Below are 111,286 nucleotides of genomic sequence, written 5' to 3'. Positions count from 1 at the left end.
CACTTGTAGAGAAAGTGGTGGGTCGTGAAGGATTCGAACCTTCGACCAATTGGTTAAAAGCCAACTGCTCTACCGACTGAGCTAACGACCCATCTGAGTGATGATAATGTAAATTAACCGCCATCAATGGTTAACAGCCAACTGCCCCATCTCTATTCTAAAACGCTATTCTAAAATAGCGACTGAGCTAACGGCCCATCTTATTAACCTACTTGTTTAGCCACTTGTAGAGAAAGTGGTGGGTCGTGAAGGATTCGAACCTTCGACCAATTGGTTAAAAGCCAACTGCTCTACCGACTGAGCTAACGACCCATCTTATTGACCTACTTGTTTAGCCACTTGTAGAGAAAGTGGTGGGTCGTGAAGGATTCGAACCTTCGACCAATTGGTTAAAAGCCAACTGCTCTACCGACTGAGCTAACGACCCATCTGAGTGATGATAATGTAAATTAACCCTCACCAATGGTTAACAGCCAACTGTCTTTTGCTATAAACATAGCGACTAAACGAATGACCCATTTTTTTACAGCTAAATCTTATTGATTTAGCGCCCTTGCGACTACGCCGCTTTGAGGGCGCCTATAATACCTTTTTCATCTTCTCATGCAAGTGCAAATTTATCATTTCTTTTCGTTTGCATGAAAAACAAACTAAGGGTATGTTTTTTAGTTAAATAGAGATTAAATACCCGCCAACTGCTGTGTAGCGATTCTTGCAGCTGCACTATTAGCGTATTCGTTGATCACTTGTTGATAGTAACGCTTGGCTGTGGCATTGTCAGACTGCTTTTGTGCAATCATCCCTAGCTTAACCAGACTGTCACCACGCTTATTTGAATCTTTAAACTGTTTAACTACGGTATCAAATGCTTGAGTCGCCTCAGCAAATTCACCTTTATTATATAACAATTGTCCGAGCCAATAATTCGCGTTAGCCGCGTACGTAGAGCTCGGATACTGTTTTATAAAATTTCTAAATGCAGGGATTGCTTCATCATATTGACGCTGTTTAAGCACCAAATTAACCGCTTGCTCATAACTGGCCGTTTCGCCTAATGATGATGTGGTTTCAGAGGCTACAGGAGTGGCCGTATTTGCCACCGATTTAGCACTGCTGAGCTTTGCAATATCATCATAAAGCTGACGTTGACGCTGTAATATCTGATTTATCTGATAGCTTTGCTGTTCAGTCAACCCGCGCAGATCTAATACTTCTTGTTGCAAGGTATCGAGTCGTTGCTGCGTTTCAAACTCGGCAGCCTGTTTTGCCTTGAGCATACGCTCTAAACGAGCCACTCTATCATTAGAAGCACCACCAGCAATATCTTCAACCGGTGCTGGTGCGGCAACCGCCACACCAACACTCATCAGAATTGCCGCGGTTAGTACGGCATGTTTCATATGTATCCCTGTTAATATCAGTTATTAGTAAACTAATACCGCACGACGGTTTTTGCCAAATCCAGCATCGGTACGAGAAAAATCAAGTGGCTTCTCTTCACCGTAACTCACAATACTCATTTGACTTGGTGAAACACCCATGCTTTGTAAGTATTTAGCAACCGCTTTAGCCCGGCGCTCACCTAGGGCGATATTATACTCAGGCGTACCACGCTCATCGGCATGACCTTCAATCATAACGCGCACATTTGGATGTTCAACTAAGTATTCGCCGTGAGCATTAAGCACCTCAGAAAACTCTGAAGAAACCGAGCTTCTATCAAAATCGAAATAGATGATGTGTTCTTTACGTAACTCTTGATACTTAAGACGTTGCTGCTCTTCAGGAGTTAAAATGGGTGCTACACCGCCGGTTTCAACACCACCGGCTGTCATTTCGCTACCGTTATTACTACCGCCCATTGAGCTACTTGCATCTGTTTCTGATTCAGATGTGGTACTACATGCACTCATTGCCATAACGGGAACTGCAACCAACATAGCCTTAAAAAGCTTATTAAAATTCATTTTACATCCTTAATCTTTTTTCGAGATTGATATTATAAAAAAGGTGACCAAGCAGGAGATTTTACTTCCCCTTGACCGACTGGCAGTCTTGCCTTAAACCGGCCATCCATAGAGACCGCCGCTAAAACTTGTTGTCCTTGATAGGTTGTACCGTAAATGACCATAGTGCCATTTGGTGCAACGCTGGGTGACTCATCTAAACGCGTTGAAGTCAGTACTTGCATAAAGCGCGTTTCTAAATCCATTCGAGCAATATTAAACTTACCGTTAGTACGGTTAACAAACACCATGCTGCGACCATCTGGAGAAATAGAACCACCTAAATTCCATTCACCTTCAAAAGTTAACCTTGAAACTTTACCCGAAGCCAGTGTCACTTGATAGATCTGTGGACGCCCACCTCGCTCAGAGGTGAAAATTAACGATTGCCCATCTGGCGTCCATGACGCTTCAGTATCAATAGCATAATGATTGGTAATACGTTTAATCGCTTTAGTCGCGATATCAACCACATAAATTTCAGGCTGACCATCTTTTGACAAGGTAAGCGCTAACTTTTTGCCGTCGGGCGAAAACGAAGGTGCACCATTAATTCCTGAGAAACTCGTCACCTTAGTGCGTGACTGAGTATAAATGTCTTGCACAAACACTTCAGCTTTCTTATTTTCAAAACTGACATAAGCTAGCTTGCGCCCGTCAGGAGACCATGAAGGCGACATTAATGGCTCTGGTGAGCGCAGTAACATCTGTTCATTGTATCCATCATAATCGGCAATCATTAGCTTGTAAGGCGATTTATCTTGATGGTCGACCACAACATAAGCAATACGCGTTAAAAACGCTCCACGGATCCCGGTCAACTTTTCATAGACGATATCGCTAATACGGTGGCCATATTGTCTAAACTGGGCTGCGCTTATCACGGTTTCACGGCTGTCGATAACATAGTCGGCAGCCGATGAAGGGCCGCCTGACTGCATTTGGGCTTTAACCAGATCGATGAGTTCGAAATTGACTAAATATTGATCTGCCCCGTAAGGTTTTACTGAGCCCAGCACAACGGCTTCTGCCCCAACATTGGACCAAAGCTTGGCATTAAAGTTTGCCGCAGTACTGATGTTACGCTGAGGTAGGCCAAGTTCATCCAAAGGTTTAAATGTGCCACTGCGAGTCAGATCCGACATCACCACATCCGATATTTGTGAAGGCATAGGCGTCGTACCTTGCCAAACAAACGGCACCACTGCGATAGGACGCGCGGCATCAACCCCTTCGGTGATCACTATATCCAGTGCAGCCTTAACAGGTGCTGTGCAGATCAGCAGCCCTAAAATAAGCCATTTTGTCAAAATCTTCATGAAGCCCCTTTAATTAAATTCCGGTTGAACGGTTAAATTAATCTCTTTTAACTTGTTATACACGTCAGCCTCTGGCGATACAGGTAAGCGCCCCGCCTTATTAATGGCAGCTTTCGTCGCACGGCAAACCACAGGATCGCCCGATAAGATTTCATTACCGGTCACAAACCCATCTTTTGCTAAGCGAATAAAGATACGGCAACTTTTACCACGCATCGACTCATCCACCACTAAGTTGCGCTGAATGGTCGCCCGGATCATCGAAGTGTATCGTTGTACCTCGGTTGTCACCTGCTTATTGCGTGTTTGTGATAATACCGCTTGCTCAGCCGCTAAGGCTTCTTCCATCATGCGCTCTTGCTCTAAACGTGCTTGTTCTTCGGCTTTACGTTTACGCTCGGCTTCCTCTTTACGTTTACGTTCCTCAGCCGCCTTCTTTGCTGCGGCCTCTTCCTGTTTACGCTTAGCCTCAGCCTTGGCTGCCGCGGCTTCTGCTGCCTTACGTTCATCTTCTTTTTGCTTACGCAACGCTTCAGCCTGTGCAGCTTTCTCTTTTTCTTGCTGCTCTTTCAACTTAGCCGCTTTTGCGGCTGCCGCTGCATTTTGAGTTTCTATCTCTTTTTGTTTGCGCTCTTTTTCTAGCTGCTTAATTTTGGCTTGCTCACGTTCTCTCGCTTGGGTCGCTTCTCTGGCGCGGCGCTCTAATTCATCTTGACGTGCCTTCTCTTTGCGTTCAGCAGCCTGCTGCTCTGCCTTGATTTTTTGCACCTGTTGGTTCACTTTTTGCTGATCAACCACCACAGCTTGCACGGCTGGTGCGCTAGCCTGGGGCATAACTTTAGGTTTCTCATCAAAATCAACGCCCATCGCCACAACGATGATCACGCCAATGTGGATACTGGCGGAAATAACAAGAGGTAAAGTAAAATCTGATTTAGCTGCCACCCACTACTCCTCAGGCGAATCTGTCATCAAACCCACTGATGGCACACCCGCTTTTTGCAACGACACCATCAATTGAATCACTTTTTCATAAGGAATATGCCTATCGGCTTTGACCACAACAGGGCGTTCAGGTTCGAGCAAAATAATAGCAGCAACCCGAGTCGCTACCTCTTCGAGCTCTAATACTTCCTTGGTGCTGCTACTGCCCACATCGAGGTAGTAATCGCCATTGGCGTCAATAGATGCAACCACAGGTGGCTTGCTGTCTGCGGGTAAGGTTTCGGCTTGCCCTTGTGGTAAGTCAACTTTAACCCCTTGGGTAACAATCGGCGCCGTGACCATAAAAATAATCAACAAGACCAACATCACGTCGATATAAGGGACAACGTTGATCTCAGCGACAGGTCGGCGTCGTTTACGCTGATAACCTTGTTGCATTAGATCTCTTCCTTCTCGCTATAAGCTTGACGGTGCAAAATACTGGAAAACTCTTCCATAAAGTTAGCGTACGACATCTCAATTTTATCCACCTGAGTCGAAAAACGGTTGTACGCAATAACCGCAGGAATGGCGGCAAACAGGCCCATTGCGGTCGCAATCAAGGCCTCGGCAATCCCTGGCGCAACCATTGCGAGCGTCGCGTTTTCAACCGCGCCTAGAGCGATAAAGGAGTTCATGATGCCCCATACAGTTCCAAACAAACCAATATAGGGACTGGTTGATCCTATGGTGGCTAATAAGGGTAAGTGAGTCTCTAGCTTTTCAAGTTCGCGCGACAATGCCACACGCATGGCACGATAACTGCCGTCCATCACAGCACTGGGCACTTTACCATTAAGGTTATTTAACCGAGCATACTCTTTAAAACCACTATAAAATAGCGCCTCTAAACCGCTATTGTTGTCTTGGCGAGCAGACAGCTCTTTATAGAGTTTATTTAAATCGACACCAGACCAAAACTTATCTTCAAATTTAAGCGCGTGTTGCCTAGCCGAAGCCAGTAAACGCCGACGTTGAATAATCACTGCCCAGGAAATCACCGATAACGCTAACAGCGTCAACATGACAAACTTAACTAATAAACTGGCTTGTAAAAACAGCCCGATAAAGGAAATATCAGCTTCCACTCTTAAACTCCTGAACAATGTTATGCGGAATAGCTCTTGGTCTCATACGTGACAAGGCAATGCAGGCAACCAGAATATGGCCTTCGCAGTATAACTTACCTGATGCATCAAGCAGTTGTTGACGAAATAGCAAAGAGGCCTTTTTCAATTCCATCACTTCCGTTTCGACCACCAGTTCCTGCTCAAAACGAGCGGCTACCTTAAAGTCTAATTCCGCCTTTTTAACGACAAAAGCAATATCTTCGGCGAGTAATTGAGTCTGTTTCACGCCAATTTTTTTAAGCCACTCGGTGCGAGCGCGCTCGAAAAAGTTGAGGTAGTTTGAGTGATAAACCACTCCCCCAGCATCGGTATCTTCGTAATAAACAGAAATGGGCCAACGAAACATAAACAATGATTGCCAAACATTAGCTAAAATAGAGGCCTACTATACCTACAGCGTGGACAATTGTGAATGGTTCAGGCACGAACAGTGAGCAGTTACTTCATAAAATTTTGTTAATAAAAAAGGGAAGTTATTCACTTCCCTTTCAATACTGAGTTAATGGTTAGTCGGTTAACCACCAATCTTAGCGGGTACGGTTAAACCAAAACTGTGCCATAGAAAACTGTAGATATCAGCAAATTCATCAATCTTCATTGCCGTTGGCTTGCCTGCACCGTGACCGGCTTTCGATTCGATACGCATGATGATCGGCGCATCGCCAGTTTGACGATCTTGCAGCAGCGCACCAAATTTGAAGCTATGCAGTGGTACGACGCGATCATCATGATCGGCTGTCATTACCATGGTAGCCGGATATTCACGCTCTGTAATATTATGGTAAGGCGAATAAGCAAGCAGCGCAGGGAACTGCTCAGCTACATCGGCAGAGCCATATTCACTAGTCCACGCCCAACCGATAGTAAATTTGTGGAATCTCAGCATATCTAAAACACCGACTGCAGGTAGCACAGCGGCAAACAGATCAGGGCGTTGAGTCAATGCAGCTCCCATCAACAAACCACCGTTACTGCGACCATAAGCACCTAATTTACTGCTGTTAGTATAATGGTTGTCGATAAGGTACTGCGCTGCAGCATAGTAATCATCAAACACATTTTGTTTCTTATCAAACATGCCCGCTTGATGCCAGCTTTCGCCATATTCGGCACCACCACGAAGATTAGGCACAGCATATATACCGCCCATATCCATCCACGCTATATTAGCTGGACTAAAGCGCGGGGTTAACGAAATGGCAAATCCACCATAGGCATACAATAAGGTTGGGTTATTACCATCAAGTGTTAATCCCTTCTTATAAGAGACCATCATAGGAACACGGGTGCCATCTTTACTGTTGTAAAACACTTGCTCTGACACATAGTCATCAGGATTGAATGAGACTTTGGGTTTAGCGTACAGACTAGATTGACCCGTTTTAAAATCAAACTTATAAGTAGTCTGTGGCTGCACATAACTATTAAAAGTGTAATAGAAATAGTCTTTGCTACGCTTACCATAAGGGCCGGCAATTTTACCTTTACCAGGTAAATCTACATCTTGGCGTTTAACGCCATCCATGCTGAAAATAGATAGCTGACCTAATACGTCATGCAGGTAACTGACAACCAAGTGGTCATTAATAATGGCCACGCTCGCGATAGGATCGCTTGATTCAGCAATCACAGTCTTCCAATTGGTTTTAGCTGGGCGATTAACATCAATCGCAATCACTTTGCCATTTGGCGCATCTAAATCGGTCTTAAAATAAAAGACTGATTTATCATTACCCAAGAAGCTGTATTCGGCTTCAAGCTCAACAATTAATTCAACCACTGGGGCATTTTGTTCGGTTAACGACTTATAGAAGAAACGATTACGACTGTCGGTACCCTGAGAGATGGAGATCAACAGATAATCGCCCTGCTCTGAGACTTCGGCACCAAAGCCCCAATCTTTATTCTGTGGGCGCTCATAAATCAACACATCTTGAGATTGATCTGTACCCAGTTTGTGGTAGTAGACTTTTTGGTTAAAGTTGACATCGGCAAGTAAGTTACCACCCGCTGGTGCATCATAGCGAGAGTAGTACACTCCTTGGTTATCTTTACTCCATTGTGCACTAGAAAATTTAATCCAATTGAGCTCATCAACTAATTTTTTACCACTAATCACATCAATAAATTGCCACTGTTGCCAGTCCGAACCTGATTTGGACACTCCATAGGCAATCGTTTTACCATCACCACTAACAGACACACCACTTAATGCCACGGTACCATCGGTTGAAAACCCATTTGGATCGAGGGCAACCTTTTCTTGTCCTTGTTTATCTTTAACATACAACACCGACTGCGCCTGTAGGCCATCGTTGCGATAATAGAAGGTGTAATCGCCATGCTCAGATGGAGCGGTCACTTTTTCATAATTCCACAGCTCAGTAATACGCTCGACAATAGCCTGTTTATTTTCGAGTTGAGCCAGATAATCATGACCGGCCTGCTGCTGCTGTTTAACCCAGGCTTGGGTTGCTTCAGTGTCTTCTTCAAGATAACGATAGGGATCGGCCACTTGAACGCCATGAAGGGTCTCGACCACGCCTTGAGGCGAAGCCGTCGTTAACGTGTCATCAGTTTGAGATGCATTATACTGACAGCCGCTGAGCATCAGCCCAAACCCCGCTACCAAAAGGTGTTGTTTCGATAAAATCGTTTTAAGACTCATCTGTTGCCATCCTGGATATCTAGTTATTATTTATCATGAAAATTGTGAGCAAAAGCTCATAACCACGTACTATACAAGTAAAATTACACAGTGCAATAATATTAAGACAATCAACAACAATGCTACTACTGCGGATTGTTAATAAAAAACTAACATGGATAAGCTCTGTAAAACGTAAAAATATGCACTGATTATGCTTAATCAATCGAATACTAACAAGATTGGTGCATTCAGCAAAAACTACCTCAGGTTAAGCATTAGAAATACTAATTTAAACTAGCAATTTTTCTCGCTTGCTGCTTTGAAAGGCTAATCCTATAATTCGCCTCGTTTTCAGGAAGTGTCTACCCCATGTAGATTTGAAAACAAGAACTCTAAACTTGTGTGGTGATTCACGTGAGTTTTTCCCTGGTTCTTATGCTTGACTTCCTTCCTTCAATTTGTTGATTGCAATTTATTATTTGCGGCCCACTTAAGAATATTAAGTGGGCTTTTTTTTACCTATATTTTTGCCTGTAATAATACAGCACAAATTTGTGGCAATAAAAAACCCAGCATTAGCTGGGCTTATCTGAATTTCAGCCGCTAGATCTATAGTGGCTTACTCAACCTTATCACTACCCTGCGGTTACGCGCACGTTCTTCAATAGTGTCATTAGATGCCACATGACGACGCTCACCATGGCCTTCGGTATAAATACGATCTTGTGGTATACCTGCCGATAAAAACAGATCTTTAACTGAATTGGCCCGTGTTTCTGATACCTTAGCATTGATAGATCGGCCGCCATAGCTATCGGTATAGGCATCGATAAGCACTAACTCTACATCAGGATCATAAGACAGATATTGCTGCACTTTAGCAATTTGCGCCTTAGAGTACCTAGTTAACTCATTACCACCAAACTCATAGGTTAATACAGTGAAAGCGATATCTTCAAAACTGTAAGGTAATAGATTGGCTAAACATGCGCGAAAATCGGTATATTTACGTGCAAAATTGGCAGCTGAAAGCCCGACAGCCACTTTACTGGAACGATTATACCAATCGGCATAATAAAATGTGGGCTGCATGCCGCGCTCTAATTCATTCAACATCGACCAAGCCGCATGTTTAGGCACTTCACCGCTAAAGTACTTTTGGTAGGTGAGATCGGTTATCGGTTTCGACAACACCCCAGGGCGCCATGAAGGCGCCATACTCATCAGTGTTGCGTGCGTGACCTCATCAGGTTTAACCCACATATCCAGTGTGAAATTCAAATCATGATGTTTACCTGCATAGCTCGTAAATACCGCCTTACCGTATGAAGGGATGTCATGTTCGAGTCGACAGACTATTGGTGTATTGTCGCTAATTCGCCACTGTGACTGCTCCAGAGATGCCACATAATGGCGCAACTCACCATGAGCTGTCAGCGACATCCCCAAGCTCAACCATAATGTAAAAATCAACAGCACCCTAGCAAACATAGACAATCACTCTCATTTATTGCGTTACTTAAGGCTATCGGCGTCTTTCGCCATTCCTTTAGCTTATATATTGACCGATCAAACATGACAAGCTCTGGCCAGATACTTCATAATAGCCACTGACTAATTATTTGGATAATTTGATGAGCGATATGTGCGACGCTAATAAACTCAACCACCGTTTTCGGGGGTATTTCCCTGTGGTTATCGATGTAGAAACAGCTGGGTTTAATGCCCAGACCGATGCGTTGCTTGAAATTGCAGTTACTATGCTAAAAATGGATGAGCAGGGTGAGTTAATGCTAGATAAAACTTTGCATTATCATATTGAGCCATTTGAAGGCGCCAATCTTGAACCTGAAGCTTTGGCATTTAACGGTATTGATCCATCTAACCCATTGCGCGGTGCAGTATCCGAAAAAGAAGCCTTTTTAGAAATATTTAAAGAGGTAAAGAAAGCACAAAAAGCATCCGGCTGCCACCGTAGCATCATAGTCGCTCACAATGCCGCCTTTGATCATGGCTTTGTGACTAAGGCGATTGAACGTAATGGATTGAAACGCACACCGTTTCATCCCTTTGCTACCTTTGATACCGCAGCGCTGTCAGGTCTTGCACTTGGGCATACCGTCCTCGCTAGGGCTTGTGCTATCGCTGGGATTGATTTTGATAATAAAGAAGCGCATTCAGCATTGTATGACACTGAGCGTACTGCTGAGCTTTTTTGCCATATAGTCAATAAATGGAAAGCATTAGGCGGCTGGCCCCTTAGTGCTACAGAAAACACCAATGGGCAATCCATTGATAAAACAAATGAAATACAAGTAGATTCAACAGCGTCAAAATAGGTTAATTCAGCCAATCCTGTTAACCGATAACACGCCAATGATAACGTTATCGCGAGGGGATACAACATTATTGTACAAGTATCCCCCCTCTTCGTAATTAATCCGTTAAAGCGGCACTCTAGAGGCCTATTCGTTGATCTAACTTTAACGTCTCAATCAATGCGAACACTTCTCCCAACTCTTTAAAAAGTTGTTCAATATCATCTTGAAAGCTTAGTTCTTGTTTAATATCTAAATTAGATTGAAAATAATTATGTGTACTCGCTATTTTAATCAATAGCTTACCATCTTTAAAGCAAGCTTCCAGTTCAGAATTATAAAACCGTCCTATTGAAAGTAACCGCTCCATAGTCGCCGTATTAAGTAAGTAACGTGCTTCTATCTGGTCGCTACTATAAACTTCAAACTCTCGTTCAAAGCGCACATCCTCGAGCCTAACTCGCGATAAATCACTTTTAAACGCGTCCAGTTTATTACCTAACATACCTCTGTCTTTGCTAACCAGGGTAATGCCAGAAAAACGTTTAGAGATATCAAATTCAATCAATATACCTGTGAAAATATTTTTATATCGGGTTTGATTGTCACTATTAGTACCATCCTTGATATCTAACCCAACCTCGCGCAACAGAAAGTTAATGCCTTGATACTTTCCTTTGAAGGAGTCTTGAAAATAGCCGCGGTCATATTTAGGTAAGATGCCGTAATCTTTGTAAGTTTCTAACTCTGGCAAATTTGGCGGATTGAGTTCAAATTCCTTACCAAAATAACGAATGAGTATGGGGTAAAGCTTGGCAAAAATATCCCTGCTTAACTTAGTTGCTTCGCCATAGGCCCAATAGAAAACACCAACAATGATTAACAATAGCATTATGGTAGAAATGAAACTTATGGTAAAAAGTTGGCTGTCATCGAGCACTGCTAAGCTATAAAACATCGCACCAAATCCGGCGAGAAACATAGGCATGACTAATTTGCCTAACGGTTTAGCGATTTTTGCTCGCTCGTTGTATTGCTTGATAGCCGCTATGCGCTTCTTTTCATAGGCCGCGCATTTGGGGGCAATATTGCGCTTGTAGTACTGACTAAAGGGAAGTTTATCCTTTTCAGGAATATCAAACTCCATCGGATCCATTTATCACTCCTTGAATATGTTTTGATACTGCGTCATACCAACTAACCTTACGGTTTTCTCCTCACCCACATCAACGTGCATCATTGGTATAACAAATACACAAAAGCCGCGATGAACGCGGCTTTTTCAGTAACAAGCTATTATCTTAAGATTATAGCGAGTCAGCGTTGTCGGTCAGGTAAGAAGCAACGCCTTCAGGGCTTGCGTCCATACCTTTGTCACCTTTTTCCCAGCCCGCAGGACAAACATCACCATGTTCTTCATGGAATTGTAGCGCGTCAACCATACGGATCATTTCGTCTACGTTACGACCAAGCGGAAGATCGTTAACCACTTGATGACGAACTTGGCCTTCTTTGTCGATCAAGAAAGAACCACGGAAAGCAACACCGGCTTCTGGATGCTCAACATCATATGCTTTACAGATTTCGTGCTTAACGTCAGCAACTAGAGTGTATTGAACTTGGCCAATACCACCTTTATCTACTGGAGTGTTGCGCCATGCGTTGTGAGTAAACTGAGAATCGATAGAAACACCGATAACTTCTACGCCACGCTTCTTGAACTCATCCATACGATGATCGAAAGCGATCAGTTCAGATGGGCAAACGAAAGTGAAATCAAGTGGGTAGAAGAATACTACAGCTGTCTTACCTTTGATCGCTTCGCTTAGGTTAAAGCTATCTACGATTTCGCCATTACCAAGAACCGCTGCAGCAGTAAAATCAGGAGCCGGACGGCCTACTAATACACTCATTTTATATCTCCATCTATGGATTGAAAAAAGCTTTATAACTATGAACTAAAAAGCATTATAGGCAGTCGACAGCGGGACACAAGCTATTTGGGATCATTGTCACTTTTTTTGAACAATTTGATTTTAGTTGCCCAATAACTGTTCGAGCCCAACACCAGTGTCCACCAAGGGTTCACACTTATGCAGTAAAGCTAGATACAGTTACGTTACATCTGTGCTTTTTTTACAGATAAAATGCCGATCGGCTGGACAAATAGCACGCTTGCGGTCGAAAATAGCCCCCTCTCAAACCACAATAAGCCAGAAAAATTTATGAATGCAGTTGTTATTGCAGTTTGCTTGATGCTGGGGCTCAGCCTGGCAAGAGTTCACGTCGTTATCGCGCTCACCATCAGTGCGCTCGTAGCAGGCTTAGTGGGTGGCATGGATTTACAGCATACGGTCGATGCATTTAATACCGGACTCGGTGGTGGTGCTCAAATCGCTCTCAGCTATGCCTTATTAGGCGCATTTGCCGTTGCCCTTTCTCACTCGGGTCTAACGACGTTAATTTCAACAAAAGTGATAGCCCAGCTGGGTAAAGAGCAAAATAGTCGTAACATCAATCGCGTGCGTTGGTTACTGTTGCTTGCCCTACTGGCAATGGCCGTTTCTTCGCAAAATATTTTGCCTATCCATATCGCCTTTATTCCCATATTGATCCCGCCATTACTACACGTCATGTCTAAATTACGTCTAGATCGCCGTTTAGTGGCGTGTGTACTCACCTTTGGTTTGGTCACCACTTACATGATCTTACCCATTGGCTTTGGCGGCATCTTCCTCAACGATATTTTGCTCTCTAACCTTAATAGCAATAATCTTGATGCCGTGCGCGAACAGATCCCAACGGCTATGTTGATACCCGCGCTTGGGATGATTGTCGGCCTGTTAGTCGCCACATTCATTAGCTACCGTAAGCCTCGTGAATATCAACAAGCAACAGCGTTAGTTAACGAACCCGAAGCCAGCATTAATCGCCGCAATATTCTAATTGCCCTTAGCGCCATATTGGCCACACTATTGGTGCAACTCTATACTGGCTCAATGATTTTTGGCGCTCTGATTGGCTTTATCATCTTCAGTTTTTCAGGGGCGCTTAAGCATGTTGCCGACCAAGATATCTTTAATCAAGGCGTGCGCATGATGGCTAATATAGGCTTTATCATGATATCGGCTGCTGGGTTCGCTGCAGTGGTCAAAGAGACTGGTGATGTCAGTACCTTAGTAGAATCACTCTCTTACTTGATTGGCGATAATAAGGCGTTAGCGGCGTTCTTGATGTTAGTGGTTGGCTTATTGATCACTATGGGCATCGGCTCATCATTTTCAACCATCCCCATTATCGCTACGATTTACGTGCCTCTGGCCATGAGTTTTGGCTTTTCTGTTGCCGCAACGATTGCACTAGTCGGCACAGCGGCAGCATTGGGCGATGCGGGTTCACCAGCCTCAGACTCAACCCTAGGCCCCACTGCGGGTCTTAATGCGGACGGTCAACACGACCATATTCGCGACAGCGTGATCCCAACCTTCATCCACTATAATATTCCGTTGCTGCTCTTCGGTTGGATTGCCGCTATGGTGTTGTGACCTTGATGGCATAACTTAGCGACTTAAGATACGAAAAAGGCAGCCACTTGGCTGCCTTTTCGCTAACTAAGATACACCAATATTAATGGCGCTTAGAAAGTGTAACCCACACTAACCATATAAACCCATGGATCGATATCGGTTTCAATCATCACAGGTGTATCACCAAGATTGAATTTAACATCAGTGCTGATTTGTGCATACCAAACAGAGGCGTTCACCAGCCAGTTCTTATTCACTTGATAATCAAGACCAACCTGAGCCGCTAAGCCCCATGAATTACTTAGACTGAGATCAGACAACGCGCCGTTCAGATCATTGGTAAAGTCATTGTCGAAGAAATTGGTAAAATTAACACCGGCACCAATATATGGACGAAGTTTAGATTGAGCCGAACCAAAATAGTACTGTGCGACTAAGGTTGGCGGAAGGTGCTTAGTTTCGGCAATCTTACCAACGCCGTCTAATGAAATGTCGTGACTAAAAGGTGTTGCCGCTAACAACTCAACCCCAATATTATCGGTCAGCATATACCCAAAGTTAAGCCCCAACTGAGTATCATTATCGACTTTAAATTCACCAAAACCTGCGACATCTTGGCTAGATTCATTTGGTGCGACCACAACGGCACCTGCACGCACAATAATATCACCAGCTTGGTGAGCAGAAACCGCAGCGCTAAATCCGCCAGCGAGTAGGGTGGCAGCGACAAGACCTGAAACGAGAGATTTTTTCATCATACTACTCCATTAATACAATTGTGTATTGAGATTGCTATTAGCAAATTACTTACATTTGCCGCCATCCTGCCAGTTGCAACTTTGCTACATATTGATCTGTGTCAATAAAACAAATGCCACGACAATCACGAACACATATTGGTGACACTGGTCACATCCACAAAACAAACATTGAAAATACCCCTTTAAAAAGAGTGACCTAGATCAAACGGCAGAATATACCTCACCTCAAAATGAAATAAAAAATGGGCTTAACCCAACAGGTTGCAAATAACTTAGCGTTAACATTTCGTATTGCCAATTGGGTCGTATCCGATAGTAAAAAAACACATATCAAATTACCCCAAATGCTTAGAGGAACAGCTAAGTGATTTGTTAAAGATTGGGCACTCGGCCAGTCTAATTTATTGAGCGCAAACTTTAGGTATAAAAAAAGGAGCCGTAGCTCCTTATTTCAGACAAAACAACTGCGGGTTTAACGAGCTGGCACTGGCTTCATAATCACCTCAGTGGTGTATTTATCATTATTGATAACAGGGAATTTATCGTACGTTTGAAAAATAACCATACCGTTATAGCGAATCATCGCAACCACCCCATAATTAATGCCGCTGTCGATAGTCTCTGAGGCAAAGGTGAATTTAAATGGTACAGGCACCTTAGCAATATTAAACGATTTCTGAGCCACTATAACTCCAGGTGTATCAAGATCGATAACAGCAATGGTAATAGCACTGCCTTGAGGTAAGGCTATGCGCTCTAAATAGCCTGCCGCTCCATTAACGATCACTGGCGGCTCGGGCTCAACGGTGACGCAAGCGCTAAGCAACAATAAACAAAACAGCGTAATAAACCCTTTTACTTTAACTTTCATTATGTGCATCCCATTAACTCATCATAAAAAATACCTTAAGCCCCAAGCCGCGCTTTAGGTTGTTCGCCACGGTTTAATCTCACCAAACTCATCACTGCGTTAAACGAATTAAACCTTCTTGTGTGGCAGATGCCACTAAGGTGCCATCTTCACTGTAAAACTCCCCTCTGACAAACCCTCGACCGCCCGACGCATTTGGACTATCTATGCTGTAAAGCAACCACTGACTTAGATCTAAAGGACGGTGAAACCACATGGCATGATCTATCGTGGCCATACGCATGCCCGGAGTTAAAAATGACACTCCATGGGGCTGGGCTGCGGTCACTAAAAAATTAAAATCCGACGCATAGGCCAGCAGATATTCATGCACCGACAGATCATTGGGCACACTACCGTTGGCGCGGATCCATACATACCGCTTAGGATCTGATGCCGCTGGCGCTACCGGGCTGCTGGGGTTCACTAAACGCATCTCTAGCGGGGAGTCGGCCATAAACTTTTCAAGCACATGGGCTGGCACTTTATCGCGCAGTGTCATCGCCAGTTCTTGTTGGTTCATTAATCCTTCAGGTCCGGGCACATCTGGCATCTGGCTTTGGTGTTCAAAACCTTGCTCATGCGCTTGAAACGAACAGGTCATGTAAAAAATCGGCCGCCCTTTTTGAATAGCTTTCACTTTTCGCGCACTAAAGCTGCCACCGTCACGAACCACTTCGACATCGTACACTATTGGCAGTTTTTCATCGCCGGCGCGTAAGAAATAGGAGTGAAATGAATGAACTTGCCTTAAAGGGTCAACGGTTTGCGCCGCCGCGCTTAAGGCTTGGCCCATCACTTGCCCACCAAATACGTGACCGAAGCCTAAATCTTGGCTCTGGCCTCGATAAAGGCCAACCTCTATCTGCTCAAGCGACAACAGCGATAACAGATCATCTAATACTTGACTCATTACACCTTACCGACAATATCTACCTAAATTAGACGACAAGCTTACCTTAGAAGACGTTCATATGACTAGGGGCTAGCAGGAGCGGAAGGCTTTTAATTACGCGGGCAATTACTCAATCACAATATGATGTTCACCTGCACTTCTTTTAGCCCATGCAGTGACCTGAGCTTCGCCACTGGGATGAACTTGGTAAGGACGTGCTTGTTTAAGCTCATGCCAATGGGCATGTATAACATTTGGATTGCACTCAGCATCGGTAATGCGCATGTGTTGAGATTCGGTAAACTTGCCGTGACTCACACTACCTGCAGCGACCAATAAATGCTGCCCGGTGGGCGCTAAAGTCGACGTTAAAAATAACATGACTGCATTCACCGATGAGGTCGAAAATAGTGGCTTAACTAATGGTGACAAATGATGTTCAGTCATTTGGGTCAACGCGTGGGGAGTAATCGAATTAACACAGATATTGCTATCCATACCTTCAATGGCCAGGCTATTAACTAAGCCAATTAATGCCATCTTACTGGTGGAAAAACAGCTTTCATGTCGATCGCCATATAAAGCACTGGCACCACAGCTCATGAGTATACGCCCATAACCTTGGCGTTTCATTTCAGGCCACACCAACTTGGTTAGCATAAAACTGCCATTGACATCGATATCGAGTTGTTGCTGCCACTGGGCATAAGAAAGATCCTCAAACGCACAGGGACGATGAATACTGGCATTATTAATCACAATATCAATATGGCCCCAGCGAGCAAGAATTGTCTTAACCGCATCATTTAAACCCACACTATCACGCACATCTAACTTAAAGCTCAAGGTCTGCGCGCCGAGTTCAGTTAAGGTTTGCGCTGTTTTGATTAGGCCAGAGTCTTGAGTTAACACAGCGTTAGGATCGGCAATACCTGCATCAATGAGCGCGACATGCGCGCCTCGCTCAGCAAGGGCGATGGCATAAGCTCGCCCTAAGCCCGCTCCGGCTCCAGTGATTACTGCCACCTGTTCATCAAAACGCATCAGCCATTTTCCTTATGTCATTGCCTTGTTGATGCTTCCCTACATCAAACTATTGCAACTAAATAATCTTATATTAATTAATTAGATAATAGTTAATTTGGCCATTAACCGACCTTACACTAGAGTCCTATGACAGCATATATAATGGTGATATTCTTTGAGGCCACCGACAAATATGAGTCAGGATCGGCAAAGCATTGTGCGCTCGTTCAAACTTTGGCGATTTAATTTTACAAATTGGTAACAACAAGATTGCTTGCCCAACAAACAAAATGATAATGGGTGTTTTTGATAAAAATAGAACGAAGCAGTTCACATAACGCTAATGCAAGCACTGCAAGGCGTCACTGTTTTTTGCTATGCTACTCATCGACAGTCTCGAGCGAGTATCGCTCCCACCCCTATTCGGCTAAATTAAGTACTAACACGACAATGAATCCTTGGATCCTGGCGACACGCCCACGCACACTTCCTGCAGCTATTGGCCCCTTATTAGTTGGCAACATTTTAGCGATTAACCTAGCACAATTCAGCTGGTTTATCGCCGCTATCTCCATGCTATGTGGGGTTTTACTGCAAGTGGCAGTTAACTTAGCAAACGACTACTTTGACTTTAAAAGCGGTATCGACACCCATGAACGCTTAGGCCCTGTTCGGGTAACACAGAGCGGCTTGCTGGCGCCCGAAAAAGTGCGCAATGCCATGCTAGTCTGTCTGGCTCTAGCGTTAGTAGTTGGCTCAATACTCATTTATCATGGCGGCTGGCCCATCGCACTATTAGCGCTCTTGTCAATTTTAGGAGCCCTTGGTTATAGCGGTGGCCCCTATCCATTGGCGTCGCATGCATTGGGTGAAGTGGCGGCGTTTATCTTTTTTGGGTTAGTGGCTGTCGTGGGTAGCTTCTATCTACAGGCTGGCACGACCAACACCGCAGCCTGGTTGCTTGGCAGCGCTATAGGCCTATTTAATGCGGCCATCATGTTAGTGAATAACACCCGAGATATTCCAACCGATGCTAAAGCGGGTAAATTGACCTTAGCGGTCAAAATTGGTGAAGGTCAAGCGCGGGTGCTCTACCAGGCATTGGTTTATCTGCCTTTTGCGCTGATTATCGGTGGTTTTTTTCTGGGTTTATTACCGGGTTTACCAGTACTATTGGGCGGCTTATCGCTGATTTTGGCGCGTAAACTCAACAGTGAATTTAGCCAAACATCCGGGGAAGCCCTAAACCCCTTATTGGGCAAAACGGCCAAATTAACGATTATTTTTAGCGCATTATTTAGTCTAGGCTTAGCGTTTAACTGGGTATGAGCCAACCAAAGCTGATATGACACCGCTACGCTAAAGTAAACAAGTCATAACACATTATTAAGGCCAGTGGGTCACTGGCCTTAATAATATTATTGGGGAGATAAATTTAGCGATAACCCGAAACTTATCACTCTTTACACCTCGTATTCGGTACCATCTTTTGAGGTGAATTGCTTATTGCAACTTCCCGCCTGTCCGCTAACTAGACTCGTCCAGCTACGCTGAAATGGCGCCTGTTGGCTGTTAACTATGGTCATTAATGTCGCTTCAACTTGCACATCGTCAATCCCTGCTAAGTCATTACAGCCATACTCACCACGACGATTGATCGACACTTCAACGTGAAAGCCATTGTTTTTCAGTACTAATGACGTCGGCTCACATTTATGCCCTGTTAACGCGACAAACTGTTTAGGTTCTGCCAACCCACTTTGGCTACCGTCGGCAAAGAATGCCAATAACTGCTTATAATAAATCACATAACTGCATACATCCTGATGCGACCCATTACTCAACGGAAAGTGTTGATCCAGCACTTGCTTGGCATAGGCTGTCGCTTCACTGTCGCTGTGTTGCTCTAAGGCGGTGTTTGCGTTTGCATGTGTCATAGGCATTACCTGCTTGATGAAGTTGTAAATACTGTGGTCGATAAGATTAGATTGCTGTGTGTGAATATTCATAGCTTCATCCTCGTCTATAATTTGGCACGTTTATCACGTTTGGGGCATCTCAAAGCTGACTGACTAATGGGTATCGACTTTGCCGAAATACACTGCAATTACACTTTTCTCGATTGCTTGATTTGTAGTCTAGTCTTTTTTTCTTTACAATTTCACAATAGAAATTTCACAATGTGAATTTTACAAAATGAAAAACAACACAAGCTTAATGAGAAAGTCGCATTTTTTAGGAACCAAAATCCGGAACCTCAGAAAACGTAACAACCTTACCATGGAAGATTTGTCCGCCCGCTGTATCCGTGTGGATGCCGATTCGGCGCCCTCGGTCTCCTATCTGTCGATGATAGAACGAGGCAAACGTGTGCCTAGCGCCGGCATGTTAGCTGTGATAGCGGCGGTGTTTCAAAAAGAGATCGACTGGTTTCTTGACGATGCGCCCGAGCAACAAGCCATCACCCCAGTAAAAGGTTCTCGCGGCGGCATAAGTGGCATGGCGTTAGAACCAAGCTTTTTGTTTTCCAATGAAATTTTACAAATCGCCATCCCTGAGATGTTGTCACAAACCGGCATCAGCGGCCGCCAATTTGCCCACTTGTTAATTCGCGCTCATCAGGAACATCACCAAAATCATTTTCCCGATCTTGAGCGCGCCGCTGAAGAAGTGGGCTTAAAACGCATGCCGCTCAGCCTAGATGATCTGCTGGAAATTGTCGCCAAGTTGGGATTAACAGTAAAATGGTTTACCCGCGCCCCTAAACAAATCCGCCTTGAAGCGGGCGCTAGCGATCAGCACATCATCACCTCTTATTTTGAAATGCCCAATAAGCTGTGCCTCAACAAATTACTCAACAATCACACTAATCGACTCAAATACGATTTAGCCGTCCACATAGGCCATTGTGTTTTACACAACAAAGATGGTTTAAAAAGCATTATGGTCGCGGGTCGAAGCCACGGCACGAGCCTAAGTGAAGACAGCTTTAGCGCGCCGCAATCTTCCACCGTCGATGCGCAAGATATTTTGCATGCTTGGCGTGATTTTGAGTCAAGTTTTTTTGCTGGCGCCCTGCTTTGCCCCAAAGTGCCTTTTAGGCAACTGCTCGACAGACACGGTTATGAAATTGATGTGGCTAAACGTGTTGGAGTGTCGGCTTCGGTGGCGATGCGCCGCATGACGGCCGTGTCACCTTATAGCCATTGGCACTATTTTGATGCCTACTCACCAGGAAAACTCAAAGCCGTCTACCGAGGCAATGGCATTCCGCTGCCTTGGGGCAATATGCGCCAAGTTGAAGATCCCTGCCAGCACTGGGCGGTATTTAGAATGATCAATGCCACTTCGACGGGGTCTTCGGCACAGATCTCGATTTTAGATGTGGCTCAAGAGCCAAAAATTTACTGCTGTGAATCCATTAGGGTGAACGATCTGGCTGGCACGCCCCATGTGCTATGCGCCGGTATTGACCTCAACCCCGCCATCGAAGCTCAGGGCGGCGATGCACAAGCTATCGCCCATGAGCTGAAACAGGTCTGTGTCGATAACGGCGGCTCAGCTCACCTGCCCAACAGCATTAAAACAGATATTAAACGCGTGGCGAGAATACTCAATATCAATTGGATTGAGCGCGGCATAGACAACGAAGCCAGATTGATCTGCTCGCGGGGCTCAACCTGCCCACGTAAACCCAGCTGTTACGCCAGCGGCACTTGCGGCGGATAGATAATCGTATCAGCGCTATCACAACGGCAAAGGCCACAGGGGAACCCGTGGCCTTTTGCTTATCCATATCTCAACGGTTAGATGTCATAACTATTGGCTATAACTTCACTAACGTACGTGGCTTGTGGCTCCAATTAAGGTGATATTTTTCCCCTACTGGAGTATCAACTCGCTCAAAACTATGGGCACCGAAGAAGTCGCGTTGACCTTGTAATAGGTTAGCAGGCAAGGTGTCGCAGCGATAACTGTCATAATATGCCAATGCCGAGCCGACACAGGGTACAGGCACCCCGCTTAATACGGCTTGAGCCACTGCGCTGCGCCAATCGAGCTGCTTGGTTGACAATGCTGTACTAAAGCTCTCAGCCATCAACAAGTTACTTAGCTCCACACCTTGTGTCTGCGCGACTTGATAAGCCTCACTGATCGACTGTAAAAACTTGGCACGAATAATACAGCCAGCGCGCCATATCTTAGCAATTTCGGCAAAGTCCAATTGCCAACCTCTCTCGGTAGCCATCATCGCCATCAGCTGAAACCCTTGGGCATAGCAAGCAATCTTGGCGCAATATAAGGCGTTTTCTAACTGTTCGATAAACGTCGTCCGCTCACTGCCGATAAGCGCCGCCTTGCTTGGCCCCGCTAGACACTGGCTTAATTGTTGACGCTGTGTTTTTTGAGTGCTCATTGCGCGGGCATAAACGGCCTCAGCAATAGTTGGCGCCGGAGTACCTATCTGTAAACTGCTTACCGCGGTCCACAAGCCGGTGCCCTTTTGTCCCGCTTTATCGAGGATCATCTCCACTAAAGGCTTGTCTGTTAAAGGATCGACTTGAGCCAGCACCTCGGCACTTATCTCCATTAAATAACTATTGAGGCTGCCTTGGTTCCAACGCGAAAAGACCGCACTCACTTCTATGGCACTCATGCCACAGGTATCTGACAGCAACTGATAAGCTTCACAGATCAGCTGCATATCGGCATATTCGATACCGTTATGTACCATTTTGACATAATGCCCTGCGCCAGCAGGGCCGATATAGGTGGTACAGGGCTCGCCCTCTGTCACCGGGTTACCTGGCTCTTGTCGCTCTATCGGTAAGCCGGTTGTCGCATCCACTTTAGCGGCTATCGCTTGCCAAATGGGTTTAATATGCTCCCAGGCATTGATATCACCACTAGGCATAAGTGAAGGACCAAAACGAGCGCCCATTTCCCCCCCCGATACAGCGCAGCTAAAAAAGATAAATTGACCCGCATAGTGGGCTTCTCGGGCGACAGTATCTGTCCATAGGCTGTTACCCGTATCAATGACAATATCATCGGCTTCAATGCCCGCATCAATCAAGGATTGACAGACACCATCGACAGGCTCCCCAGCGGGTACCGATAACACCAAAATACGGGGACGAGTGAGATTAGATAACATTTCAGAAAGATTATGACAGCCTGTAATACGCTGAGGTTGGCCAGTTAGGCGCTCTTGTCGTTCTTGTGCCAGTAAGGCATTAACCTTGTCATTATCTAGGTCGAACGCTGCGACACGATAATGGTTGTCGGCAATATTAAGTGCGAGGTTTTTTCCCATCACACCTAGGCCTATCACGCCAATATCGAGTAGTTTTGAATGATTTTGCATTACATGTGTCCCACTAAAAACAGCTATGAATGATGCCTGTAGATGATTGTGTTTACGGAATTTCAATCACATCTCTGGCCAAAAGAGATAAACACTAACAAGCCGATTAATCATTTTTAAACAAGCAACAAGTTGATAACGATTATACAAAAATGGCTAACTAAATGACTAGGTAATATCCAATATCACTGGTCACTGAGTAAAACAGTGTATTTCAATAAACCGCAAATTTTAGTGTCATTTACTGATTAAGCTCCGCGGTCAATGTGAGGCACAGATCGCGCATTTCATCGAGCTTGGCACCTGAAATGCTCACCTTATCTAATAATTGCTGGGTTAACGTCAAGGCATCTTGTTTTAACGCCGCGCCCGCTAATGTCACATTAATCACTTTTTTACGTTCGTCACGACTGTCAATCGTTCGCGCCACCAATCCCTTACCTTCCAGACGCTTAACTATGGGGGTCAAGGTGCCTAAATCGAGGCGTGTCGATTGAGAAAGATCCGTCAAACTGGCGCCATCGTGTAACCACAATGCTTGCATTACTAGGTATTGAGGATAAGTTAAATCACACTGTTCTAACAGTGGGCGGTAGGCACGCACTAGGGCGTTAGCGGCAGTATAGAGGGCAAAACAGACATTATCTGACAATGCAGGTTTCACTGTTGAGGTCGTTGCCATCCCAGTGTTTTCAGCGGCGTTAGAGGATAGGTTATCTGATGTGCTCGTCACTATGTTGCTGCCCTTAGATTCGTTGTTCACGGTAGAAAGTAATCATAAAATAATGTGTAAAAATAAAAATACAACAATTTGATTTAAAAAGAAAATGTCAAAACCCGATAGCTTGATACCTCAAAAGAGCTGACGTTACGTTGATTTACCGTCAGCCGCCGGCATTTAGTTTGCGCGCAAAGTATTTGCATTATTCAGACTTTGAGAGTAGAGTTTACCACAATTAGTTAGCGCACAAAGCAAAATGAGGTTTTTTCATGCAAGCACAACATATTTTACTCCAATCTCGCCCAGAAGGGATGCCAACGGCAGACAACTTCGCCTTAACTCAAGTCACTCTACCTGAGTTACAGCAAGGTCAGTTTTTAGTCAAAAACCTATGGATGTCAGTTGACCCATACATGCGTGGCCGCATGATTGACAGAGAAAGTTATATCGCACCATTCGCCTTAGGCGAAGTACTTGAGGGTGGTGCCATCGGCGAAGTAATAGCATCCAAGCACGCCGACTTCCCCGTTGGCAGCAAAGTAAGCAGCATGAATGGTTGGCGCACACATTATGTGACCGACGGTAGCGACCACACTATTTTACCTACAACCCCTTTGTGTGAGTCTCACTTTCTTGGCGTATTAGGCATGCCAGGCATGACGGCATGGACAGGTTTAAACCGTATCGCCGAGCTCAAAGCGGGTGAAACCCTATTTGTATCGGCCGCTTCTGGCGCTGTGGGTAGTGTGGCTTGTCAACTGGGGTTGTTAATGGGAGCCAAAGTGATCGCCTCGGTCGGCTCTGACGAAAAAGCAGCGAGCCTCAAAGCCATGGGCGTGGAGCAGGTGATCAATTACAAAACCACCACAGACTTAAGCGCCGCACTGCGCACGGCAGCGCCCCAAGGTATCGATGTGTATTTTGAAAATGTCGGTGGTGATCACTTAGTTGCCGCACTGGATAATATGAACGAGTTTGGCCGTATCGCCGTGTGTGGCATGATCGCCGATTACAATGATACTACGCCGTCGCCTGGCCCAAGTAACATTGGTAATATCATTGTAAAAAAACTAAAAATTCAAGGTTTTATTGTAATGGATCACTGGGAACATTATCCAGAGTTTACCCAGCAGATGAGCCAGTGGTTGGCTAATGGCCAAGTGAAAGCCGAGCAAACTATCTATGAAGGTATCGAACAAGCCCCTGCGGCATTTATCGGTCTGTTTGAAGGTAAAAACCGCGGTAAGATGGTGGTTAAACTCGCTTAAACGCCTTAATAAAAAGTCATAAACTAAACAGCCGACTCGTTAAGAGTCGGCTTTTTTGAGTTTTGGTTATCAGACAACAAAGCCTAAAAAAACATGGCCTTAAACAGGCGTTAACCTACCAGCTGTCAGGATTTATTTTACCTTTAATAATCCGATAAAGACGCATAACCCGCCGCCCACCATACCGGCCCACGCTTCTAGTGGGGTATCGCCGCTGAACGCTCGGCTGATCTGCGAGCTTGCCGAATCATAAATGTTATAACCCCACACTGCCAACGCGACGCCAACAAGAATAAGCGCTATACCAATGACTTTATTGACCATCATGAGTCTGTATCCTTTATTTTCAACCATTCGATAATTGGCAACAACACATAAGAACTGACTCGCGTGTAAAGACAGTTAACTCAACGCAATGTGTTGACCCCAACGGACAAGCAGTAGACTGCCGCCAACAAATACCATGTTAAAACAAGCCCTAACCACCCAGTGGTAACTAGCGAATGACAATTTAAACCGCTTAGACACTATCACCATAATCCCCATCAATGTAAACCATGGGGTAAAAAAGAAAATCAACTGCCACGTGACCAACATAACGGCTATATCGTGCAGTCCCCCACTAACGCTAAATGTCACAACCGTAGCCAACCCTTTAGGAAAAACTTGGCTTAAGGGCTTCATCACGTGTCGGGATAAGTAATAACCCCATATCGGATTCCAATAATGCCAAAAGAGATGAAAGCCACCAGCCCCTAATGAACGTTGCAACATATTGCGCATCGAACCTGACGCGCCAAGTGGTAACCCGTTGCGCTTTTTGACATACGCAGATAAAGATATCAATTTATGCATACAGATAACACTCTCTCCCACCGCCCTTATCTCATTGTGCTAACGCGCAGGAACCACGCCACAGTATTAAGCACAAAATCACTTGCTCTCATTTCTACCAAGCAGTTGACATAATGGAGTAACTTAATAGACTCATTACCACTTAGGCTGCAATCACCTCATCGTTACCATTTTACGGTTGCCAGTCAACAATGGGCATTGCACTATAAGCGGCGACGTTATCCAAACCCGATATCCCTAACACTGTCACGGCTCGCTCTGCCACTCACTGAGAAGTAGATATGCGGATACTTGTAGTAGAAGACAATCCCGATATTTTAGTCAATATAGTGGATTACTTGACACTGAAACACTGTGTGGTTGATGCATTTTATAATGGCACCGCCGCGCTTAATCAGATAAGAGAGCAAGAATACGATCTACTGGTACTGGATTTATCCTTGCCAGGGCTAGATGGCTTAACCTTATGTCAGCAATTACGCGCAGAACAAAACATGTTACCCATAGTGATGCTCACCGCCCGTGACACACTCGACGACAAACTGCACGGTTTTGATGCCGGAGCCGATGATTATTTGGTTAAACCCTTTGCCTTACCCGAATTATGGTCGCGTATTCAGGCAGTGTTAAAACGCAGCCAAAAACAACAGGTGCGTCAGCTTCAAGTCGACGAATTGACACTGGATCTCGACCGGCTTCAGGCCAGTCGAAATGGTCACATCTTCAAGCTAAACCCTAAATGCTTAAAACTACTAGAAATATTAATGCGTCACTCGCCACATGTCGTCAGTCGCGATACCTTAACTGATCAGCTATGGGCCGATGACCCACCTGACTCAGATACCCTAAAATCGCATATTTATTTACTGCGTAATCAAATTGATAAATCTTTTGCTTACCCATTACTGCATACCGTACATGGTCAAGGTTATTGCTTAGCCGCCAAGGAGCATACCGATGCGGCTAACCATTAAATCTCGGTTGCAACTGGCACTTAATTTGGTAATAGTATCGATGAGTACGTTAGCAGCAGCCGGTATGCTATTGCTGGTATCCTGGTTTGAAGACACACTATTTTATAACCATTTACAGAGCGACCTCACCGATCTCATTAGTCATCATCAGGGCATTACGGAGCCACTGGTGTTACCTATGACCGATACGGTTTACTACAAACTCCCCAAAAACGATCAAAGCCTATTACCCGAAGCCTTTCGTGATTATCCCCAAGGCGCACATGAAATACTGCTCCCCAATAAGGCCTATAACTTATTCGTACACAATGAGTCAGGCTGGAAACACGTGTTAGTACAAGATCAAAGTGAATTTGAACGTTATGAGCTGCTGGTGTTTATTGGAGTCAGCTTAGGCGTCTTACTGATATGGATGCTCGGCTTTGGTTTATCTCGACATTTAAGCCGACAGATCTTACAGCCAATATCGCAACTGGCAAGTGAAGTGGCCAGTCTGCCGCAACAAACGGGCAATCGACTCGAACGACATTACCCCAATGATGAAACCGGCCAACTGGCACGCAGTTTTGATCATTATGTATTGCAAGTGAACGAGCTCTTACTGCGAGAGCAGCAATTTGCCGCCAACGCCAGCCATGAATTACGCACGCCTATGATGGTGATCCGAGGCGCACTAGATATGCTGGCTGAAAGTGAAGTCCCCCCCGCCATAGCCCGCCAATTACAACGTGTAGACGGGGCGCTTGGGCAAATGCAACAGCAGACTGAGCTCTTTTTACAGTTATCGCGTACGCCAGATTCACTGTCGGGTAATAACGAGCTCAGCCCATTAGCCGAACTCGCAGCCGCCCAATTAGCTCATTGGCAGCCATTGGCCGATAATCAAGGCTTGCAGTTAACTTTAGAGGTGATCGAACAAGCCCCGCCTCAACCCGCAAACATGATGGTTGCCGTGTTAAATAACCTATTGCGTAATGCCATACAACACACAGCTAGCGGCGGCATTACTGTCACCATCACAGCACATTACCTACGTGTATCTGATACTGGCAGCGGCATGAGCGACGAGCTACAAATCAAGGCGCGAGAACGCGGCGTTAATGTGGCCAACCCCGCAGGCTATGGCTTGGGGTTGGCAATAATAGAGCGGATTTGTGAACATCAAGGCTGGCGACTCATCTTATCATCTCCACAGCACAGCGGCACCCAAGCCACCATCTACTTTGCCGCTAACGAGATTGACGATAAGGCTTTATCCTGACGACAAACATTAAAAATATCCAGCTGGGGTCGATAAACCTGGGTCGATACATCCAGTAAACCCAACATGGAGTCAAACAGATTGTCATGAGAATATCCCTCTTGCTGAGCCAGCCTAGTTAAACAGTTTTCATCTAGCTGTTTATCGGCGGTAAAGGTGTCTGAAAACCAGGTCAACATAGGGACATGGGTTTGTTCTGTCGTCGCCAGCGCATAGGGCATGCCATGCAAGTACATGCCCGACTCCCCGAGCGACTCACCATGATCAGACACATACAGTAAGCCAGTATCCAAATCTTCATGTTGACGTAATTGCTCAATTACCTGAGCAATAATGTAATCAGAATAATACAAGGTATTGTCATAGGTATTATTTAATTGCCGTGCGTCGCAGTTTTGAATGTCACTACGCTGACAATCGGGTTGAAAATGCGCAAATGCTTGAGGATAACGTTTGTAGTAAGTGGGACCATGGCTGCCCACCATATGCAGCACTATCACGCTCTGCTGGGCATCGAGCTTGTTGAGCTGCTCCTGCAACCCTTCTAATAACACCTGATCCTGACAATAGTCGCCATCACACACGGGATTATTTGCATCAGGTTTAAACTCTACCGTCTGAATACGAGCGCAAACCCCTTTACAACCGCCGTCATTTTCCAACCACACAGTATTGATCCCCGCCCTGTGGATGATATCCATTAAGTTATCTTGGTTGTCGGCGTCGCTACCTGAAAATTCCTGCCGAGATTGCCGCGAGAACATACAAGGCACCGAAATGGCCGTCGCCGTACCACAGGAAGAGACATCCTGAAAATAGGTGATACCTAAGGGCTTAGTAAATGCATTGGTGTCTCGCTCATAACCACCATGTTGAAAATTAGCCGCACGCGCCGTCTCACCGACCATCAACACCATGACCTGTTTACGACCCGACGAAGACTTAGCGGTTAATGTGGCATCTTCACCTAGCATTTGATACGGCTTAGGAAGGGTAAAATAGGTTGATTTAAGATAACCATAAAGGCTATGGCTAAAATGAGTGGGAATGATCATCTTATTAAGGTAATGGTTATTGCGGCCCACAGAGGCATAGTCTTTATAGTAAAGAGCTGCAATCGCCAAAATCACCAACAAAGAGATCGCAATAGAGACCAACTTCATCGCCAACTCACGCCAAATGGTGCTGCGCCGAATCGGCAATTTCACAATTAGCACCGCAGGTAACAACCCGGTAAACACAAACCATAATAACGCGCTGAGCGTGAAATAAGATTTAGCTTCACCTGAGTGAGTTTGCATCACATTGACCAGCATGTCGCGATCGACAATGGTGCCGTAGTTATACATGGCATAACTCAGTAGCGACGAGATGATGATCAGAGGGACCAACAACCATTTTTCACACCGAAACACGGTCAACAGGCTAAAAATCCCATTAAAGGCAGCAATAAAAAACAGCGGAATGCTTAACACAAACCCTAGGTTAACGTCACTCAACCCTTCTAGTATGCCAAAGAGCTTGACCAACAAGGCCACATTGAGCACCAAAAAAAAATAACACGACACTAATAAGATAAGCCGCGCAGGCGTCAGCGCAATAGCTCCGCCATTAGGGCTGTCTACTGCACCCGCCGGTTTTTCGTTCGCATTTGAGAACTTGTTAACACTCGCAAGCAGAGGTTTAGTCAATAAGGCCATAGCTGGCTTCCATACTGAGAGACAATAATCAGCATGTTATGCTCACGAAAGTAAAAAAAAGGTCAAATGACGAAGTTAATTTAGCCGTTAACAAGACTTTATTAGCGGCAATGCACTGACAGTTGCCCCCCGAGCGAGTGTTCTTTTTCACGGCGAAGACAGGCTGAATAAAGTACAGTGATTGGCTACTGCGATAACATGCTGTGGTGGCAACGGTAACTAGCCCAAGTGATTAATCACTGTCACTGTGACTCTATTGTGAGCAGTAATTGAGAGTGGTATGCCGAGATAAAGGGCAGCGGCAGCTTCAATTAGGTGTAAGCCCTAACGATTTTCATCACACTTGGCTTTTGTAAATAAATGCAATGTAGGCAAACTCACATCGCCTAAGGCATTGCGGTTGAGATGACATATAAGTCGTGAGCAGCTTAGTAATGAGTAATGCTGAAATAATAGCAGTATGACTTAACATGAAAAGGGCCAAAAGGCCCTTTTCATACAAGCTTAATCACCCGCCTTACACATGGGCATCGGCATAGCCCATGCGGGTTAATACATTACGCACTAGCTCTAATGTATAAGGATCTTCAATGGTCGCTGGCATATTAAAGGTTTGATTATCGGCAATTTTACGCATAGTACCGCGTAAAATTTTCCCCGAGCGTGTCTTAGGTAATTTAGGCACGGCACTGACTAACCTAAACGCGGCCACAGGGCCAATCTGCTCGCGCACAAGGGCTGTCAGTTCTTTATGCAGCTGCTCATCACTTAAGGTGCAACCTTTTTTAAGCACCACCAACCCCAGCGGCACCTGCCCTTTGAGCTTATCATCAACACCTATCACCGCCGCTTCTGCCACGGCTTCATGTTGACATAGCACCTCCTCAAAACGCCCGGTCGATAAACGGTGGCCGGCGACATTAATGATGTCGTCGATACGACTCATAATATACAAGTATCCCTCTTCATCCATGTAGCCCGCATCACCAGTGAGATAGAAACCTGGGTACATAGACAAGTAACTTTCTTTATATCGCGCCTCATTTTGCCATAGTGTCGCCAAGGTGCCGGGGGGCAGTGGCAGCTTTATCACCACATTGCCCGTTTGATTAGCCGCAACGCGCTCGCCCATCTCATCAACCACTTGCACATCATATCCTGGCACCGCTAACGCAGGTGAACCCGCCTTAACCGGCACTGGCGCTGTGCCCATCATGTTGGCGGCTACTGGCCAACCCGTTTCAGTTTGCCACCAATGATCGATAATAGGTTTGTTTAGCTTCTGCTCTGCCCAATGTAAAGTGTCGGGGTCGCAGCGCTCACCCGCTAAAAACACGGTTTGTAAACAACTTAAATCAACATCTTTTATGAAGTCGCCATCAGGATCATCGCGCTTAATGGCTCGAATAGCGGTCGGCGCAGTAAAGAAACTCTTCACCTGATATTGAGCAATGGTACGCCAGAAAATACCGGGATCGGGCGTCCCCACAGGCTTACCTTCAAATAGTAGCGTTGTCGCCCCCACCAGCAACGGACCATAAACGATGAAGGAGTGCCCTACCACCCAGCCCACATCCGATGCGGCCCAAAACACATCACCGCCATTAATGTCGTAGATATTTTTCATCGACCAAGCGAGTGCCACGGCATGACCACCATTATCACGCACCACTCCTTTGGGTTGACCTGTGGTACCAGAGGTATAAAGCACATATAAGGGATCGGTCGCTGCCACTGGCTGACAACCGACATAAGGCGCATCGACCATAGCGGCTTGCCAATCCACATCACGGCCGTCAACTAGATCCGCATGTAACTGATGCCGATTGAGGATAAGGCATTGCTCCACGTGATGAGTCGCTTGGCCTAGGGCATCATCGAGTAAGGGTTTATATGCCACCACGCCCGAAGGTTCGATACCACAAGATGCCGATAGGATCATCTTCGGCTTAGCATCATTAATACGCGTCGCCAGCTCATTGGCCGCAAAACCACCAAATACCACCGAGTGAATGGCGCCTAATCGCGCACAAGCCAACATGGCATAAGCCGTTTCGGGGATCATCGGCATATAGATGATCACTCTATCGCCTTTACTCACCCCTTGGCTTGCCATGTACCCCGCCAGACGGCTCACCTGAGCTTGCAGTTCAGCGTAAGTAATCCCATATGCGGTATCGGTTATCGGACTGACATATTGAATCGCCACTTGCTCGCCACGTCCCGCTTCCACATGGCGATCGACGGCGTTGTAACAGGTATTGATCTCACCGCCGCTAAACCAGCGATACATTGGTGCTTGACTAGCATCGAGCACCTTGTCGAAGGGTTTATCCCAGTCAAGTGCGGCAGCGGCATCCGCCCAAAATACGTCTGGCTGCTCTATAGATTGTTGGTGTAATTGGTTATGTAACGCCTTCATTTGCCTCTCCCCGATGACATGGGCTATCACCGATATCGGTTGCCGCTCACTCTGTTTTGCCCCGTGATTCCACGAGGACCAGTTAATAGCATTATGAGACACGGCGCACCTTTGCCCATTAGACCTTTGCATAATGGCCACCAAGCCAACAGGATAAAATATTGTTAATAAAGACTTTTTCATTAGGTACATAAGTGATGGCGACAATTTGCCGCCTAAAATCTTTACCTTTACGTAAACTTCATATATCGTTCTAACAAATGTTAATTGTTATGGTATTTTTTGATGAGCGACAAACACACCAGTCAGACGACTTATTCCATTAGCGAGCTGTCAAAAGAGTTCGATATTACCACCCGTAGTATCCGCTTTTATGAAGATCAGGGCCTGCTAAAACCTAAGCGCCGCGGCCAAACGCGTATCTATGGTCTCAAAGATCGAGTGCGCCTAAAGTTGATATTGCGCGGCAAGCGCCTCGGTTTTTCTCTGGCCGAAACCCGCCGTTTATTCGAGCTTTATGACGCCGACAAAAACAGCAGCACCCAGCTGCACACCATGCTCGATCTCGTAGAAGAGAAAAAGTCAGCACTGCAACAGCAGATGGACGACATCAAGGTGGTATTGATGGAGCTTAACTCTGCCGAGCAGCAATGCCGCGCAGCACTGGAGCAGCAACAATAACCTCGGACAGCTAAACCATAGATAATTAACTCAAACCATTAATTTTTAATACTAAAATAATTATAAAAATCAGACCTGTAGGATATAACAATGACTCAACTCTACTCCTCTCTCAATTTTGGTCTCGGTGAAGATGTCGATATGCTGCGTGATGCAGTACACAGTTTCGCCGCCAATGAAATCGCCCCTATCGCCGCTAAGGTCGATGCGGAAAATGCCTTCCCTAATGAGCTCTGGCCCGTACTCGGTGACATGGGGTTGTTAGGCGTCACTGTGCCTGAAGAGTACGGTGGCGCCAACATGGGCTACCTTGCTCATGTGGTAGCGATGGAAGAAATTTCGCGTGCATCGGCGTCTATTGGCCTGAGCTACGGCGCGCATTCTAACTTGTGCGTTAACCAAATTAATCGCAACGGTAACGCCGAGCAAAAGGCTAAATATCTGCCTAAACTGGTGAGCGGCGAGCATATTGGCGCCTTAGCCATGAGTGAGCCCAATGCGGGCTCCGATGTGGTGTCAATGAAACTGCATGCACGCAAAGAGGGTGACCGTTATATCCTCAATGGCAACAAAATGTGGATCACTAATGGACCCGACGCCCACACTTACGTGATTTACGCTAAAACAGACCTAGATAAAGGCCCCCACGGGATCACCGCATTTATCGTCGAGCGTGGCTTTAAAGGCTTTAGTCAGGCACAGAAGCTCGACAAACTCGGCATGCGCGGCTCAAACACCTGTGAATTGGTATTTGAAGATTGTGAAGTCCCAGAAGAGAACATCTTAGGCGGCCTCAACAACGGCGTAAAAGTGCTGATGAGCGGCCTAGATTACGAACGCGTTGTCCTGTCTGGCGGCCCACTAGGGATCATGACGGCCTGTATGGATATTGTGGTGCCCTACATCCACGAGCGTGAGCAGTTTGGTCAATCTATCGGTCAGTTCCAGTTGGTTCAGGGCAAATTAGCCGACATGTATACGGGCATGAACGCGGCAAAATCTTATATCTATAACGTTGCTAAATCTTGCGACCGTGGTGAAACCACCCGCAAAGATGCCGCAGGCGCGATCCTCTACTCGGCGGAGCTCGCCACCAAAATGGCGCTCGATGCCATTCAACTACTCGGCGGCAACGGTTACGTCAACGAATATGCCACAGGTCGCTTACTGCGTGATGCCAAGCTATATGAGATTGGCGCGGGCACCTCGGAAATTCGCCGCATGCTGATTGGCCGAGAACTGTTTAACGAATCTAAATAGTCAATCGCTTATCGATGGCCGAGCCACTTCTCGGCCTTTGATGAGGGCCAACGCCTCATCAGACACCATCACAGTTTACAAAAGGAACATTGACGTGACGCAACTGAGTAGTCGAATCAATCCCCGCAGCGATGAGTTCAAAACCAAACAGCAACAGATGGCGAGTGTCGTCGCCGATCTCAAACTCAAACTCGCCGAAATTGAACAAGGTGGCGGCACTGTCGCTATGGAACGTCATCTTGCTCGTGGCAAGTTATCGCCTCGCCAACGCGTCGAGAAACTACTCGACTCTGGCTCGCCGTTTTTAGAGATATCCCAATTTGCCGCCTATGAGGTATATGACGAAGTAGTGCCCGCAGCAGGCATCATCGCCGGCATTGGCAGAGTCAGCGGCGTCGAGTGTATGGTGATAGCCAACGATGCCACGGTTAAAGGCGGCACTTACTATCCGCTGACCGTTAAAAAGCACTTACGCGCGCAAGATATTGCTAAGCGTTGCCACCTCCCCTGCATCTATTTGGTCGATTCGGGCGGCGCTAACCTACCGCGCCAAGATGAAGTATTCCCCGATCGCGACCATTTTGGGCGGATCTTCTATAACCAAGCACAGATGTCAGCGTTAGGCATTCCTCAAATTGCGGTGGTCATGGGCTTGTGCACCGCAGGAGGTGCGTACGTGCCAGCCATGGCCGATGAGTCCATTATCGTTAAAGAGCAAGGCACCATCTTCTTGGCTGGCCCGCCATTAGTTAAGGCGGCAACGGGTGAGGAGGTCTCGGCCGAAGAGCTTGGCGGCGCCGAAGTGCACACCAAAATTTCTGGCGTTGCCGATCATTTGGCGCAAAACGATGAGCACGCCCTCGAGCTTGCCCGTAAAGCCGTCACGCGTCTCAATCACAATAAACAGATTGAGAGCTTGTTAAGCCCTGCCAAACCACCCAAGTTTGATATTAATGAACTTTACGGCATTGTCGGTACCGATCTTAAGAAGCCCTTCGATGTCAAAGAGGTGATTGCCCGTATCGTCGACGACTCTGATTTCGATGAATTCAAAGCCAATTATGGCGCGACGCTGGTGTGCGGCTTTGCCCGCATTCATGGCTACCCCGTGGGTATTGTGGCTAACAACGGCATCTTGTTTTCCGAGTCGGCGCAAAAAGGCGCTCATTTTATTGAGCTCTGTTGCCAGCGCAAAATACCGCTGCTGTTCTTGCAAAATATCACCGGCTTTATGGTGGGTAAAAAGTACGAGCATGAAGGCATAGCCAAACACGGGGCTAAGATGGTCACCGCGGTCTCTTGTGCCAACGTGCCTAAATTTACCGTAATTATTGGCGGCAGCTACGGCGCGGGTAACTACGGCATGTGCGGTCGAGCCTTTGAACCTACTATGATGTGGATGTGGCCAAATGCGCGCATCTCTGTAATGGGCGGTGAACAAGCCGCAGGCGTATTGGCTACCGTTCGTCGCGATGGACTCACCCGTAAAGGCCTCGAGTGGTCCAATGAAGATGAAGCGGCATTTCGCGCGCCAATCGTCGAGCAATATGACAAAGAGGGTCACCCTTACCATGCCAGCGCTCGCCTTTGGGATGATGGCATTATCGATCCTGCGCAAACACGCGATGTTGTCGGCTTAGCCTTGTCAGCCGCCTTAAATGCCCCAGTTCAAGAAACCAAGTTTGGTGTGTTCCGCATGTAAGCGGCCATTAACTTCGATTTCTCAACGTAGGCAAAGGATGCAAACATGACCGACAAGACAACACTAGATACTCATTTAAACAATAAGTTAGACACCGATTTTCAATATCTCAGCTGCGCCTTAAACAGTGGTGTCGGTGAGATGGTGCTTAATCGCGCCGATAAACATAACGCCTTCGATGAGGTGATGATTCGCGAGATGATCGCAGCGCTGAACCATTTTGCCAGCAATGATGACTGCCAAGTGTTAGTGCTCAAGGCCAATGGTAAAAACTTTAGCGCGGGTGCCGATCTCAACTGGATGCGCAAACAAGCCAAGATGGATTTTGAGCAAAACTTGGCCGATGCCAATGAGCTGGCCACCTTGATGCATACATTAGATAAATTTCCTAAACCGACCATTGCGCTGGTACAAGGCGCCGCCTTTGGTGGTGCGCTCGGCCTTATCTGCGCAAGCGATATCGCTATCGCCAATGAGCGCGCCAGCTTCTGCCTGAGCGAAGTCAAGCTTGGATTAATTCCCGCGGTGATCAGCCCTTACGTGGTACGCGCCATGGGGCAACGCGCCTCACGCCGCTACATGCTCACCGCCGAGCGCTTTAATGCAGATACAGCACTAAAGCTCAATGTTATCCACGAGATAGCAGATGATATTGACGTTGCGGCCGCGCCCATTATCACAGCCCTCCTAAGTAATAGCCCTCAAGGTATGGCATGGGTAAAAACCTTGTTGTCACGCTTAGAAGATGGCGTTATCGATGACGATACATTGCACTACACCAGTGAGCGCATCGCCCGCATTCGTGTATCAAACGAAGGTCAAGAGGGTCTCAATGCCTTTTTCGATAAACGTAGCCCAGATTGGAAAGCGATATGAACACCACAATAAATAATGACCCTATTGCCAAGCCAAGCCCGGGAGTTCGCTAATTATGTTTACTAAACTACTGATTGCCAACCGCGGCGAAATTGCTTGTCGCATCATCAAGACTGCCAATGCCATGGGGGTTAAAACCGTTGCTCTCTATTCCGATGCCGATAAAGATGCACGTCATGTGGCGATGGCCGATGAGTCTTTCTACTTAGGCGGCAGCGCGCCAAGTGAGTCATACCTTAAAGGCGAGTTGATCCTCGATATCGCTAAGCGCAGTGGCGCTCAGGCTATTCATCCGGGTTATGGATTTTTGTCTGAAAATGCCGACTTTGCTCGCCAGTGTGAACAAGCCGGCATCGCCTTTGTTGGCCCTGGCGCCAACGCCATCGATGCCATGGGCAGCAAAAGCGCCGCCAAAAACATCATGCAACAAGCCAATGTCCCCTTAGTACCGGGTTACCATGGTGACGATCAAAGCGATGCAAGCTTACTTCAAGCCTCGAAAGAGATAGGCTTTCCGCAACTTATCAAAGCGGCCTATGGCGGTGGCGGTAAAGGAATGCGTATTGTTGAGTCTGAAAAAGAAGCACTGGATGCGATTAACTCGGCGCGCCGAGAAGCGGCATCGTCTTTTGGTAACGATAAATTATTGATTGAACGTTACCTAAGACAGCCGCGCCATGTCGAAGTGCAAGTGTTTGCCGACACCCAAGGCAACTGTATCTATCTCTCCGACCGTGACTGCTCTATTCAACGTCGTCACCAAAAGGTGGTTGAGGAAGCCCCAGCACCCGGTCTAACCGACAGCCTTCGCCGCGCCATGGGTGAAGCAGCCGTTGCTGCCGCAAAAGCGATTGATTATGTCGGCGCCGGTACGGTCGAGTTTCTGCTCGATACCCACGCGACCGATGAGGCGAGCAGCTTCTACTTTATGGAGATGAATACGCGTCTACAGGTTGAGCATCCTGTCACCGAGATGGTCACCGGCCAAGACCTAGTAAAGTGGCAGCTGATGGTTGCCAGTGGCAGCGAATTACCACTGAGCCAAGATGAAGTGCGCATTCATGGACATTCATTTGAAGTGCGAATTTACGCCGAAGATCCGCAAAATGCGTTTTTACCCGCCAGCGGTAAACTGAACTTCCTGCGTGAGCCCGAGCAAAACCGCTATGTGCGTATCGACTCAGGCATTCGCGAAAACGATGTGATCAGTAACTTTTACGACCCCATGATTGCCAAATTGATTGTTTGGGACGAGTCACGCCCACGGGCACTGCAACGTTTAGTGCATGCCCTCGAGTCATATCAAATCAGTGGCCTGAAACATAACATCGAGTTCTTAGCCAATATCGCTGAGCATCACGCCTTTAGCGATGCCAACTTTAGCACCGACTTTATTGAGCGTTACGGCGACACCTTAATTGGTACGAATTTAGATACTGACAATAGCAAAGAGCAAAATAGTGCCCTCGCCTTTGCCGCGCTATACCACCTTTGCGCGCAAAAAGAGCAGGCAAAACTCACCGCTACCAATAGCAATGATCCCTACTCGCCTTGGGGCCAAGTGAGTGGCTTTAGGCTTAACCGCAGCGGCGTTCACCAGCTCACCTTGCTGGATGACCAACATCAAATACAGCACTTAACCCTCAGTCAAGTAGGTGATAGTTATTATCTCAACTTTAACGATCAAACACTGACCCTCAGCGGTGAGCTAAAACAAGATCTGCTGCATGCGGAGATTAACGGCCATAAGAGCAAGATCCCCGTGAGCCGTGAAGGTGATGACTTTACGCTATTTTTACCCTCTGGCAGCTATCATTACCGTGCGATTCAGACTGAAATTGTTGAAGACCAAGGCAGCAGCGAAGATAAACTAAAAGCGCCTATGAATGGCACTATCGTGACCCATCTTGTTGCAGTCGGCGATAAGGTTGAACAAGGTCAAGGCTTAATGGTGATGGAAGCGATGAAGATGGAATACACCATAGAGGCGCCGTTTAATGGCACAGTTACCGCCTTTTTCTTTGAGCCTGGCGAGCTGGTCAGTGATGGCGCAGTACTTGCCGATGTCAGCGCTAGTGAGGAGGCTTAATCATGTCCACTAGCCTTGGCAGATACCCAAGCAAGGTAAGCCTTTTTGAGGTTGGTGCTCGCGATGGCTTGCAAAATGAGCGAGCAGTCACTACGGCTGACAAGCTTATCCTTATCGACCAGTTAGGCATGGCTGGCCTAAAGCGCATCGAGGCTGGCAGCTTTGTGTCACCCAAATGGGTGCCACAGATGGCCGATTCGGCGGATATTTTTAAGCAGCTCAATAAACGCAGTGGCGTAGTCTACAGCGCGCTGACGCCCAATTTAAAAGGGCTGGAACTTGCGCTTGACGCTGGTGCAGATGAAGTGGCCATCTTTGGTGCCGCTTCACAGAGCTTCAGCCAGCGTAATATCAACTGTTCAATTGAGGAATCGATAGAGCGCTTTATCCCTGTAATGGAGGCGGCTAAAGCCAAAAACATCGCCGTACGGGGCTATGTCTCTTGTGTTTTAGGCTGTCCCTATGAAGGTGATATTGCCGTAAGTGAAGTCGCGAGAGTGGCAGAACTTCTTTACAAGATGGGCTGCTATGAAGTTTCACTCGGCGACACTATCGGTGTTGGCACGCCCGTTAACGCCCGTAAAATGGTTGAAGCGGTTGCCGAGAAAGTCCCTGTAGGCAAACTTGCGCTGCATTTTCATGATACCTATGGTCAAGCGCTGGCTAATATTCTCGCCTGTTTAGAAACAGGCGTGAGGGTCATCGACAGCTCGGTCGCAGGTCTGGGTGGTTGCCCTTATGCCAAAGGTGCATCGGGTAATTTGGCAACAGAAGATCTGGTCTACATGCTACACGGTTTAGGCATAGAAACCGGCGTTGATTTACCGCGTTTAATTGAGGCGGGCAACACAATTAGCCAAGCACTGGGCCGAAAAAATGGCTCTAAAGTGGCCCTTGCGCTGACCGAATAACCCTTAGGCGCGACTAGAATAAATAGATGCTGGGCGCTGAGCCTAGCGCCTCTCACAGGAGATAATAATAATGGCAGGACTCAATAAGCTGGTTAACAGCTACGAAGCAGCATTAGATGGCCTTGAAGACAATATGACCATTATGGTGGGTGGTTTTGGCCTGTGCGGCATTCCTGAAGGGCTTATTGCCCAAATGGTAAAAATGGGCACTCGCGGACTCACAGCGATTTCCAACAACGCTGGCGTCGATGATTTTGGCTTAGGGCTGCTGTTAAAGAGCCGTCAGATCAGCACCATGATCGCCTCATATGTGGGTGAAAACGCCACCTTTGAGCAGCAGATGCTCTCAGGCGAACTCAATGTGATTTTGACACCACAAGGCACGTTAGCGGAAAAAATCCGCGCGGGCGGCGCCGGTATTCCCGCCTTCTTTACCGCCACAGGCTATGGCACCCCCGTCGCTGAAGATAAAGAGACGCGCGAAATCGATGGCCGTCACTACGTACTAGAGCCAGCGCTAAAAGCCGACTTTGCCTTAGTCCGCGCGTGGAAAGCCGATACTATGGGTAACTTGGTATTCCGTAAAACCGCCGCCAATTTCAACCCTATGATGGCCACCGCTGGCAAAATCACCGTGGTGGAAGCCGAGCATATCGTTGAGCCTGGGGAGCTCGACCCTGATCATATCCATACCCCAGGTATCTATGTCGATCGCCTCATTCAAGGCACGTTCGAGAAGCGTATCGAGCAACGTACCGTTAAAGCAGCCACTAAATAGGAGGAAACACCATGGCGTTATCAAGAGAACAATTAGCACAACGTGTTTCCCAAGAGCTGCAAGATGGCTTTTATGTCAATTTAGGCATTGGTATTCCCACCTTAGTCGCTAACTATATTCCCGAGGGCATTGAAGTGATGCTGCAATCGGAAAATGGGCTGCTTGGCATGGGCGAGTTTCCAACGGAAGAGACCATAGATGCCGATCTGATCAATGCGGGTAAACAAACGGTAACGGCAGTCCCCGGCGCATCTTTTTTCTCGTCGGCCGAGAGCTTTGCGATGATCCGCGGCGGCCACGTAGATTTAACCGTGCTTGGTGCGTTTGAAGTCGATGTGAATGGCTCAATTGCTTCTTGGATGATCCCGGGGAAATTGGTCAAAGGCATGGGCGGCGCCATGGATTTAGTGGCTGGCGCCGACAATATTATCGTCACCATGATGCACGCCGACAAATACGGCAACTCAAAGTTACTGCCTAAATGCGAGCTACCGCTCACTGGTTATGGCTGTATCAAGCGGGTATTAACCGACTTGGCTTTTGTCGAGATTAAAGATGGGGCGTTCCATCTGCTTGAGCGCGCACCCGGGGTGAGTGTCGAGGAGATCATTGAAAAAACGGCAGGGAAACTTATCGTGCCTGAGCATGTACCTGAAATGGTATTTTAAGCTCACGTCGATTGTTAGCACTACCACATGGTGAGAGTATCTCATGCTAAATGGGAGATAACCCGAGCGTTGGCTCATCGCTTGAGCGCGGGATAAACCGCAAAACCACCCAAGGATACCGATTCTAGGGTGGTTTTTGTTAAAACGACTTAGCGATTAGCGCGTTGTATTGCTTGAGTCCAAAACTGTCTGGCGAGCTGCCGCGATTCTAACGCTTTGTGCGAAGTACTTTGCCCCAGTTTGCGATCGGCTTGGGATTGTTCATACCCTTCACAGGCCAACTCACTGATGGTTTGTAACGAGTCACTTATCTCTGTGGCCGCAATTCCCTGCTCCTTCATCGCATTGGCACTATGATCTGTCATACCATTGATGCGCTGCATGGTTGAGACTAATCCAGCAAATACCGTTTCCGCCTGCTTCACCAATTCAACGGCGCGAGTCGCTTGGGTTTGTCCTGCGACTAATGTACGTGCTGCATTGGCGGCACTTTGTTGAAATTTATTAACAATTTCATCTATTTGACTGGTAGAGTCGCTGGTTCGCGACGAGAGTTTTCGCACCTCATCGGCCACTACCGCAAAGCCTCTACCCGACTCACCCGCCCTCGCTGCTTCGATAGCCGCATTCAGCGCAAGTAAGTTGGTTTGCTCCGCGATATTACTGATCACATCAAGAACTTCATTGATTGCAACGCTGTCGTGTTCAATCTCTTGTACCACGCCAGCAAAATTGCCGACCTCTTGATTGAGCCCATTGATTGCACTGATCACCGCATCTAACTGCGCATAGCCCTGTGCCACGGTGGCTTGGCTACCTTCAACATCAACGGCCACCTGTTTAATTTGTTCACCTAACTCATTAAAACTTGCTGTCATCTCCTCGACGGCCGCAGCGGCTTGCGCCGTTTGTTGACTCTGGCTGTCAGCCCTTTGCGCTGCAGCAGTGATGGAGTCCAGTAGCTCTGAGCTGTCTTGTGCAATGGCCGATGATGTATCTGCCATTCGCCCCACTGCACCGGCTACCTCGGCGGTCAGGGAGTCCATGGCAAATAAGATATTGCCTATCTCATCGTTACGCCCAGTAAAAATATACCTTGCCGCCCCATCATCACATATCGACAGAGCGCGTTCATTAAGCTCATTCAGTGGCCGCATGATCCGCTGCAGCCCAAACCACATAGGCAACATCATCACCAATGCTAACCAGGGCGAATAGATGCTACAGGCTAAACTCAGCAGCATCAGTACCACTGCAAACAACTTGATTTTAGTGGTAAAACTAAACGTTGCGCTGTCGAGCTCATGGCGCGATTCATCCTTATTCAAACTCTGATAAATCGCTTTTGCTCGCTCAATCTGCGCTTTGTCTGCGCGGCGGCGAACCGATTGATACTCTTTAACCTGACCATTCTCTATAACTGGTGCCACATAAGCATTAACCCAGTAAAACCCGCCATCGTTACAACGGTTTTTAACGATTCCCATCCAAGCGCGACGCGCTTTGAGTGATTTCCATAACATGCCGTAAGCTTGCTTGGGCATATCGGGGTGGCGCACAATATTGTGCGGTTGCTGCAATAACTCCGTTTCTTCGAAACCACAAATTCGGCAAAAGTCGTTATTAGCATGTAAAATATTCCCGCTTAGGTCTGTCGTAGACAACAATATATCTTCGTCGCTTAGCAGTACCTCTTTATCGGTCACTGGTTGGTTATTACGCATTAGCTATCAAATTTAGTCATTGGTCGTTGGAATCGCTAAATTCTGAGGCTAAGACCAAAAGATACTTTTGATCTAGCACAACTTTTATGTATCGATAATGTTACAACCGATGTTTTTAAGAGCGAGATCTCATCTCTGAAATACAATCATAATACTAGGTATTACCTATAGATATACAATTATCAAAGCTAGATCACAGATTTTACAAAAATTGGATCATCGAGGTAATAATAAGCATCAGAAAAAATGCGAAATATAGAAACTAAATTTAATCGATAAACTGTGGCTATTATTTAACACCCCACAGTTATTCATTTCCTAACTGACAATCACAGATAAAAGGCCGCATATTCACGCAGCCTAATGAGTAATCGTAATTATGGTGTAACAAGGTGGAGGAGAGGTATATCACTAAAAGACAATCAGCCGCTATTTCACCCCTAGTTAATTTAATCCCACAAAAACTCACGAAAATGTTTACGACAAACAGACTCGTAACTTTCATTACCACCAATCGCCACTTGCTCACCCTCTTTCATGGGCTTGCCTTCACCGTCGAGTCTCACGACCATGTTGGCTTTTCGACCGCAATGACAAATAGTTTTTAGCTCGACCAGCTTATCGGCCCAAGCAAGCAGGTACTGACTACCACTAAAAAGCTCACCCTGGAAATCGGTTTTAAGCCCGTAGCACAATACTGGAATATCTAAAATATCAACAACATAAGTTAATTGCTTTACCTGTTCTTTACTGAGAAATTGTGATTCATCAATTAAGATACAGTGTAAATGTTGTTGTTGATGAGCACGCTTGATCATCGCGGATAAATTATCGCTAGCACTGAACACTTGCGCGTCAGTCTCAATACCGATACGTGACGCCACCTTACCTATGCCATAACGATCGTCAATTGACGCTGTCATCACTAAAGTGTGCATACCGCGCTCGCGATAATTATAAGATGACTGAAGTAAAGAGGTCGATTTACCTGCATTCATCGCAGAATAGTAAAAATAGAGCTGCGCCAACTGAGTTATTCCTATGATTATTTTGAGGGCACATTTTAACACTAATTAGTCCTATTTCGCAGCTATAAACTGGTTCAATTACCCTAGTTGTGAACCACAAAACATTGCTGACACTTCCCTAACAAAGCAGATTAATGGTATTGTTAACTATTAAATTTGAGTAAAATATCTGAGCAAACTCAAAGTTGCTTAAGACAATTTTAATTCAAACTTGCTACTTTAAACGCGAGTAAATAATAACAAGACAACAATTGAAGGTTCTTATACACATGCGCCAAACATTACTTGCTGCGTCTATCGCGGCCACGATTGCCCTTACAGGCTGCTCAATCCATGAAACTCAAGCGCCTTCTGCCGCAGCGGTTCAAACTCAAAATCCGTTAATGCAACCCAGTGCGCTGCAATATCAAGCGCCTGATTTTAACATCATTAAGGATGAGCATTTTAAACCTGCGCTAGAACAAGGCATTAAAGAGCATTATCAACAAGTACTCGCGATTGCCAATAACAGCGAAGCACCAACATTTGAAAACACCATAGTCGCACTAGAAACCAGCGGCGAACTGCTAAACCGTGCTTCAAAGGTGTTTTATAACTTGGCGGGCACAGATAGCAACCCAACAATGCGTAAAATCCAAGGTGAAATGGCGCCCAAAATGGCCGCTCATTCAGACAATATTCACCTTAACGCACCATTATTCGCTCGCATCGACAGCCTCTATCAACAGCGCAGCACCTTAGGTTTGACCAACGAGGAAGTACGCCTCATCGAGGTTTATCACCAACGCTTTGTCATGGCTGGCGCCAAATTAACCGATGAGCAAAAAGCACAAATTCGCGTGCTTAATGAAGAACAATCGACACTGACCAATGAATTTAGCCAGCGCCTAATGCGCCTGACCAAAGAGATTGCGGTGGTTGTTGATGATGTCGATCAATTAGCGGGCTTGTCTGACAGTGAAATTCGCGCCGCCAAAGCCGATGCAGCGGCTCAAGGCCATGAAGGCAAATACCTGCTTAGCATCACCAATACTACGCGCCAACCTGTATTAGCTAAGCTTGAAAACCGTGAGTTACGCCAGCGTGTGTGGCAAGCCTCATCGACCCGAGGTATGCAGGGTGAAAACGAAACGGCTTCATTGGTTGCTCGTCTTGCACAACTTCGCGCCGAGCGCGCCGCACTACTTGGCTACAAGAGCTGGGCTGACTATCGCCTAGCACCGCAGATGGCTAAAAATCCTGAAGCGGTTTACAAGATGTTTGGCTCTATGGTGCCAGCCGTTGTCGCTAATACTCAAAAAGAAGCCGACGATATTCAGGCGATGATCAATAAAACCGGTGGCGATTTTACCCTAGCGCCATGGGACTGGGCGTTTTATGCCGAGAAGGTACGTCAAGAGAAGTTTAATCTTGATGAAAGTTCCATCAAGCCTTATTTCGAGTTCAATCGAGTATTAACTGACGGCGTATTTTTCACACTGGAATCGCTTTACGGCGTGACCTTTAAGCCCCGTCCCGATCTTCCTGTGTACCATGAAGATGTGAAAGCCTATGAGATGTTTGATACTGACGGGACTTCGATGGCGATTTTCTATGGCGATTACTTTGCCCGTGAAGGCAAGCGTGGCGGTGCATGGATGAGCTCATTTGTAGCGCAATCAAAACTGCTTAACAATAAGCCTGTGGTGGTTAACGTGATGAACATCAAGAAGGCGCCAGAGGGAGAGCCCACCTTCGTTAGCTACGATGAAGTGACCACTATGTTCCACGAATTGGGTCATGGCACTCACGGTATGTTCTCTAAAGTCACTTACCCTAGCCTATCGGGCACTGCGGTCTCTCGTGATTTTGTCGAGTTCCCATCGACCTTCGAAGAAGACTGGGCAGCCCACCCTAAGGTGTTAGCTAACTATGCTAAGCACTATGAGACTGGTGAGGTGATCCCTGATGAATTGCTGCAAAAATTACTTAAATCGCGCAGCTTCAATCAAGGCTTCGATACCCTAGAGTATATGGCCGCCGCATTAGTAGATTTAGAATGGCACTCACTACCTGCTGACGCACCATTACAAGATGTAGCGAATTTCGAAGCTAACGCGCTGGAAAAACATGGCATCAATATCGCTGCCGTACCACCACGCTATAAGTCGACCTATTTTGCTCATGCCTTCCCCGGTGGATACTCGGCCAGTTACTACGCCTATATGTGGAGTGAGATCTTAGCGGCCGATGCGTTCGCCTACGTGCAAACCCAAGGTGGATTAAACCGCAACATCGGCATGAAGTACCGTAAGACCATTCGTGAAGTGGGTAACAGTGTGCCACCAATGGAAGCCTACAAAGCCTTCCGTGGACAAGCACCGACCACAGAAGCGTTACTTAAGCGTCGTGGTTTAAACTAAAGCTATTCACGCTAAGCACATTAAAAATGCCGCTATGATTAGCGGCATTTTTTATCATTGATTTAGCCTTAGCGGATCATGATGATATCGTCGGCTTTGCGGCCTGATAGCGAAGTACACTTATCACAAACAGCACACTGCTGGCACCTAAGCCTGCAGCCAGTGGTTCGGTAAAGCCTAGCACCACATAGCAACCTAAGCATATCCCGGCGACAATAAGCGCGTAAGGTTACTGCGTAAATACACTGAGCCTTGCGGTTTACATTACAGTGACTCATGCAACGCCCATAAAAATGCCGCTATGATTAGCGGCATTTTTTTATCACTGGTTTCGCCCTAGCGGAACATGATTATATCGTCGGCTTTGCGGCTTGATAGCGAAGTACAACCACACTTATCACAAACAGCACACTGCTGGCACCTAAGCCTGCAGCCAGCGATTCGGTAAAGCCTAGCACCACATAGCCACCTAAGCTTATCCCGGCGACAATAAGCGCGTAAGGTAGCTGAGTTAATACATGGTCGATGTGATGACAATTGGCGCCTGTTGACGACAAAATGGTGGTATCGGAGATCGGTGAGCAGTGATCGCCAAATACCGCGCCCGCTAATACAGCTGCCAGCATAGGTAGCATCATATTGGTGTGGGTGCCCATGGCCATATCGGCGGCAATCGGCAACATGATGCCGAACGTGCCCCAGCTGGTGCCCGTTGAAAACGCGGTCAATCCGGCCAAAATAAATAATACCGCAGGCAGTAATGCAAAGGGGATATTACCCGTGGCTAGGCTGGCCATATATTTACCCGTTTCCATCTGACCAATCACACCGGCAATCGTCCAGGCAAACAGTAAGATATAGATAGCAGGTAACATAGAGCGTGCGCCCGCAATCATCCCTTTAAGGATTAATGATTTATCTAAGCCTTGACTGAGCACTAACAGTAATGTGGCCACCAAGCCAATGATCGCCCCAAAAAACAGTGATGAAGCCACATCGGTCTTTTCAAAGGCGCCAATTAAGGTAAATGGCAGATTTTCGGCAGCTAACGCATCGGCACCGCTGCTGATCATAAAATAGATAGTGGCGGCAACCAGTACGGTAATGGGTAAAAATAATCCTGAAATTTTCCCCGAATCGGCTTCAGGCAGATCGCTATTGGCCCCTGGTGGTAGCCCTTTAGATTCATCATACAGATGGCCCTTTTGGGCGTTAAGCTCATGCTGGCGCATGGGGCCAACATCGAGCCCCATAAAGGCGACACATAATAGGAGTAACAGCGCAAAGATGGCGTAGAAGTTCATCGGGATCATCTGAATAAACACGCTTAGATGCCCGGTATCGGCAAAACCATGTGCCGTTAAAATACCGCCAATCAGCGCAATAATATACGCCCCCCAACTCGATACTGGTGAGATAACGCAGATTGGGGCTGCGGTCGAATCCAGCAGATAGGCCAGTTTACTGCGCGAAATGTAATAGCGATCCGTTAACGGTCTTGCCACACTGCCGACAACTAAACTATTGAAATAATCGTCAATAAAAACCACGCAACCTAAAAACATGGTCAGCAACTTAGCATCTCGTTTATTACGAATATGCTGACGAGCCCAATCGGCAAATGCCTTAGCAGCGCCGCTGACAGTGATCAACGCAGTGATCATCCCTAGCAAGATAAGGAAACCAAGAAGATAGACATTCCAGCTATTTAGGGCGCCATCGTCCCAAAATAACCCTGCCACCTGCTTAGCCAGGTAGTGTCCTGAGTCTACTACTGAGTAATTGGTAATAAAAACCGCCCCAAGCAGAATGCCCACCCCAAGCGAAAGTAATACTCGACGAGTAAAAATCGCCAGCAAAATAGCCACCACAGGAGGCAGCAAGGACAGCGCCGAATCGGCGTAACTCAAAGTTGTCATTGTTTTATATTGTCTTCGTTAAAATACGAATGGAGGGCAACTGAACTGGTGGGATATAGCAAAAGATATTACACCTGTCCTATCAGTAGCGCTCCATAGTGATACCAGTTGTCGGTATACCTTCTTTTTATCATTCCGGATAAAAAGCACTATGGCAGTGCTGCCTCTATTCGATGACAGCCCCAGCAGTGAACTTTGATGAACTCAACCACTTCGGCATCAAATCCTTTCCTATTCGCTATACGGCATCACCCTAACGAATACTACTAATATTTAATGCACCTCTACGTCTCAGGACGCCTACCAATGTCACTATCGGCAGGCGTGACGCACATAAAAACACAAGCGGCTTTAAGGATGCTACCTTAAAGCCGCCCAACGTGATCTATATCACACTAAGTTTTAAATGAACACCAAGACCTTCACTAAGTACTTACAATTAATTAAAGAAGTGCCACTAACTTAGGTACTGCATCAAACAGATCGGCTTCTAAACCATAATCGGCCACTTGGAAAATAGGCGCTTCTGGATCCTTGTTGATAGCCACAATCACCTTAGAATCCTTCATCCCAGCCAGGTGTTGAATCGCACCCGAGATCCCAACGGCAATGTACAGATCTGGCGCAACAATCTTACCCGTTTGTCCCACTTGCAGATCGTTAGGCACATAACCCGCATCCACCGCCGCACGAGATGCCCCTAAAGCGCCACCCAATTTATCGGCAAGCTGCTCTAATATCGCAAAATTCTCAGCACTGCCCATTGCACGGCCGCCCGACACCACAACCGATGCAGCGCCTAAATCTGGGCGCTCTGATTCAGTCAATGTTTGTGAGACAAATTCAACATTACTGGTAAAAACACCACCAAGACTTTGCTCGGCTGCTGCGCCATCATTGCTTACGGCGTCAAATGCACTCACGCGTACCGTCATCACCTTGATGGCATCTAAACTCTGCACGGTTGCCATCGCGCTACCAGCATAAATTGGGCGCACAAAGGTATCTTCACTGACCACTTCAACCACTTCAGACAGTTGTGCCACATCAAGCAAGGCAGCCACGCGAGGAAGCACATCTTTACCTAGGCTCGAGGCCGAAGCCAAAATATGTTGATAATCGTTGGCGATAGAGACCACTAGCGCCCCTAAGTTTTCGGCGATGCCATGGGCATAAGCGCCATTGTCAGCCACTAACACATTGCGCACACCGCTCAATTGCTTAGCCGCCTGGGCCACAGTGGCACAGTTTTCACCGGCGACTAATAGATCCACATCGCTACCAATTTGGTGTGCACACGCTACCACTTTGGCCGTGTCTAGTTTTAGACTCGCGTTATCATGTTCTGCTATTACTAGAATCGCCATTAGATCACCTTCGCTTCATTTTTTAGCTTTTCAACCAGCTCCTCAACAGAAGCCACCATCACGCCCGCCTTACGCTGTGCAGGTGGAGTGACTTTTAACACGTTTTGATGTTGCTTTAGCTCAACGCCAAGACTGTCGACAGTGATGGTCTCCAGTGGTTTGCGTTTTGCTTTCATAATATTGGGTAATTTGGCGTAACGAGGCTCGTTCAAACGTAGATCTGTCGTAATGATAGCTGGCAGTGGCATCTTCAACGTTTGTAGTCCGCCGTCGATTTCGCGAGTCACCACCACAGTGTCACCCTCGACCTTCACCTCTGAAGCAAAAGTCGCTTGCGGCATGCCAGCTAATGCTGCCAACATCTGGCCGGTCTGATTGTTATCGCCGTCAATAGATTGCTTGCCCAGTAAAATAAGCTGCGCTTGCTCTTGGGCCTGAATCGCATTAAGCAGCTTGGCAATGGAAAGCGGCGCGAGTGCTTCGTCAGTTTCGACATGAATACCACGATCGGCACCCAATGCCATGGCGGTTCGCAGTTGCTCTTGGGCAGCCTTAGGGCCTATAGTTGCCACGACGATTTCAGTGACAATACCCGCTTCTTTTAACCGAACCGCTTCTTCTACGGCAATTTCACAAAATGGGTTAATCGCCATTTTAAGATTTGCGGTATCGACGTTGCTATTGTCAGCATTCACTCTGACCTTCACATTGGCATCGACGACGCGTTTAACTGGCACCAATACTTTCATAAGGCTTCCTTCTTACTATCTTTTTATGTTGAATAAAAAAGTGCATAGCAAAACTATCACAAACTTAAGCCACTTTACGTGCTGTTGACGTTAACGTCAACAAGAACGCAACGAGAAATCTACAAACGAAAAATGACACAAAACGTCAATATAAAAGGGACTACGTTCACTTTTCCCCATCAATTTTAATGAAATTAGACTCTGCATTAATAAAATGACTATATATAGCAAAATAATTATTTAATTCGTTTGATTAAGACGGTATTAGTTTCTATTATTATCACTGAAATCCTATTCACAATTATATTTAAGTGGGACACCATAATATGAGCGAATTTCTAGATATATTGACGCATGGCCGTCGTTTTAAAGCTGCGGTAAAAGAGTTATCAGTAGAAGACTTAAAAGATGTTGCCAGCAAACTAGAAAAGATTATTACCGATAAAGAGAAGCAGGCTGAAGAAGAAAGCGCAGCTATCGCTGAACGCAATGCAAAAATTGAAGAGATCCGTCTTCAAATGGAAGCCGTTGGTTTATCAGTTGATGATTTAGGCGCTGTAGCTGCTAAAAGTGCACCGAAAAAACGCGCACCTCGTCCACCTAAATATAAAATCGAAGTCGATGGTGAAACCATCACTTGGACAGGTCAAGGTCGAACGCCAACCGTATTTAAAAATGAATTAGAAAAAGGCCGCAGCCTAGAAGAGTTTCTTATCTAGTCGCACAAACGAACATTGCCGAGAGCATGAGCAGTGATTTAATAGCAGCAAGCCAACGTTTATGCGTTGGCTTGTTTTTTATAAGAAACAGTATACTAAGCAAATTAAGCGTTGCTAATATTCTTTTTATCCCTCGTTCAGATATCTCCAATAATAACTTTTAGCAAAAATCTTATACCCACGCCATTTAATCACTGCATACATGGACTCAACTTCTCTAGCTAATTTAAAATGGGTTATTGTCGAGAGGGTGATTGCTTTCTAAATCTAAGTCCTTTTACTTTTAAATCAATACCAAGTAAAAATAAGACACCTGAGAAGCCCTGCTCACACGTGGCTGTGGAATCTAGCAATAACACATTACACTAGACATCAACAGACAGTTATACTGTTGATATATATGCCTTAAATTATCGTTGCGACAAGGTATTCCTATGGTAAATGGTCAAGGGGAATAGCGATAGAGACTAATTATTAGGACACTCAGGACTGCAAAATTACCAGCATGATAACGACCCTAACAAGACGACTTTAGCGCTTACCGCAGTATTAGAGACAAACGAAAACAGTCATCATAACTTTATGACAAATGGTGAAACATAACTAATGAAACCCATATAAAGTCAATATAAAAGGTGTTGATATTGATTGAAGCAATGAAGTGAATCAACATAGAAAAAGCGAGTTATCAACCATGTTAAAACTGCCAGTCGGTTCATCACACTCGAATGTCCAATAATCGGGTTGTTATCGCTAGCATTGCCCTCCTCTATCTATAGATGATGGCAATGCTGACAGTTCAGCGCCTACAAATGTGACTGACCACAGATAAAAATAAAGAGATTCACAAGACAAATGCATTAATACACTTAATAAGTGCAGGGGTTTAATAATATCACCTCGAGTAGTGAATCGATCCATAAATGAATCATCGATGAATTTATCCCGATGAAACGGCACATAGACATGGCATATAGGACAGTGATCGGCAATGTCTTGTTCGCCCCATAACGCCAATATCTATATTTATTTAAAGTCTTTCACTTTGGCGTTGAATTAGGGGCTGTGTTAATGGGCTGTGTTAATGGTCAATGGATGGACATAGCTTTTCAGATGAGCCGCGCTTAATGTCACTATGGTGTTTACACATTAAAATTTGAAGCGGATAATTTACCTACACGCTTTCATGCCGCTACAACCCCACTTTACGCCTGTTATTACTGAATCATAATCGATATAACATCACGGCCAATCGTTAACTTAAGACTATTATTAACACGAGAAAAATAATGGGGCCGCGACAATATAGACGACGCTTACAAGGCCAATTTTACACTCACATACGCAAATATGGTTTATTCGCCCCCGCTCATGGCTTATCCCGTTCACCGTCAGAAGCTCAATAATTTCACGCAGGCGATACACCAAGTTAAATCAAGCTGGTTATTTTTAAGGTGTCTTATCGATCTCGTTCAAAGCCATTTTTCCACTTATGATTAAGATAGATGAGAACAATCACCAACAACAACTTTATCAAGCTTAACTAAAACGGTAGTATTTCTACCTTAAACAGTACAATGTGAATGATGAATTGACATTTGACTGCCACAACATACACAGGCCATTAGCATGAAAAAAATCACCCTTGCCCTATTTGCTTTACTCCTTGCTGGTTGCGCCAGTGAATACACTTTTAATAGCAATTTAGATGGCCAAGCCATTAACGACTATTTTAAAGTGGGAGAGGTCACCCTCTATCCAGAGGGTACTGAGCCAACAGTGCCTTATGAACTCAAAGGTATGGTCGAGGGCGAATCTTGCCAAGAGCGCCCAAATGATGCGCCTGCCTCCATGGGAGCAGCACGCACAGCAGCACGCTACGCCGCCGCCGATAAAGGCGCCAATGGTCTGCTCATTAAACGATGCGTGATGTTTGACCAACCCAGCAAAACCTGCGTAACTCAAACCTTGTGCGTAGGCCAAGCCATTCTGATTCAAACCAACACAGACAAATAAAACCTTGGCAGGAGTCAAGGTAAACTAAAGCCTTATCAATCAGGCTTTAGTTCCCTGCCCTTTACCGATGAAGCCAAGCTTCATATTATCTTGCGGTTAACCGAGCGAGTTGAATGACTTTTAGCAGCAAAATTCAGGCGGTGGCCATTTGCCACACCCCTTATAAACAAAAATTCGGCATTCCAAGACAACCAGGGCTGGTCAGTGCCGCTAGGGGGTTTGTCGAACTACAGCCTCCATTTAATCATATCGATACCGTGCGTGGATTAGAGCAATACTCGCATATTTGGCTGTTATTTAGCTTTCATGAAAACTTAGCTCAAGGTTGGAAAACCACGGTTAGACCGCCAAGGTTAGGCGGCAATGAAAAGCTAGGGGTGTTTGCCACTCGATCCACGTTTCGCCCTAATGGCATCGGGCAATCGGTAGTGAAACTGCATGGGATCCACCAACAAAAAGGCAAAGTGATGCTTGAGATCTCAGCAATGGATCTGCTCGATGGAACGCCCATCATAGACATTAAACCTTACATCCCTTTTTCAGATGCGATTGATGATGCCCAAGGCGGTATCGCCCATGACGCGCCAGTGTTAGCCGAGGTGCATTTTACCGATACCGTGCAGCAGCAACTGAGCCATTACCAGCAAAGCCAGTACCCTAACTTGCAAGCCATTATTGAAGGAGTACTAGCCCAAGATCCACGTCCAGCTTATAAAAAAGCCAAGGCCGATCCCAAGCAATATCAGGTGGCGCTCTACGATTTAGATATTCTCTGGCGAGCGATTGATGGTGCCATTCACGTGGAGGCGATCCGCCCTTCCAATGTGCAAAAACCCTGTTTAGATGACTGACCATGACTGACATTATCGATTATCAAGCCCAACACAAACAGCGTCTCGCTTACATGCCTTGGCTCTATTTTTCACTTAAGCCGAAACATTTAAGCTGGGCTCAACCCTGGCAAGCAGCCATTCAACAGCACCTGATGGCGGTTGAAACCGTTAGCATAGGTGAGCACTGCTTTATTGCGCCACAGGCGCAGCTGTTTGCTGAGCCCGGGCGCGATATTATTATTGGCGACCAATGCATGATAGCCGCCGATTGTTTTTTACATGGGCCGATCATTTTAGGTCGCGAGGTGGCGATCAATCACGGCTGCTCGCTCGATGGTGGACGTGGCAAAATTATTATTGGCGACCAAACCCGCATCGCCAATAACGTCACCATTTACGCCTTTAATCATGGCATATCGCCCACCATGCCCATCTACCAGCAAAATGCCCACTCAAAGGGCATCGTTATCGGCAAAGATGTATGGATAGGAGCTCAGGCCGGCATCGTCGATGGTGTCACGATTGGCAACTGCGCCGTGGTCGGCATGGGCTGTATCGTCACTAAAAATGTGCCTGATTATGCGATTGTGGCGGGTAATCCGGCTAAGGTGATTGGCGACAGAAGAGATAAAGCCTAATCGTGCAATCATTAGGGCTCAATAGCAGACTCGATAGCACACAATAAAATAAAAAAAATCCGATCACCAATGGCATCGGATTTTTTTATTGCCAAACGGTTTACACCGTCCGCATGTTATTTAGTGCCGAAAATTTTATCACCAGCATCACCCAGACCTGGCAAGATATAACCTTGCTCGTTGAGGCAATCATCGATAGATGCAGTAAATAGCTCGATATCAGGATGGGCTTTCTCTAGTGCAGCAACACCTTCTGGCGCAGCGACCAACACCAAGGCTTTAATTGAGGTGCAACCACGGGCTTTTAATAAGTCGATAGTGGCGATCATTGACCCGCCCGTTGCCAACATAGGGTCGACCACAAGCGCGATACGCTCATGCATGTTGCTGGCTAACTTTTCAAAGTAAGTCACTGGCTGCAAGGTTTCTTCGTCGCGGTAAAGACCAACTACCGAAATACGCGCACTCGGTACATGCTCAAGTACACCATCCATCATGCCTAAACCCGCACGTAAAATAGGCACTACAGTGACTTTTTTACCTTTGATTTGATCGATTTCAACTGGACCATTCCAACCGTCAATGGTCACTTTCTCAGTTTCAAAGTCTGCGGTCGCTTCATAGGTTAATAAGCTTCCTACTTCTGCTGCTAACTCGCGAAAACGCTTAGTACTAATATCCCCTTCACGCATTAATCCAATTTTATGACGGACCAAAGGGTGTTTAACTTCGACTACTTTCATCGTTTTCTCCTGATGCATATTTGTGTTTTTTGAGCAAATTGCACCGATTTTAGTAGATTTGTCCAAATTGGAAAACATAAAGTTTTATAAACACGGTAAATCGTGAGCTAAGTCCGTTTCAATATTCAAAATCATCACTTTCGAGCGCCTCCACAAACTGATAGAATGCGGCGCATAAAAATCCAATAACGATGTACCCGAGAGGATCCTCCGTGAGCACTCCTACCCAACTAAGCTATAAAGACGCAGGTGTTGATATCGACGCAGGCAACGCCCTGGTAGACAATATCAAATCTGCTGTAAAACGTACCCACCGCCCAGAAGTTATGGGCAACCTCGGTGGCTTTGGTGCCCTTTGCGAGCTACCAACTAAGTACAAACATCCAGTTCTTGTTTCTGGCACCGATGGTGTAGGTACCAAGCTTAGACTGGCCATCGATTACAAAAAACACGACAGTGTCGGTGTTGATTTAGTGGCCATGTGCGTGAACGATTTAATCGTTGCCGGCGCAGAGCCACTGTTCTTCCTCGATTACTACGCCACTGGCAAACTGGATGTTGCAACGGCAACCTCTGTCGTCAATGGTATTGCCGAAGGTTGTGCCCAATCAGGTTGTGCATTGATCGGTGGTGAAACCGCTGAAATGCCTGGCATGTATGAAGGCGAAGATTACGATCTGGCCGGTTTCTGTGTTGGCGTAGTTGAAAAAGAAGATGTGCTAGACGGCTCTAAAGTGGTCGCCGGTGATGCACTTATCGCTTTAGGTTCGAGCGGCCCGCACTCAAATGGTTACTCGCTTATTCGTAAGGTGCTTGAAGTAAGCCAAGCCGATCCGCAGCAAGACCTTGATGGTAAGCCGCTTATCGATCACCTACTCGAGCCGACCAAAATTTACGTTAAGCCGCTACTAAAGCTGCTTGAGCAAAGTGATATCCACGCCATGGCACACATTACTGGCGGTGGATTCTGGGAAAATATCCCACGCGTACTGCCTGATACCGCCAAAGCTGTGGTTAAAGGTGATTCTTGGCAGTGGCCAACCGTATTTAACTGGTTAATGGTCAATGGCAACATCGCCGAATTTGAGATGTACCGTACCTTTAACTGTGGCGTGGGCATGATTATCGCCTTGCCACAAGATCAAGTAGACAGTGCTTTAAGTTTACTAAAAGCCGAAGGTGAAAACGCTTGGCTAATCGGTGACATTGCTAGCCGCAATGGCGACGAAGAGCAAGTGGAGATCATCTAATGCCCCAGTGCTGTCGCGTATTAGTTTTAATCTCAGGTAATGGCAGTAATTTACAAGCCGTTATCGATGGCTGTGATGACAATGTACATGCCGAAGTCGTTGGTGTTATCAGTAATAAACCCGATGCTTATGGCCTTGTACGTGCCCATCACAGTGAGATAGATACCAGTTGTGTGATAGCGCACCAAGGTGAAACCCGTAGCGATTATGATATTCGCCTGAAGCAAGCTATCGATAAGTATCAACCCGATCTTATCGTACTGGCAGGCTTTATGCGGATATTAACCGATGAGTTTGTGCAGCAATTTGAGGGGCGAATGATCAATATTCATCCCTCTTTACTCCCCAAATACACCGGGCTACACACCCACCAGCGGGCAATCGATGCCGGTGACAATCAGCACGGTGCCAGCGTGCATTTTGTCACACCTGAGCTCGATGCTGGGCCGGTTATTTTGCAAGCCAAAGTGCCGATTTACCCAGAAGATGATGCCACAACCCTTGCCGAGCGCGTTCATGAGCAAGAGCATGCTATCTATCCACTCGTGGTTAAATGGTTTAGTCAAAACCGCCTAATCATGAAAGATGGCGCAGCCTATCTCGACAGTAAACCGCTCGATGTTATGGGCTATGCCGCCGATTAACGGGCAATAGCTAACAGCATAAATAACAAAGAGACCTCAGGGTCTCTTTTTTTACTTGCACGTAATCCCAGGCAATCTTTGCTAGAGCACTTAAAGAATTGGCCTGTGAGTATTGTTTTTACTGCTTAATTGGTTTTAGATGGAGAGGAGTTAATTTCTGCTAGCCACATGGAAGCAAAGATGAAAAATGTAATTTGCGATATCGATGGTGTATTACTGCATAACAACAAGCTTATCCCGGGAAGTGATACCTTTATAGAGCGGATCCTAGAACAGGGCAATCCGTTAGTCATCCTCACCAACTATCCCGTACAAACCGGTAAAGATCTGCAAAACCGCCTCGGCGCTGCTGGCATCAATGTTCCAGAAGCCTGTTTTTACACCTCCGCCATGGCCACTGCTGACTTTCTTAAGCATCAATCGGGTGATAAAGCCTATGTCATTGGTGAAGGTGCCTTGACTCACGAGTTATACAAAGCCGGCTTTACCATTACCGACATTAATCCTGACTTTGTGATTGTGGGTGAAACTCGTTCATACAACTGGGACATGATCCATAAAGCCGCACAGTTTGTGGCTGGTGGAGCCCGTTTTATTGCCACAAATCCGGACACTCACGGCCCAGCCTATAGCCCTGCCTGCGGCGCCTTATGTGCGCCGATTGAACGCATCAGCGGCCGTAAACCTTTTTGCGTCGGTAAACCCAGTTCGTGGATCATCCGCAGTGCACTCAACCACATCAATGGCCACTCTGAAAACACGGTTATCATTGGGGATAACATGCGTACCGATATCTTAGCTGGGTTCCAAGCAGGTCTCGAAACCATCTTAGTGACCAGCGGTGTCAGTCAGCTCAAAGATATCGAAAAAGAACCCTTTAGACCTAACCATATTTTTGACTGCGCCGGTGACATCGACGTTATCTAATCAATCAACCCATAGTCATAAAGCGTAACATTTTAATCAGATGGCTCACTTGCTAAAGTGTGCCATCTTCCCCATCATGTCCCAGCAGTAATATTGAGCGCCACTGACATTATTCATGTCAACTCACACCACTTAGAACCATAATGATCGCGCTCAATAAAGCTCAAACTACCGTCATAAATAACAATAAAAATAGGATATGAGATGCGATTACTCCTGCCCGCATGCGCGCTGATAATACTCAGCGCCTGTAGCCAAAACCCAACAGAGATACACACTGCGTTAAACACGCCAGAGTTTAACGAAACGCGATTTCGTCAAGATATCCAAACCCTGTCATCAGACGCCTTTGAAGGCCGAGCACCAACCACGCGTGGCGAGCAACTCACACTGGACTATCTCAGTACCGCCTTTGCCTCGGCTGGACTCATTGGGGCGAACGATGGCAGTTATCTGCAATCTGTACCTATGGTGAGCTATACCGCCAGCGAACAGCAACAAGTTAGCCTTGCAGGTATCACAATGCATTATCGTCAAGACATAGTGCTTAGCAGTCGCCACGATAACCAACAAGTGAATATCAAGGATGCCCCACTGGTTTTTGTCGGCTATGGTATCAACGCGCCAGAATATCAATGGAACGATTATCAAGGAGTTGATATGCGCGGAAAAATCGCGCTGATCTTAGTCAACGATCCTGGTTTTGCCCTACCCGATTCGGGGAAATTTACTGGCAAAGCCATGACCTACTATGGTCGCTGGACCTATAAATTTGAAGAGGCTAGCCGCCAAGGTGCACTGGGCGCCATTATAGTGCACGATACCCAGCCCGCGGCTTACCCTTGGTCTGTGGTAGAAAATAGCTGGACCGGCGCTCAACAAGATTTAGTATTAGACAGCGCCACTCAAGCACAGCGCGTACAAGTTGAGGGCTGGATAACCCAAACTAACGCCAAGGCACTGTTTGACGCCGCGGGGTTATCGCTAGCCACATTAACTGACCGCGCCGCAAGCGGCCCCATCAATGTGGCACTGGACAAAACTGCCGATATCGCCTTTGCCAATCAAGCCACATACACTAACAGCTATAACGTGGTCGCCACGCTTCCGGGCAGCCAAGCTAAGGCAGAGCAGATCCTCTTCACTGCCCACTGGGATCATATCGGCGTCGATGCTAGTAAAGGGGGTGACCAAATATACAATGGCGCCTTAGATAACGCTTCAGGCATTGCTGGCATATTGGAAATTGCCCGCCAATTTGCCAAACAAGCGAGTGAGGGCAACCCCTTGCAGCGTTCGTTAACCTTTGTCGCCACCACAGGTGAAGAGCAAGGTCTGCTTGGTTCTCGTTATTATGCTGCTAATCCACTCTACCCTTTAACAAACACAGTGGCGGTATTTAACTTAGATAGCACCAACATTTATGGCCGCACCAGTGATTACACTATAGTAGGTAAAGGTAAATCAGAACTGGAAAGCTATCTTGCAACCGCAGCTAGTACTCAGCAACGTATCGCAGTTAGCGAGTCCCGTCCTGAAGCTGGTGGCTTTTTCCGCTCTGATCACTTCAGCTTCGCCCAATATGGTGTACCAGCCGTCTTTGCCGGTGGAGGTAATGAACCTGCCGATGAAGCGTCTAAAGCCTACCGTGCATCAATGAAAGAAAAGATGAAAGGCTGTTATCACAATGTGTGCGATGAATACCGTGCCGATTGGGATCTTTCTGGCGCGCTGCAAGATTTAGGCGTCTACTATCAGGCAGCACAAACGCTTGCTAATAGTGACGACTGGCCCGGTTACTACCCGGGCACTGAGTTTCACCATTTACGCCCAGCCAAAACCCCGGCAGCCAACACGCCGCAAAGGCCAGAAAATGTAACAGCCCAAGGCATGCAGTAATGTTAGTCGCCTAGGTCACAGACTCACTCACGCTTACTGACATGTTTCAACTCACTAGATTGTCAAAGGCTTCTCATTGAAGCCTTTGCTGTATAGATAATCATCACACCATACAAATAGCTCATTTACCCACCAACATTGGCCATAACATCATAAACTGCGAGTCAATTTAAGATTGTCAAAATCTCGGCATCAAAAACCCAACCCAAATAGTGATTAACCACAAAAATCGCCATTAAAATAAATAATCATCATTTTACACCCCAAACAACCATGTAAATAGTCACTAAAAAACCTATAAAACCGATGTTTTATCAAAAAATAGGTTTGGCAAATCGATAAAATGCTGTCAAAGTGATTGGCAATTGAGATTAAGTGAGTTTTTGGGAGTTTTTGTTATGTGTTCAATATTCGCCATTTTAGATATTCAGTCCGATGCGACTCCACTACGTCAAGTGGCACTAGAGATGTCCAAACTACTGCGCCATCGTGGCCCTGATTGGTCAGGGATCTACAGCAGTGATAAGGCCATTTTAGCCCATGAACGTTTAGCCATTGTCGATATCGAACATGGCGCACAGCCACTGTTATCTGACGATGAAACGCTGATTCTTGCTGTCAACGGTGAGATCTATAACCACAAAGAACTCAAAGCTGAATTAGGCGATAAGTACAGCTATCAAACCAACTCAGATTGCGAAGTGATTTTGGCACTATACCAAGAATATGGCAGCGCATTTTTAGATAAATTAAACGGTATTTTTGCTTTCGTACTGTACGACAAAACCCAAGATACCTATTTAATTGGTCGCGACCATATGGGGATCATTCCGCTATACACCGGCCGCGACGCAGAAGGTAACTTCTATATCGCATCTGAAATGAAAGCACTAATGCCTGTGTGTAAAACCGTGGAAGAATTTAAGCCGGGCCACTTACTGACCCCAGCAGGTTACGAGCAGTACTATCAGCGTGATTGGCAATCTTTTAGCGCAGTAGAGCACAACGACGCCAGCGTCGATGAGCTACGCGATGCCCTCGAAGCTGCTGTAAAGCGTCAGCTGATGTCTGATGTGCCCTATGGCGTATTGCTATCGGGTGGATTAGATTCATCAATCATCTCAGCTATCACCCAAACCTTTGCTAAACGCCGCATCGAAGATGATGGTGCTAGCGATGCATGGTGGCCTCAGTTGCATTCATTTGCTGTGGGGCTCGAAGGCGCGCCGGATCTGCTGGCGGCTAAAAAAGTGGCCGATGCCATTGGCACCATACATCATGAGATCACCTTTACCTTCCAAGATGGATTAGATGCGATTAAAGATGTGATCTACCACCTTGAAACCTATGATGTCACCACCATTCGCGCAGCCACGCCAATGTACTTAATGGCCCGTAAAATCAAAGCTATGGGAATAAAAATGGTATTGTCAGGTGAAGGCGCCGATGAGCTATTTGGCGGTTATCTTTACTTCCATAAAGCGCCTAATGCTCAAGCCTTCCATGAAGAGTTAGTGCGTAAATTGGACAAGCTACACCTATTTGACTGCCTACGCGCCAACAAGGCCATGGCGGCCTGGGGGCTCGAGGCTCGCGTGCCGTTTCTTGATAAAGAGTTTATCGATACCGCCATGCGCATCAACCCTGAAGCTAAAATGTCAAAAGATGGCCGCATCGAGAAACATATTTTACGCCAGGCATTTGAGCACAAACTGCCCAAAGAAGTGGCATGGCGTCAAAAAGAGCAGTTCAGTGATGGTGTAGGTTACTCTTGGATCGATGGTCTTAAAGATCATGCGGCGCAGCAGGTTGACGATCTACAACTGGCTAACGCCAAATTTAGATTCCCATACAACACGCCCGAAACGAAGGAAGCTTACTTCTATCGTTGTTTCTTCGAAGAACACTTCCCACTGCCATCAGCAGCAGAAACAGTGCCTGGCGGCAAGTCGGTGGCCTGTTCGACGCCTGAAGCGCTGGCTTGGGATGAGAGCTTACAAGGCATCATCGACCCTTCTGGCCGTGCAGTGCAGTCGGTACATGAAAGCGCGTATGCTTAAGCGATAAGTATCACATCGCAAACTAAAAAAGAGACCTTAAGGTCTCTTTTTTATGTCGATAATCCTAATCTCATTCGCAAGGTATGCTGCGCTTAAAATAGTGCTCAGGCACCAAGTCATGTACTTCCATGGTGATACTGTTGACCGAAGCGGTTAAGCTTGCCATGGCTTGATAGACACTCTGGGTTAAATGCTGCTTTTGCGCATCAGTGCGTCCGGGCATGATACGAAAAGTGAGATGGATAAAACTGCCATCGGCTAACATGCCGATTTGTGAATGCTCACTGGCGTAACTACGCGACTTAATGGCCGATGACTCAAATAAGGCTGAATTAATCGCCCCCTGATGCACGGCTTGGACTAAGGCGTTGATATCGAACTGCTGCGCCAGTGGCGCCGAATACTCAATGATACAATGTGGCATATTATTGTGACCAAACCGCAAATTCGTTACCGTTGGGGTCCTTAAAGTGAAAACGACGGCCGCCGGGAAAGGAAAATATCGCCTTGGAGATCACGCCTCCCGCCCGCTCCACCTCGGCCAATGTGTGGGTCAGTTGCGCCGAATAGATCACAATCAAGGGCGCACCTTGGCTTAAGTCAAAGTGCTGTTCGCTTAAGTAAAAGCCGCCGTTTATGCCTGCATTAATAAAGCAGCTATAACTGTCACCATAATCGACAAATTGCCAACCGAACACGTCACTAAAAAACGTTTTAGTGGGTGCCATGGCTAACACCGGAATTTCTAAATAATTAATGCTTAAGGGAGCGTCCATAATCGCCTCATATTGTCGATAGCAGTAGATAAAACATTAACACAGATAACACGTTAATGACTAAACAAAAAAGAGAGCCTAAGCTCTCTTTTTTGTTTATCGACATCCAAGCGTTTACTTAGGCAATCAAGGCGGCGACCAAACCAATTAAACCACCAAACACCCCACCCCACACGACAAGCCACCCTAAGTGTTTTTTTATCATCTCTTGAACAATTTGTTTCACCAGTTGTGGGGTTAACTCTTCAAGACGCTGGTGTACTATCGCGGTGATTTTAGCTTTCAATTCGGCCAATACATCAGGCTGCTCAATCTCTTGCTTTAATAGCGCATAAAAATCATCACTTTGAGTGATCTCTATCAGTGAGTTTTTCATCTTCTCAATAAAAGGCGCCTTTAATGGTTCAATGGCATCAGTGCCACCAAACATGGCGAGCATGCCGCCCAAAGATGATTGTTCAACCGTGGTCACTAGCGCGTCAAATGCGGGGGTCATGTCCACGCGTTCAATGATAGGGGTTAAGTTAATGTGCGACGCACCATCGCCCTGCTGAGACAAGAATTTATCGATATTCTCGTCGGTAAAAAACTGCTCCATCATCAAATGGGCAATGCCCGCTTTAAACTCTTCAAACCGAGCAGGTATCACCCCACTGCCATATAAACCGGGCACCTTTTCAAACAGCATATGGATAGCAAGCCAGTTGGTTAAGGCGCCCGACAGGGCAAATAATCCAACATTGAGCATCACAGGGGAAGCCAATAGGTAGCCTGTCGCCATAACCGCGCCAGCGAGTAAATTTGTAATAAAGCTCTTGTTCAACGTCTCTTCTCTCCAACGACCAAGGTTAACAGCAACTTGTCGATAACCTGCTTTGATGTCTAAAAACGCGCGTATCTTACCATAAGCCACGCCATAAGCCATTGAGTAACAAGTGGCCTTTACTCCTCCGCCCCCATGGAAATAACATGGGGGTTAGGCTTTTAAGATCAAGCCCTGTTGGCCTTTGCTCCGCCATTATCGGCATGCTTTAACGATTAACACATCAACAAGTGCTGCAAACCCAAACAAGCGTTATTTCAAGGCCCCGATAATACAGCCAGCTCAATCATCACTTTGATCCCGGTCACACTTAGGTTAAAATCGCGCCCATCAAATTACATGAGGATGCTGTCAATGTTTATTGTTCGTTGGGTTTTAGGTCGTATTATTCTGTTTTTTAATTTCATTTTTGCCCCCAAGAAGCGCCAACGCCCGATAGCAGAACAAGCAAAAATCGATGAACAGACTCGCAACATGCAGCTATACCAATATCCGGCCTGTCCATTTTGTGTCAAAGTGCGCCGTGCTATTCGTCGTCAGGGCCTGAATATCGCGACCGTCGATGCCAAACAAGCCGAACACCAACAAACACTGCTAGAACAAGGCGGTAAAGCCATGGTGCCCTGTTTACGCATAGAAGAAAATGGCCAAGTACACTGGATGTATGAATCTTCAGACATCATTAACTACCTTAACCAACGCTTCGCGTAATGCTTTACCCGCGCGTTAATCACCATGACTAACGCGCATGATTTTTTCACCATCAGCTTTTAAGGTAACTCGTAACGCTGCTTACATCACCCGGCTACGCTATCTACATCCCACCTGCTCAATAGGCCAATAAATTTATCCTCCGCAGGTGACGCGACCAAGAGATACTAAGGTGTCAACAGTGATAACAGGCGATAGATGCGAAATGACCCAATTTAGGTTATCCTCGAGCCACATTTAAATAAATGCATATAAAGACAATAAAATCATGCAAATAAAAAATGCCGTCATTCTCATCGGGTTATCAATGCTGTGCGCATGCACCGCCAGTCAGCGTAGTGTCGATGATTTCGATATCAAAGTGGAAGACAAATTCCAAACCCAAATTAAAGGTGATGGCATTAAGCTATTTACCTATAAAATAAAATACGCCATATTGCCGACCATAGAGCAACCACATCTGCTGCAGGCAAGGCAAATACAACGTCAGCAAAGCAGAAAAAAGAACACTTCTCCCGACCTGTCTAACTGGACACAGCAAATTGAATTAGGGCTTGAAAAAACCATTACCATGACAGGATATTGCCGTGATGGCTTTATCGAATTGAGCCGTATCATCGAAATGGGGCGAGGTGAGATCCGTGGTGAGTGTAATGAAGGCGCCAGCACAGAAGATATCGACAAATTCATTCAATAACCATGCCCAGATTCATCTATCCCCCTTGCCCATTTCAGGCTTCCCCGCAGCCCGTCACGGATGATTCTCACTCAAGCCAACTGTTAAAATAAACGCTCAACGCCCCAAACGAACCAAATCGTTCGTTTTACGTGTTAAGCTCTCACCTCTATCACAATTTATCTGCCGCAGAACAACTATATTCTACCATGAACAAACTAAGTCGAAATGAAAGGCTGGCTGTTATTCTCAAGCTACTTAGCATGCATAAACAGCTGTCTAACCAACAACTCTCCAGGTTACTCACGGTAACAGCCAAAACGGTTCGCAGTGATCTCGCCCAACTGGAACAAGACGGCCTAGTAAAACGAATTCATGGCGGCGTCTGTCAGTCTGAAGGGGTGGATATCAAAAAGTACAGTTTGGATGCTATGCTGGCACAATTGATAGAACACAACTTGCTGAGCGACACCTTAGGACTCGATTCAACCCAAGGTAGATTAAGAAAAATGAAACATAATGTATTTGTACTTGGCTCATTCAATGTCGATATCGTTGCGAACCTAGAGCGCTTCCCTCAACCAGGTGAAACGCTGCATTCAAGCAGTAGCAGTATTGGTGCCGGTGGCAAAGGGGCCAACCAAGCTTATGCTGCCGCGAAAAATGGCGCTAACATCACCTTTATGACCAAAATTGGTACCGACCAATTTAGTCAATTTGCCCGCCAACACCTAAGCAGTACTGGCATAGCCAACACCATTATTGTCGAGTCATCCACCAGCCCTACAGGAACCGCGCTCATTTATGTCAGCGAGCAAGCCGGCGAAAATATGATTGCGGTGAATGAAGGCGCGAATATGACCCTCACCGCCGATGAAGTGCACGCGGCCAAGCATCATATTATCAATGCAGAGCTGTTTCTTACCCAACTTGAAACCAATTTTGATGCTATCAAGTTAGCAATGAGTATCGCCAAGGAGAGCGGCGCAAAAGTGATCCTCAACCCCGCACCATACCATGACAGAACCCCTGAGTTACTGCCTTTGGTGGATATGATAACTCCCAATGAAACTGAAGCCTCTCTCATGACTGGCATTGAAGTCACCGACTTAGAAAGTGCTAAGCAAGCTGCAATCGCGATACATGCTTTAGGGGTTAGCTCTGTGGTGATAACGCGTGGCGCCGATGGGGTATTACTCTATGAAAATGGCCAATTTACCCAAGTTGATGTGTTAAAAAGCGCGGTGGTCGACACCACTGGTGCAGGCGATGCCTTTAATGGCGCATTGGTGGCTGAGCTTGCCAAGGGCAGTACGCTGCATGAGGCGGCTAAATATGCCAACGCCTATGCCTCGTTAGCGGTTGAGCGTCTTGGCGCGGCAAACATGCCTGACGCCTCTTTGGTCGCGGCAAGGCTTAACGCTTAGTATCCCATTAGCTCTGCGCGCCTTGTTCAGTCTAAAATGACTCAGCATGGTACTCAGTGAGCCATTGATTTCAATTGCAAAAGTCATAAAAAAGCGCAGTCATGACTGCGCTTTTTTGTTGTTACAGCCTCCTTTAAAGACTGTTACTGACCGTTATGTTGAGCCGATAGCCCCCCTAAAAACTCATTTTAAGCTGGCAGCGTACTCAACAATACTGCTGCGATATAAGGCCAATAGCTCACTATCATTAACCGCAACCCCCACCTTTTGCGGCGCATGCTCCATCCAATCATCGTGTAGATAAGTGCGACCATCGAACTTCTGAATGGTCATGCCTTCGGCAACGCCATCGGTAACCACCCGAATCGGGCCTTCTCTTAAGGTAAACAACTCCGGATTGATGACATAAGCAATCGCCGAAGGATCATGTACATGGCAAGCTTCGAGACCCACTTTTTCGCTGTAAAATTTTAAGTAGTAACGGCTAACGTCCCAAATAAACTGACCGACTTCGCCCGCATCATCGCGCAGTTGATCAAGATAATCGCGGGTGAAAAAGCTTTGCTCTGTCACATCTAGACCGATCACCACCACGGGCCATGAAGCGGTAAATACCATATCGGCCGCATGAGGATCGTCATGTATATTGGCTTCGGCAAATGGCGTTACATTACCGCGGTGATCGTTTTCACCAAATGCGCCGCCCATAACAACCACTTCTTTAACTAAATCAACAATCGTTGGATCGGCTTGAAGCGCTAACGCGAGGTTCGTTAACGGACCAATAGCCACTAGGGTAATTTCACCAGGCTCGGCTTTGACTGCATCGATAATGTATTGATAGGCGGGGCGAGGATCCGCTTGCCCCTCTACCTCGGCAGGAACTTTAACATCCCCAAAGCCCCCTTCACCATGAACAACCACAGTTGGCCCTACTGGAGGACGCACAATCGGCTTGCTGGCACCGGTGACAATATCGGCTTGAAGTTTATACTTTTGCTTAAGATATAAAGCGTTATGAGTTGCATTTTCGATAGTGACATTACCATAAACCGTAGTAATGGCTTTGAGTTCGATGTCAGGATGCGCTTGGGCAAACAGAATCGCCATTACATCATCAATACCGGGATCTGTGTCTAATATAATTTTAGTTGTCATGGGGATCACTGTCCTACTTATTAGGTAAATCGATACTATTACTATAGGGTGTTTTACCAAGCCCATTAAGTCAGTAGGAACTGCTTTAATGTGTTTGATATGGCTGAATGTTCTGCCACTGATCACGCCAAGGCTTCGTGGTAACTCACATGATAGTCGAAGGTAATGGCAGGCAGATACAGACAAATTGCAGCGTTTAAGCGCACTGGGCACTATACAAAATTAATCATGGGTTAAGTGTGATAGGTCATCAAACTTGCCGCTAAAAACGAACATATTGGTTCACTTAAGCTCGTGCTAACATCCCCCTCAACCATGGGCTGGATGAAAAATCCACGCAATCAGCGTCATAACCGCACAATGTAACCCTTGCCGATGGGCTAACACTCGATGCCTTAGAAAACCTATACGCCCGCAATCACTGCACATAAAGTCATGAAACACAGGGGCAATACAACAGAGGGTCTGAGTTAGCTAATCGCACGCACGTTATTATTTCCCCTCAAAGATGAGAGAAATGAAAGAGGCCACCTAGCGTTTAATCACTTCAAATACAATTGTTCAATGTTGCCATATATTGCTCTTATCACCTGTTTTAGCTCATCGAGAGTCATATTCTCTTGCGATACATGCTCAAGGTTTAGCGCATCAAAGGCGACCGTTGCCACACGATTGACCTTGATGTCACAAAACCAACAGTTATCTTCATAGGTCGCAACATGCAGCACTTGGCCCACCTGAAAATGGGACTCCGATTCATCTCTTAAGGTAATGTTTTTCGCCCCAGAGAGAATATCGGCCTCAAAGCGCTCAAAAAAGGTGATCTCACCAGCAGGAATAATTGTCATAAATTGTCTCGATTAGAATGTTTGCCTATAGCCGCCTGCTTGAGATTGGGTTAAAATCCGCCCCCGGTTTACGCTATCTCGAAGCTAAGCCCTATTTTGAGTTAATTAAGGTGGAGCCAATGAACAGAAAACAGAAGATAATCAAAAAGACAGCAAAACGTGCTAAAGCGCGTCTCAACAAGCATACGGCTCCTACGATCAAGAAGTATATCTCCAAAGGCGATCGCGCCAAAGAGCTCGCCCGTGAACAAGCTGAATTAGCCGCTAAAGCCAACGCAGCCAAAAATGATGCAGAGGCTAACGGCGAGCAAGCCGATAGTCGTCAGGTGAATGCACAATCCACAGCTACAGAGCAAACCAGTACTGCAAGTGAAAACCAGGCTTAATCGTTCAACACTAGGCGTCGGTCTTTTACCACCTCAGACTCAGGCGCCTTAAGCTTATCCCCAATTTGCTTTTTAACTAGTCTCTGACTCTAGGTTCACCAGTGATGAACTCAGAAACCCGATTGCTGGCTTCACAATCTTGCTCTTCACTCAACTGTGCCATTTGAGCACAAGATGATGATAATGGATTCGGGCTCGATGGACTCAGTTCATCATCGAGAGGCGTTGCATGGTCACTCACCTCAATATCCGCCAGGCGGCTTTGCTGCTGTTGCACCTTGTCAACGAGTCGATATGCCGTCCATACGCCAAAGACACCAAAAACTATAGTGCCCAACACTTGACCGATTAACACCCCTTCAACCCCGCCCCACTGCGCGCCATAATAAACAAACGGTACAGTTCCCAGCGTGGCTTTACCCACATTAAACAAGGTGGAGTATTTGGCTTTACCTAAATTATTAAATGATGCATTAGCGACAAACAGCGCCCCAGAAAACACGAAGAACACCGCGATATAACTGCAGAAAAAGCGGATCAGTTCGGCGCTATCACCCTGCATGGCAAACATTACAATGATCTGCTCTTTAAGCCCAAACAATAATAGCGATATGGAGATCACATAAACGCTGCAAAACAACAGCGCCTTGGTTAAGATCTCTTTCACCCTATCGAACTCTCTCGCGCCAAAATTTTGCCCCACAATAGGGCCTACCGCGCCGGACAATGCAAATATCATCCCAAAGGCCACGGGCGTAAGCCGGCCCAATACCGCCCAAGCGGCGACATAACTGTCACCAAAATCGGCAATCGCCCGGGTGACGACCGCATTACCAATTGGGGTAGCAATATTGGTCATCATTGCCGGTCCTGCAATAGCAAAAATCGGGCGAAGATCTTGTTTAAACGCGGTTAAATCAAATTTGCCAACCAACTGGTGCTTAACCATAACGCCGCGTGCGGCAATGATGAGTACAGCCACCCGCGCGAGTACCGACGCCAATGCAGCTCCCTCTATCCCCATGGCAAATAAGAAGATAAAGATGGGGTCAAAAATCAGATTCACGCCGCCACCAGCCAGTGTCGACATCATGGATAACTTAGCATCCCCCACGGCGCGCAGTGCGGCGCCAAGCGCCATTGCGAGGCAAATTAGTGGCATCGACGGCACCAAGATATACAGGTAATCAGCAGCTAACTGCGCGGTGCGACCACTGGCACCCACTAAGGCAATAAGCTCGGGAATAAAATAGGTCACCACCATGGCCACCACTATGGCCACAAGCAGTGTCACCACCGCGCTGTTAAGTAGCAATCGCTTAGCTTGAGCAAACTGTTTGGCCCCTATGGCTCTTGACACTAACGCGCCTAATGCGATGGATAGCCCGATACCGATAGAGGTGGTAAAAAATGAGATGGTACCGGCATACCCGACAGCGGCAGCCAGCTCTTGCTCCCCCAATAAGCTGAGAAAAAAGATGTCGATAAGGTCGACCACAAATAACGCCGAGATCCCGATAGCAGCGGTAGAACTCATCACCAAGATATGGCGCATTATCGGGCCTTCGACAAACTTTGCGTTAGTCATGTGTATCCTTTATAGAGGGCAAAATAGACAATATTGCCGATTAAAGATCGGTCTCAAGCTCACTGCCACACTTATCACAATAAAGGGCGTTTAACTCATGCCCGGACTTTAAACAGTTACTACAGCGGCGGAGATCTTTTCTACGCACCACCTCTTGAGAGATCTCAGAGGTTAAGATCCCCGTTGGAATCGCAATAATGGAATAGCCTATCAACATAGTAAAAGCGGCAATACCTTGACCAAGCGGCGTTTGCGGGGTGATATCACCATAGCCCACCGTCGTAATGGTCACTATGGTCCAATAGATGGATTGAGGCATAGAGGAGAAACCATTTTCAGGCCCTTCAACCACATACATGACCGCACTCAACACCATCACAATCAGACTGACCGAGAAGAAAAACAGAAACACTTTACGGCTCGATTGCATCATCGCCCGCAGTAACACATTCCCCTCGCTTAAATAGCGCAGTAGCTTAAGCACCCGGAAGATACGGAACAAGCGCAGCACTCGGATCACTAAGGTAAAGTTAGCGCCAGGGAAAAACAGCGCCAAGTAACTGGGTAATATGGATAACAGGTCAACAACCCCGTAAAAACTGCGAGCATATTGCCAAGGTTTAGCCGAGCAATATAAGCGCAATAGATACTCGAGGGTGAAAATGCCAGTAAAACCCCACTCGGCAATCCGGATCCATGTGCCATACCGGCTATTAACACTTTCGATAGTATCAAGAAAAACCAACGCCACACTCAGCACGATACAGACGATTAAGCCCAAATCGAAATAGCGACCAGCCTTAGTATCTGTACCAAAAATGATATCGCGTAATTTTTCGCGGCGAGACAACTCTGGGGTGACGTCCATCAGAAATTAACATCCTTTTATTGGTATCAGCAGCGGAGAAAATATGCATAATAATGGGTTTAACAAACCGATCCAGCTTAATCTAAAATAAGGTATGATGAACACCCAAACGGCGGTTTTATTTATTAATCAATGACGATGCAGACACTTTTTAAACAACTCTTACTGTGCGCCTTACTGCTTAATACTAGCTCAACTTGGGCGGCGTCGAGCCAGCAACCGGCCACCTTTGGCCATGGTGCTAACCACAATACTGGCCTTATTGGCAAAGTAGATTTAGTCATTGTGAATAAATCTCAAGCGAGCATGCACTTGATGCGCGATGGCAAAGTGCTACGCCGCTATACCATTGCCATGGGCGATCGACCCACAGGACATAAGCTGCAAGAAGGCGATCAGCGTACCCCCGAGGGACGTTATATACTCGACTACAAAAAAGCCGACAGCGCCTATTATCGGGCGATACATATCTCATACCCCAATGAAGAAGATAGATTACGTGCAGCCGCCTTGGGGATCGATCCAGGTGGACAAATCATGATCCACGGCCAGAACCCCAATTCGTCATTAACCCCAGATGAAGCCCAGCGACTCAACTGGACCGATGGTTGTATCGCCTTGAAAAACCATGAAATCGATGAATTATGGCAGGCGATAGAAACAGGAACTCCCATAGAGATCTGGCCATAACTCCCGTCATCACACTAGCACTATGGTGTTAATGTCATTGGTCACTAGTATAGGAAGCTCAATCTCCCAGTCCTTAAATTGCCATTATCTTTTATGCCACTAACAGAGAGCCAAACCCAATGACACAGCCCAATATTACCCTACATGAGCTTGAACAAAGCTGGCCACAATTTAGCCATGACATTCAACAGTTTTTACAAGAATTACAACTCGATACCCTAGGGCTTGCTTGCGATCATGTCGCCGTGCGCGTTAACTCAGTGGCTGGCGCCGACCTGCTTAAAGACTATTTTGGCCATCGAGGCCGTATTATTTCTAACAACATGATTAATGGCCGGCCGATATTAATCATCGCGCTTAATAGGCCACTGCAACTGGCTCATATGCTTATCGACTGTGTAGAGCTCCCCTATCCCAGTGATAAGCACTATCCCAATGAAGGGTGGGAGCATATCGAGGTGGTATTGCCAGGCGAAGCACAAAATATTGAGCAACTCAGCCAGCAACTGCTCAATGCCCTGCCCACACTGGCACCTGTATTAGCAGGAAAAACAGATATTAAGGTAAAATGCAGCTCACCCCAAGGAGAGCATGAACGCTTAGCCAATCCGACCATCGCCTTTAAGCGCGCGAACCTGTGTATCAAGGTGCATGCCCATGGTATTAAAACCATCATCGCATCTGAGGCCAAATAAGCCGATATGATAGCCAAACTAGGCTGCAATCACCCCCTTGGCTAAAACATCGCAGGCTGTAGTGATGAATGGGCGATTGCAGTGCTACGCGGTGTAGCAACTGCCCACGGCTAAAACACACAGTAAACGACGCATTGAGCATACGATCGCGTAAACTAAGATAACGCCAAGCAAAATTACAATGAACTAAATAAGACAAAGGGCGTGTGAGCTCATGAGAAATGCTGGGGAATACTGAATAGGCGACATAAACTGCGATCAAACGCATCGGCTAACGTGTTATCGCCGATGCGCATCTCGCTATCATTGACTAGATTTTTTCAATATAAAGAATCACTTCACCCACTTTAAAACCAAACTTGCTCATGTCTGTCTTGTTAAATAGGCGGCGCTCATCGAGCAGAAACATCCAATCATCCAAAGTCACTTGGTAAGTCTCGCCATCGACCACGATATCTAAATCATACTGCCAAAATAACGCCGAGCCTTGGGTCCTGCCCTTGGCAATACCCACCACATCACCGGCTTGACCTTCATATTGATTATCAGCCACTCTCTTTAGCTGCCAAATTCGAGTGGACTTCTCACCATCGTCAAACTCAAACCACTCTTTGATTTCGCCATTATCGCCTTGCCAATTAGCGACTAAATCGACCTCAAAGCGACGTAATAAATTACCCGAACGATCTAACACAATGCCATAAGCTTTTAACTTGCCATCGAAAAAATGTTCTAATTTTAATTCAGGTTGAGTGCCTCTATGCTCCTCTAAGCTGGCTGAACCACAGGCCGTAACCAGTAACAACAGTAACAGTGACATCAAATATTTCATTGGCTTAACCCCAGAAGTTGTTGCCTAAGCTTGGGCTCAGACGTATTTTCAGACAACCATATCGCTAAAAAAGCCTCTCCAAAACGAGGATCATCTATTTGCCCAATCAATTGATCTGCTAGATAAAACTGGCTCATACCACTTTGATTAACCAACAGGGTTAACCTATCTCCTGGGGTCACATTGGGCCAAATACGCTGCAGTGGCACGACCCATTGGGCAATATCGGCGGGGCTATAGCCTAGATGTTGCCACTGCTCTGCGGTGGCCTCGACTAACGCCTGTTTATCTATGGTTTTGTAGTACTCGATGCGCAGCGCTGTAACCTGTTTGTTACCTGCATTGACAGATAATGGCCGCTCACTGGCAAACAGTTCGGCGCGATATAAGGTCCAAAAAAGATAGCTCATCTCTCCTGCGCCAATCTTTTCAAGTTGACCAATGGGAGAGGCATAAACACTGCTACTGAGTAGCATCACAGCTAACCACTTAAACATAAGTCACCTCATTGTATTGGCAAGCGTTCGCGGCTGTAACAAGCGATAGCCAGTGAGCAGTAGCGGCATTAATAGCGACCACACCAGCATGAGTGAACCCACCAGCATGAGTTCATTCCAACGGGCCTGCAATACACCAAACTGAATGCCAGCCCAGTAACTGCTGGCACCACCAATGGCGCCAAACAAGACAACAACCCAACTCTTCTGCCGAGTTAACCAATGTAAACTGTGATTAAAACTGATGATAAAGATGCACCAGAGTAAAGCGAGCCAGAGGGGAAAGCCCACATCGACTGTGCTAAAACCACCGATCTCAAGCTGTAGCTTATCCACCGCGATACCAATTGGCATCAACAAGAGTAACTTAGCATCGGCTTTGCGAGTGGGCGACAGTAAAAAATGCAGTGCGATAAGCAAAATCATGGCCAGCGCTGCATTGTCGCCAAGCAAGGCGGCGCTAAACCAACATAGCTGAAATAACAGTAAGTTAATAATCCAAAATCGCTTCATCGGCTTGTCCCACATAAAGGGGTTTTCTGGCAAGCAGATGATGCGTGCTGATCACCCGCTCTTTGAAGGCACCTTCGCAATAACAAAAGTAGAATAACCACAAACGTTTAAATTCATCGCTGTAGCCAAGTTTAACTAACTCATCCCAACGCTGCTCGAAAGCGTGGCGCCAATCATTGAGCGTTCTGGCGTAATGTAAGCCGATATCATTTATCTCACTCACCACCAAGTCGGTGCGCGACGCCATATGCGATGTCATCACGGCTACCGAAGGTAAACAGCCGCCAGGGAAGATATATTTTTGAATAAAATCAACTCCTTTACGGTATTTATCATAACGGCTATCGGCAATGGTAATGGCTTGGATCAGCATTTTTCCATCGGCTTTGAGTAACCCAGAGCAGGTTTCAAAGAAAGTGCCTAGGTACTCGTGGCCCACGGCCTCAATCATTTCAATGGAGACTAGCTTGTCATATTGCCCATCGAGTAAGCGGTAATCTTGCTTAAGTAAGGTTACCTGCTCACTTAAGCCCGCTTGCTCGATACGCTGCTTGGCAAAGGCATATTGAGCATCAGAAATCGTAGTAGTGGTTACCTTGCAACCGTAATGCTGCGCCATATAGATGGCAAGCCCACCCCAACCAGTACCGATTTCAACAACATGATCCGTTGGGCGTAATTCAAGCCCTTGGCAGATGGTGTGCATTTTATTGAGCTGAGCGGCACTTAAGCTGGTCGCTTCACTGCTGTATACCGCACACGAATAGAGCATACTCGAGTCTAAAAAGCGCTCATACAGGTCGTTACCAATATCATAATGGGCCAAAATGTTACGCTTAGAGCCCTGCTTGGTATTGAGGTTTTTGCGGCGTAAAAAGAGGTTTTTGACTTTAGTGACCCAAGCCATCTTGCTTTCGATAGCATCGAGCTTAGCTTGGTTTCTCGCCATAACTTGAATGAGGTGGGTTAAATCTGGGCTGGTCCATTTGGCATCTAAATAGGCCTCTGCTGCACCTATGCTGCCGCCTTGGATAACATCTTTATAGAAACTGCTGTCATGCACCACAATTTGCGCACTCAATTGAGCCGCTCTATCGCCCAGTATTTGATGCTTGTCGCCTTCGATAAGCTCAATGCTGGCATCTTGAAGCTGTGCTAAAAGCTTGACAATCAACGCTCTATATTTTTGGTTAGCCCCAGTATTCACTAAGGCATTACGAGGGTTAAGCGTTTGATTTTGTTTTACAAGCTGTTCCATTTCAACCTCGCTGCGCGGACATTACTGTCGCATTTATGTTTTTTCATCTGATCCCGGGTGAGCAATAAAGGGCACCCGTTTGATAAATAATTTCAGTGCTTGCCAATAGATGCCTAGCACCATTTTGAGAGTCATCGAAGGCGCTGCAATCAAAGTTTTAATCAGCTCACCCTGGGTCACTGGGTGTTTGGTTAAAGCCAAAGTCGCATCGAAAACTTTGCTATGTTGGTGATTCTCAATATGCACTAGCGCCTTGTGTGCTGGCGGAGTAATGCGCCAGTGATAGGTCATATCCATCGGCATAAAAGGCGACACATGAAAGGCTTTTTTCACTTTCAACTCTTGCCCCAGCGCCAGCAAATAATAGTGTCGCTGTTGCCATGGCGTGTTGCTCACTTCCGCTAGCATATAACGACACTCACCCGCCTGGTCATAGCAAAAGTAGCAATTTATCGGACTAAAATAGATCCCCATGCAGCGACATTGTGCCAACATCAGTACCCGCCAATCATCAGTCCAATCACCACCTAACGCTCTGACTTTGTCACCAATACGCTGCTTAAGGCTGCCAGGTTCATTTTTGAGATAATCTTTTTCTAAAAAGCGAATAGGATTAAACCAACGCAGACCAAATAAACTGCTGCGTTGCAGCAATTGTGGCAGTTCGTCTAAATCGAGCCCCATCATGTACATCTTGTAGTTAAAGGCATGAGTGATATCGCCAAAGCGGCGATGGCGCACCTCTCCTTTGTAAATACCACTGTGTTCTATGTTGGCATCTTGGCTCATAAGGTCAGGCCAAAACGTTTGGTCACATCCAGCGCGCTGCGCACGCCATCTTCATGGAAGCCGTTATACCAATAAGCGCCAACAAAATGGGTGCCACGTTGGCCACAGATCTGTGAGCGCCGTTGTTGGGCTCTGACGCTGGCGTCATTAAGCACGGGGTGATGATAAACAAACCGACGCAATACTTTGCCCGGGTCAATCTCGTCGCTCTGATTGAGGGTGACACAAAATGTGCTATCACTATCAATGCCCTGCAAGATATTCATATTATAGGTGACGCAAGAGGGTCGATTAAGATTGTCATCGAGCATGTAATTCCAGCTGGCCCAAGCCAGTGGCCTTTTGGGCAGCAATGCAATGTCGGTATGTAACACCACTTCGTTTCGGCTATAAGGAATGGCGCCTAATACCGACTTTTCTTCATCGCTAGCATCGCCTAGCAGGGCTAATGCCTGATCGGAGTGACAGGCAAAGATCACCTCATCAAATACTAAGGCATCATTATTGATCAGCTTAATCACGACACCATCAGATGTTCTGCGAATTGACTCGATATGGGACTCGGTCAATACCGGTTTAGACAGTTTTGCCAAGATGGCCTCGACATAGACCCGCGAGCCACCGGGTACCACTGACCATTGAGGCCTGTCAGAGATGTTAAGTAGGCCATGATGATAAAAAAACTGGATAAAAAACTTCAGTTCAAATTGCTTCATCTCGGCCAAACTGGTCGACCAAATAGCGGCGCCCATGGGTAAAATATAATGTTGGCTAAAAAAGTCAGAAAAACCATGTTGTTGTAAAAACTCACCTAAGGTGGCGTTAGGAGCAATCGCTTGCTCGCTATAGGCTTGCTTACACAATTTATTGAATTTCAAAATTTGGCTGATGAGGCGCCAAAATTGAGGCCGCAAGATATTTCTGCGCTGAGCAAATAGTGAATTGAGCCCATGACCGTTATATTCAAACCCAGTTTGACGATTATGTACGCTAAAACTCATTTCGGTAGGTTGACCAGCAATACCTAACATCTCGAGTAAACGATTAAAATGGGGATAAGTTCTGTCGTTAAATACGATAAAACCGGTATCGATAGCATACTGCTTATCTTGGTGGGTAATATCGACTGTAGCGGTGTGACCACCGACATAATCGTTTTTCTCAAACACAGTCACGTCGTACTGCTTATCGAGCAAATAGGCACAGGTTAGCCCTGAAATACCAGAGCCAATCACGGCAATCCTTTTCATTATCTATTTATCCTTCTCGCTAAACGGCGCCAAATGGAAAATGGCAGTAACTGTAAGCATCGCATTAAAAATATAAACACACTGGGAAAACGAATATCTCGCTTACCTTTAGCCACCCCTGCAATGATCTTGTCTGCAGCTTGTTCACTACTCATCAACATAGGCATGGCAAAGGTGTTGCGCTCAGTTAATGGCGTATCGACAAAACCTGGGTGAACACAGCTAACCTCAATCTCATGTTGAGCCAAATCTATCGATAACACCTTAGCCAGATAGGTTAACGCCGCTTTTGATGTGCCATAAGCTTCGGCTCGGGGTAAGGCTAACATCTCAGCGCTAGAACTAACCATCACCAGCCTGCCACCGGGTCTGACCAAATGAAGCCAAGACTGTAAGCCGTAAGCAACTGAAATTAAATTGATATTAATAACTCGCTCAAACCGTTTGGCATCAAAGTGCAAAGCATCGTCAATGTATTCGCAATCTCCCGCATTAAAAATCAACAGATCTAACGGCCAATCGACCTTATCAATCACTGGATATTGCTGATACTGAGTTAAATCGAAACACAATGGAGTGATGTTGGGATATTGCTTGACCAAATCGTCCAGTTTTTGCTGACTGCGACCGCAAGCTAAAATGTGATGACCGGCCTTAGCATAAGATTCGGCTAAGGCCCGACCTATACCAGAGGTGGCTCCTGTTATCATAATACGCATCTTCCCCTCCTGCTTCGTTGGCATCGGCATTATTTAGCCGCGCGCTGTTTGATGGCGCAAATGATACGGCCAATGAGTGGTATGTGTTCATATAACATCTCCCCCACATCTAAGTAGTCGCGATGATAAATCACCTTATTATCTTGCGCTTTGAGGTGAGAATGGCCTTGAACCGATATAGGACTAGCGCCACGCAGCTGTTTATGGCGGAAGGTCATGGTCCAATAAATTGCTGCCTCACGCTCCCCTTCCAGCACATGCTCAATCACAAAGTCACAACTGAGCAATTGCTGGTATAAGCCTGTAAAATAGCGAAGCAGAGCCGGCAGGCCGAACACTTGATGCATTGGGTCGATAAATTCAATATCAGGATGATAGATTTTTTCCAGCGATACTAAATTATCGGTCGAAAGTTCAGTGTATACCGCTATAAAGTTCTGTAACCATATAGATTGCGCCATCATCCATAAGTCCTAATAAGATTTGTAGAATGCCAAGGCCCTTAAGCGTGCTTGTTTATGCTCAACAATCGGTTGCCAATAGTCGCTAACCACGCCATTTTTCTCGATATATTCATGGGGAAAATGAATATATTTATCGGGCACATTTTTAAGTTCTGGCAAATACTTACGAATGAACTCTCCTTGGGGATCAAATTTTTGACTCTGAGTGATAGGGTTAAAAATACGAAAATAGGGTTGAGCATCACAGCCTGTGCTTGCCGCCCATTGCCAACCGCCATTATTGGCGCTGAAATCACCATCGATAAGGTGCTGCATAAAGAAACGCTCACCTTTGTGCCAGTCGACTAGTAGATGCTTGGTTAAAAAGCTGGCGACTACCATACGTAGACGGTTATGCATCCAGCCAGTGTGAAGCAACTGCCTCATCGCCGCATCAACAATAGGATAACCGGTTCGCCCTTGCGCCCAAGCGTTAAACGCCTCATCACTGCCCGGCCACTGTGCTAGCTGATATTTAGTTTGAAAGTTATCCCCTTTGACTAAATTGGGGAAATGGAATAGCAGATGGCGATAAAAATCACGCCAGATAAGCTCATTTAACCAAGTGAAAGCGCCATGTTGTTGATCGTAAATCACCTCAGGTTGAGCCTGAATTAACTGCAGCGCTAGCCAACGCGGACTGATGGCGCCTATAGCCAAATAGGGGGATATTCCTGATGTACCTTTAATACTGGGGAAATCGCGAGTTGCGGCGTAATTTAATAGCTTATATTGCCAAAATCGCGGTAGTACCTCGGCCATCACGGTATCGCTGCACGGCCAAGTACTAGAATCGAGCTGCGGATAATCAAACGTCACTGGTGCGATAGAGGCATCGTTTGGTAATACTGTTGAGGCGGCAGGCGATGGTACACATTCAATTCCCACCTGCTGCACTCTTTTTAACCACGCATTTTTAAACGGCGTAAACACCTTAAACATGTCGCCCTGTTTATTGAGCACACTGCCAGGGGGTAAAATGGTATCGCATTGCCATAGCTTAAGGTGTAAACCAGACTGGGCTATGTGACGGTCGCGAACCACCTCATCGTCTTCAGGCTCAGTATTGGCCAGCACAGTATCACAGCCCTTAGCCTGACAGAATTGCAGCAACACTTGTTGTTGGTGAGCAAAATCTGTGGCCGACAAATGGATAAACTCGATGCCAAAGGCATCGAGCTGCAGAGCTAATCTGTCTAAATGTCGCCGCATAAAGTCGGCCTTAATCGGGGCTAAATCATGCTGTTGCCACTGCTTTGGCGTCGAGATAAATACAGCAATGTTTACGCCTTGAGCAATGGCTTCACTCAAGGCCGGGTTGTCATGGATTCTTAAATCACGACGGATCCATAAGATACTGCTCAATATCCGTACCTCAAACGTAACTCTTTAGGATGGGGATTTAAATACACTTGCTCTTGCAGGTACGCATTTGGGTACTCAATCAAGTAGTGTTTAATTAACGTCAGAGGCACCAATAAAGGCTGCAATCCTTGATGATAAGCGGCGATCTCATCGGTGAGTTCTTTGCGCTTCGCCTCATCTAAATCACGTTTAAAATAGCCCTGTAAATGTTGCAAGGTATTGGTGTGGCTTCGGCGAGAAGCTTTGTTTTTTAACGCTTCCATTAAACCAGCGATATAGCGATTGGCGAGTTCGTCCAGTTCAATATCGGCACGGCCCAACAAACGGCCCAGTTCGCGATAGCTCTCCACGTGATGGCTCATCACTAAGTATTTGTGCACACTATGGAAAGTAATCAACTTATGTTTGGTTATGCCACTGGCCTTAAGATCGAGCCACTTTTGATAAGTAAATATGCGGGTGATGAAGTTTTCACGAATGACAGGATCGTTAAGACGACCGTTTTCCTCACAGGGTAATAACGGATTGAGCTCCATGACTTGCTGAGCAAATACACCTACGCCCGTTGATTCAGAGCCTTTACCGTGATGATGGTACACCTTCACCCGCTCCATGCCACAACTGGGGCTTTTAGCGCAGAACACAAACCCAGCGAGATCGCCATAATGCTGCGCCGCCTTTTGACCAAACTCGGTGAGCTTGTCAGTCACATCCCCGCTGCCATCGGGACGCGAAACCGTGATGATATTATCACGCATAATTTGCCTAATGGTTGGTCTTGGCACAGGTAGACCAATCGCCATTTCAGGGCAAACAGGCTTAAAATCAGCAAAGTCACTGAGTTGATCTACACAGAAATTTGATTTCTTATGGCCTCTATCATAGCGGACAGGCTCACCCATCACACAAGCACTGATACCAATTTTAAGTTTTTTGTCCATTATCTCATCCTCACTCTACTCGCTTTAGTAGATGAATCGTCCTATAGGATTAAGCAACTGGCTCATGCCTTGGGTAAAGTGAATTGCATCGCTCGATACCGTTAAACAGACGCAGCCTTCTTGTGTTATCGGTTGATGGGTATGGTCACCGTCAAGCCAAATAAAATCCCCTGCGGTGTAATGCCCCATTTCATCATCGAAACTGCCCTGTAATAGTAAAGTGATTTCAAACCCTTTATGAGTATGGCACGGCACACTGCCGCCTTTATCTATGTGCAATAAACTGGCTCTGAGTTCATCGTCATCGAGGGCCAATCGTGCACGTGACAATTTCCCCAGTCCTTGCCATTCACGCAGGCCGATTGATTTCATCGCCCGCGGCAGTGAAATACGCTGACCCGCCACTTCGATTTCAGTTACAGTTTGCGCCACGGCAGATTTTACCTGTGCAGGCGATGCAGTAATGGCATCAATCATTGCACGGCTGTCACAAGCCAGCTCCATGTCGTTACTGTCTATGCCATCATGATCTATGTCATTAATGTGTTGTGGCGATGTGTCACCAAGCTGGACTTGATCATTGAGCCAATCATCGTCAGCGGTCATATCAAAAGCTTGCATGGCGGCTTGTTCGGTGAGCTGCTGAACATGGTTAGCACATTCACGGCAAAGCTCGACATGGCTGGCAACAATGATAGCGACAGAAGCAGGTAAATCACCAGCAACAAAACCGCTCAACACATTTGATGTTGGATGATGTTTAATCATTGTACTGTTCTCCCATTTGCTGCTTGAGCTTGGCTAGCGCTAACCTTAACCTCGACTTAACGGTGCCGATTGGCACACCCAACTGCTGCGCTAGTTGCTCCTGAGACAACTCTTGATAATAAACGCCTTTCACCACTGCTTGCTGCGCTGGCGGCAGAGTGTTGACATAGTTCAACATCTGCTTTTCCATTAAGTGGTCGCCAAAGTTAGACTCTTCACTTTGTGCTTCATCTTGAGCCATATCGATGGGCCAAATATCATCGCCAAGGTTTTGTTCATTTTTGGCTTTAATACGCCTTAACATGTCAAATGATGCATTGCGCATCACAGTGTACACCCAAGTGGTTGCAGCGCCCTTGTCGACATTATACAAATGGGCCTTACGCCAAACATTGGTCATGGTCTCTTGCACCAGCTCATTGGCTTGTGCCTCACTACCCAATTGTTTAATGCCAAAACGTCTTATTTTAGGCGCAAAAAATTGAAACAGTGCAGTAAATGCCTGTTTATCACGCTGCATAGCAACCGAGTCAAGCCAATGAGACAGCTCCGGCGGAACCTGAGTCTCGATATTATTGGCGATAATGTTGCTCTCCCTCTTTGGGTAGCCTTTGCTCACTGTTTGTTGCATCTTAACCAACCATTGCAGAAGTATTAAAGTGCATTACGTGAGCTAAAACTAAATGGATCAATTAATATTTTCGTTGCCAAAAATCACGCTGTGGAGAAACACAGTCAATTGCTCAAAACTCGATGGATGAATAAATTTCTCCTTTTCATTCAAAGATAAAGGTAATATCTCTAAAAAGCGAGCACAGACCCAGTCTAGGCGATCAAAATGGGTTGTTCCATACAATTGCGCTAAAGCATCATTGTCTTCAAATAGCTGCTCAAGTAAACGCCCAAGCGCCATAGATGAGCTATCACTGCTTAATCTATCCCAGTGCGACTTATAACAAGTATCGGCCAACAATAAGTTATCGTTTCTATAAACCATGTTATCTAAGCTCACTAAGTGTATAGCCTTCACATCGACCACTAATATGCCATCCTTACCCGCATGAAAGTCTATCACCTCTACCCGTGTTCCCCAGTTAGGCACATTAAATGCTAGTTCGTTATCATAGCGTGCAATCACAAATCCACCACGCTCGCCAGCCTCAGCTATCATAGAGAGGTAGCGTGGCTCAAAAATCCGCAGCCGCTGAATGCCATTAGGTAATATAAATAGCGGTAGAGGAAATACCGCCATCTGCTTTGGGCATGTGGGTAGCTTGGTGATTAAGCTACCGCTTAAATGAGTGTCGATCACTGTATGTCTCTTTGTGGAGCAATACCCGTGATACGTATAGGAAAAACGATGGGATCACCCAGTTACATAGCTTATCACTAACGCTTATCATCACTCAGTCGATAAGGCCGCACGCCCAGACTTTGCCATAAAACCTGCCTATTAAGATAATGGCTACATAAGTAAGTGAAATGCAGTATCAATAGAGGGCGGATAAAAGGCATAATGATAAAAAAGCGACCTAGGGTCGCTTTTTTATCATTTGGATGAACCATTGGCCGTGGCTAATACACTGGCCATTGACGGCACAACCGTCACCGGATCGAGCCGCATCTGGAACCAGTTAATGCGCCAATCTAGGTGTGGGCCGGTCACTCTGCCCGTAGCCCCCACCTCTGCGATGGCTTGCCCCTGTTTAATTGTCTCACCAGGCTTTACATACAACTGACTAAGATGAAGAAAGCTTGAACTGACGCCATAGCCATGATCTAAAATAACGGTGCCGCCAGAATAAAACATATCTGGCACCGCAAGAGTGATCACCCCATCGGCAGGGGCCACTACTACGGTCCCCGTTTTCGCTGCCACATCGACACCAAAATGGGGATTGCCTGGCTTACCGTTATAGACGCGTTGACTGCCATATACTCCCGATATTCTGCCCGTTAAAGGCCAAATAAAATCTTGAGCGAAAGCCTCTTGAGTTGAGAATTGACTTCTGGCCGCCTTCACCTGCTTGCTATCCTGAGCTGCTCTGGCTTGCGCTTTAGGATCAGGCTTCATGATTTTTTTCGCTATGCCAGTCAGGCTATCGATATGGTACTGTTTCTTACGAATGGTCAGCGGCTTTATTTGCGTCAACCCATCGGGATAAACTAAGGTTAACTCTTGCGAAAGCGCAGCATCTCGTTCAAAACCAAAGACAAAGCCCCCATTAGGAGTCACCATAATTTCGCTGCCGTTAAGATACACTAAGGTACCTGGCGTGGTTTGAGCACGGATTAACGCCCCTTGCTCTAACGTGCCATTGAGGGTGACTTGCGCCATTGCCAAACCACTAAAACCTAGCGATATGGCGCCGAGCAATACAGCCAAATAGTTCAAATATACCTCCTTAAACAACAACGATGACCATGAACAAGGCCGCGATTACGCCGCGCTACCTTTAACCGAAATCGCCCCTTTACCCACCCCTTCATAGGCGATCACTTTAAATTCACTATCGGGTGCTTCGGCAACCATAGTATTGGCGATAAACTCGGCTAGCAGCTCTACGGTTGTGTCATGGGGGATAATTTCACAACGTTTTTTAGGCATAGCCAACTGAAAATCCCCCTGTGGGGCCACGTAATGAAAACCATAATGGGTCTCATCGTTAACCACTGTTTGAGGTGATAGTTCAAGCTCATCAACCTCGACCATATCATCGGCCGAACCTAAATAGATATCTTTCCAGCGGCGACTCCAGTATTCGTCCCATTGCGGTGCAGCAACGCCATTTTCAAACACATTAATGGGGCTGCGATGGCCGTGAGCGATGCGTTGACAGTTACCATCGTGCTTCTTTAATCCATGGGAGTAATGGTAAAACGGCGTATCGTGCATTTCATTGCGCAGCGTTAATGCGATACCGTTAACATTATCCGGTAGCACCTCGGCAAGAGCCTTTTGCAAGAAAGTGTTAACGCTATCAAAGTCAATAATTTCGGTGGGAATAAGCGCAAAGGCTTGTGCGGGACAAGCAAGATGAATGTCGCCTTGCAAACTATCAAAATCCATCCATACACGGTTGCCTTGTTGCTGCCAACGCACCTCTGAACAGGCGGTGGGGATCAATAAGCGATGATCCGCAACATCATCAATGGTGTTTTTGATAGTGCGCTTAACCTTGGCAAAGTCCAGCACCATGTTTTGCTCATCTAAACCACCATCAAGCAATACGTCGACGATCCAGCTTTCGCCTACCATGCCACGAATTGGGCACAGGTAAGAAAAGTCGATAACAGTTAAATCTCTAACAAAAAGTTGCATTTAATCTCCTAGCAGAAAAACAGTCTGCCTGCATTCATCCCACCGGCGAACTGCCAACGGATATAGTCATAAGTCATGATTTCACCTTATCGGTGACATTTTAGCAAGTCATGGTGCATGGGTTGCGCAATAAAAACGCGCCAATCCACTATCCGTAATTACAAAAAAGCGCCCATATTTAGGGCGCTTTTGCGAGCTATTTCGTGAGTTTAAGCTTTTAGACTAACTCAAAAAAACTATTGTCCGCCTTTTAGGCGTCGATCTAATTGATCTTTAAGGTTAGCTGGCACGCCTTTTATCAGAATCGAGTCAGAGATAGGATCGTAAATCACTCGCTCGCCTAAATGCTGCCCATCAAAACTTAAGGTTACGCCACCACCAGTGCCTGAAAACTTTTTCAGTTGACGCAATGTCGGCTTATCGCCAGGAAACTCATCTTCAAGCTCGTAATCGCCACCTTGGGCAAAATCGTAAAACGAGTCCATGCCCGAATCGGCTAATTCATCGGCCAAGTCTTTTAATTGAATATCGGCGCCGGTATCACAACGTTCACTGCAGTAATCAAACACCTTTTCACGACACTGCTGGCGCTCATCTTTAGTCAGTTCGCTGCTGGCAACAAAATCTTCAACGGCATTCATCAGTTGCTTATTTTGTATCTTGGTATTGACCCCTTCGACACAGCCCATAAAGTCGAGGAAAAAATCGGCAACTTTGCGGCCCGCACGACCACGAATAAAGGAGATATATTTAACCGAGTCGGGATCGGCTTGCCATTCGGTTAAATCGATACGGGCAGCCAGCTGTACATTATTTAAATCCAGATGGGTATTTTGCGACAGTTCCATATCGTCGAGCACAGTCATTGATGACTTGGCATTAAGCAATGACACATAAAGGTAGTCACTGGTCATATGGGTATAGCAAGACAATAGCAAGAAACCGCCTTGACTGAAGTCATATTTAGCCAGCTCTTCTTGCAGTAACTTACCCGCCAAACTCGAAAACTCAACAAAGCCCAAATCGCCATTACGATATGCTGTTAACGCTTCTTTAAACTTAGGGTTGGCCTCTCCGTCTTCACCATGAGTACCAAAGTGACCAAAGCCTTTACCCGCCTTAGTGGTATAAGTTTGATGCAGCTCTTCGAGCATAGTTTCTACGGCTTGGCTGTTCAAAAGCGGTTGGGGACGCAATCTGCAGCTCAGTTGGCCTTCGCCATCTTGGGAAATAGCGTGAATAATTGCTTGTTCGACGTTAATACTCATAAGCCTCGATAGTGATAATGGTAGAAATCCGTTATTATATGCTGCTATTTCAAATTAAAGTGAACAATTTTTTAATTATGGCTATCCAATCTAAATATTCGAACGCACAAGTTGAGTCTATTCTTGCAGAAATGTTAGCGGTACTCGACAAACACCAAGCCCCAACCGACCTGAGTTTGATGGTATTGGGTAACTGTGTCACCGATCTGCTGATGCGCAAGGTGCCCAAAGAGGCGCGCGATCAAGTTGCACAGCAATTTGCTAACGCCTTGACCCAATCGGTTAAAGGCTAAGGTTTAGCTTGACTAGTTTACGAGTAATAACCTTGTTTTTATTTGTAAAAAACTAGTAAGTCGAGCAATAGATAATTAAGATAAACTTGTATGTCAATTGATAGCGGATCCCTATGATCGAGCGAAAGAAAGAGATGAGCCGTGACCGCGTGTCACGCTTAGTGAGCTGGGGGCATTGGTTTGCCTTTTTTAATGGCTTCCTAGCTATGATTATTGGTGTCCGCTATATCGAAACCATCGGCGCACCAGACTCTTGGATAGGCTGGGGCTATTTAATTATCAGCACGTTAGGCCACTTTAGCTTTTTAGCATTCATCGTTTACTTGGTGGTGCTATTTCCTATTACTCTGATATTGCCCTATTCCAAAATACTCAGAGGCTTAGCCGCCGTAGCCGCAACCATTAGCCTGTGTATTTTACTCTATGACACCATTATCTATGATGATTATGGCTTACATCTCAGCCCCTTTGTATTTGATATCGCCTGGGCGGATCTGAATGCATTACTACAAGGCACCTCTTATATCGTCACCCCTCTGGGACTGATCATCCTCGAGCTGACCGCCGCCAATTACTTATGGAAACGGATAGAAAGTATTCGTAAATCCAATTATGGTTATAAGGTGGTGATATTTATTGGCTGTTGTTTTGTCAGCAGTCACTTAATCCATATTTGGGCTGATGCCGCGGATATCCAAGAGATCACCCGACTTGACGATGCCTACCCATTATCCTACCCGGCAACCGCGCGCTCATTTATGGAGAGTCATGGCATCGAAAAAAGCCAGACAAACACAGCAGAACACCATATTCAATCGTCGCTTAATTACCCTATCGCGCCACTACAATGCCAGACAAGCCATCACCCCAATATGTTGGTTATCGCCATTGACGGCTTTAGAGCTGATTTACTCGACCAAAACACCATGCCCTTTTTGCATCAATACGCCCAGCAAAATCATTATTTTAACCAACATTTAAGTGGCGGAAATGTACATCGTAGTGGCATGTTTTCACTACTGTATAGTTTGCAAGGCAGTTACATTAACGCCAATGACTTAAATTATCGGTCGCCGGTATTGACTCAGCAACTCAAACAGCAAGGTTATGCTTTAGCCCATTTTGCACCGCAAATGGCGTTATCCCACCCATTAGCCATCTATCAGGATTTTGAGAGCCATCTCCAAGACACCGACAGCGGTATCGCGGCCGCAGATATAAAGGCTATTGAAACCTTTACACAATGGCAACTGCAGCAGAATGCCGCTTGGTTTGCATTAATCAATTTACAAAGTCCAGACAGCTATGACACGCCTATCGGATTTCTGGGCATTGAAACCGTCAAACCTCAACATGAATTGAAACCAGCGCAAAAAGTGCTGTTTAATCAATATCGTCAATCATTAAACTTTATTGATAAACAACTGGCCAAGCTGTTAAGTGAAATACCCGACGACACCTTAGTCATCATCACTGGGGTGAGTGGCAAAGTTTTTACCAGCAATAACGATGAACCGCGCTCAAATCTGTCACCAGCAAATGTCAAAGTGCCGCTCATCATCAACTGGTCTGGAAATCAGTACGCGAAAACTGTCGATTACCCCACCAGCCATAATGGTATTGTGCCCACATTAATGACACAGATGCTAAATTGTAACAATAAGGCCTCTGACTATAGTTCAGGTGAAAGCCTACTACAGCCAAGCTCAGCAAGCTGGACTTACGTAGGTGATGATCAAGTATTCGGTATCTACCAAGAAGATGAGATCACTGTTATCGATCGTCATGGTAAATATCGCATCTATAACAAAGACTACACTCAGCAGTTACGTAAAAAAATCAGTGCTCCAGAACTGATAGAGGTGATGCGCGAGGGGCGAAGATTCTATCACCATTAAGGTATCTAAGCGGTTAGCGCCTATAAACTAAGCGATTAACCATTATTAGTGCGCTTAATGCTTGCAGAACCTAAATCGGCTTGATAAAGTTCTGCCTGTCTTAAACAGACCCCAATGTTTTACTGTTTTAGATAAAATCGGTATGTAGCGCAGCCCGGTAGCGCACTGTCATGGGGTGTCAGGGGTCGGAGGTTCGAATCCTCTCATACCGACCAAATTCTAAGAAGCCAGCTTAATCGCTGGCTTTTTTTATGCCATTTTTCGCGCAAGGGTAAGGCCATCATGCCTCGCTGCGCCCCCCTTATAGAGCATTGCGATTGTGTTGATAAATGACTAACTAATTTATATATTTAGTTAGTCATTTATCGCATTAATCACTTACACTGGCTCACGAGAAGCAATATTATTACAGCGATTCTAGGATCAATTTCACATAGGGATTTATGCAATTGATAAATAAGCGCCACCTGACATTCGCATTCGTTTTAGGTTTCATGGGCCTATTGCTCAATTTGATGCCGATACCCTTATTTGGAAATCAGCAGCTGATTATCGGCAATCTATTTTTTGTCATTGTCGCCGTCTTCTTAGGCCCCTGGTATGCCTTACTCACCGCCTTAATGTGCGCCAGTGGTTTATATATCGTCTGGGATAGCTGGCATCCTTTCATCTTATTTCCACTCGAAGCCCTGTGGTTGGGTTATGCGCGTCGCAAAGAGTATTATTCTCTGTATGCCGATATTGGCTATTGGGTCATAGTCGGCATGCCATTATTTTATATTTTAGTGCGCTTTGTGCTAGAGATGCCTGATAGCTATATGTTTTTTACCACACTAAAACAAGGGATCAATGGCATACTCTATACTTCATTAGGCGCGATAATTATCACCATGCTACCGCAACGGTTGCATATTGCGGCCAAACTTAAAAACCAACATAGAAAAAGTTTTAATCACCAACTCTCTTATACCTTTACCCAATTACTCACACTCGTCTTACTTGTTTCGGCATTGATCTTTAGTAATCTCTCGATTAACCATCAGCAACTGGATGTGAAACGCCATCTCGAAGATACCGCGCTGCATTTAGGCAAAGCGACCGAAACTTATCTCGATAACCATATTAGTGCTATCGATACCGCCGCGCGTTGGCTGAGCTTCTCTGCATATGACTCAGAACAATGGCAATCCCTGCTGTCAAAGCTACATAAAAACTACCCTGATTTTATCTCTATGTTAATCGCTAACGAACAAGGGATTGTTACCCTATCGAGCCCGGTTACCAACATGCAGCAGTCACAAGATAACGCCGCTTTTAGCATCATAGATCGCCACTATTTCCAACAAGCATTTTTTAATCAGATTACCTATATTTCACCCGTCTTTTTAGGCCGTGGATTTGGCAACGATCCCATCGTCGCGATCAGCGCAGCACTTTATCTTCCCCAAAGCCCAATTGCTCCAATAGGTATAATAGAAGGCTCATTGAATCTAGCCGAATTTTCGCAAATTTATCAACGTATTCCAGATAAGACTCAACATGATATTGTACTTGTCGATGAAAATAACCTTGTGATCTATGCATCGCCTGCACTCAATAAGTCACCCTTAAGCGAATTTGTTTTTTCCAGTAGTGGATTTAATTATAAAACCAGCCTGGCCATGCTCAATATTAAACAGCTCAAGCATAAAAGCCCCGAATTTGCCTATGCAAAGCACATCATAAAAAATGGATGGACACTCTATGTGCTGACACCATTTTATCCATTAGTAATGCAGGTCGAGAGACAATATTTCACCACTTTTAGTATCTTATTGTTGTCATTTTTGGTCACTTTTGCGTTGATCAAAGTGGTCAGTTTACGCCTGACGAAGCCACTTGAAGCTATCGCCAAAAAATTCCATAACTGGCATCAACTAGAGCAAGATGACACCATCTTCAATGACTCAACACCACAAGAGATCTTTACCTTATCAAGGAGTATTTTGAAGAGTAAACAAGAATTGATTAGCTACCAACTCGAACTCGAAGAAAAAGTCGCTCATAGGACCATAGAGCTACAAGCTGCTAATACTAAACTACGTTTACTCGCCGAAAAAGATGAATTAACCCAGCTCTACAATCGCCGTTACACAGAAACACACTTCCCTCGGCTAAACGATATGTGTCAACGCAGCTGCGCAGCCATGGCATTTTGCATCCTTGACATAGATCATTTCAAAAGTATTAATGATACCCATGGGCATCAGGCTGGAGATAACGCGCTAATTTTTATTGCAGACATGATGAAGCAGTGTTTTAAACGAGATACTGATGTTATTTCGCGCTATGGTGGGGAGGAGTTTCTGATTATATTACCCCTATGCAACCCCATAGAAGTAAAGCCTCACCTCGATAAATTTAGACAAAGCGTCTCTGACACCCCCATCCCGATCGGCCAGAACGTCAATATTCATCTGACCATTAGCATTGGTGCCGTATACAGTGATAACCACTACCACAGCGATATAGATTATTGGTTTAAGCAAGCCGATATTAATCTCTATCAAGCGAAAACCGATGGCCGTGATCGCGTCATCTGTAATCAATTGACCTCCAACAAGCAAGATAAACAGTCCACAGCCTAGTGTTTTAGTCGATGTTCTGCTTTGAGCATACTTGGATCTTCAACCAGCCTCTGCTGTTCTGTATTGATATAATCATCGATACGTTCGAGCATATAAGCAAAAAAAGGATTCCATTTTTGGCGTAAAACCTCTGACGCTGGCACGCCCAACACTCCACGCTCGCCTTTAGTCGATACTGCACCAATTTGAACTCTTAACTGGGCTGAAACCCGTTTTTTCGCTCCATATAAGCTATCAGATGCAGGAAATGGTAACGCGACATGAGATAGGGAATAAACCGCTGTGGGCCAACTAATATTTAGCGGCTCATGTTCAACCAGACCTTGTTGATAACGTGCCACTTCCACTTGCTCACTGGTCTGCCATTGGCCAAAACTGTCTTGATAGTGCTGATTTTGAACCAAATTTAACTGGTATGGTAATGGGCTGGGATCAATTAATAGCTTAATCGCATCAATAGGATCATTTACTATTAGAGCCAAATTTACATCTAAGCGATTAATATCGAAAAGAAATAATTGATGCTCTTTAGCTGGCAAACCTAGATACAACTTAGCTATCACATCGACTGTGGATACCGTACTATCTGCAACCGACTGAAAAGTGATCACTCGCGCTAATTGCCTCTTTTGTGATTCTGTCATCTGATGGAGTAACACTTGGTTACGCGCCGCAACTTGATACACCACATCACCTGCATTGACCGCAAAGGAGTTATATTTAAACGGATCGTACTCAGTTTGCACCGCATTCCAACTGAGTTTCTCTAATCCCAACCATTGACCTAATCTTGATTGCCACTTTGCAGCGGCGGCAACGGGGGTTAAGCCGATGGCAGGCGAAAGAAAAATTAACCCCGCATAGCTCGATGGGTTATCTTGGCTCAAAGCTTCCAGTTCATGATTAAGCGCCAATGCCGCTCCAGTAGAGAAACCAACAACATACAGCGGCTTACCATTAAGCTGTTGCTGTAGATGGCGCGTTGCTAAAGTGACAGCTTGCGCCATATCTTGCCAGCGTAAATCAACAAGCCCAGAAGGTAATGTGCCATGTCCGGGCAAGCGCAGCCCTAACACATGCGCTTTGGGGCGAAAATGGTTGGCAAAATGCGATAAAGAATAGGGTGAATCAGACATGCCATGCAGTAATAACACCCCAAATTGCGCCGTCGGATTTGACCATTCGTAGCTACGGTTCCAATCTTGTGACCATTGGTTGGGATCGGACAAACTATGGCGAACATAACGGTTAAGCGGTTGATTAACCATATCCTGCGTACGTTTATAGATTTTATTGTCAACCTCAGTAAACAACATCTCCTCGAGTGCCAAGTACTGTTCAAAATTAGTCAGCGGTGTGCTCTGGCGAAATTGCGCTGACAAACTTGTGGTGTGCCAAATTGACAATTCGGGCTGAGCATTTAGCAGGTAGATGCCGACGCCCAATAAAGCAATGACAGTTCCCAATGCCCCATAGGTTAGCGCTAATAAAAGGTGTTTAGTCGATGTGAGTAATATTTTCATCGGTTGATTATTCCCAATCTTGCCTCGTGACCTGACTCATCGCTCATGATTTAGCTAGCCTAACACCTTCATTTATTGCTTGTTATACTGTCAACCTTAACATAGACGCCAGACACCATAAGATAGCGACCTAAGAATCAATTAAAGATGAATAATCACATCCTCAGCGTGGGGCCTCACGGCGCGGCTAACTGTTTTTATCTGCCCACAGCCCCGATGCTCCCGCATGCTTGGCAATACAATGGGCCGGACGCTATTGCACAATTGATAGAGCTCAATGGAAATCACTGGCGTAAAATACTGGTGATTATGGCTAAAATAACCGCGCCTGATGATTGGCGTGACTACATGTCACGACTATTGACGCAAGATAATCGAATTGTATTTGGCGCCACCGAGATTCAAAGCGAGGCACAACGCCATTTTGTCTGCGGCCAGCAAAGCGCAAGAAACCTCGATTTACCAATATTAGACCAAAACCAAACATTTAAACCAATTCACCATGATAAGCACCTGATTTATCTACTCCCCTATCTCGATTATCGACAATGCCCCAATCGCACTATTGCCGATTTACGCGATGAATTGATGATGTAAATGACGACGGTGATTAATCGCTAGGGATAAAAAAAAGCGCTCAAGGCGCTTTTAATCGTTACTATCCATTGCAGTCATTTAATCGTAGATAGTCGGGATAGGCTTGCGCTTATGCTGCGTCGCGTTATAGATTGCAATAAGACGCGCCTCGACCTTAGTATCCACCGCTTTCCCCTCAAGAAAGTCATCGATTTGATCATAGGTCAGCCCTAAAGCAACTTCATCTTCAAGCTGTGGCTTATCACACTCAAGATCTGCCGTTGGCACTTTATTGACTAGCACCTCTGGTGCTCCTAAAGCAGCAGCCATTTGACGAACCTGACGTTTATTTAAGCCAAACAATGGTGCTAAATCACAGGCTCCATCGCCCCATTTAGTGTAGAAACCAGTAATATTTTCTGCACTGTGGTCTGTGCCGACCACTAAACCGCCCGTTAGACCTGCTATCTCATACTGTGCGATCATGCGCATTCTGGCTTTCACATTGCCTTTAACAAATTCGACATGTCCATGAGGGTGAGACATGATATCTGCTTGCTCTAGCCCCAAAAGCGTTTGGTGATGGATCCCTTCGACCCCCTCGCCAATATTGACTGTAACCAATTTACTCGGCCGAATAAACTGACAGGCTAATTGAGCTTCATGTTCATCTTTTTGCACCTTAAAGGGCAGCCTCACTGCGATAAATTGATAACTCCCTTCGCACTCACCTTCACGGTTGAGTTCATCTACAGCCATTTGACATAAACGCCCAGCAAGAGATGAATCGACACCACCACTGATCCCAAGAACTAAACTTGTCGCATGGGCTTCCTTGAGCTTAGATTTGATAAAGGCAATACGTCGTTGTACTTCGTACTCAACCTCAATCACAGGTTGTACCTTCATTTCACGAATGATCTGTCCTTTCACAATTCCGACTCCGATTAAATTAGCTGACAGCTGAAATTTGCGTGCTCATTATGGGCTAATTAATGGCAGAATTCACGCTCCAAAAATTAACTTTAAAATGATTTGTTATATTGCCGCTGCAATGATTTACTAGTTAGCACAAAAGTCCCTAGGCTACACTCGATAATCATTCCACAAACTGGCTCATGTTAATTGTCATCATCCGTTGAAAGCATAGAGTATTGGCACCCAAGCACTGTAAAGGAGGTGGAGCTAAGCCGAGCCCACTTTAAGTCTTTTGCATTCGAAAAGCATGTGCACCTTGACTACCATATTGGCGTCGTATCTTATGGTGCACAACAATACCTACACAAAGGCCAGCATTATCAACTGCTCCCAAACAGCTTATCGACACTCAACCCCGATGAAAGTCATAACGGCCACAGCATTGCACCAAATGGATATTGCGCACACGTGATGTCTCTTCCTGTGGACTTTATTAATAATATCGCCGCTGAACTTAACCAAAAATCGCTATTTTTTAATACCCCCAACGCGGAAGATCGTCTTCTAAGTCAGCAATTTTTGCATCTGCATCGGCTACTTACAGACAAACAGCATTGTGCATCATCCTTATACACTGAAACCCTGTTGACCGCCTTTATTACGGAACTGCTGTGTCGTTATACCTCCATTGCAGGAGAAACAACTTCCAAGCAAAAACTATCGTTAACTCAAATTGATATAATCAAGCAGCAACTGCATGAACAACTAAATAGCAATGTCGAATTAGCGACGCTAGCCAATAGTATCGGCCTGAGTAAATTCCAATTTCTGAGACAATTCAAATCCGCAACGGGCATGACTCCACATGCTTACCTCACTCGACTGCGACTCGAATACGCAAAGAAAGCGCTTATTGGTGGTAACACAGCAATTGATACCGCCTATCGAGTCGGTTTTTTCGATCAAAGCCATTTCAACAAAGCCTTCAAACGGGCATTTTTAACGACTCCAGCTCAATTTCAGCGTAAGCTCATCGAGGACTGACTTCCCCCTGAAGGGTTAATTCATCGAAACGATTACCGGTGCAATAATTTACAAGCCAATAGGCCCTGAGCAAGGCATGCTGATACCTGTACCTCATCACTTAAGAGCCCAACTCCATGACATTAGAGTATCAACTACTACTTTCACTCACCTTGATCCACACCGTGGCATTGGCAAGCCCAGGCCCTGATTTTGCGTTAGTGGTGAAACTTGCCACTCAGACCCAGCGCAAAACAGCATTAGCATCGGCATTAGGGTTAGCTGTAGCGATAACCTTACACACCCTACTTAGCTTAACGGGGATCAGCCTCATCATAACAAGCGCCGAAAATGTATATATCGCAATACAACTGATCGGCGCGAGCTATTTAGCTTGGATGGGATTAGGCGCTATACGCGAAGCAATAACCCACTGGCAAGATAGACTACAACTGCAAGTAATCCCTACATATCATCGAGAACTCACAATGTTACAAGGCTTTACCCAAGGTTTGTCGACAAACCTGCTTAACCCCAAAGCCATGGTGTTTTTTATCACGCTGTTTTCAACATTAATCTCGCCAACCGTCAACATAGAAACCAAAGTTGCTGTCACGCTATTGATGTTCTTATTGTCGTTAATCTGGTTTAGCTTAATCGCATTGGTATTATCTAAGCCTGTTATTCAGCAAAAGATGCAACGCGCAACACCTATGATCAACTTGATCACTGGATTATTGTTTGTCAGTGTTACCTTAGTGATTATTCATCGCCTGCTTTAAGCTGATTCAAGATAAAATCAAGCGCACTGGTTACCGCTTCAACCTGAGCCAAAATACAATTTTCAGCATCGACTTGCGGGCTGTCTGGGTAGACCTCTGTAGTGGTATTAAAACGTGCATCACTAAAGCCTGTGCATAACCCTAACGATTTTGTGGGGTAATTGATCACCCCAAATTGACTAGTCGGTGCCCCTATCAACCGACCTTGCTCATCGGCTGGTGCAATGTGGGTCACCTTAGCAACCGCTTCGATAATGGCTTGTTGCATAGCATCACAAGGATTTTCACTATCACCGACTAAATAGAAACCATCGGGAATATCCCAATTACTATGTTCAGTGCCATCGCGCGCCGCTAATGCGGGACGAAACTCACTATTGTCTGTCTCAGTAGTTTCATGTAGATCAATGTGCGCGGTCAATGTACCGGTTGAATTAGCGACTAAACTCATTAATGCTGCCGACTCGCCAGCAGGGCTGTTGGGATAAAATGAACGATTTGGATCTAGCGCCAATGGGTTCCAACGGTTAATGGTTTCATACCCCCAAGGACTCACACAGGGAGCAATTAACAAATTAAAATGTTTAGCATATTGTTTCGCTTGAGTGGCGGCAAACCTGAGCGCGCCTTGCACACCTGAGGTTTCATAACCATGCACTCCACCTGTCACTAAGACCGTAGGTTTAGCATCACACCAAGGCTGACTTTTAAAGGCAAATAAGGGGTATTGTCCTTCGAAGTAATCTAACTTGCCATACTGCACCACCTCAAAATCCGAGCTGAGCGCGTTAATTTTAGTCACGACTTCGTCATGATACGAACGTTTAATCTGTTGATTTTGACGCCATAGCGCCTTCTCTTTATCGCCCCATGACTGCCCAGGAGTGCCGATTGAATATGCTTGTGTCATTTTATTGCCCTTTCCTCCACGCTTGTTGTGAGTGATAACATCGCAGCTTGCTAATGTATTAAGCAGGACTCACTACTTTGTATGAATTTCAAATCTTATCATACCGATAAAGACTATAAGTCAAATACCACAGGAAAATGTGGATCCTTAACTAGGGCCTGTTGATCTTTGCTGGTTGAATGTTGTTCAAGACAAAAACGTTGTAATCGAGGCGAGTGGATTGCAGCCTAGTCATCTAAACAAAATTCACTTAACAAAGAGTAAAACGTTTTTAGCCGAACCCTGCGGGCGCGTTTGTTGATCATTTCTACTGCGTTCTCAGCTTTTTATGTAGAATCACTAGACCACAAAGCTTCTGCCTTATATAAATACCCAACAATTCGCTGCAAAAACAACCTTGAAAGATCGACAGGCCCTAGCATCACATCGACGGCATCAACACACTCAAGCCAATGAATAGAGCAGCATCTAAAACACCTGTGCAACCTGATAACGCTCTAAAATCTCACGATATTGCCCAGAGGCCTTTATAATGGCTAAGCCTTGCTCATACAACTGTACTAAGCCATCGGTGGCAGCATGCTGACTAAAACCAATATAGAGCGCAACCGGAGGCCCTTCAGTGCCAGCATAACGGACTTGCCCTGTAAGCTGCTCACGGTGCGCAACATAATCAACAACCAAACGATTACCTAAAAGCACATTGACTCGCCCCTTACTCAAGCGCTTCAAATTCATCTCTAACGGTGAGGCTCCTGAGGCACGATAGACACCGGCCAGTAATGGCAAAAAGTTGTCCAAGGTTACGCCATAGCTATAGCCCCGAATAATGGCAAGCTGTTTACCATAGAGATCTCGTGGACGCTCATATTGCCATAAGTCGTTTTTTTCAACATAAAAATCATTACTATAATGACCTATTGGCTGATTAGAAGCCTGTAATTGGTAACGCTCAAGCTGCTCATGATTTACGGCTAATACGATATCAATTTTATTTTGTTGCACACTTTTCAATGCTCGTGAAAATGGCTGGATCTCAAATTGGGTAGGCTGGGACATCGCCATAAAGGCCGCTTGCACCACTTCAACCACATAACCTTTATCTTGTTCCTCTGGTGTGCATATGTAAGGACACCATTCATCAGAAACCATCACAATCGGCTTGGCGATCGCAAACACGTTAAACATACTTAAACACAGTCCAACGACGATCTTAAGACGCAATACTTGTAACATACGGCGTAACATTATCACTTTAATTGTTAATTTAAAGTGTAACGCTAACAGATGGCAGTAATCAGTGCTAGAGAAAATATCACGAAATCGGGCGATGACAGCTTACTGGTAGGCATTAAGGTTATTGTTTGCTAGGATCACACCCGAGGAGAACCGATGAAACTTTTTAATTACCACCCCCCTGTTATCCCCTGGTTAGATATCCGCTATCAAGACCGTGATATTATTGTCATCAATAAACCCGCAGGCTTGCTCTCTAATCCTGGCCGAGCAGAGAACACTTTTGACTGTGCAATAAATCGCTTATTGCAGCGATTTCCAGAGGCCATTTTGGTGCATCGTCTCGACTGTGCAACGTCTGGGATCATGGTATTTGCGCTCAATAAAAAAGCGGAGTCAAACATTAAGACTCAGTTTCAAAATCGGATGACTGAAAAGTATTATGTGGCCGAAGTTCAGGGCATTATGACCCAAGATAAGGGCAAAATTGATTTTGCCATGAAGGCCGATAGCACTCAGCCACCATTACAGATGATTGCCGCAGATGGTAAGGCTGCAACTACCTACTTTGATGTGTTAGCGCGCAGAGAAAACAGTACATTAGTGAAGTTAAAACCGATTACCGGAAGAACCCATCAACTAAGGCTGCATATGAAAGCCCTTGGCCATACTATTTTGGGTGATGACTTTTATGGTGATGAGGCGGTTATCAACGCATCGCCTCGCTTATGTTTACATGCCGAGCATTTGAAAATTACTCATCCATTTCATCAAAGCGAAATGCAGTTTTACAGTAAGCACCCATTTTAACTAGGCTATGCCGGGACATAATGCTAATGGGACTGTAGCGTTTAATATTGACATCGAATGTTATAGGTACGCAACTACGCCCCTAAACGGCCATGCTTGCTTCGCATTAATCTATTGAACTCTCGTCGTTAACGTCGCGGTGAAACCGCTAAGGTTCACCGCATCTAGCGCATCAATACGCCACTTGGATAGAAGCTGAGTTTAAGCGGCAATGCGCTTGGCAGTATAAAAGCACTCTGCACTATTACAAAACTGCAAGTTATTATCGTCTGACAGCAAGAAATACTCGCCAAACAAGTTACCACCGAGATCTTCAAGCTTTAAACCATCGTCAATTTTAGTCGCTTGCATCTCATCTAAACTGTGACAACCGTCAGTATACCAAGTCTCTAAAAAAAGCTTATCATCCTGACGATAAAGGGTAATTTTATCACCTAACGATGGACGATCATCAATCCACTGCCCTATGACTTGTCGAGTGTCCATATCTTGCTCCTGCCAACCTAGACGTTTACGCTTTTCAACCACAGGCATTTCTATGACTTGAAGCAATGAGGAGGAGTCGTTGCCACCTATCTCATCCAACATTACTCTAAGTTTAGTATTCATAATCCTTTACCTCTTAATCAGGAAAATAACCGCATAAGTAAATAGCTAACTTAATAAATTACCACTGTTTTTTAACGCTTTGGTTGAAATTGTATCCTAGGTTTAAAATAAAAATGCGAGCTAAATCACTATTAATACAATCTCATACCTTAGCAATACGAATTATGTGTCAATTAGATCAGCAACATCATATCAAACAGCTCTAAACCAGCATGCACCAGCAGATACAAGCAATCGTTCTTTGGTGATTCAAATGAATGAAGCACTGCTCATTTATTCAAGCGTCACAACCTAACGATCAAAAAAGGAGCCTAAAGGCTCCTTTTTTATGCGCTATAACCCTATCGGGTGTATGCTAGGCCATATCAGCGGCACGATCTGCGGCTTCGCATGCAGAGGCAGTAAAGACCACATCCGTTGAGCTATTTAATGCGGTTTCTGCAGAATCTTGAATAACGCCAATAATAAAGCCAACCGACACAACTTGCATCGCAACATCATTAGAGATACCAAACAAGCTGCACGCCAGAGGGATTAATAACAGCGAGCCCCCCGCAACACCTGACGCACCACAAGCCGAAACAGCGGCAACAACACTGAGCAGGATAGCCGTTAAAATATCGACTTGAATACCTAAGGTATGCACTGCCGCCAAAGTTAATACCGTGATAGTGATTGCGGCGCCGCCCATATTAATGGTCGCCCCCAGCGGAATAGAAACTGAATAGGTGTCTTCGTGCAGATCAAGCTTTTCACACAGTGCCATATTAACTGGAATATTGGCAGCACTTGAGCGAGTAAAAAATGCCGTAACGCCACTCTCACGTAAGCAGGTAAGTACTAATGGATATGGGTTACGTCTAATTTTGAACCAAACAATAAGTGGGTTAACCACTAGTGCAATAATAAGCATTGAGCCAAGCAGTACAGCAAGTAACTGAGCATAACCGGCCAGAGCCTCAAAACCGGTAGCCGCAAAGGTAGTTGCCACTAGACCAAAAATACCAATAGGGGCAAGGCGAATAATAAAACGCACCATTTGTGATACACCATGACTGATATCGGCAAACACGGTTTTGGTGGTTTCACTCGCATGATGTAAAGCTAAACCTAAGCCCACACCCCAGGCCAAAATGCCAATATAATTGCCAGTCATTAGTGCATTAACGGGGTTATCCACCAGCTTAAACATTAAGGTATATATCACTTCAGCAATACCTTCGGGTGGATTAGCACCTTCAGCCCCTGTTGCCAACACCAATGTCGTTGGAAACATAAAACTTAAAGTTACCGCGGTGATCGCCGCTGCAAATGTACCAAAAAGGTACAAGGTAACAATAGGACGCATATTGGTTTTGGCGTTTTTCTTTTGGTTAGCAATCGATGCTGCCACCAAAATAAACACTAAAATAGGTGCAATCGCTTTTAAAGCACCAACAAAGAGATTGCCAAGAAAGGCAACACTGTGCGCAGCCGATGTCGAATACAGTGCCAGCGCTACCCCAGCAACAATCCCCAACACAATTTGCAGCACTAGACTGCCATTTGCTAACTTAGCAAACAAAGACCGATTTTGATTCATTGATTGACCTGTTATTTTAATTTGTTAGATTTGAACACTTCACGTGTCACGCCCGACTCTCTTGCGTCATATCACTTTCTTGTTGTATTGATTATTAGCCATCTCACACCAGCAGGTTACCATCAATAACGCTGTGGCTTGCGACCATTATGCGAAAGGACAAGCAACGCAGAACGCCAATCGACTCCAGATTAAACTTCCTTCACCTTGAGGTTTTATAGAATCTGACCGGCGTTGTCTAGCAATCGGTTTAAATTAGCCCCATAAATTACTCATTAGCAGCATAAATTACTCATTAACAGCATAAATATAACAAGACGCTAATGTTTAGCGCCGCGGTGCGATTCGGCACCTCGCAACATAGCGTCAATCAGCTCATGAGCATCAAATTTTGTCAGAGCCTCATTCGCGCCCACTTGATGAGCTTGGCTAACGCTAATTTCACTCGATAACGAGGTATGCAAGATAATATAGGCATCGGCTAATGCGGGGGTGTTTTTAACCTCAAAAGCCAGCTCATAACCATCGAGCCCCGGCATTTCGATATCACTGACCAATAGATCAACAGGATGCCCAGCTTGATGTGCACGCTCCATAATCGCCAGCGCTTCACGGCCATCGGAGGTCACCTGATAAGGAATATTGATGCTATCTAGGGCATCCGAAAGCTGTTTTCGCGCCACCAGAGAATCGTCGACTAACAAGATATTGAGCGGCTTTAAGATCTCACGTTGCACATCGGTCAAGATAGCGCGTTTGCTTGCGAGACTAAGTGGAAATACTTTCGACAGTAGCAATTCAACATCGAGCAACTGCACTAACTTATCGTCGACTCGTGTCACCCCCGTCAGGTAAGCATTTTTACCTAAGTTAGATGGTGGCGGCTCAATATCACGCCAATTACAATCCATGATTTTATCGATAGAGCGCACTAAAAAGCCCATCACCATTCGCTGGCAATCGGTAATAATGATATAGGCATTTTCACGCTCATCTTCACCAATAGGCGCATAGCCAACAGCGGCCGCCATATCGATAATAGGGATGGTATTGCCTCGCACCGTCGCCGCACCAATAATGGTGTGATGGGATTTTGGAATAGCACTCAGCTTGGTATAGGGCACTAATTCACGGATCTTAAGCGTGCCAAGGGCAAACAGTTGGCTGTGTGACAGTCTAAACAACAATAAGCCTTGAGATTGGCTTGCCTTACTTTTCATAATTTACCGACATCTAGATATGAGCCATTTTTATGAGCGTACACTACCACACCTCCCCACTATTGACGATGTTCAATCAGCAATAATTTGACCTCTATAACTGTGATTCTATCGGCAGTAATCCAATCAAATCGGCCATGAGTTTTCGCCAAAAACTGGCATCGGGTTCGCTGTAATAAGTGGTAGATTGACTATCATCAAACCAAACTAACTCGCCCTCTTCAACTCCAACACGGTAAGCATTTTCACGTAAGTTATTGTCGATACCGGATAATATTAATGAGGCAAATACTTCATCGTAGAAAATAAGACCCAGCTCGGTATTGATCCACGCCGAACGGGGATCGAAATTAAATGATCCAACAAACACAGCATGGGCATCAAGTACGAAAGTCTTTGCATGTAGACTGGAGCGTGAACTGCCCTTCCACGCCGAAGGCCGGTGATTAACATCTACTTTCATTTCATAAATAGTCACACCGTTTTCCAGTAACAATTGTCGATAGCGCTGATAACCCGCATGAACCGCCAATACATCTGTTGCGGCCAGGCTATTGGTCACTACGGTGACTTTTACCCCGTTTTTTACCGCCGCGATTAAGGCTTCTGAGCCTGACTTTGTGGGCACAAAATAGGGGGAAATTAACAGCACTTGCTGTTTAGCTTTGGCTAAAAAGCGCCCCAGATCGGACAATAACCATTGATCTTGTTGAGCGCCAATGGCTTTTTCGGGAGGGTCATAAATCACTTCAGCCTCCCCCCAAAACCATGCCATTTGCGTTGTACGGATCTTATTTAATAACTCACTAAACTCAAGGCGCTCTAAAAATTCATCGCCTTCAAATTGTGCTTGCCGCTGCGCCATATTAGCCTGAGCCTTGGCAACCATGCTTGCAGTCACCGGCTCAGTTAAGCTGGCGATATCATGCACCACAGGGGCATTCCAATATAAATCAAACTGATCTGAGACTTTATCGACTGCCTTACCTATGGTGAGTAGGTCGAAATCACCAAAATCAACTTCTTTATTTTTTGAAAAGTATTCATTACCAATATTACGCCCACCGACAATGGTAATGAGGTTATCCACAGTTAGAGACTTATTGTGCATGCGATGATTAAGACGAGAGAAACCAGTTATCATGGCTAAATTTCGAAATGTTCTCTCATAACTGGGATTAAACAAGCGCACTTCAATATTGGGATGACTGGCCAAGATCATCAAGCCTTCATCGAGGGTTTTAGTCGTCAAATCATCGAGCAACAATCGAATCCGAACCCCTCTGTCGGCGGCATCAATGAGATACCACACCAGCATGCGGCCTGTCTCATCGGCGCGATAAATATAGTATTGCAAATCAATACTACGCCGCGCAGCATGCACTATGGCTAAACGCGCAAGAAACGCATCAACACCTGATCCTAACGGCAGTACGCCCGTTTTATCAGGATGCTGTACTAATGAACCTTGTAGATACTGATAGAGGGATGAATCGGTTGGGGGGGCCAATTTATAACTCGGCGTCTTAGCCACTTCAGGTAGGCTAGATGAACAAGCCACTAAGGCAAAAAAACAAGTTGCTAGTAGTGTATTAAGCAAAATCTTGTTCAACATAAGCCGCCATACTGTCAGATGATAAGATCAATAGCCTACTGATTAACATAGGCTATAGAGGTCAATCTTGTAAAGCATATAGCACATCAAATGCGAACTGATCCCAGCCTTCAGCACTAAAAGCAATATCACGAATAGCCCGCACTTGACTCACCGCATGTAACGGCGCGGCCCCATTACTCATTAAATAATAAGCCATCAATAACGCGGTGCGATCTTTACCCGAGCGGCAATGAATAAGCACGGCAATATCGTCGGCTTCACACTGTTGAATAAACGCCAGCGCTTTAGGTAACTGCTCGGCACATAGTTCAACATCCCCCGCTAGCGGAGGGACATTACGCGAAAAAGGAATGCAGGCATAACGCAGGTCGTGATCTTCAAACACTTCAGGATCGCACATCTCACCGCCATTAACCGATAACACGGCGCCGATACCACCTTGTTTTAACTCGTTAATGTCCCAGTTTTCCTTATTGGGGCCACATCGACCCGCGATTCGTCCTTCTACCAACCAAAAAAGGTGCTGCATAACCCTTCCTTTTATCTACTCATTAACAGAAAACGAATACTCACTATGGCTTATTGCTCCATAGTTGTTCATTGATCTTAGGTAACTTTTTACGCTTTTTTTTACCGGTTCCCGCAGGTTTAGCCATTGGTTTGTCCATTCGAGAGAGGAGCTCCTCTGGCACCTGTTCGTCGGCTTCGAAACCTGGATATTGCTCTCTAGGTAAGCGAATCTTGTTCTTTTTCTCTATGACAGAGAAGTGATGATAGTCTTCATGGCTTATCAGCGAAATCGCTTCACCAGCCTCGCCTGCTCGACCACTGCGTCCAATACGATGCATATAATCGGCTGGACTTCTCGGCAGTTCATAGTTGATCACCACAGGTAATTTTTCGATATCGATACCACGGGCGGCAATATCGGTCGCGATAAGTACCGTCACTTCTGCACGCTTAAAAGCCTCCAGCAGACGAGTTCGTGTCCCTTGCGCTTTATCGCTATGAAAAACCTCGGCCGTAATACCTTGTTTAGCCAGTTTCTGCGCCACTCGATTACAACTATTTTTAGCGCTGGCAAATACCAGCACCTGTGACCAGGCATGGGTCTTAATTAATTCAGCTAGTAATGCGGTTTTACGCTCACGATTGACAGTAAATACACGTTGACTGATGGTTTGCGGCTCATCATCTTGCAGCTGGATCTCAACCGGTTGCTCTAATAGCGCCGTGGTAAGCTCGCGCACCTCTTCAGGAAACGTCGCCGAAAACAGCAAGGTCTGCTTACGCTTGGGTAACAGGGCTAAGATCTGCTTAAGTTCGTCGTCAAAGCCTAGGTTTAACATGCGATCGGCTTCATCGAGTACTAAAGTCTGTACCTTACTTAGCTTTATTGCGTTGCTAGACACTAAGTCGAGTAGTCGCCCTGGCGTCGCAACTAATACGTCAGCGCCACCACGTAGGGCCAGCATCTGGGTATTAACCGATACGCCGCCATAGACAGCCAATACTTTCGCCTTAGGCGCGAGCCCAGCGCCATAACTGATAAAGCTGTCGGCAACCTGCTGGGCCAGCTCACGCGTGGGCACTAAGACTAACGCACTAACATAATTGCCACCGCTGACCCCTTGGCCGCTGAGTTTTTGCAGTAAAGGCAGCGCAAAAGCGGCCGTCTTACCCGAACCAGTATTGGCACCCGCTAAGAGATCCCCCCCCGCTAGCACTACAGGAATAGCCTGCTGCTGCACGGCTGTGGGCTGGGTGTAACCCAACGCGTGCAAGCGTGCTAGCAGTGTTTCATTAAGATTAAGCTGGCTAAAAGTGATAGGGCTGGTGGTGCCAGTAACGGAACGGTTTTCTGAGGTCATAACTAAACAGGGTGCCAAAATATTATATAGCCCAATATTGTACTGTAAAAGCATCCAGAAAGCTTACAATTTACCAGCTACACCACCGCGCTCTAGGGTCAATAGTTGCTGCTTTATCTCAAGGCCATAAGCGTAACCCGTTAAGGTACCGCTTTTTCCTATGATTCGATGACAGGGAATAATAATCGCAATGTGATTCGCGCCGTTAGCGCTGCCCACCGCCCTCACCGCGTTGGGATTATCAATCACATGGGCTATATCGCTATAACTACATGATTTTCCGTAGGGCTGGGTTAACAAGGCTTGCCAAACCTGATGCTGAAACACAGTGCCAACTGGGGCTAACGGCACGGTAAACCCAGTAAGCTTGCCTAAGAGGTATTGCTCTATCTCGCTCTTGGCTTTCTGTAAATGCTCATTGGCCAGCTGCTTGTCAGCATCTGTAGCGGCAATTAAGGCGATATCTCTTGCGGCCCAGCTATCGGTCTCACGCGGCTTAAAGGTTAAATCAGAAAGGCCAAATCGATTGGCGGCGATGACAATATGACCCATGTCAGTGGTGATGGTTTGTTTTGCTATCGGCATAAAATTGACTTCACCATCGTTTCTCGACATCGCTCGATAGTGTTTAACACAAGCTAGGCTCATTGTTGGCTCCATAATTGAAACGTTAAATAACTGCCCCAAGGTGAAATTTGGCTGCTAAGACACTCAGTTTGCGCTGAATAATATCGCTGTTGTTCACCTTTAGTGGCGGTATCATCGAGATGCTCAGCATTTCCAGCTTTAGACAAATTGGCAAGCAGCTGATGCCTCACAACGAGATCACTGGATAATAAGATGTCCGGTAAACTTAAGCCTCTTAGGCGCACATAATCGACCGTCCAAGGCCCTATTCCCTTAATTGACAACCACTCATCAACTGAAGCATGGGGATGATGTTGAATAAACAGTGCTAACGCCTTTAATGCTGCCTTTCTTGCTCTGGGCACCTTGAGACAATCGAGCGATGCACCAGCGATGACTTCGGCAGTAGGAAAGAGTCTCAACCGACACCCCTCAATTATCACCGTCTCACCATAATGATCCACTAATGCCTGCAATAGCATTACCGATTGCAGCACACTCACCTGTTGTCCCAGCACTGCCCGACACGCCGCCTCAAATGGTGACCACACTCCGGGTATCCGAACACCACTATTGATTGTGGGCAAATAATCCCCCAGCGCCGCAAGCCGGCTCTCGACTTCAATCAGATCGGCATCTAAATCGAGCATCCTGCGCATATTACAAACTACAGCCTGTAAATGAACAAGATCATCTGCACTACTCATCACAACCTTAAGCTTGAAACTACAGGACGCTTCACAATGGGTCGCCTCAACATAACCATACCCCCCATTTAATTGAAAACTGCGACCATAGTGGTTCTCACCCACCCACTCCATCTCATTTACCGCTCGAAGACGATAAAACTCCCGTTGATGCTGCCAATTAAAAGGTGGCCGATAAAAAAGCCGTAAATGAAGACTTGTCGAATCAGACGTTAACCCCACCGCGGCGTGATGATTTTTACGTATCGCACTCGGCGTAAGTTGCAACTGTTGTTGAAATAATTCATTGAAACGCCGAACACTATTAAAGCCGGACGCAAAAGCAATATCGGTAATAGGCATAGCAGATTGGTGCAGCAGCTGTTTGGCAAACATCAGCTGCTGATACTGGGCATATTGTTTTGGTGAGACGCCTAAATGACGCTGAAACAGCTCACGAAGATGTCGACTGCTGATCCCTAATTTATCGGCAAACGCTGCGATGGATATGGCTGTTGGCCCCGATAATATGCCGTTGTTAATAAGTGCCACCGCGCGATTTACCGTGGTTTGCGTCCCTATCCATGGGTTCGATTGAGGTGCACTATCGGGACGACAGCGCAAACAGGGCCTTAACCCTTCATTAGCGGCTGCCACAGCGGTATCGAAATAACGCACATTGTGCTCTTTCGCTGCCACAGCAGGGCAAATAGGCCTGCAATAGATCCGAGTAGAGAACACCCCGACGAAAAAAAGACCATCAAAACGCCGATCGCGCGACAACCGGGCGCGGCGAAAGCTTTCAGTTGTCATTCGGTTATCATTAGTCATTGAAGATACAGCTCCGCACTATCATCGGTTGGATTAAGCCAACTCTAATCCAAGCCGTAACCTGATACTAGCGGAAAACGGCGCTCAACCTAATACCACTAAGCAAAACACCACCATGATATGCACAAGCCCTCTGGCATTCCCCTAGCCTATCGACTAGTCCTATTGAATAGATCCGTTTTAGTTAACTCTTGATAGACATTAATGATTAAGCTTCTGGTAATATGTGATATTCATAAAAATTATCACTCATTCTCAGTCTATAAGGACTTTAATGTTTAAGTTATTTGAATCTTGGGTTAACGCTTTACCCGATGAGGAGCCTCAACAACCGCCAAGGGGGATTTACGCTTTTTGCCGGCATTACACCAAAGGGTTTGAAATCCCCTTAGTATTGATGTCGATTTTAACTGCCGCCTTAGCCATATTAGAAGTCTCACTCTTCGCCTTTATGGGGGATTTAGTGGATTTATTGTCTAGCCACGATCCCGCGACCTTGTTTGAACAGCAAGGTGGCAAGCTGCTGATGATGTCAGTGCTGGTTTTGGTGGTCATTCCCGCCTTAGTATTGCTGCATGCGTTAGTCGTATATCAAGGCCTACTGGGTAACTACCCTATGTCAATTCGTTGGTTAGCCCATCGATATCTGCTCAAACAAAGCGTGTCCTTTTATCAAAATGACTTTGCCGGGCGTATCGCCACTAAAGTGATGCAAACGTCACTGGCCGTACGTGAAACCGTCACCAAATTACTGGATGTACTGGTGTATATCTTGGTTTATTTTTTGTCGATGCTGGTGATCATCGCCGATGCCGATTATCGGTTAATGTTACCCATGCTAGTCTGGTTAGGTTTGTATATTGGTCTGCAGATCTATTTCTTACCAAAACTAAAAAAAGTGTCGACAGAACAGGCTGATGCACGTTCAACTATGACAGGACGTATTGTCGATAGTTATACCAATATCGCCACAGTGAAACTGTTTTCCCATACGCAGCAAGAAGCGCAATATGCCAAAGAGAGCATGACAGGCTTTCTCGACACGGTTTATAGGCAAATGCGCTTAGTTACAGGCATTAACGTAAGCGTGCAGGTAATTAACTACCTGCTGGCCTTTACCATTGCCGCCGTCTCTATTTGGCTGTGGCGTGACAATGCCATCACCATCGGCGCGATTGCTGTAGCGGTGAGTTTATCCCTGCGTTTAAACGGCATGTCGCAGTGGATCATGTGGGAAATTAGCTCACTGTTTGAAAATATCGGTACCGTCGCCGATGGCATGAACACCTTGGCCAAGCCCACAGACATTGAAGACAGTGAAAAAGCCAGCAAATTAGCGGTGCGCGAAGGCAAAATCGATTTTGACAACGTCAGTTTTCATTATGGCGAAAAGAGCGGCGTTATCGATGCGCTAAACCTCAACATCAAAGCCGGTGAAAAAGTTGGCTTAGTGGGTCGCTCAGGTGCGGGGAAATCGACCCTAGTTAACCTATTGATGCGCTTTCATGATGTCGAAAAAGGCACGATTACCATTGACGATCAGGACATCAGATTGGTGACACAAGACTCGCTGCGTTCAAATATTGGTATGGTGACTCAAGACACCTCCCTGCTGCATCGCTCTATCCGTGACAATATTCGCTACGGTAAGCCAGATGCCACAGAAGAGGAGTTAGACAATGCCATCAGGCAGGCACAGGCCTATGACTTTATTAATGAATTAAGCGATCCTGAAGGTAATCATGGATTGGATGCTCAGGTCGGCGAGCGCGGGGTCAAACTCTCTGGTGGTCAACGCCAACGGATCGCAATTGCAAGAGTATTACTCAAAAATGCACCTATCTTACTGCTCGACGAGGCCACATCGGCATTAGACTCCGAAATTGAAGCGGCGATTCAGGAGAGTTTATATCAGCTGATGGAAGGCAAAACCGTTATCGCCATCGCTCATCGCCTGTCAACGATTGCCGCGATGGACCGGCTTATCGTACTGGATCAAGGCAAAATTGTTGAACAAGGTACACACCAAGCATTGATCGCCCAAGGCGGCATTTACGCCCAGCTTTGGGCACATCAAACTGGCGGCTTCTTAGGCATAGATTAAGCCTACACGTTAATCTTAACCTCAACACCCGCCTCTTTGCCTACATACCCAGCAAAGAGGCTTTTTTTATGCTTTAGGATTAATGAGTTACCCTTCTCTGCACTGTCTACTCTCTAGAGTCGGAAATACCGCTTGGCACTTGGGTTATCATCGCCACTATCCGAATCCTGAATCACCACTATCTGAATAAACGAGAACTCAGTAGATACTATCTCAATAGGCTCATTAGCTATCAGTAGGTGACGCGCACCAGAGATCAGCGTTGGTCGCTAACAAGCTGATATGGCCAATGGGTTTAGCTGAAATTAGGAGAGTGTCATCACGGACATTAGCTGAAGACATAAAAATACCAGAGAATCGGTCAAGACGTCGAGAGTCAGAGAGTCAGAGAGTCAGAGAGTCAGAGAGTCGAGTCAGGCATAGTGGCCCATGACGTCTGAATCAAAAATTTAGGCGAAAAAAAACCACCAATTAAGGTGGTTTCTTCCAACGTACAAGACGTTGATTTGGTGGAGCCTAGCGGGATCGAACCGCTGACCTCAACACTGCCAGTGTTGCGCTCTCCCAGCTGAGCTAAGGCCCCAAATTCACGTTACTATATATGAAAACCATAGATAACACAAAAGGTTAAATAGTGGTATCCCATAGGGGATTCGAACCCCTGTTACCGCCGTGAAAGGGCGGTGTCCTAGGCCTCTAGACGAATGGGACACTGTTGGCACCTTATACTCTGTACCGAGTGAATACTCGTTAAAGCCAGTAGGCTATCGCTTCAACGCTATCGAATCGTCAACTTGTTAGTCAACCACTCAAAAAGTGGTATCCCATAGGGGATTCGAACCCCTGTTACCGCCGTGAAAGGGCGGTGTCCTAGGCCTCTAGACGAATGGGAC

At 46.0% G+C, this 111,286-nt stretch carries 102 protein-coding genes, 7 tRNA genes and 1 riboswitch; of the genes, 40 read left to right on the top strand and 69 right to left on the bottom strand.

From position 1 onward, the window contains the following. Nucleotides 1-15: 15 nt before the first annotated feature. From DVO77_RS16370 to DVO77_RS16315, 12 genes are all read right to left on the bottom strand, one after another. Nucleotides 16-91 (bottom strand) — tRNA-Lys (locus tag DVO77_RS16370). 145 nt (nucleotides 92-236) lie between these two features. Further along, nucleotides 237-312: transfer RNA gene (locus tag DVO77_RS16365), tRNA-Lys, on the bottom strand. Nucleotides 313-351: 39 nt separating this feature from the next. Then, nucleotides 352-427: transfer RNA gene (locus DVO77_RS16360), tRNA-Lys, on the bottom strand. A 253-nt stretch (nucleotides 428-680) separates the two neighbouring features. Beyond that, complete coding sequence (ybgF, locus tag DVO77_RS16355; protein ID WP_110456205.1) at nucleotides 681-1,400, bottom strand: tol-pal system protein YbgF; 720 nt, start codon at nucleotides 1,398-1,400, stop codon at nucleotides 681-683. A gap of 24 nt (nucleotides 1,401-1,424) precedes the next feature. Continuing rightward, a complete protein-coding gene (gene pal / locus DVO77_RS16350; protein WP_110456206.1) occupies nucleotides 1,425-1,967 on the bottom strand; it encodes a peptidoglycan-associated lipoprotein Pal in 543 nt (180 codons plus the stop codon). Nucleotides 1,968-1,999: 32 nt separating this feature from the next. After that, nucleotides 2,000-3,325: a Tol-Pal system beta propeller repeat protein TolB gene (tolB, locus tag DVO77_RS16345; RefSeq protein WP_119979047.1), complete on the bottom strand. Its 1,326-nt coding sequence runs from the start codon at nucleotides 3,323-3,325 to the stop codon at nucleotides 2,000-2,002. A gap of 9 nt (nucleotides 3,326-3,334) precedes the next feature. Beyond that, nucleotides 3,335-4,270, bottom strand: coding sequence for a cell envelope integrity protein TolA (tolA, locus tag DVO77_RS16340; protein WP_119979046.1), 936 nt, complete (start codon nucleotides 4,268-4,270; stop codon nucleotides 3,335-3,337). A 3-nt stretch (nucleotides 4,271-4,273) separates the two neighbouring features. Next, on the bottom strand, nucleotides 4,274-4,708 hold the full coding sequence (gene tolR, locus DVO77_RS16335) for a protein TolR (protein ID WP_110456209.1): 435 nt from the start codon (nucleotides 4,706-4,708) through the stop codon (nucleotides 4,274-4,276). After that, entirely contained in the window at nucleotides 4,708-5,397 is a 690-nt protein-coding gene (tolQ, locus tag DVO77_RS16330; protein ID WP_110456210.1) for a protein TolQ, read from the bottom strand. Before tolQ ends, tolR begins: the two co-directional genes overlap by 1 nt. Further along, nucleotides 5,387-5,785, bottom strand: coding sequence for a tol-pal system-associated acyl-CoA thioesterase (gene ybgC, locus DVO77_RS16325; RefSeq protein WP_110456211.1), 399 nt, complete (start codon nucleotides 5,783-5,785; stop codon nucleotides 5,387-5,389). Before ybgC ends, tolQ begins: the two co-directional genes overlap by 11 nt. Before the next feature lie 168 nt (nucleotides 5,786-5,953). Next, on the bottom strand, nucleotides 5,954-8,107 hold the full coding sequence (locus DVO77_RS16320) for a prolyl oligopeptidase family serine peptidase (RefSeq protein WP_119979045.1): 2,154 nt from the start codon (nucleotides 8,105-8,107) through the stop codon (nucleotides 5,954-5,956). Nucleotides 8,108-8,698: 591 nt separating this feature from the next. Beyond that, nucleotides 8,699-9,532, bottom strand: a complete 834-nt coding sequence (locus DVO77_RS16315) for a flagellar protein MotY (RefSeq protein WP_373317413.1) — start codon at nucleotides 9,530-9,532, stop codon at nucleotides 8,699-8,701. 191 nt (nucleotides 9,533-9,723) lie between these two features. Between DVO77_RS16315 and rnt the strand changes: the two genes are divergently transcribed. After that, on the top strand, nucleotides 9,724-10,428 hold the full coding sequence (gene rnt / locus DVO77_RS16310; RefSeq protein ID WP_119979044.1) for a ribonuclease T: 705 nt from the start codon (nucleotides 9,724-9,726) through the stop codon (nucleotides 10,426-10,428). A 118-nt stretch (nucleotides 10,429-10,546) separates the two neighbouring features. Here rnt and DVO77_RS16305 read toward each other — a convergent pair whose 3' ends face one another. Further along, on the bottom strand, nucleotides 10,547-11,563 hold the full coding sequence (locus DVO77_RS16305) for a DUF3137 domain-containing protein (RefSeq protein WP_119979043.1): 1,017 nt from the start codon (nucleotides 11,561-11,563) through the stop codon (nucleotides 10,547-10,549). 151 nt (nucleotides 11,564-11,714) lie between these two features. Beyond that, nucleotides 11,715-12,320: a peroxiredoxin gene (locus DVO77_RS16300; protein WP_110456216.1), complete on the bottom strand. Its 606-nt coding sequence runs from the start codon at nucleotides 12,318-12,320 to the stop codon at nucleotides 11,715-11,717. A gap of 312 nt (nucleotides 12,321-12,632) precedes the next feature. Between DVO77_RS16300 and DVO77_RS16295 the strand changes: the two genes are divergently transcribed. Then, complete coding sequence (locus DVO77_RS16295; RefSeq protein WP_119979053.1) at nucleotides 12,633-13,952, top strand: Na+/H+ antiporter family protein; 1,320 nt, start codon at nucleotides 12,633-12,635, stop codon at nucleotides 13,950-13,952. A gap of 92 nt (nucleotides 13,953-14,044) precedes the next feature. Here DVO77_RS16295 and ompW read toward each other — a convergent pair whose 3' ends face one another. From ompW to DVO77_RS16275, 4 genes are all read right to left on the bottom strand, one after another. Next, nucleotides 14,045-14,692, bottom strand: coding sequence for an outer membrane protein OmpW (gene ompW / locus DVO77_RS16290; RefSeq protein WP_162599140.1), 648 nt, complete (start codon nucleotides 14,690-14,692; stop codon nucleotides 14,045-14,047). Between the two features lie 475 nt (nucleotides 14,693-15,167). After that, a complete protein-coding gene (locus DVO77_RS16285) occupies nucleotides 15,168-15,566 on the bottom strand; it encodes a YbaY family lipoprotein (RefSeq protein WP_119979042.1) in 399 nt (132 codons plus the stop codon). 91 nt (nucleotides 15,567-15,657) lie between these two features. Further along, nucleotides 15,658-16,518, bottom strand: coding sequence for an acyl-CoA thioesterase II (gene tesB, locus DVO77_RS16280; RefSeq protein WP_110456219.1), 861 nt, complete (start codon nucleotides 16,516-16,518; stop codon nucleotides 15,658-15,660). A 108-nt stretch (nucleotides 16,519-16,626) separates the two neighbouring features. Further along, on the bottom strand, nucleotides 16,627-17,544 hold the full coding sequence (locus tag DVO77_RS16275; protein WP_110456220.1) for an SDR family NAD(P)-dependent oxidoreductase: 918 nt from the start codon (nucleotides 17,542-17,544) through the stop codon (nucleotides 16,627-16,629). A 432-nt stretch (nucleotides 17,545-17,976) separates the two neighbouring features. Here DVO77_RS16275 and DVO77_RS16270 point away from each other — a divergent pair, with 432 nt between their 5' ends. Beyond that, nucleotides 17,977-18,855 (top strand): 1,4-dihydroxy-2-naphthoate polyprenyltransferase, encoded by an 879-nt coding sequence (locus DVO77_RS16270; protein ID WP_119979041.1) that lies wholly within the window; start codon nucleotides 17,977-17,979, stop codon nucleotides 18,853-18,855. A gap of 134 nt (nucleotides 18,856-18,989) precedes the next feature. Here DVO77_RS16270 and DVO77_RS16265 read toward each other — a convergent pair whose 3' ends face one another. Continuing rightward, on the bottom strand, nucleotides 18,990-19,535 hold the full coding sequence (locus DVO77_RS16265) for an aldolase/citrate lyase/malate synthase family protein (protein ID WP_119979040.1): 546 nt from the start codon (nucleotides 19,533-19,535) through the stop codon (nucleotides 18,990-18,992). Nucleotides 19,536-19,722: 187 nt separating this feature from the next. Here DVO77_RS16265 and DVO77_RS16260 point away from each other — a divergent pair, with 187 nt between their 5' ends. Next, complete coding sequence (locus tag DVO77_RS16260) at nucleotides 19,723-21,255, top strand: DUF3612 domain-containing protein (RefSeq protein WP_119979039.1); 1,533 nt, start codon at nucleotides 19,723-19,725, stop codon at nucleotides 21,253-21,255. Between the two features lie 97 nt (nucleotides 21,256-21,352). On the opposite strand, the gene gndA is transcribed toward DVO77_RS16260, so the two are convergent. Together gndA and DVO77_RS16250 are read right to left on the bottom strand one after the other, a co-directional pair. After that, nucleotides 21,353-22,894 (bottom strand): NADP-dependent phosphogluconate dehydrogenase, encoded by a 1,542-nt coding sequence (gene gndA / locus DVO77_RS16255; protein ID WP_119979038.1) that lies wholly within the window; start codon nucleotides 22,892-22,894, stop codon nucleotides 21,353-21,355. Nucleotides 22,895-23,135: 241 nt separating this feature from the next. Next, the gene (locus DVO77_RS16250) at nucleotides 23,136-23,576 is read right to left on the bottom strand and encodes a MarR family winged helix-turn-helix transcriptional regulator (protein WP_204165099.1); all 441 of its coding nucleotides are present in this window, start codon (nucleotides 23,574-23,576) and stop codon (nucleotides 23,136-23,138) included. A 308-nt stretch (nucleotides 23,577-23,884) separates the two neighbouring features. Here DVO77_RS16250 and DVO77_RS16245 point away from each other — a divergent pair, with 308 nt between their 5' ends. Next, a complete protein-coding gene (locus DVO77_RS16245) occupies nucleotides 23,885-24,883 on the top strand; it encodes an NADP-dependent oxidoreductase (protein ID WP_119979037.1) in 999 nt (332 codons plus the stop codon). Between the two features lie 132 nt (nucleotides 24,884-25,015). On the opposite strand, the gene DVO77_RS16240 is transcribed toward DVO77_RS16245, so the two are convergent. Both DVO77_RS16240 and DVO77_RS16235 read right to left on the bottom strand, forming a co-directional pair. Continuing rightward, entirely contained in the window at nucleotides 25,016-25,207 is a 192-nt protein-coding gene (locus tag DVO77_RS16240) for a DUF3185 family protein (RefSeq protein WP_110456778.1), read from the bottom strand. 78 nt (nucleotides 25,208-25,285) lie between these two features. Further along, nucleotides 25,286-25,738: an acyltransferase gene (locus DVO77_RS16235; RefSeq protein ID WP_119979036.1), complete on the bottom strand. Its 453-nt coding sequence runs from the start codon at nucleotides 25,736-25,738 to the stop codon at nucleotides 25,286-25,288. A gap of 281 nt (nucleotides 25,739-26,019) precedes the next feature. Between DVO77_RS16235 and DVO77_RS16230 the strand changes: the two genes are divergently transcribed. Together DVO77_RS16230 and DVO77_RS16225 are read left to right on the top strand one after the other, a co-directional pair. Further along, entirely contained in the window at nucleotides 26,020-26,712 is a 693-nt protein-coding gene (locus tag DVO77_RS16230; protein ID WP_110456227.1) for a response regulator transcription factor, read from the top strand. After that, a complete protein-coding gene (locus tag DVO77_RS16225) occupies nucleotides 26,696-27,973 on the top strand; it encodes a sensor histidine kinase (protein WP_119979035.1) in 1,278 nt (425 codons plus the stop codon). Before DVO77_RS16230 ends, DVO77_RS16225 begins: the two co-directional genes overlap by 17 nt. On the opposite strand, the gene DVO77_RS16220 is transcribed toward DVO77_RS16225, so the two are convergent. Both DVO77_RS16220 and DVO77_RS16215 read right to left on the bottom strand, forming a co-directional pair. Beyond that, on the bottom strand, nucleotides 27,931-29,673 hold the full coding sequence (locus DVO77_RS16220) for a phosphoethanolamine transferase (RefSeq protein WP_119979034.1): 1,743 nt from the start codon (nucleotides 29,671-29,673) through the stop codon (nucleotides 27,931-27,933). The two genes, DVO77_RS16225 and DVO77_RS16220, sit on opposite strands and share 43 nt — an antisense overlap. Nucleotides 29,674-30,190: 517 nt before the next feature. Then, nucleotides 30,191-32,095 carry a propionyl-CoA synthetase gene (locus DVO77_RS16215; protein ID WP_119979033.1) on the bottom strand — a complete coding sequence of 635 codons (1,905 nt, stop codon included), beginning with the start codon at nucleotides 32,093-32,095 and terminating at the stop codon, nucleotides 30,191-30,193. Between the two features lie 285 nt (nucleotides 32,096-32,380). Here DVO77_RS16215 and DVO77_RS16210 point away from each other — a divergent pair, with 285 nt between their 5' ends. The 8 genes from DVO77_RS16210 to DVO77_RS16175 all read left to right on the top strand — a co-directional run bounded on the left by DVO77_RS16210 (nucleotide 32,381) and on the right by DVO77_RS16175 (nucleotide 41,060). Continuing rightward, on the top strand, nucleotides 32,381-32,776 hold the full coding sequence (locus DVO77_RS16210) for a MerR family transcriptional regulator (RefSeq protein WP_110456232.1): 396 nt from the start codon (nucleotides 32,381-32,383) through the stop codon (nucleotides 32,774-32,776). Nucleotides 32,777-32,866: 90 nt separating this feature from the next. Then, nucleotides 32,867-34,036 carry an isovaleryl-CoA dehydrogenase gene (locus DVO77_RS16205; protein WP_119979032.1) on the top strand — a complete coding sequence of 390 codons (1,170 nt, stop codon included), beginning with the start codon at nucleotides 32,867-32,869 and terminating at the stop codon, nucleotides 34,034-34,036. 94 nt (nucleotides 34,037-34,130) lie between these two features. After that, entirely contained in the window at nucleotides 34,131-35,738 is a 1,608-nt protein-coding gene (locus DVO77_RS16200) for a carboxyl transferase domain-containing protein (protein ID WP_119979031.1), read from the top strand. A 45-nt stretch (nucleotides 35,739-35,783) separates the two neighbouring features. After that, nucleotides 35,784-36,614, top strand: a complete 831-nt coding sequence (locus DVO77_RS16195) for an enoyl-CoA hydratase-related protein (RefSeq protein ID WP_119979030.1) — start codon at nucleotides 35,784-35,786, stop codon at nucleotides 36,612-36,614. A gap of 55 nt (nucleotides 36,615-36,669) precedes the next feature. Beyond that, nucleotides 36,670-38,703, top strand: a complete 2,034-nt coding sequence (locus DVO77_RS16190) for an acetyl-CoA carboxylase biotin carboxylase subunit (protein ID WP_119979029.1) — start codon at nucleotides 36,670-36,672, stop codon at nucleotides 38,701-38,703. A 2-nt stretch (nucleotides 38,704-38,705) separates the two neighbouring features. Next, nucleotides 38,706-39,614: a hydroxymethylglutaryl-CoA lyase gene (locus tag DVO77_RS16185; protein ID WP_119979028.1), complete on the top strand. Its 909-nt coding sequence runs from the start codon at nucleotides 38,706-38,708 to the stop codon at nucleotides 39,612-39,614. Between the two features lie 70 nt (nucleotides 39,615-39,684). Beyond that, complete coding sequence (locus tag DVO77_RS16180; protein WP_119979027.1) at nucleotides 39,685-40,392, top strand: CoA transferase subunit A; 708 nt, start codon at nucleotides 39,685-39,687, stop codon at nucleotides 40,390-40,392. A gap of 11 nt (nucleotides 40,393-40,403) precedes the next feature. Further along, nucleotides 40,404-41,060, top strand: coding sequence for a CoA transferase subunit B (locus DVO77_RS16175; RefSeq protein WP_110456239.1), 657 nt, complete (start codon nucleotides 40,404-40,406; stop codon nucleotides 41,058-41,060). Between the two features lie 149 nt (nucleotides 41,061-41,209). On the opposite strand, the gene DVO77_RS16170 is transcribed toward DVO77_RS16175, so the two are convergent. Both DVO77_RS16170 and DVO77_RS16165 read right to left on the bottom strand, forming a co-directional pair. Beyond that, nucleotides 41,210-42,784 carry a methyl-accepting chemotaxis protein gene (locus DVO77_RS16170; RefSeq protein WP_119979026.1) on the bottom strand — a complete coding sequence of 525 codons (1,575 nt, stop codon included), beginning with the start codon at nucleotides 42,782-42,784 and terminating at the stop codon, nucleotides 41,210-41,212. A 449-nt stretch (nucleotides 42,785-43,233) separates the two neighbouring features. Then, nucleotides 43,234-43,812, bottom strand: coding sequence for a thymidine kinase (locus DVO77_RS16165; RefSeq protein ID WP_119979025.1), 579 nt, complete (start codon nucleotides 43,810-43,812; stop codon nucleotides 43,234-43,236). A gap of 269 nt (nucleotides 43,813-44,081) precedes the next feature. On the opposite strand from DVO77_RS16165, the gene DVO77_RS16160 reads away from it, so the two are divergent. Then, nucleotides 44,082-46,214: a M3 family metallopeptidase gene (locus DVO77_RS16160; protein ID WP_119979024.1), complete on the top strand. Its 2,133-nt coding sequence runs from the start codon at nucleotides 44,082-44,084 to the stop codon at nucleotides 46,212-46,214. A 350-nt stretch (nucleotides 46,215-46,564) separates the two neighbouring features. Here DVO77_RS16160 and DVO77_RS16155 read toward each other — a convergent pair whose 3' ends face one another. From DVO77_RS16155 to DVO77_RS16145, 3 genes are all read right to left on the bottom strand, one after another. Continuing rightward, nucleotides 46,565-48,133: a Na+/H+ antiporter NhaC family protein gene (locus DVO77_RS16155; protein ID WP_119979023.1), complete on the bottom strand. Its 1,569-nt coding sequence runs from the start codon at nucleotides 48,131-48,133 to the stop codon at nucleotides 46,565-46,567. Between the two features lie 78 nt (nucleotides 48,134-48,211). Then, nucleotides 48,212-48,428: riboswitch (Lysine riboswitch) on the bottom strand. Nucleotides 48,429-48,576: 148 nt separating this feature from the next. Continuing rightward, entirely contained in the window at nucleotides 48,577-49,500 is a 924-nt protein-coding gene (locus DVO77_RS16150) for an electron transfer flavoprotein subunit alpha/FixB family protein (protein WP_119979022.1), read from the bottom strand. Beyond that, entirely contained in the window at nucleotides 49,500-50,249 is a 750-nt protein-coding gene (locus DVO77_RS16145; RefSeq protein WP_119979021.1) for an electron transfer flavoprotein subunit beta/FixA family protein, read from the bottom strand. Before DVO77_RS16145 ends, DVO77_RS16150 begins: the two co-directional genes overlap by 1 nt. Before the next feature lie 326 nt (nucleotides 50,250-50,575). Between DVO77_RS16145 and DVO77_RS16140 the strand changes: the two genes are divergently transcribed. From DVO77_RS16140 to DVO77_RS16125, 4 genes are all read left to right on the top strand, one after another. Then, the gene (locus DVO77_RS16140) at nucleotides 50,576-50,968 is read left to right on the top strand and encodes an H-NS histone family protein (RefSeq protein WP_110456246.1); all 393 of its coding nucleotides are present in this window, start codon (nucleotides 50,576-50,578) and stop codon (nucleotides 50,966-50,968) included. A gap of 1,629 nt (nucleotides 50,969-52,597) precedes the next feature. Further along, complete coding sequence (gene rcsF / locus DVO77_RS16135) at nucleotides 52,598-52,984, top strand: Rcs stress response system protein RcsF (protein WP_110456247.1); 387 nt, start codon at nucleotides 52,598-52,600, stop codon at nucleotides 52,982-52,984. Between the two features lie 113 nt (nucleotides 52,985-53,097). Beyond that, nucleotides 53,098-53,835, top strand: coding sequence for a tRNA (N6-threonylcarbamoyladenosine(37)-N6)-methyltransferase TrmO (tsaA, locus tag DVO77_RS16130; protein ID WP_119979020.1), 738 nt, complete (start codon nucleotides 53,098-53,100; stop codon nucleotides 53,833-53,835). A gap of 2 nt (nucleotides 53,836-53,837) precedes the next feature. After that, complete coding sequence (locus tag DVO77_RS16125; protein WP_119979019.1) at nucleotides 53,838-54,455, top strand: acyltransferase; 618 nt, start codon at nucleotides 53,838-53,840, stop codon at nucleotides 54,453-54,455. A gap of 116 nt (nucleotides 54,456-54,571) precedes the next feature. Here the strand turns inward: DVO77_RS16125 and upp are convergent, their stop codons facing one another. Further along, on the bottom strand, nucleotides 54,572-55,198 hold the full coding sequence (upp, locus tag DVO77_RS16120) for a uracil phosphoribosyltransferase (protein ID WP_110456250.1): 627 nt from the start codon (nucleotides 55,196-55,198) through the stop codon (nucleotides 54,572-54,574). Between the two features lie 212 nt (nucleotides 55,199-55,410). Here upp and purM point away from each other — a divergent pair, with 212 nt between their 5' ends. The 5 genes from purM (at nucleotide 55,411) to asnB (ending at nucleotide 61,978) form a co-directional block, all read left to right on the top strand. Then, entirely contained in the window at nucleotides 55,411-56,448 is a 1,038-nt protein-coding gene (purM, locus tag DVO77_RS16115; protein ID WP_119979018.1) for a phosphoribosylformylglycinamidine cyclo-ligase, read from the top strand. Next, the gene (gene purN / locus DVO77_RS16110) at nucleotides 56,448-57,092 is read left to right on the top strand and encodes a phosphoribosylglycinamide formyltransferase (protein WP_119979017.1); all 645 of its coding nucleotides are present in this window, start codon (nucleotides 56,448-56,450) and stop codon (nucleotides 57,090-57,092) included. The genes purM and purN overlap by 1 nt, the downstream gene beginning before the upstream one ends. Nucleotides 57,093-57,272: 180 nt before the next feature. After that, on the top strand, nucleotides 57,273-58,019 hold the full coding sequence (locus DVO77_RS16105; protein WP_119979016.1) for an HAD-IIA family hydrolase: 747 nt from the start codon (nucleotides 57,273-57,275) through the stop codon (nucleotides 58,017-58,019). Nucleotides 58,020-58,223: 204 nt separating this feature from the next. Further along, nucleotides 58,224-59,918, top strand: coding sequence for a M28 family metallopeptidase (locus tag DVO77_RS16100; RefSeq protein WP_119979015.1), 1,695 nt, complete (start codon nucleotides 58,224-58,226; stop codon nucleotides 59,916-59,918). 398 nt (nucleotides 59,919-60,316) lie between these two features. Then, nucleotides 60,317-61,978, top strand: coding sequence for an asparagine synthase B (gene asnB / locus DVO77_RS16095; protein ID WP_110456256.1), 1,662 nt, complete (start codon nucleotides 60,317-60,319; stop codon nucleotides 61,976-61,978). A gap of 70 nt (nucleotides 61,979-62,048) precedes the next feature. Here the strand turns inward: asnB and DVO77_RS16090 are convergent, their stop codons facing one another. The 3 genes from DVO77_RS16090 to DVO77_RS16080 all read right to left on the bottom strand — a co-directional run bounded on the left by DVO77_RS16090 (nucleotide 62,049) and on the right by DVO77_RS16080 (nucleotide 63,577). Beyond that, nucleotides 62,049-62,402: a 5-carboxymethyl-2-hydroxymuconate Delta-isomerase gene (locus DVO77_RS16090; RefSeq protein WP_119979014.1), complete on the bottom strand. Its 354-nt coding sequence runs from the start codon at nucleotides 62,400-62,402 to the stop codon at nucleotides 62,049-62,051. Between the two features lies 1 nt (nucleotide 62,403). After that, entirely contained in the window at nucleotides 62,404-62,754 is a 351-nt protein-coding gene (locus DVO77_RS16085; protein ID WP_110456258.1) for a VOC family protein, read from the bottom strand. A gap of 118 nt (nucleotides 62,755-62,872) precedes the next feature. After that, on the bottom strand, nucleotides 62,873-63,577 hold the full coding sequence (locus DVO77_RS16080) for a DUF445 domain-containing protein (protein ID WP_110456779.1): 705 nt from the start codon (nucleotides 63,575-63,577) through the stop codon (nucleotides 62,873-62,875). A gap of 354 nt (nucleotides 63,578-63,931) precedes the next feature. Between DVO77_RS16080 and DVO77_RS16075 the strand changes: the two genes are divergently transcribed. The 3 genes from DVO77_RS16075 to rbsK all read left to right on the top strand — a co-directional run bounded on the left by DVO77_RS16075 (nucleotide 63,932) and on the right by rbsK (nucleotide 66,391). Then, nucleotides 63,932-64,288, top strand: a complete 357-nt coding sequence (locus DVO77_RS16075; RefSeq protein WP_119979013.1) for a glutathione S-transferase N-terminal domain-containing protein — start codon at nucleotides 63,932-63,934, stop codon at nucleotides 64,286-64,288. A 268-nt stretch (nucleotides 64,289-64,556) separates the two neighbouring features. After that, nucleotides 64,557-64,985 (top strand): hypothetical protein, encoded by a 429-nt coding sequence (locus DVO77_RS16070; protein WP_249038195.1) that lies wholly within the window; start codon nucleotides 64,557-64,559, stop codon nucleotides 64,983-64,985. 242 nt (nucleotides 64,986-65,227) lie between these two features. Further along, entirely contained in the window at nucleotides 65,228-66,391 is a 1,164-nt protein-coding gene (gene rbsK, locus DVO77_RS16065) for a ribokinase (protein WP_249038194.1), read from the top strand. Between the two features lie 183 nt (nucleotides 66,392-66,574). Here rbsK and DVO77_RS16060 read toward each other — a convergent pair whose 3' ends face one another. Next, entirely contained in the window at nucleotides 66,575-67,549 is a 975-nt protein-coding gene (locus tag DVO77_RS16060) for a nucleoside hydrolase (RefSeq protein WP_119979010.1), read from the bottom strand. A gap of 542 nt (nucleotides 67,550-68,091) precedes the next feature. Continuing rightward, complete coding sequence (yqfB, locus tag DVO77_RS16055; RefSeq protein ID WP_211328826.1) at nucleotides 68,092-68,388, bottom strand: N(4)-acetylcytidine aminohydrolase; 297 nt, start codon at nucleotides 68,386-68,388, stop codon at nucleotides 68,092-68,094. Between the two features lie 128 nt (nucleotides 68,389-68,516). On the opposite strand from yqfB, the gene DVO77_RS16050 reads away from it, so the two are divergent. Beyond that, a complete protein-coding gene (locus DVO77_RS16050) occupies nucleotides 68,517-68,783 on the top strand; it encodes a DUF2986 domain-containing protein (RefSeq protein WP_119979052.1) in 267 nt (88 codons plus the stop codon). A 76-nt stretch (nucleotides 68,784-68,859) separates the two neighbouring features. Here the strand turns inward: DVO77_RS16050 and DVO77_RS16045 are convergent, their stop codons facing one another. Together DVO77_RS16045 and DVO77_RS16040 are read right to left on the bottom strand one after the other, a co-directional pair. After that, nucleotides 68,860-70,371 carry an MATE family efflux transporter gene (locus DVO77_RS16045; RefSeq protein ID WP_119979008.1) on the bottom strand — a complete coding sequence of 504 codons (1,512 nt, stop codon included), beginning with the start codon at nucleotides 70,369-70,371 and terminating at the stop codon, nucleotides 68,860-68,862. 40 nt (nucleotides 70,372-70,411) lie between these two features. Then, nucleotides 70,412-71,239 carry an ion transporter gene (locus DVO77_RS16040; RefSeq protein ID WP_119979007.1) on the bottom strand — a complete coding sequence of 276 codons (828 nt, stop codon included), beginning with the start codon at nucleotides 71,237-71,239 and terminating at the stop codon, nucleotides 70,412-70,414. Nucleotides 71,240-71,377: 138 nt separating this feature from the next. On the opposite strand from DVO77_RS16040, the gene DVO77_RS16035 reads away from it, so the two are divergent. Further along, nucleotides 71,378-71,929, top strand: coding sequence for a L,D-transpeptidase family protein (locus tag DVO77_RS16035; RefSeq protein ID WP_110456781.1), 552 nt, complete (start codon nucleotides 71,378-71,380; stop codon nucleotides 71,927-71,929). Nucleotides 71,930-72,048: 119 nt separating this feature from the next. Then, nucleotides 72,049-72,624: a VOC family protein gene (locus tag DVO77_RS16030; RefSeq protein ID WP_119979006.1), complete on the top strand. Its 576-nt coding sequence runs from the start codon at nucleotides 72,049-72,051 to the stop codon at nucleotides 72,622-72,624. Between the two features lie 310 nt (nucleotides 72,625-72,934). Here the strand turns inward: DVO77_RS16030 and DVO77_RS16025 are convergent, their stop codons facing one another. From DVO77_RS16025 to yejK, 16 genes are all read right to left on the bottom strand, one after another. Continuing rightward, on the bottom strand, nucleotides 72,935-73,456 hold the full coding sequence (locus tag DVO77_RS16025; protein ID WP_119979005.1) for a DUF3833 domain-containing protein: 522 nt from the start codon (nucleotides 73,454-73,456) through the stop codon (nucleotides 72,935-72,937). After that, the gene (locus DVO77_RS16020; RefSeq protein ID WP_119979004.1) at nucleotides 73,453-73,953 is read right to left on the bottom strand and encodes a chalcone isomerase family protein; all 501 of its coding nucleotides are present in this window, start codon (nucleotides 73,951-73,953) and stop codon (nucleotides 73,453-73,455) included. The genes DVO77_RS16025 and DVO77_RS16020 overlap by 4 nt, the downstream gene beginning before the upstream one ends. A 3-nt stretch (nucleotides 73,954-73,956) precedes the next feature. After that, nucleotides 73,957-74,466, bottom strand: a complete 510-nt coding sequence (locus DVO77_RS16015; protein WP_119979003.1) for a DUF2878 domain-containing protein — start codon at nucleotides 74,464-74,466, stop codon at nucleotides 73,957-73,959. Further along, entirely contained in the window at nucleotides 74,444-75,724 is a 1,281-nt protein-coding gene (locus tag DVO77_RS16010) for an SAM-dependent methyltransferase (protein ID WP_119979002.1), read from the bottom strand. The genes DVO77_RS16015 and DVO77_RS16010 overlap by 23 nt, the downstream gene beginning before the upstream one ends. A gap of 33 nt (nucleotides 75,725-75,757) precedes the next feature. After that, nucleotides 75,758-76,513: a DUF1365 domain-containing protein gene (locus tag DVO77_RS16005; RefSeq protein ID WP_119979001.1), complete on the bottom strand. Its 756-nt coding sequence runs from the start codon at nucleotides 76,511-76,513 to the stop codon at nucleotides 75,758-75,760. Then, on the bottom strand, nucleotides 76,510-77,763 hold the full coding sequence (locus DVO77_RS16000) for an NAD(P)/FAD-dependent oxidoreductase (protein WP_119979000.1): 1,254 nt from the start codon (nucleotides 77,761-77,763) through the stop codon (nucleotides 76,510-76,512). Before DVO77_RS16000 ends, DVO77_RS16005 begins: the two co-directional genes overlap by 4 nt. Continuing rightward, entirely contained in the window at nucleotides 77,763-78,482 is a 720-nt protein-coding gene (locus tag DVO77_RS15995; RefSeq protein WP_119978999.1) for an SDR family NAD(P)-dependent oxidoreductase, read from the bottom strand. The genes DVO77_RS16000 and DVO77_RS15995 overlap by 1 nt, the downstream gene beginning before the upstream one ends. A gap of 29 nt (nucleotides 78,483-78,511) precedes the next feature. Continuing rightward, nucleotides 78,512-78,946 carry a nuclear transport factor 2 family protein gene (locus DVO77_RS15990; RefSeq protein WP_308444048.1) on the bottom strand — a complete coding sequence of 145 codons (435 nt, stop codon included), beginning with the start codon at nucleotides 78,944-78,946 and terminating at the stop codon, nucleotides 78,512-78,514. Between the two features lie 9 nt (nucleotides 78,947-78,955). After that, entirely contained in the window at nucleotides 78,956-80,350 is a 1,395-nt protein-coding gene (gene phrB / locus DVO77_RS15985) for a deoxyribodipyrimidine photo-lyase (RefSeq protein WP_119978998.1), read from the bottom strand. Further along, nucleotides 80,347-81,291, bottom strand: a complete 945-nt coding sequence (locus tag DVO77_RS15980) for a YbgA family protein (protein WP_110456274.1) — start codon at nucleotides 81,289-81,291, stop codon at nucleotides 80,347-80,349. Before DVO77_RS15980 ends, phrB begins: the two co-directional genes overlap by 4 nt. A gap of 24 nt (nucleotides 81,292-81,315) precedes the next feature. Then, nucleotides 81,316-82,059 (bottom strand): ChrR family anti-sigma-E factor, encoded by a 744-nt coding sequence (locus tag DVO77_RS15975; protein ID WP_119978997.1) that lies wholly within the window; start codon nucleotides 82,057-82,059, stop codon nucleotides 81,316-81,318. Continuing rightward, complete coding sequence (locus DVO77_RS15970) at nucleotides 82,052-82,690, bottom strand: sigma-70 family RNA polymerase sigma factor (RefSeq protein WP_110456276.1); 639 nt, start codon at nucleotides 82,688-82,690, stop codon at nucleotides 82,052-82,054. The genes DVO77_RS15975 and DVO77_RS15970 overlap by 8 nt, the downstream gene beginning before the upstream one ends. Nucleotides 82,691-82,747: 57 nt before the next feature. Then, entirely contained in the window at nucleotides 82,748-83,371 is a 624-nt protein-coding gene (locus DVO77_RS15965; RefSeq protein ID WP_110456277.1) for an LON peptidase substrate-binding domain-containing protein, read from the bottom strand. Nucleotides 83,372-83,608: 237 nt separating this feature from the next. Further along, on the bottom strand, nucleotides 83,609-84,397 hold the full coding sequence (locus DVO77_RS15960) for a M23 family metallopeptidase (RefSeq protein WP_119979051.1): 789 nt from the start codon (nucleotides 84,395-84,397) through the stop codon (nucleotides 83,609-83,611). A 102-nt stretch (nucleotides 84,398-84,499) separates the two neighbouring features. Further along, complete coding sequence (locus DVO77_RS15955) at nucleotides 84,500-85,381, bottom strand: 6-carboxytetrahydropterin synthase (protein WP_110456278.1); 882 nt, start codon at nucleotides 85,379-85,381, stop codon at nucleotides 84,500-84,502. 236 nt (nucleotides 85,382-85,617) lie between these two features. Next, complete coding sequence (gene yejK, locus DVO77_RS15950; protein WP_119978996.1) at nucleotides 85,618-86,649, bottom strand: nucleoid-associated protein YejK; 1,032 nt, start codon at nucleotides 86,647-86,649, stop codon at nucleotides 85,618-85,620. A 77-nt stretch (nucleotides 86,650-86,726) separates the two neighbouring features. Here yejK and DVO77_RS15945 point away from each other — a divergent pair, with 77 nt between their 5' ends. The 4 genes from DVO77_RS15945 (at nucleotide 86,727) to DVO77_RS15930 (ending at nucleotide 91,467) form a co-directional block, all read left to right on the top strand. Next, nucleotides 86,727-86,942, top strand: coding sequence for a YejL family protein (locus DVO77_RS15945; protein WP_110456785.1), 216 nt, complete (start codon nucleotides 86,727-86,729; stop codon nucleotides 86,940-86,942). Nucleotides 86,943-87,055: 113 nt separating this feature from the next. Further along, entirely contained in the window at nucleotides 87,056-88,840 is a 1,785-nt protein-coding gene (locus tag DVO77_RS15940) for a DUF3413 domain-containing protein (RefSeq protein WP_119978995.1), read from the top strand. A 138-nt stretch (nucleotides 88,841-88,978) separates the two neighbouring features. After that, nucleotides 88,979-89,055, top strand: a tRNA-Pro gene (locus DVO77_RS15935). A 228-nt stretch (nucleotides 89,056-89,283) separates the two neighbouring features. Further along, nucleotides 89,284-91,467, top strand: coding sequence for a diguanylate cyclase (locus DVO77_RS15930; protein WP_162924205.1), 2,184 nt, complete (start codon nucleotides 89,284-89,286; stop codon nucleotides 91,465-91,467). Here the strand turns inward: DVO77_RS15930 and DVO77_RS15925 are convergent. After that, nucleotides 91,464-92,990 (bottom strand): alpha/beta hydrolase, encoded by a 1,527-nt coding sequence (locus DVO77_RS15925; RefSeq protein ID WP_110457768.1) that lies wholly within the window; start codon nucleotides 92,988-92,990, stop codon nucleotides 91,464-91,466. The genes DVO77_RS15930 and DVO77_RS15925 overlap by 4 nt on opposite strands. A gap of 147 nt (nucleotides 92,991-93,137) precedes the next feature. On the opposite strand from DVO77_RS15925, the gene DVO77_RS15920 reads away from it, so the two are divergent. Further along, nucleotides 93,138-93,587, top strand: coding sequence for a DUF6942 family protein (locus DVO77_RS15920; protein WP_119978994.1), 450 nt, complete (start codon nucleotides 93,138-93,140; stop codon nucleotides 93,585-93,587). A gap of 78 nt (nucleotides 93,588-93,665) precedes the next feature. Here the strand turns inward: DVO77_RS15920 and nadE are convergent, their stop codons facing one another. Then, nucleotides 93,666-94,499 (bottom strand): NAD(+) synthase, encoded by an 834-nt coding sequence (gene nadE, locus DVO77_RS15915; protein WP_119978993.1) that lies wholly within the window; start codon nucleotides 94,497-94,499, stop codon nucleotides 93,666-93,668. A gap of 192 nt (nucleotides 94,500-94,691) precedes the next feature. Here nadE and DVO77_RS15910 point away from each other — a divergent pair, with 192 nt between their 5' ends. Together DVO77_RS15910 and DVO77_RS15905 are read left to right on the top strand one after the other, a co-directional pair. Continuing rightward, on the top strand, nucleotides 94,692-95,528 hold the full coding sequence (locus DVO77_RS15910; RefSeq protein WP_119978992.1) for a helix-turn-helix transcriptional regulator: 837 nt from the start codon (nucleotides 94,692-94,694) through the stop codon (nucleotides 95,526-95,528). Between the two features lie 116 nt (nucleotides 95,529-95,644). Beyond that, a complete protein-coding gene (locus DVO77_RS15905; protein ID WP_119978991.1) occupies nucleotides 95,645-96,289 on the top strand; it encodes a LysE family translocator in 645 nt (214 codons plus the stop codon). On the opposite strand, the gene DVO77_RS15900 is transcribed toward DVO77_RS15905, so the two are convergent. Both DVO77_RS15900 and DVO77_RS15890 read right to left on the bottom strand, forming a co-directional pair. Further along, nucleotides 96,270-97,199: a M14 family metallopeptidase gene (locus DVO77_RS15900; protein ID WP_119978990.1), complete on the bottom strand. Its 930-nt coding sequence runs from the start codon at nucleotides 97,197-97,199 to the stop codon at nucleotides 96,270-96,272. The genes DVO77_RS15905 and DVO77_RS15900 overlap by 20 nt on opposite strands. A gap of 468 nt (nucleotides 97,200-97,667) precedes the next feature. Continuing rightward, nucleotides 97,668-98,387, bottom strand: a complete 720-nt coding sequence (locus DVO77_RS15890; RefSeq protein WP_162924204.1) for a substrate-binding periplasmic protein — start codon at nucleotides 98,385-98,387, stop codon at nucleotides 97,668-97,670. Nucleotides 98,388-98,591: 204 nt separating this feature from the next. Here DVO77_RS15890 and DVO77_RS15885 point away from each other — a divergent pair, with 204 nt between their 5' ends. Then, entirely contained in the window at nucleotides 98,592-99,245 is a 654-nt protein-coding gene (locus DVO77_RS15885; RefSeq protein ID WP_110457761.1) for an RluA family pseudouridine synthase, read from the top strand. Nucleotides 99,246-99,446: 201 nt separating this feature from the next. On the opposite strand, the gene DVO77_RS15880 is transcribed toward DVO77_RS15885, so the two are convergent. The 8 genes from DVO77_RS15880 to DVO77_RS15845 form a co-directional block, all read right to left on the bottom strand. After that, a complete protein-coding gene (locus DVO77_RS15880) occupies nucleotides 99,447-99,854 on the bottom strand; it encodes a hypothetical protein (protein ID WP_110457760.1) in 408 nt (135 codons plus the stop codon). Between the two features lie 355 nt (nucleotides 99,855-100,209). Beyond that, entirely contained in the window at nucleotides 100,210-101,436 is a 1,227-nt protein-coding gene (gene sstT / locus DVO77_RS15875; protein WP_119978988.1) for a serine/threonine transporter SstT, read from the bottom strand. A 320-nt stretch (nucleotides 101,437-101,756) separates the two neighbouring features. After that, nucleotides 101,757-102,656 carry a chemotaxis protein CheV gene (locus DVO77_RS15870; RefSeq protein WP_110457758.1) on the bottom strand — a complete coding sequence of 300 codons (900 nt, stop codon included), beginning with the start codon at nucleotides 102,654-102,656 and terminating at the stop codon, nucleotides 101,757-101,759. A 94-nt stretch (nucleotides 102,657-102,750) separates the two neighbouring features. After that, nucleotides 102,751-104,271, bottom strand: a complete 1,521-nt coding sequence (locus tag DVO77_RS15865) for a phospholipase D family protein (RefSeq protein ID WP_110457757.1) — start codon at nucleotides 104,269-104,271, stop codon at nucleotides 102,751-102,753. Nucleotides 104,272-104,332: 61 nt separating this feature from the next. Beyond that, nucleotides 104,333-104,803 (bottom strand): phosphatase domain-containing protein, encoded by a 471-nt coding sequence (locus DVO77_RS15860; protein WP_110457756.1) that lies wholly within the window; start codon nucleotides 104,801-104,803, stop codon nucleotides 104,333-104,335. Nucleotides 104,804-104,846: 43 nt separating this feature from the next. Next, nucleotides 104,847-106,145, bottom strand: coding sequence for a DEAD/DEAH box helicase (locus DVO77_RS15855; protein WP_119979049.1), 1,299 nt, complete (start codon nucleotides 106,143-106,145; stop codon nucleotides 104,847-104,849). A 63-nt stretch (nucleotides 106,146-106,208) separates the two neighbouring features. Continuing rightward, nucleotides 106,209-106,793: a methylated-DNA--[protein]-cysteine S-methyltransferase gene (locus tag DVO77_RS15850; RefSeq protein WP_249038193.1), complete on the bottom strand. Its 585-nt coding sequence runs from the start codon at nucleotides 106,791-106,793 to the stop codon at nucleotides 106,209-106,211. Further along, nucleotides 106,790-108,271, bottom strand: coding sequence for a DNA-3-methyladenine glycosylase 2 family protein (locus tag DVO77_RS15845; RefSeq protein ID WP_249038192.1), 1,482 nt, complete (start codon nucleotides 108,269-108,271; stop codon nucleotides 106,790-106,792). The genes DVO77_RS15850 and DVO77_RS15845 overlap by 4 nt, the downstream gene beginning before the upstream one ends. 292 nt (nucleotides 108,272-108,563) lie before the next feature. Here DVO77_RS15845 and DVO77_RS15840 point away from each other — a divergent pair, with 292 nt between their 5' ends. Then, nucleotides 108,564-110,393, top strand: a complete 1,830-nt coding sequence (locus DVO77_RS15840; protein WP_119978986.1) for an ABC transporter ATP-binding protein — start codon at nucleotides 108,564-108,566, stop codon at nucleotides 110,391-110,393. Between the two features lie 507 nt (nucleotides 110,394-110,900). Here the strand turns inward: DVO77_RS15840 and DVO77_RS15835 are convergent. The 3 genes from DVO77_RS15835 to DVO77_RS15825 form a co-directional block, all read right to left on the bottom strand. Beyond that, nucleotides 110,901-110,976, bottom strand: a tRNA-Ala gene (locus DVO77_RS15835). A 52-nt stretch (nucleotides 110,977-111,028) separates the two neighbouring features. Then, nucleotides 111,029-111,104, bottom strand: a tRNA-Glu gene (locus tag DVO77_RS15830). Between the two features lie 106 nt (nucleotides 111,105-111,210). Next, nucleotides 111,211-111,286, bottom strand: a tRNA-Glu gene (locus DVO77_RS15825).

The organism is Shewanella algidipiscicola, assembly GCF_003605125.1.
Lineage (GTDB): Bacteria > Pseudomonadota > Gammaproteobacteria > Enterobacterales > Shewanellaceae > Shewanella > Shewanella algidipiscicola.
The sequence above is the reverse complement of the archived record's forward strand: the minus strand, read 5'-3'. Positions and strand labels throughout refer to the sequence as shown.

Bases quoted from the DNA above. Each gene is read 5' to 3' on its own strand.
- ybgF (WP_110456205.1), bottom strand. From the start codon at position 1,400: ATGAAACATGCCGTACTAACCGCGGCAATTCTGATGAGTGTTGGTGTG.
- pal (WP_110456206.1), bottom strand. From the start codon at position 1,967: ATGAATTTTAATAAGCTTTTTAAGGCTATGTTGGTTGCAGTTCCCGTT.
- tolB (WP_119979047.1), bottom strand. From the start codon at position 3,325: ATGAAGATTTTGACAAAATGGCTTATTTTAGGGCTGCTGATCTGCACA.
- tolR (WP_110456209.1), bottom strand. From the start codon at position 4,708: ATGCAACAAGGTTATCAGCGTAAACGACGCCGACCTGTCGCTGAGATC.
- ybgC (WP_110456211.1), bottom strand. From the start codon at position 5,785: ATGTTTCGTTGGCCCATTTCTGTTTATTACGAAGATACCGATGCTGGG.
- DVO77_RS16320 (WP_119979045.1), bottom strand. From the start codon at position 8,107: ATGAGTCTTAAAACGATTTTATCGAAACAACACCTTTTGGTAGCGGGG.
- DVO77_RS16315 (WP_373317413.1), bottom strand. From the start codon at position 9,532: ATGTCGCTGACAGCTCATGGTGAGTTGCGCCATTATGTGGCATCTCTG.
- rnt (WP_119979044.1), top strand. From the start codon at position 9,724: ATGAGCGATATGTGCGACGCTAATAAACTCAACCACCGTTTTCGGGGG.
- DVO77_RS16305 (WP_119979043.1), bottom strand. From the start codon at position 11,563: ATGGATCCGATGGAGTTTGATATTCCTGAAAAGGATAAACTTCCCTTT.
- DVO77_RS16300 (WP_110456216.1), bottom strand. From the start codon at position 12,320: ATGAGTGTATTAGTAGGCCGTCCGGCTCCTGATTTTACTGCTGCAGCG.
- DVO77_RS16295 (WP_119979053.1), top strand. From the start codon at position 12,633: ATGAATGCAGTTGTTATTGCAGTTTGCTTGATGCTGGGGCTCAGCCTG.
- ompW (WP_162599140.1), bottom strand. From the start codon at position 14,692: ATGATGAAAAAATCTCTCGTTTCAGGTCTTGTCGCTGCCACCCTACTC.
- DVO77_RS16285 (WP_119979042.1), bottom strand. From the start codon at position 15,566: ATGAAAGTTAAAGTAAAAGGGTTTATTACGCTGTTTTGTTTATTGTTG.
- tesB (WP_110456219.1), bottom strand. From the start codon at position 16,518: ATGAGTCAAGTATTAGATGATCTGTTATCGCTGTTGTCGCTTGAGCAG.
- DVO77_RS16275 (WP_110456220.1), bottom strand. From the start codon at position 17,544: ATGCGTTTTGATGAACAGGTGGCAGTAATCACTGGAGCCGGAGCGGGC.
- DVO77_RS16270 (WP_119979041.1), top strand. From the start codon at position 17,977: ATGAATCCTTGGATCCTGGCGACACGCCCACGCACACTTCCTGCAGCT.
- DVO77_RS16265 (WP_119979040.1), bottom strand. From the start codon at position 19,535: ATGAATATTCACACACAGCAATCTAATCTTATCGACCACAGTATTTAC.
- DVO77_RS16260 (WP_119979039.1), top strand. From the start codon at position 19,723: ATGAAAAACAACACAAGCTTAATGAGAAAGTCGCATTTTTTAGGAACC.
- gndA (WP_119979038.1), bottom strand. From the start codon at position 22,894: ATGCAAAATCATTCAAAACTACTCGATATTGGCGTGATAGGCCTAGGT.
- DVO77_RS16250 (WP_204165099.1), bottom strand. From the start codon at position 23,576: ATGGCAACGACCTCAACAGTGAAACCTGCATTGTCAGATAATGTCTGT.
- DVO77_RS16245 (WP_119979037.1), top strand. From the start codon at position 23,885: ATGCAAGCACAACATATTTTACTCCAATCTCGCCCAGAAGGGATGCCA.
- DVO77_RS16240 (WP_110456778.1), bottom strand. From the start codon at position 25,207: ATGGTCAATAAAGTCATTGGTATAGCGCTTATTCTTGTTGGCGTCGCG.
- DVO77_RS16235 (WP_119979036.1), bottom strand. From the start codon at position 25,738: ATGCATAAATTGATATCTTTATCTGCGTATGTCAAAAAGCGCAACGGG.
- DVO77_RS16230 (WP_110456227.1), top strand. From the start codon at position 26,020: ATGCGGATACTTGTAGTAGAAGACAATCCCGATATTTTAGTCAATATA.
- DVO77_RS16225 (WP_119979035.1), top strand. From the start codon at position 26,696: ATGCGGCTAACCATTAAATCTCGGTTGCAACTGGCACTTAATTTGGTA.
- DVO77_RS16220 (WP_119979034.1), bottom strand. From the start codon at position 29,673: ATGGCCTTATTGACTAAACCTCTGCTTGCGAGTGTTAACAAGTTCTCA.
- DVO77_RS16215 (WP_119979033.1), bottom strand. From the start codon at position 32,095: ATGAAGGCGTTACATAACCAATTACACCAACAATCTATAGAGCAGCCA.
- DVO77_RS16210 (WP_110456232.1), top strand. From the start codon at position 32,381: ATGAGCGACAAACACACCAGTCAGACGACTTATTCCATTAGCGAGCTG.
- DVO77_RS16205 (WP_119979032.1), top strand. From the start codon at position 32,867: ATGACTCAACTCTACTCCTCTCTCAATTTTGGTCTCGGTGAAGATGTC.
- DVO77_RS16195 (WP_119979030.1), top strand. From the start codon at position 35,784: ATGACCGACAAGACAACACTAGATACTCATTTAAACAATAAGTTAGAC.
- DVO77_RS16190 (WP_119979029.1), top strand. From the start codon at position 36,670: ATGTTTACTAAACTACTGATTGCCAACCGCGGCGAAATTGCTTGTCGC.
- DVO77_RS16185 (WP_119979028.1), top strand. From the start codon at position 38,706: ATGTCCACTAGCCTTGGCAGATACCCAAGCAAGGTAAGCCTTTTTGAG.
- DVO77_RS16180 (WP_119979027.1), top strand. From the start codon at position 39,685: ATGGCAGGACTCAATAAGCTGGTTAACAGCTACGAAGCAGCATTAGAT.
- DVO77_RS16175 (WP_110456239.1), top strand. From the start codon at position 40,404: ATGGCGTTATCAAGAGAACAATTAGCACAACGTGTTTCCCAAGAGCTG.
- DVO77_RS16170 (WP_119979026.1), bottom strand. From the start codon at position 42,784: ATGCGTAATAACCAACCAGTGACCGATAAAGAGGTACTGCTAAGCGAC.
- DVO77_RS16160 (WP_119979024.1), top strand. From the start codon at position 44,082: ATGCGCCAAACATTACTTGCTGCGTCTATCGCGGCCACGATTGCCCTT.
- DVO77_RS16155 (WP_119979023.1), bottom strand. From the start codon at position 48,133: ATGACAACTTTGAGTTACGCCGATTCGGCGCTGTCCTTGCTGCCTCCT.
- DVO77_RS16150 (WP_119979022.1), bottom strand. From the start codon at position 49,500: ATGGCGATTCTAGTAATAGCAGAACATGATAACGCGAGTCTAAAACTA.
- DVO77_RS16145 (WP_119979021.1), bottom strand. From the start codon at position 50,249: ATGAAAGTATTGGTGCCAGTTAAACGCGTCGTCGATGCCAATGTGAAG.
- DVO77_RS16140 (WP_110456246.1), top strand. From the start codon at position 50,576: ATGAGCGAATTTCTAGATATATTGACGCATGGCCGTCGTTTTAAAGCT.
- rcsF (WP_110456247.1), top strand. From the start codon at position 52,598: ATGAAAAAAATCACCCTTGCCCTATTTGCTTTACTCCTTGCTGGTTGC.
- tsaA (WP_119979020.1), top strand. From the start codon at position 53,098: ATGACTTTTAGCAGCAAAATTCAGGCGGTGGCCATTTGCCACACCCCT.
- DVO77_RS16125 (WP_119979019.1), top strand. From the start codon at position 53,838: ATGACTGACATTATCGATTATCAAGCCCAACACAAACAGCGTCTCGCT.
- upp (WP_110456250.1), bottom strand. From the start codon at position 55,198: ATGAAAGTAGTCGAAGTTAAACACCCTTTGGTCCGTCATAAAATTGGA.
- purN (WP_119979017.1), top strand. From the start codon at position 56,448: ATGCCCCAGTGCTGTCGCGTATTAGTTTTAATCTCAGGTAATGGCAGT.
- DVO77_RS16105 (WP_119979016.1), top strand. From the start codon at position 57,273: ATGAAAAATGTAATTTGCGATATCGATGGTGTATTACTGCATAACAAC.
- DVO77_RS16100 (WP_119979015.1), top strand. From the start codon at position 58,224: ATGCGATTACTCCTGCCCGCATGCGCGCTGATAATACTCAGCGCCTGT.
- asnB (WP_110456256.1), top strand. From the start codon at position 60,317: ATGTGTTCAATATTCGCCATTTTAGATATTCAGTCCGATGCGACTCCA.
- DVO77_RS16090 (WP_119979014.1), bottom strand. From the start codon at position 62,402: ATGCCACATTGTATCATTGAGTATTCGGCGCCACTGGCGCAGCAGTTC.
- DVO77_RS16085 (WP_110456258.1), bottom strand. From the start codon at position 62,754: ATGGACGCTCCCTTAAGCATTAATTATTTAGAAATTCCGGTGTTAGCC.
- DVO77_RS16075 (WP_119979013.1), top strand. From the start codon at position 63,932: ATGTTTATTGTTCGTTGGGTTTTAGGTCGTATTATTCTGTTTTTTAAT.
- DVO77_RS16070 (WP_249038195.1), top strand. From the start codon at position 64,557: ATGCAAATAAAAAATGCCGTCATTCTCATCGGGTTATCAATGCTGTGC.
- rbsK (WP_249038194.1), top strand. From the start codon at position 65,228: ATGCATAAACAGCTGTCTAACCAACAACTCTCCAGGTTACTCACGGTA.
- DVO77_RS16060 (WP_119979010.1), bottom strand. From the start codon at position 67,549: ATGACAACTAAAATTATATTAGACACAGATCCCGGTATTGATGATGTA.
- DVO77_RS16050 (WP_119979052.1), top strand. From the start codon at position 68,517: ATGAACAGAAAACAGAAGATAATCAAAAAGACAGCAAAACGTGCTAAA.
- DVO77_RS16045 (WP_119979008.1), bottom strand. From the start codon at position 70,371: ATGACTAACGCAAAGTTTGTCGAAGGCCCGATAATGCGCCATATCTTG.
- DVO77_RS16040 (WP_119979007.1), bottom strand. From the start codon at position 71,239: ATGGACGTCACCCCAGAGTTGTCTCGCCGCGAAAAATTACGCGATATC.
- DVO77_RS16035 (WP_110456781.1), top strand. From the start codon at position 71,378: ATGCAGACACTTTTTAAACAACTCTTACTGTGCGCCTTACTGCTTAAT.
- DVO77_RS16030 (WP_119979006.1), top strand. From the start codon at position 72,049: ATGACACAGCCCAATATTACCCTACATGAGCTTGAACAAAGCTGGCCA.
- DVO77_RS16025 (WP_119979005.1), bottom strand. From the start codon at position 73,456: ATGAAATATTTGATGTCACTGTTACTGTTGTTACTGGTTACGGCCTGT.
- DVO77_RS16020 (WP_119979004.1), bottom strand. From the start codon at position 73,953: ATGTTTAAGTGGTTAGCTGTGATGCTACTCAGTAGCAGTGTTTATGCC.
- DVO77_RS16015 (WP_119979003.1), bottom strand. From the start codon at position 74,466: ATGAAGCGATTTTGGATTATTAACTTACTGTTATTTCAGCTATGTTGG.
- DVO77_RS16010 (WP_119979002.1), bottom strand. From the start codon at position 75,724: ATGGAACAGCTTGTAAAACAAAATCAAACGCTTAACCCTCGTAATGCC.
- DVO77_RS16005 (WP_119979001.1), bottom strand. From the start codon at position 76,513: ATGAGCCAAGATGCCAACATAGAACACAGTGGTATTTACAAAGGAGAG.
- DVO77_RS16000 (WP_119979000.1), bottom strand. From the start codon at position 77,763: ATGAAAAGGATTGCCGTGATTGGCTCTGGTATTTCAGGGCTAACCTGT.
- DVO77_RS15995 (WP_119978999.1), bottom strand. From the start codon at position 78,482: ATGCGTATTATGATAACAGGAGCCACCTCTGGTATAGGTCGGGCCTTA.
- DVO77_RS15990 (WP_308444048.1), bottom strand. From the start codon at position 78,946: ATGATGGCGCAATCTATATGGTTACAGAACTTTATAGCGGTATACACT.
- DVO77_RS15980 (WP_110456274.1), bottom strand. From the start codon at position 81,291: ATGGACAAAAAACTTAAAATTGGTATCAGTGCTTGTGTGATGGGTGAG.
- DVO77_RS15975 (WP_119978997.1), bottom strand. From the start codon at position 82,059: ATGATTAAACATCATCCAACATCAAATGTGTTGAGCGGTTTTGTTGCT.
- DVO77_RS15970 (WP_110456276.1), bottom strand. From the start codon at position 82,690: ATGCAACAAACAGTGAGCAAAGGCTACCCAAAGAGGGAGAGCAACATT.
- DVO77_RS15960 (WP_119979051.1), bottom strand. From the start codon at position 84,397: ATGGCGCAAGTCACCCTCAATGGCACGTTAGAGCAAGGGGCGTTAATC.
- DVO77_RS15955 (WP_110456278.1), bottom strand. From the start codon at position 85,381: ATGCAACTTTTTGTTAGAGATTTAACTGTTATCGACTTTTCTTACCTG.
- yejK (WP_119978996.1), bottom strand. From the start codon at position 86,649: ATGAGTATTAACGTCGAACAAGCAATTATTCACGCTATTTCCCAAGAT.
- DVO77_RS15945 (WP_110456785.1), top strand. From the start codon at position 86,727: ATGGCTATCCAATCTAAATATTCGAACGCACAAGTTGAGTCTATTCTT.
- DVO77_RS15940 (WP_119978995.1), top strand. From the start codon at position 87,056: ATGATCGAGCGAAAGAAAGAGATGAGCCGTGACCGCGTGTCACGCTTA.
- DVO77_RS15930 (WP_162924205.1), top strand. From the start codon at position 89,284: ATGCAATTGATAAATAAGCGCCACCTGACATTCGCATTCGTTTTAGGT.
- DVO77_RS15925 (WP_110457768.1), bottom strand. From the start codon at position 92,990: ATGAAAATATTACTCACATCGACTAAACACCTTTTATTAGCGCTAACC.
- DVO77_RS15920 (WP_119978994.1), top strand. From the start codon at position 93,138: ATGAATAATCACATCCTCAGCGTGGGGCCTCACGGCGCGGCTAACTGT.
- DVO77_RS15905 (WP_119978991.1), top strand. From the start codon at position 95,645: ATGACATTAGAGTATCAACTACTACTTTCACTCACCTTGATCCACACC.
- DVO77_RS15900 (WP_119978990.1), bottom strand. From the start codon at position 97,199: ATGACACAAGCATATTCAATCGGCACTCCTGGGCAGTCATGGGGCGAT.
- DVO77_RS15890 (WP_162924204.1), bottom strand. From the start codon at position 98,387: ATGTTTAACGTGTTTGCGATCGCCAAGCCGATTGTGATGGTTTCTGAT.
- DVO77_RS15885 (WP_110457761.1), top strand. From the start codon at position 98,592: ATGAAACTTTTTAATTACCACCCCCCTGTTATCCCCTGGTTAGATATC.
- DVO77_RS15880 (WP_110457760.1), bottom strand. From the start codon at position 99,854: ATGAATACTAAACTTAGAGTAATGTTGGATGAGATAGGTGGCAACGAC.
- sstT (WP_119978988.1), bottom strand. From the start codon at position 101,436: ATGAATCAAAATCGGTCTTTGTTTGCTAAGTTAGCAAATGGCAGTCTA.
- DVO77_RS15870 (WP_110457758.1), bottom strand. From the start codon at position 102,656: ATGAAAAGTAAGGCAAGCCAATCTCAAGGCTTATTGTTGTTTAGACTG.
- DVO77_RS15865 (WP_110457757.1), bottom strand. From the start codon at position 104,271: ATGTTGAACAAGATTTTGCTTAATACACTACTAGCAACTTGTTTTTTT.
- DVO77_RS15860 (WP_110457756.1), bottom strand. From the start codon at position 104,803: ATGCAGCACCTTTTTTGGTTGGTAGAAGGACGAATCGCGGGTCGATGT.
- DVO77_RS15855 (WP_119979049.1), bottom strand. From the start codon at position 106,145: ATGACCTCAGAAAACCGTTCCGTTACTGGCACCACCAGCCCTATCACT.
- DVO77_RS15850 (WP_249038193.1), bottom strand. From the start codon at position 106,793: ATGAGCCTAGCTTGTGTTAAACACTATCGAGCGATGTCGAGAAACGAT.
- DVO77_RS15845 (WP_249038192.1), bottom strand. From the start codon at position 108,271: ATGACAACTGAAAGCTTTCGCCGCGCCCGGTTGTCGCGCGATCGGCGT.
- DVO77_RS15840 (WP_119978986.1), top strand. From the start codon at position 108,564: ATGTTTAAGTTATTTGAATCTTGGGTTAACGCTTTACCCGATGAGGAG.